This window comes from Vibrio sp. Scap24, assembly GCF_013394185.1.
GTDB lineage: Bacteria > Pseudomonadota > Gammaproteobacteria > Enterobacterales > Vibrionaceae > Vibrio > Vibrio pomeroyi.
Map to the genome: position 1 here is coordinate 2,825,907 of NZ_CP041332.1, position 114,931 is coordinate 2,940,837.

The 114,931-nt window shown below is 44.2% G+C and carries 113 protein-coding genes, 7 tRNA genes and 1 other RNA gene (1 of these 121 running past the window's edge); 69 read left to right on the forward strand and 52 right to left on the reverse strand.

Going from position 1 to position 114,931, the window contains the following annotated elements; translation table 11 throughout:
• From menD to FLM53_RS12590, 6 genes are all read left to right on the forward strand, one after another.
• A protein-coding gene (menD, locus tag FLM53_RS12565; protein WP_176681763.1) for a 2-succinyl-5-enolpyruvyl-6-hydroxy-3-cyclohexene-1-carboxylic-acid synthase crosses the window boundary here: on the forward strand, positions 1-1,390 show its 3' portion. 335 nt of this gene lie to the left of the window's left edge; only the last 1,390 of its 1,725 coding nucleotides appear in the window; its start codon lies off the left edge, out of view; the stop codon is at positions 1,388-1,390.
• 9 nt (positions 1,391-1,399) lie between these two features.
• Positions 1,400-2,200, forward strand: coding sequence for a 2-succinyl-6-hydroxy-2,4-cyclohexadiene-1-carboxylate synthase (gene menH, locus FLM53_RS12570; protein WP_176681762.1), 801 nt, complete (start codon positions 1,400-1,402; stop codon positions 2,198-2,200).
• 102 nt (positions 2,201-2,302) lie between these two features.
• Positions 2,303-3,169, forward strand: coding sequence for a 1,4-dihydroxy-2-naphthoyl-CoA synthase (gene menB, locus FLM53_RS12575; RefSeq protein WP_010439547.1), 867 nt, complete (start codon positions 2,303-2,305; stop codon positions 3,167-3,169).
• Positions 3,170-3,243: 74 nt separating this feature from the next.
• Positions 3,244-4,251, forward strand: a complete 1,008-nt coding sequence (gene menC / locus FLM53_RS12580) for an o-succinylbenzoate synthase (RefSeq protein ID WP_176681761.1) — start codon at positions 3,244-3,246, stop codon at positions 4,249-4,251.
• A gap of 51 nt (positions 4,252-4,302) precedes the next feature.
• On the forward strand, positions 4,303-5,736 hold the full coding sequence (gene menE, locus FLM53_RS12585) for an o-succinylbenzoate--CoA ligase (RefSeq protein WP_176681760.1): 1,434 nt from the start codon (positions 4,303-4,305) through the stop codon (positions 5,734-5,736).
• Between the two features lie 150 nt (positions 5,737-5,886).
• Positions 5,887-6,051 carry a hypothetical protein gene (locus FLM53_RS12590; RefSeq protein WP_176681759.1) on the forward strand — a complete coding sequence of 55 codons (165 nt, stop codon included), beginning with the start codon at positions 5,887-5,889 and terminating at the stop codon, positions 6,049-6,051.
• 106 nt (positions 6,052-6,157) lie between these two features.
• Here the strand turns inward: FLM53_RS12590 and FLM53_RS12595 are convergent, their stop codons facing one another.
• The 3 genes from FLM53_RS12595 to FLM53_RS12605 all read right to left on the reverse strand — a co-directional run bounded on the left by FLM53_RS12595 (position 6,158) and on the right by FLM53_RS12605 (position 9,718).
• Entirely contained in the window at positions 6,158-7,078 is a 921-nt protein-coding gene (locus tag FLM53_RS12595; RefSeq protein WP_176681758.1) for a YeiH family protein, read from the reverse strand.
• A 157-nt stretch (positions 7,079-7,235) separates the two neighbouring features.
• Complete coding sequence (locus tag FLM53_RS12600) at positions 7,236-9,110, reverse strand: MFS transporter (RefSeq protein WP_176681757.1); 1,875 nt, start codon at positions 9,108-9,110, stop codon at positions 7,236-7,238.
• A gap of 17 nt (positions 9,111-9,127) precedes the next feature.
• A complete protein-coding gene (locus FLM53_RS12605; protein WP_176681756.1) occupies positions 9,128-9,718 on the reverse strand; it encodes a TetR/AcrR family transcriptional regulator in 591 nt (196 codons plus the stop codon).
• 197 nt (positions 9,719-9,915) lie between these two features.
• On the opposite strand from FLM53_RS12605, the gene FLM53_RS12610 reads away from it, so the two are divergent.
• Complete coding sequence (locus FLM53_RS12610) at positions 9,916-10,827, forward strand: Tim44 domain-containing protein (RefSeq protein WP_176681755.1); 912 nt, start codon at positions 9,916-9,918, stop codon at positions 10,825-10,827.
• A 649-nt stretch (positions 10,828-11,476) separates the two neighbouring features.
• Here the strand turns inward: FLM53_RS12610 and FLM53_RS12615 are convergent.
• The 7 genes from FLM53_RS12615 to FLM53_RS12645 all read right to left on the reverse strand — a co-directional run bounded on the left by FLM53_RS12615 (position 11,477) and on the right by FLM53_RS12645 (position 12,684).
• Positions 11,477-11,561 (reverse strand) — tRNA-Tyr (locus FLM53_RS12615).
• 102 nt (positions 11,562-11,663) lie between these two features.
• A tRNA-Tyr gene (locus FLM53_RS12620) sits at positions 11,664-11,748 on the reverse strand.
• Between the two features lie 102 nt (positions 11,749-11,850).
• Positions 11,851-11,935, reverse strand: a tRNA-Tyr gene (locus tag FLM53_RS12625).
• Between the two features lie 102 nt (positions 11,936-12,037).
• Positions 12,038-12,122, reverse strand: a tRNA-Tyr gene (locus tag FLM53_RS12630).
• A gap of 102 nt (positions 12,123-12,224) precedes the next feature.
• Positions 12,225-12,309, reverse strand: a tRNA-Tyr gene (locus FLM53_RS12635).
• Between the two features lie 102 nt (positions 12,310-12,411).
• Positions 12,412-12,496: transfer RNA gene (locus FLM53_RS12640), tRNA-Tyr, on the reverse strand.
• A 103-nt stretch (positions 12,497-12,599) separates the two neighbouring features.
• Positions 12,600-12,684, reverse strand: a tRNA-Tyr gene (locus tag FLM53_RS12645).
• A gap of 389 nt (positions 12,685-13,073) precedes the next feature.
• Between FLM53_RS12645 and FLM53_RS12650 the strand changes: the two genes are divergently transcribed.
• Positions 13,074-14,150 (forward strand): efflux RND transporter periplasmic adaptor subunit, encoded by a 1,077-nt coding sequence (locus FLM53_RS12650; RefSeq protein ID WP_176681754.1) that lies wholly within the window; start codon positions 13,074-13,076, stop codon positions 14,148-14,150.
• Entirely contained in the window at positions 14,150-17,263 is a 3,114-nt protein-coding gene (vexH, locus tag FLM53_RS12655; protein ID WP_108020301.1) for a vibriobactin export RND transporter permease subunit VexH, read from the forward strand. Before FLM53_RS12650 ends, vexH begins: the two co-directional genes overlap by 1 nt.
• Before the next feature lie 170 nt (positions 17,264-17,433).
• Here vexH and FLM53_RS12660 read toward each other — a convergent pair whose 3' ends face one another.
• Positions 17,434-17,757 carry a DUF1244 domain-containing protein gene (locus FLM53_RS12660; protein ID WP_176681753.1) on the reverse strand — a complete coding sequence of 108 codons (324 nt, stop codon included), beginning with the start codon at positions 17,755-17,757 and terminating at the stop codon, positions 17,434-17,436.
• A gap of 235 nt (positions 17,758-17,992) precedes the next feature.
• Between FLM53_RS12660 and FLM53_RS12665 the strand changes: the two genes are divergently transcribed.
• From FLM53_RS12665 to FLM53_RS12700, 8 genes are all read left to right on the forward strand, one after another.
• Positions 17,993-18,487 (forward strand): hypothetical protein, encoded by a 495-nt coding sequence (locus FLM53_RS12665; RefSeq protein ID WP_176681752.1) that lies wholly within the window; start codon positions 17,993-17,995, stop codon positions 18,485-18,487.
• Between the two features lie 448 nt (positions 18,488-18,935).
• Complete coding sequence (locus tag FLM53_RS12670; RefSeq protein ID WP_176681751.1) at positions 18,936-19,601, forward strand: NAD(P)H-binding protein; 666 nt, start codon at positions 18,936-18,938, stop codon at positions 19,599-19,601.
• Between the two features lie 61 nt (positions 19,602-19,662).
• Entirely contained in the window at positions 19,663-20,169 is a 507-nt protein-coding gene (locus tag FLM53_RS12675) for a chalcone isomerase family protein (RefSeq protein WP_176681750.1), read from the forward strand.
• A gap of 79 nt (positions 20,170-20,248) precedes the next feature.
• Positions 20,249-20,746, forward strand: a complete 498-nt coding sequence (locus FLM53_RS12680; RefSeq protein WP_239847142.1) for a hypothetical protein — start codon at positions 20,249-20,251, stop codon at positions 20,744-20,746.
• A gap of 53 nt (positions 20,747-20,799) precedes the next feature.
• Positions 20,800-21,666: a DUF302 domain-containing protein gene (locus FLM53_RS12685; RefSeq protein ID WP_176681748.1), complete on the forward strand. Its 867-nt coding sequence runs from the start codon at positions 20,800-20,802 to the stop codon at positions 21,664-21,666.
• Between the two features lie 172 nt (positions 21,667-21,838).
• Positions 21,839-22,540, forward strand: a complete 702-nt coding sequence (locus tag FLM53_RS12690; RefSeq protein WP_176681747.1) for a hypothetical protein — start codon at positions 21,839-21,841, stop codon at positions 22,538-22,540.
• Positions 22,541-22,556: 16 nt separating this feature from the next.
• Positions 22,557-23,105, forward strand: coding sequence for a DUF3332 family protein (locus FLM53_RS12695; RefSeq protein ID WP_176681746.1), 549 nt, complete (start codon positions 22,557-22,559; stop codon positions 23,103-23,105).
• 83 nt (positions 23,106-23,188) lie between these two features.
• Positions 23,189-23,461 carry a hypothetical protein gene (locus FLM53_RS12700; protein ID WP_048609268.1) on the forward strand — a complete coding sequence of 91 codons (273 nt, stop codon included), beginning with the start codon at positions 23,189-23,191 and terminating at the stop codon, positions 23,459-23,461.
• Positions 23,462-23,559: 98 nt separating this feature from the next.
• On the opposite strand, the gene FLM53_RS12705 is transcribed toward FLM53_RS12700, so the two are convergent.
• Positions 23,560-24,627, reverse strand: coding sequence for a PLP-dependent cysteine synthase family protein (locus tag FLM53_RS12705; RefSeq protein WP_176681745.1), 1,068 nt, complete (start codon positions 24,625-24,627; stop codon positions 23,560-23,562).
• A 129-nt stretch (positions 24,628-24,756) separates the two neighbouring features.
• On the opposite strand from FLM53_RS12705, the gene FLM53_RS12710 reads away from it, so the two are divergent.
• Positions 24,757-25,230 (forward strand): Lrp/AsnC family transcriptional regulator, encoded by a 474-nt coding sequence (locus FLM53_RS12710; RefSeq protein WP_017631052.1) that lies wholly within the window; start codon positions 24,757-24,759, stop codon positions 25,228-25,230.
• 71 nt (positions 25,231-25,301) lie between these two features.
• A complete protein-coding gene (locus FLM53_RS12715; RefSeq protein ID WP_176681744.1) occupies positions 25,302-25,967 on the forward strand; it encodes a hypothetical protein in 666 nt (221 codons plus the stop codon).
• 99 nt (positions 25,968-26,066) lie between these two features.
• Here FLM53_RS12715 and tesB read toward each other — a convergent pair whose 3' ends face one another.
• Positions 26,067-26,927: an acyl-CoA thioesterase II gene (gene tesB, locus FLM53_RS12720; protein WP_026084268.1), complete on the reverse strand. Its 861-nt coding sequence runs from the start codon at positions 26,925-26,927 to the stop codon at positions 26,067-26,069.
• Between the two features lie 167 nt (positions 26,928-27,094).
• Between tesB and FLM53_RS12725 the strand changes: the two genes are divergently transcribed.
• Complete coding sequence (locus tag FLM53_RS12725; protein ID WP_176681743.1) at positions 27,095-27,535, forward strand: YbaY family lipoprotein; 441 nt, start codon at positions 27,095-27,097, stop codon at positions 27,533-27,535.
• Positions 27,536-27,593: 58 nt separating this feature from the next.
• Here the strand turns inward: FLM53_RS12725 and FLM53_RS12730 are convergent, their stop codons facing one another.
• On the reverse strand, positions 27,594-27,896 hold the full coding sequence (locus FLM53_RS12730) for an MGMT family protein (protein ID WP_017631048.1): 303 nt from the start codon (positions 27,894-27,896) through the stop codon (positions 27,594-27,596).
• A gap of 51 nt (positions 27,897-27,947) precedes the next feature.
• Between FLM53_RS12730 and FLM53_RS12735 the strand changes: the two genes are divergently transcribed.
• The 5 genes from FLM53_RS12735 to FLM53_RS12755 all read left to right on the forward strand — a co-directional run bounded on the left by FLM53_RS12735 (position 27,948) and on the right by FLM53_RS12755 (position 33,197).
• The gene (locus FLM53_RS12735) at positions 27,948-28,691 is read left to right on the forward strand and encodes a hypothetical protein (protein WP_017631047.1); all 744 of its coding nucleotides are present in this window, start codon (positions 27,948-27,950) and stop codon (positions 28,689-28,691) included.
• A gap of 245 nt (positions 28,692-28,936) precedes the next feature.
• Positions 28,937-29,033: signal recognition particle sRNA small type (ffs, locus tag FLM53_RS12740), an RNA gene on the forward strand.
• A 93-nt stretch (positions 29,034-29,126) separates the two neighbouring features.
• Positions 29,127-30,536, forward strand: coding sequence for a site-specific integrase (locus FLM53_RS12745; RefSeq protein WP_176681742.1), 1,410 nt, complete (start codon positions 29,127-29,129; stop codon positions 30,534-30,536).
• A gap of 103 nt (positions 30,537-30,639) precedes the next feature.
• On the forward strand, positions 30,640-32,415 hold the full coding sequence (locus tag FLM53_RS12750; protein ID WP_176681741.1) for a site-specific integrase: 1,776 nt from the start codon (positions 30,640-30,642) through the stop codon (positions 32,413-32,415).
• A 152-nt stretch (positions 32,416-32,567) separates the two neighbouring features.
• The gene (locus FLM53_RS12755; RefSeq protein ID WP_176681740.1) at positions 32,568-33,197 is read left to right on the forward strand and encodes a recombinase family protein; all 630 of its coding nucleotides are present in this window, start codon (positions 32,568-32,570) and stop codon (positions 33,195-33,197) included.
• Positions 33,198-33,321: 124 nt separating this feature from the next.
• Here the strand turns inward: FLM53_RS12755 and FLM53_RS12760 are convergent, their stop codons facing one another.
• The 3 genes from FLM53_RS12760 to FLM53_RS12770 all read right to left on the reverse strand — a co-directional run bounded on the left by FLM53_RS12760 (position 33,322) and on the right by FLM53_RS12770 (position 35,806).
• A complete protein-coding gene (locus tag FLM53_RS12760) occupies positions 33,322-33,702 on the reverse strand; it encodes a type II toxin-antitoxin system RnlB family antitoxin (RefSeq protein WP_306293724.1) in 381 nt (126 codons plus the stop codon).
• Between the two features lie 3 nt (positions 33,703-33,705).
• A complete protein-coding gene (locus FLM53_RS12765) occupies positions 33,706-34,737 on the reverse strand; it encodes a type II toxin-antitoxin system RnlA family toxin (RefSeq protein WP_176681738.1) in 1,032 nt (343 codons plus the stop codon).
• A gap of 247 nt (positions 34,738-34,984) precedes the next feature.
• Positions 34,985-35,806, reverse strand: a complete 822-nt coding sequence (locus FLM53_RS12770; RefSeq protein WP_176681737.1) for a hypothetical protein — start codon at positions 35,804-35,806, stop codon at positions 34,985-34,987.
• Positions 35,807-35,981: 175 nt separating this feature from the next.
• On the opposite strand from FLM53_RS12770, the gene FLM53_RS12775 reads away from it, so the two are divergent.
• A complete protein-coding gene (locus FLM53_RS12775; protein WP_176681736.1) occupies positions 35,982-36,278 on the forward strand; it encodes a hypothetical protein in 297 nt (98 codons plus the stop codon).
• A gap of 32 nt (positions 36,279-36,310) precedes the next feature.
• On the opposite strand, the gene FLM53_RS12780 is transcribed toward FLM53_RS12775, so the two are convergent.
• Positions 36,311-36,463: a hypothetical protein gene (locus FLM53_RS12780; RefSeq protein ID WP_176681735.1), complete on the reverse strand. Its 153-nt coding sequence runs from the start codon at positions 36,461-36,463 to the stop codon at positions 36,311-36,313.
• Between the two features lie 406 nt (positions 36,464-36,869).
• Complete coding sequence (locus FLM53_RS12785) at positions 36,870-37,910, reverse strand: bifunctional transcriptional activator/DNA repair enzyme AdaA (protein ID WP_256099374.1); 1,041 nt, start codon at positions 37,908-37,910, stop codon at positions 36,870-36,872.
• Between the two features lie 241 nt (positions 37,911-38,151).
• On the opposite strand from FLM53_RS12785, the gene FLM53_RS12790 reads away from it, so the two are divergent.
• The 5 genes from FLM53_RS12790 to FLM53_RS12810 all read left to right on the forward strand — a co-directional run bounded on the left by FLM53_RS12790 (position 38,152) and on the right by FLM53_RS12810 (position 42,471).
• Positions 38,152-39,075 carry a DMT family transporter gene (locus tag FLM53_RS12790; protein WP_176681733.1) on the forward strand — a complete coding sequence of 308 codons (924 nt, stop codon included), beginning with the start codon at positions 38,152-38,154 and terminating at the stop codon, positions 39,073-39,075.
• A 240-nt stretch (positions 39,076-39,315) separates the two neighbouring features.
• A complete protein-coding gene (locus FLM53_RS12795; RefSeq protein WP_176681732.1) occupies positions 39,316-40,365 on the forward strand; it encodes an HlyD family secretion protein in 1,050 nt (349 codons plus the stop codon).
• Between the two features lie 72 nt (positions 40,366-40,437).
• On the forward strand, positions 40,438-41,451 hold the full coding sequence (locus FLM53_RS12800; protein WP_176681731.1) for a DUF2955 domain-containing protein: 1,014 nt from the start codon (positions 40,438-40,440) through the stop codon (positions 41,449-41,451).
• A complete protein-coding gene (locus FLM53_RS12805; RefSeq protein WP_176681730.1) occupies positions 41,414-41,881 on the forward strand; it encodes a MarR family winged helix-turn-helix transcriptional regulator in 468 nt (155 codons plus the stop codon). The genes FLM53_RS12800 and FLM53_RS12805 overlap by 38 nt, the downstream gene beginning before the upstream one ends.
• A 50-nt stretch (positions 41,882-41,931) precedes the next feature.
• Complete coding sequence (locus tag FLM53_RS12810) at positions 41,932-42,471, forward strand: lipocalin family protein (protein ID WP_176681729.1); 540 nt, start codon at positions 41,932-41,934, stop codon at positions 42,469-42,471.
• Positions 42,472-42,535: 64 nt separating this feature from the next.
• Here the strand turns inward: FLM53_RS12810 and FLM53_RS12815 are convergent, their stop codons facing one another.
• Positions 42,536-42,874 (reverse strand): hypothetical protein, encoded by a 339-nt coding sequence (locus tag FLM53_RS12815; RefSeq protein ID WP_017631023.1) that lies wholly within the window; start codon positions 42,872-42,874, stop codon positions 42,536-42,538.
• Positions 42,875-43,121: 247 nt separating this feature from the next.
• Here FLM53_RS12815 and FLM53_RS12820 point away from each other — a divergent pair, with 247 nt between their 5' ends.
• The 5 genes from FLM53_RS12820 (at position 43,122) to FLM53_RS12840 (ending at position 46,906) form a co-directional block, all read left to right on the forward strand.
• On the forward strand, positions 43,122-43,955 hold the full coding sequence (locus FLM53_RS12820) for an AraC family transcriptional regulator (protein WP_017631022.1): 834 nt from the start codon (positions 43,122-43,124) through the stop codon (positions 43,953-43,955).
• A 104-nt stretch (positions 43,956-44,059) separates the two neighbouring features.
• On the forward strand, positions 44,060-44,788 hold the full coding sequence (locus FLM53_RS12825) for an AzlC family ABC transporter permease (RefSeq protein ID WP_176681728.1): 729 nt from the start codon (positions 44,060-44,062) through the stop codon (positions 44,786-44,788).
• A gap of 2 nt (positions 44,789-44,790) precedes the next feature.
• A complete protein-coding gene (locus tag FLM53_RS12830) occupies positions 44,791-45,120 on the forward strand; it encodes an AzlD domain-containing protein (protein ID WP_102268970.1) in 330 nt (109 codons plus the stop codon).
• Between the two features lie 318 nt (positions 45,121-45,438).
• Positions 45,439-45,930, forward strand: coding sequence for a DUF2059 domain-containing protein (locus FLM53_RS12835; RefSeq protein ID WP_176681727.1), 492 nt, complete (start codon positions 45,439-45,441; stop codon positions 45,928-45,930).
• Positions 45,931-46,123: 193 nt separating this feature from the next.
• Positions 46,124-46,906 carry a viroplasmin family protein gene (locus tag FLM53_RS12840; RefSeq protein ID WP_176681726.1) on the forward strand — a complete coding sequence of 261 codons (783 nt, stop codon included), beginning with the start codon at positions 46,124-46,126 and terminating at the stop codon, positions 46,904-46,906.
• A 107-nt stretch (positions 46,907-47,013) separates the two neighbouring features.
• On the opposite strand, the gene FLM53_RS12845 is transcribed toward FLM53_RS12840, so the two are convergent.
• A complete protein-coding gene (locus FLM53_RS12845; protein ID WP_176681725.1) occupies positions 47,014-48,159 on the reverse strand; it encodes a glycosyltransferase in 1,146 nt (381 codons plus the stop codon).
• A 306-nt stretch (positions 48,160-48,465) separates the two neighbouring features.
• On the opposite strand from FLM53_RS12845, the gene FLM53_RS12850 reads away from it, so the two are divergent.
• The 7 genes from FLM53_RS12850 (at position 48,466) to FLM53_RS12880 (ending at position 54,271) form a co-directional block, all read left to right on the forward strand.
• The gene (locus FLM53_RS12850) at positions 48,466-49,392 is read left to right on the forward strand and encodes a glycosyltransferase (protein WP_176681724.1); all 927 of its coding nucleotides are present in this window, start codon (positions 48,466-48,468) and stop codon (positions 49,390-49,392) included.
• Positions 49,393-49,408: 16 nt separating this feature from the next.
• Positions 49,409-50,845 carry a lipopolysaccharide biosynthesis protein gene (locus FLM53_RS12855; RefSeq protein WP_176681723.1) on the forward strand — a complete coding sequence of 479 codons (1,437 nt, stop codon included), beginning with the start codon at positions 49,409-49,411 and terminating at the stop codon, positions 50,843-50,845.
• Positions 50,846-50,920: 75 nt separating this feature from the next.
• Positions 50,921-51,238: a hypothetical protein gene (locus FLM53_RS12860; protein WP_176681722.1), complete on the forward strand. Its 318-nt coding sequence runs from the start codon at positions 50,921-50,923 to the stop codon at positions 51,236-51,238.
• A gap of 129 nt (positions 51,239-51,367) precedes the next feature.
• Positions 51,368-51,982, forward strand: a complete 615-nt coding sequence (locus FLM53_RS12865; protein WP_176681721.1) for a LysE family translocator — start codon at positions 51,368-51,370, stop codon at positions 51,980-51,982.
• A 21-nt stretch (positions 51,983-52,003) separates the two neighbouring features.
• On the forward strand, positions 52,004-52,984 hold the full coding sequence (locus tag FLM53_RS12870; RefSeq protein WP_176681720.1) for a phosphotransferase enzyme family protein: 981 nt from the start codon (positions 52,004-52,006) through the stop codon (positions 52,982-52,984).
• A gap of 36 nt (positions 52,985-53,020) precedes the next feature.
• Positions 53,021-53,797 carry a phosphotransferase gene (locus FLM53_RS12875; protein ID WP_176681719.1) on the forward strand — a complete coding sequence of 259 codons (777 nt, stop codon included), beginning with the start codon at positions 53,021-53,023 and terminating at the stop codon, positions 53,795-53,797.
• 39 nt (positions 53,798-53,836) lie between these two features.
• A complete protein-coding gene (locus FLM53_RS12880; RefSeq protein ID WP_176681718.1) occupies positions 53,837-54,271 on the forward strand; it encodes an N-acetyltransferase in 435 nt (144 codons plus the stop codon).
• Positions 54,272-54,345: 74 nt separating this feature from the next.
• Here the strand turns inward: FLM53_RS12880 and FLM53_RS12885 are convergent, their stop codons facing one another.
• The 4 genes from FLM53_RS12885 to FLM53_RS12900 form a co-directional block, all read right to left on the reverse strand.
• Positions 54,346-54,813, reverse strand: a complete 468-nt coding sequence (locus FLM53_RS12885; RefSeq protein WP_176681717.1) for a DUF3429 domain-containing protein — start codon at positions 54,811-54,813, stop codon at positions 54,346-54,348.
• Positions 54,810-55,355: a glutathione peroxidase gene (locus FLM53_RS12890; protein ID WP_176681716.1), complete on the reverse strand. Its 546-nt coding sequence runs from the start codon at positions 55,353-55,355 to the stop codon at positions 54,810-54,812. Before FLM53_RS12890 ends, FLM53_RS12885 begins: the two co-directional genes overlap by 4 nt.
• Before the next feature lie 69 nt (positions 55,356-55,424).
• A complete protein-coding gene (locus tag FLM53_RS12895) occupies positions 55,425-56,783 on the reverse strand; it encodes an AarF/ABC1/UbiB kinase family protein (RefSeq protein ID WP_176681715.1) in 1,359 nt (452 codons plus the stop codon).
• A 398-nt stretch (positions 56,784-57,181) separates the two neighbouring features.
• Positions 57,182-57,568, reverse strand: coding sequence for a thiol-disulfide oxidoreductase DCC family protein (locus tag FLM53_RS12900; protein ID WP_176681714.1), 387 nt, complete (start codon positions 57,566-57,568; stop codon positions 57,182-57,184).
• A 162-nt stretch (positions 57,569-57,730) separates the two neighbouring features.
• Between FLM53_RS12900 and FLM53_RS12905 the strand changes: the two genes are divergently transcribed.
• From FLM53_RS12905 to FLM53_RS12920, 4 genes are all read left to right on the forward strand, one after another.
• On the forward strand, positions 57,731-58,288 hold the full coding sequence (locus FLM53_RS12905; RefSeq protein ID WP_176681713.1) for a DUF1439 domain-containing protein: 558 nt from the start codon (positions 57,731-57,733) through the stop codon (positions 58,286-58,288).
• A gap of 203 nt (positions 58,289-58,491) precedes the next feature.
• Positions 58,492-60,054 (forward strand): glutamate synthase-related protein, encoded by a 1,563-nt coding sequence (locus FLM53_RS12910; RefSeq protein ID WP_176681712.1) that lies wholly within the window; start codon positions 58,492-58,494, stop codon positions 60,052-60,054.
• Between the two features lie 275 nt (positions 60,055-60,329).
• The gene (locus FLM53_RS12915) at positions 60,330-61,121 is read left to right on the forward strand and encodes an arylamine N-acetyltransferase (RefSeq protein ID WP_176681711.1); all 792 of its coding nucleotides are present in this window, start codon (positions 60,330-60,332) and stop codon (positions 61,119-61,121) included.
• Between the two features lie 19 nt (positions 61,122-61,140).
• A complete protein-coding gene (locus FLM53_RS12920) occupies positions 61,141-61,665 on the forward strand; it encodes an NADPH-dependent FMN reductase (protein ID WP_176681710.1) in 525 nt (174 codons plus the stop codon).
• A 99-nt stretch (positions 61,666-61,764) separates the two neighbouring features.
• Here the strand turns inward: FLM53_RS12920 and FLM53_RS12925 are convergent, their stop codons facing one another.
• The gene (locus FLM53_RS12925; protein WP_176681709.1) at positions 61,765-62,577 is read right to left on the reverse strand and encodes an enoyl-CoA hydratase/isomerase family protein; all 813 of its coding nucleotides are present in this window, start codon (positions 62,575-62,577) and stop codon (positions 61,765-61,767) included.
• A 130-nt stretch (positions 62,578-62,707) separates the two neighbouring features.
• On the opposite strand from FLM53_RS12925, the gene FLM53_RS12930 reads away from it, so the two are divergent.
• Positions 62,708-63,667, forward strand: a complete 960-nt coding sequence (locus tag FLM53_RS12930; protein ID WP_176681708.1) for a LysR family transcriptional regulator — start codon at positions 62,708-62,710, stop codon at positions 63,665-63,667.
• A 154-nt stretch (positions 63,668-63,821) separates the two neighbouring features.
• Positions 63,822-64,262 carry a redox-sensitive transcriptional activator SoxR gene (gene soxR, locus FLM53_RS12935; RefSeq protein WP_008220909.1) on the forward strand — a complete coding sequence of 147 codons (441 nt, stop codon included), beginning with the start codon at positions 63,822-63,824 and terminating at the stop codon, positions 64,260-64,262.
• 19 nt (positions 64,263-64,281) lie between these two features.
• Here the strand turns inward: soxR and FLM53_RS12940 are convergent, their stop codons facing one another.
• Positions 64,282-65,043, reverse strand: a complete 762-nt coding sequence (locus FLM53_RS12940) for a carbohydrate deacetylase (RefSeq protein ID WP_176681707.1) — start codon at positions 65,041-65,043, stop codon at positions 64,282-64,284.
• Between the two features lie 268 nt (positions 65,044-65,311).
• On the opposite strand from FLM53_RS12940, the gene FLM53_RS12945 reads away from it, so the two are divergent.
• Entirely contained in the window at positions 65,312-65,692 is a 381-nt protein-coding gene (locus tag FLM53_RS12945; RefSeq protein WP_176681706.1) for a VOC family protein, read from the forward strand.
• 131 nt (positions 65,693-65,823) lie between these two features.
• Positions 65,824-66,228 (forward strand): globin, encoded by a 405-nt coding sequence (locus FLM53_RS12950; protein WP_017631184.1) that lies wholly within the window; start codon positions 65,824-65,826, stop codon positions 66,226-66,228.
• Between the two features lie 46 nt (positions 66,229-66,274).
• Here FLM53_RS12950 and FLM53_RS12955 read toward each other — a convergent pair whose 3' ends face one another.
• Both FLM53_RS12955 and FLM53_RS12960 read right to left on the reverse strand, forming a co-directional pair.
• A complete protein-coding gene (locus FLM53_RS12955; RefSeq protein WP_176681705.1) occupies positions 66,275-66,853 on the reverse strand; it encodes an outer membrane protein in 579 nt (192 codons plus the stop codon).
• Between the two features lie 364 nt (positions 66,854-67,217).
• A complete protein-coding gene (locus tag FLM53_RS12960; protein WP_176681704.1) occupies positions 67,218-67,991 on the reverse strand; it encodes a DUF481 domain-containing protein in 774 nt (257 codons plus the stop codon).
• 137 nt (positions 67,992-68,128) lie between these two features.
• On the opposite strand from FLM53_RS12960, the gene FLM53_RS12965 reads away from it, so the two are divergent.
• Both FLM53_RS12965 and FLM53_RS12970 read left to right on the forward strand, forming a co-directional pair.
• Positions 68,129-68,518, forward strand: coding sequence for a DUF4345 domain-containing protein (locus FLM53_RS12965; protein WP_176681703.1), 390 nt, complete (start codon positions 68,129-68,131; stop codon positions 68,516-68,518).
• A 9-nt stretch (positions 68,519-68,527) separates the two neighbouring features.
• The gene (locus tag FLM53_RS12970; protein WP_176681702.1) at positions 68,528-70,030 is read left to right on the forward strand and encodes an arylsulfatase; all 1,503 of its coding nucleotides are present in this window, start codon (positions 68,528-68,530) and stop codon (positions 70,028-70,030) included.
• 68 nt (positions 70,031-70,098) lie between these two features.
• On the opposite strand, the gene FLM53_RS12975 is transcribed toward FLM53_RS12970, so the two are convergent.
• The 4 genes from FLM53_RS12975 to FLM53_RS12990 all read right to left on the reverse strand — a co-directional run bounded on the left by FLM53_RS12975 (position 70,099) and on the right by FLM53_RS12990 (position 75,088).
• A complete protein-coding gene (locus FLM53_RS12975; protein ID WP_132787381.1) occupies positions 70,099-71,124 on the reverse strand; it encodes a LacI family DNA-binding transcriptional regulator in 1,026 nt (341 codons plus the stop codon).
• 232 nt (positions 71,125-71,356) lie between these two features.
• The gene (locus FLM53_RS12980) at positions 71,357-72,433 is read right to left on the reverse strand and encodes a porin (RefSeq protein ID WP_132787379.1); all 1,077 of its coding nucleotides are present in this window, start codon (positions 72,431-72,433) and stop codon (positions 71,357-71,359) included.
• A gap of 199 nt (positions 72,434-72,632) precedes the next feature.
• Positions 72,633-73,649 (reverse strand): nuclear transport factor 2 family protein, encoded by a 1,017-nt coding sequence (locus FLM53_RS12985; protein ID WP_017629761.1) that lies wholly within the window; start codon positions 73,647-73,649, stop codon positions 72,633-72,635.
• A 143-nt stretch (positions 73,650-73,792) separates the two neighbouring features.
• Complete coding sequence (locus tag FLM53_RS12990; protein ID WP_017629762.1) at positions 73,793-75,088, reverse strand: MFS transporter; 1,296 nt, start codon at positions 75,086-75,088, stop codon at positions 73,793-73,795.
• A gap of 348 nt (positions 75,089-75,436) precedes the next feature.
• Between FLM53_RS12990 and FLM53_RS12995 the strand changes: the two genes are divergently transcribed.
• Both FLM53_RS12995 and FLM53_RS13000 read left to right on the forward strand, forming a co-directional pair.
• On the forward strand, positions 75,437-76,978 hold the full coding sequence (locus tag FLM53_RS12995) for a sodium/solute symporter (RefSeq protein WP_176681701.1): 1,542 nt from the start codon (positions 75,437-75,439) through the stop codon (positions 76,976-76,978).
• 26 nt (positions 76,979-77,004) lie between these two features.
• Positions 77,005-78,375, forward strand: a complete 1,371-nt coding sequence (locus FLM53_RS13000; RefSeq protein ID WP_176681700.1) for an L-serine ammonia-lyase — start codon at positions 77,005-77,007, stop codon at positions 78,373-78,375.
• A 112-nt stretch (positions 78,376-78,487) separates the two neighbouring features.
• Here FLM53_RS13000 and FLM53_RS13005 read toward each other — a convergent pair whose 3' ends face one another.
• Positions 78,488-78,973, reverse strand: coding sequence for an Lrp/AsnC family transcriptional regulator (locus tag FLM53_RS13005; protein ID WP_019825927.1), 486 nt, complete (start codon positions 78,971-78,973; stop codon positions 78,488-78,490).
• Between the two features lie 122 nt (positions 78,974-79,095).
• On the opposite strand from FLM53_RS13005, the gene FLM53_RS13010 reads away from it, so the two are divergent.
• Positions 79,096-79,695, forward strand: coding sequence for a LysE family translocator (locus tag FLM53_RS13010; protein WP_176681699.1), 600 nt, complete (start codon positions 79,096-79,098; stop codon positions 79,693-79,695).
• Between the two features lie 141 nt (positions 79,696-79,836).
• Here FLM53_RS13010 and ahpF read toward each other — a convergent pair whose 3' ends face one another.
• Positions 79,837-81,429 carry an alkyl hydroperoxide reductase subunit F gene (gene ahpF, locus FLM53_RS13015; protein WP_176681698.1) on the reverse strand — a complete coding sequence of 531 codons (1,593 nt, stop codon included), beginning with the start codon at positions 81,427-81,429 and terminating at the stop codon, positions 79,837-79,839.
• A gap of 199 nt (positions 81,430-81,628) precedes the next feature.
• Positions 81,629-82,186 (reverse strand): alkyl hydroperoxide reductase subunit C, encoded by a 558-nt coding sequence (gene ahpC / locus FLM53_RS13020; protein ID WP_017629768.1) that lies wholly within the window; start codon positions 82,184-82,186, stop codon positions 81,629-81,631.
• Between the two features lie 490 nt (positions 82,187-82,676).
• On the opposite strand from ahpC, the gene FLM53_RS13025 reads away from it, so the two are divergent.
• Positions 82,677-83,168, forward strand: a complete 492-nt coding sequence (locus FLM53_RS13025; protein WP_132982475.1) for a VOC family protein — start codon at positions 82,677-82,679, stop codon at positions 83,166-83,168.
• A gap of 144 nt (positions 83,169-83,312) precedes the next feature.
• Positions 83,313-84,326, forward strand: coding sequence for an IS110 family transposase (locus tag FLM53_RS13030; RefSeq protein ID WP_176679423.1), 1,014 nt, complete (start codon positions 83,313-83,315; stop codon positions 84,324-84,326).
• A 368-nt stretch (positions 84,327-84,694) separates the two neighbouring features.
• Here FLM53_RS13030 and nagE read toward each other — a convergent pair whose 3' ends face one another.
• Complete coding sequence (gene nagE, locus FLM53_RS13035) at positions 84,695-86,062, reverse strand: N-acetylglucosamine-specific PTS transporter subunit IIBC (RefSeq protein ID WP_176681697.1); 1,368 nt, start codon at positions 86,060-86,062, stop codon at positions 84,695-84,697.
• A gap of 98 nt (positions 86,063-86,160) precedes the next feature.
• Between nagE and FLM53_RS13040 the strand changes: the two genes are divergently transcribed.
• The 4 genes from FLM53_RS13040 to FLM53_RS13055 all read left to right on the forward strand — a co-directional run bounded on the left by FLM53_RS13040 (position 86,161) and on the right by FLM53_RS13055 (position 91,135).
• The gene (locus tag FLM53_RS13040) at positions 86,161-87,048 is read left to right on the forward strand and encodes a LysR family transcriptional regulator (protein WP_176681696.1); all 888 of its coding nucleotides are present in this window, start codon (positions 86,161-86,163) and stop codon (positions 87,046-87,048) included.
• 415 nt (positions 87,049-87,463) lie between these two features.
• Positions 87,464-87,916, forward strand: coding sequence for a septal ring lytic transglycosylase RlpA family protein (locus tag FLM53_RS13045; RefSeq protein WP_176681695.1), 453 nt, complete (start codon positions 87,464-87,466; stop codon positions 87,914-87,916).
• A 374-nt stretch (positions 87,917-88,290) separates the two neighbouring features.
• Positions 88,291-89,730 (forward strand): hypothetical protein, encoded by a 1,440-nt coding sequence (locus FLM53_RS13050; protein ID WP_176681694.1) that lies wholly within the window; start codon positions 88,291-88,293, stop codon positions 89,728-89,730.
• A gap of 391 nt (positions 89,731-90,121) precedes the next feature.
• Entirely contained in the window at positions 90,122-91,135 is a 1,014-nt protein-coding gene (locus FLM53_RS13055) for a manganese-dependent inorganic pyrophosphatase (RefSeq protein ID WP_176681693.1), read from the forward strand.
• Positions 91,136-91,425: 290 nt separating this feature from the next.
• On the opposite strand, the gene FLM53_RS13060 is transcribed toward FLM53_RS13055, so the two are convergent.
• The 10 genes from FLM53_RS13060 to FLM53_RS13105 all read right to left on the reverse strand — a co-directional run bounded on the left by FLM53_RS13060 (position 91,426) and on the right by FLM53_RS13105 (position 102,296).
• The gene (locus FLM53_RS13060) at positions 91,426-92,583 is read right to left on the reverse strand and encodes a DUF3500 domain-containing protein (RefSeq protein ID WP_176681692.1); all 1,158 of its coding nucleotides are present in this window, start codon (positions 92,581-92,583) and stop codon (positions 91,426-91,428) included.
• Between the two features lie 722 nt (positions 92,584-93,305).
• Positions 93,306-93,812: a GNAT family N-acetyltransferase gene (locus FLM53_RS13065; RefSeq protein ID WP_102344704.1), complete on the reverse strand. Its 507-nt coding sequence runs from the start codon at positions 93,810-93,812 to the stop codon at positions 93,306-93,308.
• A 100-nt stretch (positions 93,813-93,912) separates the two neighbouring features.
• A complete protein-coding gene (locus tag FLM53_RS13070) occupies positions 93,913-94,479 on the reverse strand; it encodes a TetR/AcrR family transcriptional regulator (protein WP_176681691.1) in 567 nt (188 codons plus the stop codon).
• A gap of 246 nt (positions 94,480-94,725) precedes the next feature.
• Positions 94,726-95,184, reverse strand: coding sequence for a pentapeptide repeat-containing protein (locus FLM53_RS13075; protein ID WP_176681690.1), 459 nt, complete (start codon positions 95,182-95,184; stop codon positions 94,726-94,728).
• 108 nt (positions 95,185-95,292) lie between these two features.
• Positions 95,293-95,685 (reverse strand): metalloregulator ArsR/SmtB family transcription factor, encoded by a 393-nt coding sequence (locus tag FLM53_RS13080; protein WP_008221742.1) that lies wholly within the window; start codon positions 95,683-95,685, stop codon positions 95,293-95,295.
• 76 nt (positions 95,686-95,761) lie between these two features.
• Complete coding sequence (locus FLM53_RS13085) at positions 95,762-96,709, reverse strand: permease (protein ID WP_176681689.1); 948 nt, start codon at positions 96,707-96,709, stop codon at positions 95,762-95,764.
• Between the two features lie 428 nt (positions 96,710-97,137).
• Positions 97,138-97,563 carry a rhodanese-like domain-containing protein gene (locus FLM53_RS13090; protein WP_176681688.1) on the reverse strand — a complete coding sequence of 142 codons (426 nt, stop codon included), beginning with the start codon at positions 97,561-97,563 and terminating at the stop codon, positions 97,138-97,140.
• Positions 97,564-97,631: 68 nt separating this feature from the next.
• Entirely contained in the window at positions 97,632-99,080 is a 1,449-nt protein-coding gene (locus tag FLM53_RS13095) for an FAD-dependent oxidoreductase (RefSeq protein WP_176681687.1), read from the reverse strand.
• An 80-nt stretch (positions 99,081-99,160) separates the two neighbouring features.
• Positions 99,161-100,570 carry a cation:dicarboxylate symporter family transporter gene (locus FLM53_RS13100; protein WP_176681686.1) on the reverse strand — a complete coding sequence of 470 codons (1,410 nt, stop codon included), beginning with the start codon at positions 100,568-100,570 and terminating at the stop codon, positions 99,161-99,163.
• A gap of 463 nt (positions 100,571-101,033) precedes the next feature.
• On the reverse strand, positions 101,034-102,296 hold the full coding sequence (locus FLM53_RS13105) for an amidohydrolase family protein (RefSeq protein WP_176681685.1): 1,263 nt from the start codon (positions 102,294-102,296) through the stop codon (positions 101,034-101,036).
• 302 nt (positions 102,297-102,598) lie between these two features.
• Here FLM53_RS13105 and FLM53_RS13110 point away from each other — a divergent pair, with 302 nt between their 5' ends.
• Positions 102,599-103,078 carry a hypothetical protein gene (locus FLM53_RS13110; protein WP_176681684.1) on the forward strand — a complete coding sequence of 160 codons (480 nt, stop codon included), beginning with the start codon at positions 102,599-102,601 and terminating at the stop codon, positions 103,076-103,078.
• Positions 103,079-103,194: 116 nt separating this feature from the next.
• Here the strand turns inward: FLM53_RS13110 and FLM53_RS13115 are convergent, their stop codons facing one another.
• A complete protein-coding gene (locus FLM53_RS13115) occupies positions 103,195-104,925 on the reverse strand; it encodes an amidohydrolase (RefSeq protein WP_176681683.1) in 1,731 nt (576 codons plus the stop codon).
• Between the two features lie 125 nt (positions 104,926-105,050).
• Positions 105,051-105,227 (reverse strand): hypothetical protein, encoded by a 177-nt coding sequence (locus tag FLM53_RS13120; RefSeq protein WP_165886745.1) that lies wholly within the window; start codon positions 105,225-105,227, stop codon positions 105,051-105,053.
• A gap of 70 nt (positions 105,228-105,297) precedes the next feature.
• Here FLM53_RS13120 and FLM53_RS13125 point away from each other — a divergent pair, with 70 nt between their 5' ends.
• The 3 genes from FLM53_RS13125 to FLM53_RS13135 all read left to right on the forward strand — a co-directional run bounded on the left by FLM53_RS13125 (position 105,298) and on the right by FLM53_RS13135 (position 107,562).
• Positions 105,298-106,242, forward strand: a complete 945-nt coding sequence (locus FLM53_RS13125) for an AraC family transcriptional regulator (RefSeq protein ID WP_176681682.1) — start codon at positions 105,298-105,300, stop codon at positions 106,240-106,242.
• Between the two features lie 149 nt (positions 106,243-106,391).
• The gene (locus FLM53_RS13130) at positions 106,392-106,910 is read left to right on the forward strand and encodes a lipocalin family protein (RefSeq protein ID WP_026084473.1); all 519 of its coding nucleotides are present in this window, start codon (positions 106,392-106,394) and stop codon (positions 106,908-106,910) included.
• 109 nt (positions 106,911-107,019) lie between these two features.
• Complete coding sequence (locus FLM53_RS13135; protein ID WP_176681681.1) at positions 107,020-107,562, forward strand: cytochrome b; 543 nt, start codon at positions 107,020-107,022, stop codon at positions 107,560-107,562.
• Positions 107,563-107,690: 128 nt separating this feature from the next.
• On the opposite strand, the gene FLM53_RS13140 is transcribed toward FLM53_RS13135, so the two are convergent.
• Together FLM53_RS13140 and FLM53_RS13145 are read right to left on the reverse strand one after the other, a co-directional pair.
• Positions 107,691-108,065, reverse strand: a complete 375-nt coding sequence (locus tag FLM53_RS13140; RefSeq protein ID WP_017633098.1) for a hypothetical protein — start codon at positions 108,063-108,065, stop codon at positions 107,691-107,693.
• Between the two features lie 48 nt (positions 108,066-108,113).
• On the reverse strand, positions 108,114-108,419 hold the full coding sequence (locus FLM53_RS13145; RefSeq protein WP_176681680.1) for a monooxygenase: 306 nt from the start codon (positions 108,417-108,419) through the stop codon (positions 108,114-108,116).
• A 180-nt stretch (positions 108,420-108,599) separates the two neighbouring features.
• Between FLM53_RS13145 and FLM53_RS13150 the strand changes: the two genes are divergently transcribed.
• Positions 108,600-109,496 carry a LysR family transcriptional regulator gene (locus FLM53_RS13150; protein ID WP_176681679.1) on the forward strand — a complete coding sequence of 299 codons (897 nt, stop codon included), beginning with the start codon at positions 108,600-108,602 and terminating at the stop codon, positions 109,494-109,496.
• A 42-nt stretch (positions 109,497-109,538) separates the two neighbouring features.
• Here FLM53_RS13150 and FLM53_RS13155 read toward each other — a convergent pair whose 3' ends face one another.
• Entirely contained in the window at positions 109,539-110,153 is a 615-nt protein-coding gene (locus FLM53_RS13155; RefSeq protein ID WP_176681678.1) for a TetR/AcrR family transcriptional regulator, read from the reverse strand.
• Between the two features lie 204 nt (positions 110,154-110,357).
• Here FLM53_RS13155 and FLM53_RS13160 point away from each other — a divergent pair, with 204 nt between their 5' ends.
• The gene (locus FLM53_RS13160; protein ID WP_176681677.1) at positions 110,358-111,473 is read left to right on the forward strand and encodes an efflux RND transporter periplasmic adaptor subunit; all 1,116 of its coding nucleotides are present in this window, start codon (positions 110,358-110,360) and stop codon (positions 111,471-111,473) included.
• Between the two features lie 8 nt (positions 111,474-111,481).
• Positions 111,482-114,580, forward strand: a complete 3,099-nt coding sequence (locus tag FLM53_RS13165) for an efflux RND transporter permease subunit (RefSeq protein WP_176681676.1) — start codon at positions 111,482-111,484, stop codon at positions 114,578-114,580.
• The last annotated feature ends 351 nt before the right edge of the window (positions 114,581-114,931 follow it).

The following is a 114,931-nucleotide window of genomic DNA, read 5'->3' on the forward strand; positions in this document are numbered from 1 at the left end:
TTTAGTCGACTGTGGTGCTAACCAAGCGATTCAGCAGCAGGGTATCTTTTCGTCCCATGTTGAAACGGCGCTCAACCTTCCAAGCCCAACCACTCAAGTTTCTTTGAATTGGCTTTTGACATCAGTTGATAACGCACTCGCGAAACAACGCAGTGTTGGCGGAGCCATTCACATAAATTGCCCGTTCCCTGAGCCACTTTATTCAGCCAACAGCGCTGATATGTATGCGGATTACACCAAGAGTGTGGCAGGGTGGAGAGTCTCAACAAGCCTTTATTCCAATACATATCTAGCTAATCATTTGAATGTGCAACCGGTTGTGCCGAGTGATTATGTCACGCGAAAAGGTGCGGTGATTATTGGCTCTATTGATTACGAAGCCGCAACCAAAGCCAAGCAGTTTGCTTCTGCTCTAGGCTGGCCTATCTTCTGTGACCCTCAATCAGGTGTTAACAGTGATTGGCAACACTATGATTTATGGATGCAAAGTGATGCAGCCAAAGCGAAGCTTAGCCAGTGTGATTTTATTCTTCAGTTTGGTGAACGCATTGTTTCTAAACGTCTTAACCAATGGATAAAGGCGCAAGCCGCTCTGTTTAACCCGTTGCAATACGTTGTGGTTTCACCAGATTCACACCGTATTAATCAAGACCATCTGCCCCAAACTCATATCGTAGCAAATATCGAACAATGGCTATCAGAGCAACATTTACCAAGCTTATTGGGTGAACATGTTGGTTGGGCGACGCCTTTAGTGGAAGTTGCGAATACGGTTCAGCAGCTAGCGTTAGCGCAAATCTCTAATAATGACCAATTGACAGAGTTGAGTGTGGCCGTTGACTTGTCGTCTAGACTTAAGGGCAGAGAGCTGTTTGTGGGAAATAGCTTGATGGTAAGGCTGGTGGATATGTTGTCATCAATATCTGCGACTCAAGTTTACAGCAACCGTGGTGCGTCGGGCATCGATGGCTTGGTGGCAACGGCTGCGGGCGTAATGAAAGCCAACCAGAATCCTTTGATTATGCTGATTGGTGATACCTCTTTGTTGTATGACCTCAATTCGCTAGCGTTACTTACTCACAACACAACGCCAATGGTTATTGTGGTCACCAATAACGATGGCGGGGCAATCTTTGATTTGTTGCCGGTTCCTGAGCAACAAAAACAATCTCTATATCAGATGCCTCATGGTTTTAATTTTAAACATGCCGCTGCGCAATTCCAGCTTGGTTATGCGGCACCAGAAACTTTGAATTGCTACCAAACGCTCATCGAACAACATTTCGAACAAGGTCAGGGTACCTTGCTCATAGAAGTTAAGACGCCTCCCGAACAAGCGTCTACTTTGCTGAAGCAATTCAGCTCAATGCTCACCGAGGCATTAGCCTAAGGACTTTACATGCTTTACTCCAATTATTACCCAGCAGTACAAGAATCTTCTGACAAACCTTTGCTTGTTTTTTTACATGGTTTACTCGGAAGCGGGGATGATTGGAGTGCATGTCACCCCTTCCTCGAGGACTTTCCTCGTCTTTGCATAGATTTGCCCGGGCACGGACAAAGCCGCTTTATCGATCCTGTAGGCTTTGATCATTGCTGTACCAAAATAGTTCAGTGCATCACTTATCAATTGGCAGCGAATGATCTTCCGGCCGATTACCCTATCGTGGTGATTGGGTATTCGATGGGTGGAAGGCTTGCCATGTATGGGGTAACAAGCCCTTGCTTTGAAACTCTTAACCTAGAGAAAGTCATCATCGAAGGTGGCAACTTTGGCTTGGAGTGTGATGAAGAAAGAGCACAAAGGTTAGTGCATGATACGCAATGGGCCGTTCGCTTCGCGCAGCAGTCGATTGAAGATGTTTTAGACGATTGGTATCAACAAAGCGTCTTTTCTTCACTAAATCATGAGCAAAGACAAACTTTGGTCATAAAGCGTAGTGGTAACCTTGGAGTATCCGTAGCAAATATGTTGTTATCTACTTCGTTAGCTAAGCAACCGGATTTACGTGCCACATTGAAATCTCATGAGCATCAGTTGCATTATGTGTGTGGTGAAAAAGATCGTAAATTCATGGAGCTAGCTGAGAATAGTGGCTTTGAATATAGTCAGGTTGATTACGCTGGTCATAATGTTCATTTCGAGCAACCAGAGTTGTTTTCAAATCTGATTATCCAATGTATCGCCAGTCGTCGTTAATCTGACTGAGCGATTCTCTCGTATCAAGCACTATCAAAAGCAGAGCAACACCGTCACGACTATTCGTTAGTCGTGGTCTCTAATAGAACAATGGGAATCACCATGGCTAAAACAGTAGGCATCACAGAAGAAGAACTTTACGCAGCCGTTAACTGGCGCGATGAAAGCAGTCAATTTGAAGATATTCAGTACCACAAGTCTGACGACGGTATTGCGAAAATCACGATTGCTCGTCCTCAAGTACACAATGCGTTCCGTCCACAAACCGTAAAAGAGATGATCAATGCACTGGCTGATGCTCGTTATGACGAGAAGGTTGGCGTAATCATTTTGACTGGTCTTGGTGAGAAGGCGTTCTGTTCTGGTGGTGACCAAAGTATCCGTGGTGACTACGGCGGCTACCAAGATGATTCAGGTACACACCACTTGAACGTACTTGATTTCCAACGTCAAATTCGTACTTGTCCAAAACCAGTTATCGCAGCGGTATCGGGTTGGGCTGTAGGTGGCGGTCATGTTCTTCATATGATGGCAGACCTTACTATTGCCGCTGAAAACGCACAATTCGGTCAGACGGGTCCTAAAGTAGGTTCATTCGATGGCGGCTGGGGTGCTTCTTACATGGCTCGTATCGTTGGTCAGAAGAAAGCGCGTGAAATCTGGTTCCTATGCCGTTTCTACGATGCTCAAGAAGCATTGGATATGGGCCTTGTAAACACGGTTGTTCCTGTCGCTGACCTAGAAAAAGAAACTGTTCGTTGGTGTCGTGAAGTGCTGCAGCACAGCCCAATGGCTCTACGTTGTTTGAAAGCAGCTCTTAATGCTGACTGTGATGGTCAAGCGGGTCTGCAAGAGCTAGCAGGTAACGCAACTATGATGTTCTACATGACAGAGGAAGGCCAAGAAGGCCGCAATGCGTTTAACGAGAAACGTCGACCTGATTTCGACAAATTCCCGCGTAACCCATAGCTTTATCCTCTTCAAAATGAGTCGCTAAATAGCGGCTCGTTTTGTTTTGATGTTCCCGTTTTTTAGGAAATCTTATGAATTCAATGAATTCCCAGCGTCACGCTAAACTCTACCGTTATCAATTACCTATGGATAGCGGTGTGGTGCTGCGTGACAATAAGCTGAACGAGCGCGTTGGTTACATCATCCAGCTTGAGTGTGATGGTAAAACTGGTTTTGGTGAAGTTGCACCTCTACCGGGATTTAGCCAAGAAGATGCTGAGCAAGCCGGTATTCAGTTGCAAAGCGAGCTAGAGCTTTGGAGTCACAACAAACCTCACACCTCATTCGATGAGTTATATCCCTCAGTGGCGTTTGGCTTTTCGATGGCGATGATGGAACTACGCGGCGATCTTAACGCAGAAGGTAACTACCAAGCTGCGCCTTTGTGTACCGGCGATCCTGATGAGTTGATCCCTGTACTCAATGAGATGAAAGGCGAGAAGGTCGCTAAAGTAAAAGTTGGCCTTTATGAAGCGATTCGTGATGGCATGTTGGTGAGCTTATTCCTTGAATCGATTCCTGATTTAACGCTAAGACTTGATGCTAACCGCGCGTGGAAGCCTGAAAAAGCGAAGCAGTTCATCAAGTACATTTCGCCGTCACTGCGTCAGCGTATTAGCTTTATTGAAGAGCCTTGCCAAAAGCCAGAAGACAGCTTGGCATTTGCTATTGATCACGGCGTTGCGATTGCGTGGGATGAAACCCTGCAAGAAGCGGTAAGAAGCCCAGAATTTGATCTCAGCGATCTGACTGGTGTTAAAGCGGTTGTGATTAAACCAACCTTGATTGGCTCGGTAGAGCGCTGTGTGGCAATCATTGAACGCGCACAACAACTTGGGATTAAACCAGTATTAAGCTCAAGCATTGAGTCGAGCCTTGGCTTAACTCAGATTGCGCGATTGGCACAGCAATACTTACCTAATGAAGTGCCGGGGTTGGATACGATTGGCTTGTATCAACAACAGCTAGAAGTGTCATGGCCAGATTGCCAACTTCCAGTTGTTACCCTTGAGCAGCAGCAATTGATTTGGTCTTCTTAAGCCGACTGTTCGGTTGGCTTAGTCAGTTTCAATTTATAACTTGGTTATCTTATGATGCGCCCTCAATCTAATCATCACCCACTTTGGGTACAGTGGGCGCAGCAGAACCCACATCAAACAGCGTTAATCACTCCTAATCGCGCTTACACTTGGCTGCAAGTTGCTGTGTTAGTGAGTGATTACCAACAACGGCTATCTGAACAAGGCCTCTCTGAAGGGGATGTGTTGACTATTGTTGGTAAGAACCAAGCTGAAGTGATCCCCGTTTATCTTGCGGCACTTAATCTAGGTGTACTTTGTGCGTTCACTATGCCTCAGCCTGCTGCTCGTTTAATGCAAAAGCTTGAATCGCTCCATAGTCCATCAGATAGACATTATCTATGGTTGTTAGAAAGTGGCGGCTTAGAACTGTCTGATGTTGCAGACCTCAATACCCAGTTGCTTACCTTACCTTGTTTGAATGAACTGGATGTCGATGAACAGCTAGTCGCACCTTCAGATTCTTCTAGTTTCAATCCTCAAAACCTTGCAAGCATCGTATTTACTTCGGGTTCTACTGGAAACCCGAAAGCAGTAGCTCACACACTTGAACAGCACCTATGTTCAGCGTCTGGCTTATTGGATGTCTTTCAATTTAAAAGTAGTGACACTTGGCTGCTGAGTTTACCTGTGTACCATGTGTCAGGGCTGGCGATTGTTCATCGTTGGTTGGCTGCTGGTGGCTGTATAAAAATAGGCTCTGGTAAGCTTGAATCAGACATCGAAGGTTGCAGCCATGCCTCGTTAGTCGCTACGCAGCTGCATAGGTTATTAAAGGGTAAGCAAGCACTTACTTTAACGCATGTGTTGTTGGGTGGTAGCCATATTCCAGAAGTGCTTGGCCTTGAAGCTAAGCAAATGGGGATTGAAACTTGGCTTGGCTATGGCATGACAGAAGCGGCCTCAACGGTGACTGCAAAGCCAGTTGATGCAAGCAGCACTGCTGGTTTCGTGCTTAATCATCGTCAATTGAAAATTGAAAACCAACGTATCTATATTGGAGGTGACACCCTCGCTTCCGGTTACTACTATCAAGGCCAATTAACGCCATTGGTGGACGAGCACGGTTGGTTTGATAGCAAAGATCTTGGCCTGTGGGATGGCAAGCAAGTGTCGATTATTGGCAGAGCCGACAACCAGTTTATTTCTGGCGGTGAGAATATTCACTGTGAAGAAATTGAGCGTGCCCTCAATCAGCTGCCCGAAGTTAAGCAAGCCTTTATCGTATCCGTTGAAGACAGCGAATTTGGTTTTAGGCCAGTTGCAATTGTGGACTGTGATGAATTGCCAACCAAAGAGTGGTTTGCAGAGCAGCTACAAGGAAGCCTAGAGCGATTTAAGTTCCCTATCGAGTACTACCGTATGCCAGAACAAGAACAACAGGGCATTAAGGTATCGAGAGCGGGATTGGTATCTTGGTTGTCTCAACATAGGAATTTGAAGTAAGCGTTTCTTGAAAGAAAATAGTGGATTTACTAAGTTGGAAGGCAGTTAGTTAATTTAGCAATTAGATAGTTCAAAACAGAATTTATTATCTTTATAACCATCCATCATAATAAGCCATATAAATAACGGATTATAGAATAAGGTCTTATTATGAAAATTGCGCTCATCATTGCGGTATTACTGCAGATAGGCCAAGCGATAACATCGTCAGGGCTGACACGCTCGTTAGCTGAGCTCACCGCGTTTGTATTAGTTGTGGCATTGGTTTTGATGAAAAGAGAGAGCAAGAAGAGTGATAAGCCCCTGTTTGAATAGTAGTTTGGTCAATATAGATGACAAACGATAAAGGCAAAGCCCATACGAGCTTTGCCTTTTTGTTTTGTTGTGCGCTATTTTTGTGAGAGATTCAGTTTTCGCGAGATTAAGCGAGCGTTAACCAAGCTAACGAACCTGTAGAAATCATCACCCACATCGAAATACCAAACATCAATGGCTTTGGTCCGGCCGCTTTCAGTTTCTCTACAGAGATGCCGCAGCCAATCAAGAACAGACACACAACCAACGCACGCTTAGACACATCAAAGATCCCCTGATACACCATCTCAAACTGTGGCAATAAGTCACTTACCGCGATAGCCGCGCAATAGAAGAAAATGAAGTAAGGCACGGTAATCTTCTTTTGATCACTCTTGAAGATCATTGCGCTGACCAAAGCAATTGGGATGATCCAAAGTGCACGCGCTAGCTTAAGTGTTGTCGCGGTAGTCAGTGCTTCCTCACCATAAGCTGATGCTGCACCAACAACCGAAGAGGTATCGTGAATCGCGATTGCCGCCCAGGTACCGAAAGTCTGTTGGCTTAATTCAAGCGCATGGCCAATCATTGGAAATAGAAATAGCGCCACTGAGTTCAATACGAAGACGGTAGCCAGCGCTAAACCAATTTGTTCATCTTCTGCTTTGATGGCTGGCGCTACGGCTGCAATCGCGCTACCACCACAAATAGCGGTACCAGAAGAGATAAGATAGCCTGTGGTGCGATCTAGCCCCATGCGTTTCGCTAAGAGCCAGCCAATCACCAGCGTGCCGATGATGGTAGTGATGATCAAACCGATACCGTCGCCCGTTACCGCTAGCGCTTTCTCAAATTGAATACCAAAACCTAAGCCGACAATAGAGTAGGCCAGAAGTTTTTTAGTCAATTTGCCAACCTCTACGTTCTCAGGCACCAAGCCTAAGCTCGCAAGCAGAAAGCCGATAACCAGTGCAGTAGGGGAGCTTACCCATGGGGTTAAGCAAAATAGAGCAGCAAGATAAAACGGAATGGACTTATTCATTTTCATTATATTGTTTTTGTCGTTTCTGGTTATGGCAGCATAGCGAAGACTATACGCTTAACTTAATGATAAGTAAGTCTAAATGAATTGAACAAACGTTAAGAAAAACTAAACGTTTGTTCATAGCTATGAATTTGGCGTAATAAAGCGTGAGTTCAACGAGTTATCGTAGCGATCCACGGAGCTTAGCAACCGATTGACGAAGTGTCTCACACGTCGCTTCCTTCGGTGGAATAGGTTCACCAGCTTCAATCTCTAACTTAGTCCAGAAACGGCTTGGTAGCCCTTTGCATGCTCGTCCTCTGAAGCGGCTAAAGTAGCTGCCCCAAAGGCCTTTAAGTGCCATTGGAATCACAGGGACAGGAGAGCGTCTAATAATCAGCTCCATGCCACGCATGAACTCTGCCACTTCACCATCAGAGGTGAGTTTACCTTCAGGGAAGATACACACGATGTGACCTTCATGAAGCGCTTGTTCCACTTCTTTGAAAGCGTTACGAATAGAGCCGCGATTGGTCGCGGAGATTGGAATAACCCCAGCTCTTTTCAAGAAGCGTCGAATCGGCGGTAACTTGGTGTAATCCTCTTCCATCACAAAGCGAATCAAACGTGGGCAAACCGCACTCAGCAGCAATGCATCCATATAACTCACATGATTACAGACGATTAGCGCGCCGCCTTTCTCAGGTAAGTGATGCAGGTTCTTATGTTTCACGCGATACATGGTGTGAGTCACCACCCAAGTGAAGAAGCGGAACGCATAGATAGGCACCTGATAAAACAGGTATAGCATCACCAAAGTGTTACCCGCCGCTAGCAACACAAACAGCTGTGGAATGGAAAGCTCGAGTACACTCAGGCAAACGATGCCTAGTACAGCACTTCCCACCATGAACAGTGAGTTGTAGATGTTGAGTCCGGCAATGACTTGCGCTCGCTCATCTGGCTTTGCTCGTAACTGCATCAAGGAGTACAGAGGAACAATAAATATACCGCCAGATATCCCAAGCAGTAACAAGTAAGCAAACAGTGGCCAAAGTTCTGAGTGGGTGACGAATTGGTGGAACGAGCCGAAATAAGGCAACGACTCAGGAATCGATATCGCCATCAATAGACCAAATACTGAAATCCCCAAGCTGCCCATTGGCACTATGCCGATCTCAATTCTGTGATTGGACAACTTGTCACACGCTAAAGAACCGATGGCAATGCCTACAGAGAACAGTGCTAGTAAAAAGGCGACCGAACTTTCAGTGCCATTTAAATGCAGCTTAGTGAAATTTGGGAATTGAGTGAGATAAGCCGCGCCAAGGAACCAAAACCAGCTGATAGACATCAGCGCTTGGAAGGTTGGGCGGTCTTTTTTGGCAATCGCAAGTGTTGCTCGGGTCAGCTTTATTGGCTGCCACTTCACTTTCAAATCAGGGGCGTTACTTGGCGCTTCAGGTATAAAGCAGCTTGATACGTAACCAAGAACGGCGAATGACACGATACACACCGCAGCAATGAGCTTAGCGCCTTCTTCTGAAGCAATAATGCCAGCACCAAGAGTACCAATCAGAATCGCTAGGAATGTTCCAGTCTCAACCAGAGCATTGCCAGAAACGAGCTCTTTTGTCTCTAGTTGTTGTGGAAGTAGGGCGTATTTCACTGGACCAAAGAAGGCACTTTGTGTCCCCATCAGAAACAGCAGTAATAGCAATATGCCGTAGCTTTCATAGATAAATCCGATCGCGCCCAGTGACATGATCACCACTTCAAGGAGCTTAACTTTTCGGATAAACCAAGATTTTTCGTATTTGTCAGCCAGTACACCGGCTAAAGCAGAAAACAGGAAGAAGGGCAGAATAAACAGGCCTGCAGCCAAATTTATGAATAAATTACTGGAGATAGGCAGCGTGTCTACGCTTGCGAAAGCAACAAACAGTAACAGAACATTTTTGAAGATGTTGTCATTAAAGGCTCCCAGAAATTGGGTAATAAAGTAGGGTAGGAACCTTTTTTGCGTTAACAGCGAAGATTGGCTGCTGTTGTTCATTCTCTTTCCTTGGATGCTTACCAGTTGGTTAAGTAGTTTGAGATTAGGTTATTGATCAGTTCTTTACCATCGATAGGCTCGGAAGCGAAAAACTTATCATCAACGCTAAGTAGAGTAATTCCATGTACTCCAGACCATAATACACGGCTGGCTTTAACAACTTCACTTTCTGTATGTTCAGGAGCAATAGCCACTAGAAGCTGCTCAAGCATACCGGTCATTTTATCGATACGGTTCGATTGCCATTCAGGAAGGTTTTCACCATTCATGTTGTGCTCAAAAATAAGCTGCCAACGGTGAGGGTGTTTTTGTGCAAAGTCATGGTAGCAGTAAGCAAGGTTGAATAGAGCTTGCTGAGGATTGCTTGATTGTTCAACTGCGGCCGCTGATTCAGACGCCAGTTCATCTAATGTTTGAGCAACAACGTGCAAAAGCAGTAGGTTGTAGTTACCGAATACATTCACCAATGTACTAGGAACGTAACCAATCATATTGGCAATTTTACGTAGACTTAACTCGTGATAAGAGTGCTGGTCTAAAAAGTCTGTCACTGTCTTTAAAGTCAGCTGAACTAATTGTTCTCGAGTGTGATCGTTTCTGCGTGCCATGATTAGTTTCTAGTAAATGAACATCGTTCAATATTTTAATGCCCTCCCCGATAGCCGTCAATCCTTCCGCTAATTAAGTAACCAATTAATAGCCGCAATATTATGATACATGTGTAAACACCGTGAATATTTCATTGTTCTTTGTTAACGAGTATGATTAAGGTGTCGAAAGATAAAGAAACCTATAAAGGATAATAATGAAACGATTTTTCTCACTAGTCGCGATCCTGTTGGTAACAGTCGCGGTGACGCCAATCGCGGAAGCGAAAAAGTTTGGTGGTGGTAAGTCATTTGGCAAAAGCTTTAAAACGGCTCCAGCACCAAAACAACAAAATACGAATTCGATCCGTCAAGATCAAACGGGTAAGAACACAGCTGCTAACTCTAGCAAGAAAGGCCTTATGGGCGGTCTGCTAGGTGGTCTACTTGCTGGTGGTCTATTAGCAGCGTTCTTTGGTGGCGCATTTGAAGGTATCCAGTTCATGGATATTCTGATTATGGGTCTGATCGCTTTCCTAGCGTTTAAATTCCTACGCGGAATGTTGGGTGCTAAGCAGGGCTCTATGAATCAGCAGAATGCACGTGGTCAACAGCCAGCATTCGGTGGCATGGGTCAGAACAAGTTTGAACAACCAAAGCAGCAACAGCCAAATGTTCATAACTTCGAGCAAGCACAACCTCAATCACAAGGCAGTGCTGGTGGTTTCGGTTTTGGTGCACAAAGCGATGTTCCACATAACTACCCACCGGGCTTTGATCAAGCGGCCTTCATCAATGGCTCTCGTGAGCACTACCGTACACTGCAAGGTGCATGGAACCACAACGAGCTAAACACGATTGAAGAGTACGTGTCTCCAAGCCTATTTGAAGACCTAAAAGCTGAGCGTAACAAGCTAGACGGTGATCAGCACACAGACGTAATGTACGTTGATGCTGAAATCGTTCGTGCTGACCACGATGGTAGCAAAGCACAACTAAGCCTACAGTTTAGTGGTCGTTACCGTGATACAGCGGATGGCATCGAAGAAGATATCACTGATATCTGGCACTTAGAGCGCGATCTAACTACTGACAATGCGCCTTGGTTAATTGTTGGTATTCAAGGTTAATCTCGATAGTTAACGAAAAATGAGTTAACGAGACACTACTTTGATTATTGAAAGCCCCTACGGAGAAATCTGTAGGGGCTTTTTTGTGTCCGGTTGTTTAGAACTGTAAATTATAAGAAGGACGTTTGCCTTCAGCTTATAGAAGATGCGGTTCTGTCGATATTCGCGTTTGTAGACACAGTACCATCACGACAGTTATTTATAGTGATACTTTGTGCTGATGGTGAGTTAAGCTGAACGTAAGTTACTCATTCTATTTAGATATTCAATCGGGGTATCTAACCAAAATAGGGGTGTTAATCGTGACGACTGAGTTTTTCGAGCCGATACTAGAACCTGAACTACCACTACAGCAGAAACAACAAATAGCGGATGAGTGTGAGGAGCATGTGTCTACAAACTGCTTAGGTTGCGCTGCTTACTTGGTATGTGAACGCCACATGGAAGTCTGGAGAGACTGAGCGCTCAGTGCTCTTCAAGAAATTCAATCCTGTTGTTAGATCTACGGATAGAAGTTTGAAGTGTTGAACTTGGACAGAAGCGGCTTTAAGTCTAACCTTGATAAGGCAGGGCTTACCAATAAAGCGTTCAGAAACGAAAAAAGCCAACTCAATGAGTTGGCTTTTCGATTTTCCAATTAAGGAGAATATGGTGGAGGGAGACGGATTCGAACCATCGAAGGCAGTGCCGGCAGATTTACAGTCTGCTCCCTTTGGCCACTCGGGAACCCCTCCAGGGTGTGTCTTACTCTTCACAAAGTAAGCCTAAATTGATGTTTTCCCATAAGCCCATCAACTAGGTTGTTCTCTTAACTCTCGAAAGAGGTAAGAAGAATATGGTGGAGGGAGACGGATTCGAACCATCGAAGGCAGTGCCGGCAGATTTACAGTCTGCTCCCTTTGGCCACTCGGGAACCCCTCCAGGGTGTGTCTTACTTTTCACAAAGTAAGCCTAAATTGATGTTTTCCCATAAGCCCATCAATCAGGTTGTTCTCTTAACTCTTAAAAGAGATAAGAAGAATATGGTGGAGGGAGACGGATTCGAACCATCGAAGGCAGTGCCGGCAGATTTACAGTCTGCTCCCTTTGGCCACTCGGGAACCCCTCCAGGGTGTGTCTTACTCTTCACAAAGTAAGCCTAAATTGATGTTTTCCCATAAGCCCATCAACTAGGTTGTTCTCTTAACTCTCGAAAGAGGTAAGAAGAATATGGTGGAGGGAGACGGATTCGAACCATCGAAGGCAGTGCCGGCAGATTTACAGTCTGCTCCCTTTGGCCACTCGGGAACCCCTCCAGGGTGTGTCTTACTTTTCACAAAGTAAGCCTAAATTGATGTTTTCCCATAAGCCCATCAATCAGGTTGTTCTCTTAACTCTCGAAAGAGGTAAGAAGAATATGGTGGAGGGAGACGGATTCGAACCATCGAAGGCAGTGCCGGCAGATTTACAGTCTGCTCCCTTTGGCCACTCGGGAACCCCTCCAGGGTGTGTCTTACTCTTCACAAAGTAAGCCTAAATTGATGTTTTCCCATAAGCCCATCAACTAGGTTGTTCTCTTAACTCTCGAAAGAGGTAAGAAGAATATGGTGGAGGGAGACGGATTCGAACCATCGAAGGCAGTGCCGGCAGATTTACAGTCTGCTCCCTTTGGCCACTCGGGAACCCCTCCAGGGTGTGTCTTACTTTTCACAAAGTAAGCCTAAATTGATGTTTTCCCATAAGCCCATCAATCAGGTTGTTCTCTTAACTCTTAAAAGAGGTAAGAAGAAATATGGTGGAGGGAGACGGATTCGAACCATCGAAGGCGGAGCCGGCAGATTTACAGTCTGCTCCCTTTGGCCACTCGGGAACCCCTCCAGGGTGTTTTTTCCTAACTCATAATGGATAGGCTAAAGAGATGTTTTTCCCAACGCATCTCTCAAGTGCGGAGCGCATCATAGCAAACACGTTAAACGTGTAAAGGGTTTTTCTTATGGTTTTGTGTTAAATGCTGCCTTTTTGGGCAAAGATGGCGAAAAGTACGCATATTGCTCGTGAAGTGAACATCTGTACTAAGGTTTACGTACTGAGGGGTAACACCTTGAGGTGATTGGCTTTCTGTATTGTGTTCAATGTGTCTAAAACGTGATGAAACGTAAATGGAATTTAATCTAGATTTACACTTCTTGACGTTACAGTATTCATTAGTTGATAGAATACGGTTAATTTCATTTATAGATAATAAATCTTACTTGCAGACCATTATTATGAAGCATAAATCTGTTATAACCCTGCTTAGCTTGTCTATTCTTATGGCGTCTCCAGCCGCACTTGCTAAACGTATGGGCCCTAGCACTGTCACTGTTGTTACTGAGCAGGTTGATATTCACCAAGTTAGCCAATCTCTTTCTTTGGTCGGTAAGTTAGAAGCCGAACAATCTGTAATGATCACTTCTGAAGTGGCTGGCCGAGTCGACTCTATCAAGATCAAAGCGAACCAAGATGTCACTAAAGGGCAGATGTTGGTTCAGCTAGACGACGATAAAGCGAAAGCCGCCGTTGCAGAAGCTCAAGCATATCTAAAAGACGAACAACGTAAGCTGGCGGAATTTCAACGCCTAGTGAAACGTAACGCGATCACTCAAACGGAAATTGATGCACAGAAAACCAATGTTGAGATTGCAAATGCTCGTTTAGCTGCGGCAAATGCCAACCTAAAAGATCTTCACATCAGCGCACCTTTCTCTGGCACGGTCGGTTTTATCGACTTTAGCCGAGGCAAAATGGTGACATCAGGCACTGAACTGGTGACTCTAGATGATCTGTCTGTGATGCAGTTAGACCTGCAGATCCCAGAACGCTACCTTTCAATGCTATCAAAAGGCATGAAAGTCACCGCTCGCACTAGCGCGTGGGGCGATACTCAATTTACCGGTACAGTGGTTGGCATTGATTCTCGTATCAACGCTGAAACCCTGAACCTGCGAGTTCGAATTCACTTCGACAACAATAACGATTACCTAAAGCCAGGCATGTTAGTGTCGGCTGATATGGACTTCCCGCCGGTTGAAGCGCCGATCATCCCAGTACAAGCGTTGGAGTACTCAGGCACTAAACGCTTTGTTTACGTGATTGGTGAAGACAATAAAGCGACTCGTACCGAAGTTTTCCTTGGCGCACGTATCGATAACGAAGTTGTGATCGAAAAGGGCATCGAGATTGGCCAGAAAATCGTTGTTCAAGGCATTGTGAATATGCGTGACGGTGTGTTGGTTCAAGAGCTCGCTGTTAATCGCCCAGCAGATTCTGCAAGCGATAAAAAAGCACAAGAAGGCGCTAACTAATGTTGTTATCTGATGTTTCTGTAAAGAGACCAGTAGCGGCTGTCGTATTGAGCCTGCTATTGGTTGTGTTTGGTATTGTCTCTTTCAATAAGCTCGCCGTGCGTGAGATGCCTGATATTGAAAGCCCAGTGGTTTCGATCAGTACTCGTTACGAGGGTGCATCGGCCACCATCATTGAAAGCCAAATAACCTCCAATCTTGAAGACCAGTTATCCGGAATCAGTGGTATCGATGAGATCGAGTCCACGACGCGTAACGGCATGTCGCGTATCACGATTACTTTCGAACTGGGTTACGACCTTAATACGGGTGTCAGTGATGTTCGTGATGCGGTAGCTCGTGCACAGCGTTCTTTGCCAGATGAAGCCGACGATCCGATTGTTTATAAGAACAATGGTAGCGGCGAAGCATCGGTTTATATCAACCTAAGTTCAACCGAAATGGACCGAACGCAGTTAACCGACTACACAGAACGTGTGTTGATTGACCGTTTCAGTTTGATCTCTGGCGTGAGCTCGGTGGATATCTCGGGTGGCTTGTACAAAGTAATGTACGTGAAGCTTAAACCTGCGCTGATGGCTGGCCGTGGTGTTACTGCGTCTGACATTACTGCAGCGTTGAACAGTGAGAACATTGAAAGCCCGGGCGGTGAAGTTCGTAACGATGCGATCGTGATGTCGGTTCGTACTGCGCGTTCTTACACTGAAGCGAAAGACTTCGAATACCTAGTCGTAAAACGTGCTTCTGATAACACACCTATTTACTTGAAAGATGTAGCGGATGTTTACATCGGTGCCGAGAACGAAAACTCGACCTTTAAGAGTGACGGCGTTGTTAACGTAAGTATGGGTATTGTGCCTCAATCAGATGCAAACCCACTTGAGGTGGCTGACTTAGTCCATAAAGAAGTTGAAGCGATTCAGAAATTCCTGCCTGACGGTACGCGTCTGGCTGTCGATTATGACTCAACGGTCTTTATCGATCGTTCTATCTCAGAGGTATACAGCACACTCTTTATTACGGGTGGCTTGGTTATCCTTGTGCTTTACGTCTTTATTGGTCAAGCACGTGCAACGTTGATCCCAGCAGTAACGGTTCCTGTATCTTTGATCTCGTCGTTTATCGCAGCATACTACTTTGGTTTCTCTATTAACCTGATTACCTTGATGGCTCTTATCCTATCTATCGGTCTGGTTGTAGATGACGCCATCGTAGTAGTAGAGAACATTTTCCACCATATTGAGCGCGGCGAATCGCCATTGCTTGCCGCTTATAAAGGTACGCGTGAAGTAGGCTTTGCGGTAATCGCAACGACGCTTGTATTGGTAATGGTATTCCTGCCAATCTCGTTCATGGATGGCATGGTAGGTCTTCTGTTTACTGAGTTCTCTGTATTGCTGGCGATGTCAGTGATCTTCTCGTCTGTCGTGGCATTAACGTTAACGCCAGTTCTGGGCAGTAAGATCCTAAAAGCGAATGTGAAACCTAACCGCTTCAACTTATTCATTGAGCGCGTGTTCGGCAAGCTTGAAAAAGGTTACAGAGCGGTATTGCGTCGTGCTCTAAACTGGCGCTGGGCAGCTCCAATCATCATTATTGCGTGTATGGGCGGTAGTTATGGTTTGATGCAACAAGTGCCTTCGCAACTGACTCCGCAAGAAGACCGTGGTGTTATCTTTGCGTTCGTACGTGGTGCTGATGCAACCAGTTACAACCGAATGTCTGCCAACATGGACATCGTTGAAGAGCGCCTAATGCCGTTACTTGGTCAAGGTTTCTTGAAATCATTCAGCATTCAATCACCAGCATTTGGTGGTAATGCGGGCGACCAAACAGGCTTCGTTATCATGATCCTAGAAGATTGGGACGAGCGCGATGTGACCGCGCAAGAAGCCTTGAATGAAGTTCGTAAATCGTTGAATGGCATCCCTGATGTACGTGTATTCCCGTTCATGCCGGGCTTCAAAGGTGGTTCAAGTGAGCCCGTTCAATTCGTACTTGGCGGTTCTGATTACACCGAACTTCAGAAGTGGGGCGAACTGTTAAAGCAAGCCGCTGAAGATTCACCAATGATGGAAGGCGCGGACATCGATTACTCTGAGAAAACACCAGAGCTATTGGTAACCGTAGATAAGCAGCGTGCCGCAGAGTTAGGTGTGAGTGTTTCTGATATTTCAGATACGTTAGAAATCATGCTTGGCGGCCGCAGTGAAACTACTTTCGTTGACCGTGGTGAAGAGTACGATGTTTACCTGCGTGGTGATGAAAACAGCTTCAACAACGCCAACGATTTAAGTCAAATCTACATGCGAACTCAGTCTGGCGAATTAGTCACGCTTGATACGCTGACACACATTGAAGAAGTGGCATCATCGATTCGTTTGTCGCACTACAACAAGCAAAAGTCGGTGACCATCAAAGCGAACCTAATGGAAGGTTATACGCTGGGTGATGCGTTAGATTTCCTTGATGAACAAGCGATTGAACAACTGCCGGGTGATATCTCAGTAAGCTACTCTGGTGAGTCTAAAGATTTCAAAGAGAACCAATCGAGCATCTTAGTGGTGTTTGCGTTAGCGATGTTGGTAGCGTACTTGGTACTTGCGGCGCAGTTTGAGAGCTTCATTAACCCGCTGGTGGTGATGTTCACCGTACCTATGGGTATCTTTGGTGGCTTCTTAGGCTTGGTGCTGATGAGCCAAGGTCTCAACGTGTACAGCCAGATCGGTATGATCATGTTGATCGGCATGGTAACCAAAAACGGTATCTTGATCGTAGAGTTTGCTAACCAACTTCGTGACCGTGGTATCGAGTTTGAAAAGGCGATCATTGATGCTTCGGCTCGACGTTTACGTCCAATCATGATGACGGCATTTACTACGCTAGCAGGTGCAATTCCATTGATTACCTCAACGGGGGCGGGCTATGAAAGCCGAGTGGCCGTGGGTACGGTTATCTTCTTCGGTATGGGCTTTGCGACCTTGGTTACTCTGTTCGTAATCCCTGCGATGTATCGATTGATTTCTGGTACAACACGTTCTCCGGGTCACGTAGAAGCGCTTCTAAACAAAGAGCTAAGCCATGACAACGTGGGCAGAACTAGCCACGGTTAATCTGAGTGCTTAATCACGTCGATTAGTAGCAACGCTAATCAATAAAGCCCGACAACCTGTTAGTTGTCGGGCTTTTTGTTTGCTAAATATTGATGATTGAAAGTAGGAATGCGTTCAATCGAAAATAAAACTTCGCTCAGGATACGAATTCTTATTTGGTGTTCAATTTCTTAACTCTTTTTCGCTTGGCGAGCTTCAAATGCGGCCAATTGTTCAGGCGTCGCTTTCGGTTGATGGTTAGCTTTCCAATCATCGTAAGTCATGCCATAAACACGTTCACGTGCATCGTCTAAATCTAAATCGACTCCCATCAATTCAGCTTCTGCTGCATACCATTTGCTAAAGCAATTTCGGCAAAAGCCAGCCAAGATCATTAGGTCGATGTTTTGCACGTCTTTATTGTTGTCTAGATGAGATAATAGGCGACGAAATGAAGCGGCATCTAGCTTGTCTTGTTCTTCTTGAGTTAGTTGCTTGTATTTGAATTCAGCCAAAACTCTTTCCTTTTCAAGTTAATGATTATCCTTAATTAGAGTCTACACGGCTGCGAGATTGACGCCAATACTCATTCACTCTGGTTTGAGTATGTACCCCTCATATTTCTAGGTCCTCGTAGGATAATAAAATTACAACTAGACCGGTCGGTCTGTGTTGTGTATTATTCATTCAACACTTCAAATTAGACAATCAGATCATTGAAGCAGTAAACCGGAGAGAGGAGATCAAAGCATGACATTAGCATTTGAAACATACTTGGCTATTGGTTTATCGATGGCGTTGTTAAGCCTTTGGAAAACCTATTCAGGGCCTGCTATTGCCGCGTTTCTATCTTACTCCTACCCAGAAATGCTGTTGTTTAATTTAATCCCAGCGATGATTGCTGCGTATGCAGGTTGGAAAATTGCACCCGTCTATTTAACCTTATTTAAGAAACAAAAAGGCGCTGTCTTTAAACCTAAGCTCAGAAAATTCATGAAAAAATGGGATCAATACGGCCAACTTTCGATGGCTATTTTGGCTCCTGTTTTAGTCGGAATTCCGAGTTATACCTTTGTTTCGAAAAGATTGAATCAAAGTGGCGTGAAAACATTTGGCATGCTGACATTGTCTATTTTAGGCTGGAGTAGCTTGGCTTATAGCTGTTTTGCATTCCTAGATGTTGGTCAGTATGTGGCGATAGAGAACATTATTCCCGAGTCTGTTCTTGAGAATATTCAGCAATAAATAGATCAATTTACACAACTTGCAGTGAGCAAAACGCAGTCTAACTCCTAACACGTAAAGTGTTCATGTTGTTTCGTTGCCATTGGCGATTTGAAAGCTATGATCCCCCTAGATATCCTCATTGAGCTCTCGCTCGGTTTTAAGTACCAAACATTTCAACGGCTCATTTAATGACCAAGTCATCTATATCTATACTGATACTTAAATCGGCTCTTACCGGTTCTTGTAGTATCAGTAATGATCTCCCCAAAACTTGTCGAGCGTTCACATTTTAACCCCTCACTAATCAGATCTATATTCCATATCCCAATGCGTTTCAGCTTCGAATATGTAAACCGATCAGTCTAATTCTGACAAAGTTGACAATATCCTGACTAGACCGGTCGGTTTGTTGCGTTTATTATATATACAACGTCGAGACGACATAACTTTAAACGGTGAATTCCATATGAATAGATCAATCATTATTGCTGGTTCGAGTGGCTTAGTTGGACGAGAAACGCTGAGTACTTTATTAGGCAGTCAGAATATCAGTACTGTTTACGCACTGTCTCGACGTGAACTCAATACGCAACATCAGAAATTGAAGCAGATAATTGACAGTAATCTAAGTGTTCCTGCAATCCATTTAGATTCAGATCTTCCGGACGTTGGGATTATCGCTTTAGGTAGCACGATTAAAAAATCGGGTACCAAAGATAAACTTCGCGCAATTGATGTTGACCTAGTCGTGTCGACTGCAGAAAACATGAAAGATCTTGGAGTGAAACACCTGATCGTCGTGTCATGTCTTGGAGCTGATAGTAAAGCTCGCTCACATTACCTTCGCTGCAAAGGGGAGATGGAAAATGACGTTGAATTACTTGATTTTGAGAAAACGACTTTCCTACATCCGGGCCCGTTGGCGGGGGATCGACAGGAGAAGAGAACTGATGAAAAGTTACTTCAAGGTGCTCTTAAGGTACTTAAGCCGATGATGATCGGCAGAATGAAAAAATATCGACCAATTCAAGCATCGAATATTGCAAACAGCATTTTGGTTCATTTGACATTTCCTAGCTCAAGAAAGGTGGAGAGATTAGATTCTCTCGACATGATGAAGCTAGCGTCCTAGCCCCATCTCGGCATGAGCGAGTACCTGCGATGTTTAAACCTGAATGTAGGAAGAGATACCAATGAGATACAAAGTAACATTTTTGTTGATGACTCTTGTGATGGCCGGGGAAGCGTTCAGTCATGAGCTAAAAGCCGAGTCTTCGCATGCGCAATTTGATTCGTGGGTATACGATGATTATCGAATGGTCGCAGAAAATACTCGCACATTATGGTTTGTCGACTATTACGATATTAGACACTTGAAAAGCAAAGAAGGTGATAGCGCACTTCTATTGACGTTTACGCCTGAGAAGTTAACACAAGGAAAAGTCACAACAGCCACGATTGAGGCGCTGGAAGAGTCAAACCCAGGCATCAATATGAAAGACTCAAATATTCAAAAACTAGTGGATAGCCTATCCATGCCGCTGATTAAAGGCGATGTGATTGCCATTATCTACAGAGGGGAAACGATGCAGATTCAATATAACAATGACGTTGTGTATCAGGCTAAAGCATCTTCAAAACAGAGTGTTGCTTTAAGGAATATCTGGCTAGGCGAGACCCCTGTTGATGATTTGCTATAACAGCCAACTAAAGTGGGGCAAGTTCCTCATGATAATGGTGTTAACTTTGCCATCGTTCGTTGCTATGAGTGGAGAAAATATGATGACGAGAATTGAGAAAGCTGAGTACAGAGAGTTTGCGAAGGGACTTAAGTATGAGTTGGTATTTCGAAACTTAGGTAAACAGGTATTTTCTGAACTCAAACATAACCCGCCAGGCAGTATGACAGCAAACAGCTTGGACTTGCTCAGTAAAATGGAGCAACACAATACCATTGTGATGAACCCTGTCCGCAAACAACATGGCGTTGATAGCACTATTCATTGTAAAGATAAGTTTTTTGCTAAAACAGTGACGTTGTCTTTGAAAGTGATGCCATATTTAGGGGCGAGATATTTAGAGGGCAGCGCAGAGCGATTTGTTCATCAGCTCAAGGATATTCAAGCATCCAGCCCAGTCGGTTATGAAAAAGAAATGACTTATATGGTTGAGCATGAAAAAGCGCTGTATGGGTACTTAGTCCATTTGAATGATGGTGACCTAAAGCGCGCTCACTCGGTCCTTGAAGACTTTGTTTCCGAACATAATATTCAATAGATTTGATTGTTTCGTTTGCCTTCAATCATTTTCAAACTCTAGAGAGGTTATCTATGAAAAAACTGTCTTTAATTGCTTTGTTTGTTCTGCCCATTCTAGGTTGCGAAACGACCGTTGATCAGAACGCTCATCAATCTCAACTAAATGCCGTTGATGATAGTGTGCTCATTGTTGATCGAAACGCTGAAGATAACGGGTTAGATAAAGTGTTAACTATCGACCATTCTCGATTAGCTGAACAGGCAAGTGAATATTTAGCACCAAGTCGAGTGGACTTTTATACCGACGACCAGCTGAATATTCAGTTGCTCAAAGACAGTTTACAAGTAGGGCTCGATTTACCATTTCGTGTTTTGAATTATGTTGAAAATGGCGAGCAAAAAGTAATTTATACCGATGCTCAGTTTATTCAAAAGCGATACGGAATAATGGATAACGAAGCCCTTGAGCAGTACGCAGAAAAAACGGCATCGCTAACTAATGGGCTAGATAACATTGCACCAGTTCAGAGCGAAGGCTTAACAAAGAACTACGGCATTGAAACATTAGTATCAGAGTATGATTTTGAAACGACACTGAACAATATTAAACGAGATGTTCTTGCTCAAGGTGACACGGTTTGGTTTATGAACTGGGATTTTAAGGCTAGAGCAGAAGCGATTGGTGAGTCACTACCTAATGCGACCCTGCTCGTTTTTGGTGGGCCAGCGCCAGGTGCAAAAGCAATGACCGATTTCCCAAGTATTGGATTGGATGCTTTTGGCCAAAAAGTATTAGTGACTGAAGAAAACGGTCAAGTGACGGTTGCTTACAATAATATTGTCGACATGTCTGAACTCCATTATCAGGACAATGCAATTTCTCATAAGGTCATCAACTTTCGATTGGGTAAAACTCTCGGCGGTGCGGTAGAAAAATAATCTATCGCCTTACGATTTATATCGATAATTAACATCTAATTAATTCACATTAATAAAAATCCATGTTTTTAAAATTATGGCGTGGCTTTTTATTACCTAAAAACAACGGCTAATTTAATAGCCTAATTTTAACGCTGCCATTTTGGCATTGAAATTTAACCATTGGAATATCATGAAAACACAATTTTTAACATTATCTTCTTTATTTGTTATTTCTTTTTCTAGTGTAGTATCTGCAAACGATACAACGAATGCAGAAAATGTAGAACAAGAGGTACAAGCTGAAAATAATTATCACAATCAAGATATCAGAAATGTTCAGAGTAGTATTAAAGCTGGATACGATACACAAGAGTTTGATCGATATGACGTGAATATAATAGGCGTTGAAGCTACCTACGGTATTAATGATAAAGCTAGCATCGGTTTAAGCTACGATACTCTTGATATTGACTTTGGTAATGATAAATTAAATGACCATTATGATAGAGAAGATGTCATTACACTATCTGGCCAATACAATATTTCAAATAACATTGTTATTGATGGTGAGTGGAATATCTCTGGAGACTACGACAATCTTACCGTCGGTGGTAACTACGTCGCTGATGCTGGCTTTGGTGCATGGAACGTGGGCGCCAACTATTCAACGGGTGATGTGAGCGACGGTTTTGACCTAGAAGCGGGCGTTTTGGTGCCATTTGGTAACATGTATTACCGCGGTGATTTTACTTACTTCTTGGATTCTGATGTCGACACTGTGTTTGAAAATGCTCTGGGTTGGACTAACGGCAATGTTGATGTGAATGCATCCGTAACTATGTATGAATTTGACGATACCTCTGTTGGTATCGAATTCGGTTACTATTTCTAAGTTGTAGGTAGATGAAATGAAAATCTTCAGTAAAAAGAGCTCAATCAAGCTTGCGGGTATCCTGTTACTTGTCCCAATTCTTAGCGGTTGTGTCGGTAGCAATTTCACGACTAAAAAGTTAATGGAATTCAACATAAAGGTTGTTGATAACCGCTATGCACGTGGCGGTGTTAACTTCTTATTGGTACCCGTTTATGGCTTTACAACATTGGCAGATTACTTCGTTGTTAACTCAATCGAGTTCTGGACGGGGTCAAACCCTTTCGACGGCACTCCGCATATCTTTGATAGTAAAGTCGAGACAATGATTGATATTAATGGAGATCTTGATCCTTCACTGCGTGATGCACCGATTGATCCTCTGACGTACCACAACATTGAAGACAGCCACATAAGAACCATTGACGAAAATACTATTGAGATGGAAGTGACTTATGTTGACGGCACTTCTTCAACGGTAACCGGCGTGAAGGAAGGTGCAAACGTTAAGTACTTTGTTGATGGTGAGTTTGTCTCTGAAACCTCTGTAGAGGCGTTATCAGAAGCATTTGAAGTGAGCTCATAATCATCCATTGTTAAAGTGAACTTTATTGTTCGCCTATTATTTCTAATATTTACGATTAATAATCAAACTTTCAGGATATTAATATGAATCAATTTGGCGTGACGGGTTTTATTGTGAAAAGTAGCCTGACTAAAAAGAATATTCAACCTGTCGATGATATTTCTTATCCGGGGTGTAGCTTTTTAGTGCAAACAGATAACTTTCTAGTGTCATGTTGTTCATTAGATAAATATATTGATAATGCGTTTGAAACTCTGTTTAACACAAAAGGTAAAGTTAAACTGGAAGGGTTTTTGTTTGTAGATACTTATAGTGATAATGCATCTTTGTCTGTAGTGACAAAAATAACACAGTAATAGCGATTAATAAGTTTCTTAATAGGGGCTTGTTATAAAGAAAAAGGACGAAGTTAACTTCGTCCTTTTTGTTATTGTAAACTTGTTAGTTAATGAACTTAAGCCAGTTCACCCGTTTGAGAGAAAGCTTCCAACTTCGCTGCGTAAGGTTGTAGGTCACCAATGTTGTTGTTCACCCACTCGTCATTGAAGTAAGTGTCTAGGTAACGCTCGCCGCTATCACAAAGCAAAGTCACGATAGAGCCTTTCTCACCGCATGCTTTCATCTCGCTTGCCAGTTGAAGCACACCGTACATGTTGGTACCCGTAGATGCGCCAACCTTGCGACCAAGAATGTCTGACAACCAATGTGTCGTAGCGATGCTTGCTGCGTCTGGAATTTTACGCATTTCGTCAACCACACCAGGAATGAAGCTTGGTTCTGCTCGTGGGCGACCAATGCCTTCGATCTTGCTGAATGTGTTGCCTTTCACGTTCGTATTGCCTGTTTTGAAGTACTCATGGAATACTGAGTTCTCAGGGTCGACAACACAAAGCTTAGTCTCATGCTGTTGGTAACGAATGAAACGGCCGATCGTTGCTGAAGTACCACCCGTACCTGGGCTCATTACTACCCAAGTTGGAACTGGGTGATCTTCCATCTGCATTTGATTGAAAATCGAGTTCGCGATGTTGTTGTTACCACGCCAGTCGGTTGCACGTTCAGCGTAAGTAAATTGGTCCATGTAGTGGCCATTAAGTTCCGTCGCTAAGCGGCGAGACTCGTCGTAAATTTCATCTGAACGATCAACAAGGTGTGCTTGGCCGCCGTAGAATTCAATCTGTTCAATCTTTTTCTTCGCTGTGCATTTCGGCATGACCGCAATAAATGGAAGACCAAGTAGGCGAGCAAAGTACGCTTCAGACACAGCCGTGCTACCAGATGACGATTCAATGATCGTGGTTTCTGGGCCAACCCAACCGTTACAGATAGCGTATAAGAACAGAGAACGCGCCAAACGGTGCTTCAAAGAGCCAGTTGGGTGTGTGCTTTCATCTTTAAGGTAGATATCAATGCCTTCGATGCTTGGAAGGTCTAGTTTGATAAGGTGCGTATCCGCTGAGCGTTGGTAGTCGGCTTCAATTTTACGAATCGCGTTGTTAATCCATTGATGGTCAGTGCACATAAGCGTTCTCCTGATCTTGTGTAGGAATTTCTTGTAATTGGTATGGTTATAATTTAGCTAGAACTGGAGAGAAAAACTTTGCCATATTTGCTTTGTTTTGACTAAAATGTAGAAAATTATTCTATTTAAATGCGATTTGGTGAAAGTGTGATAGATGCCGTAGATAAAAAAATATTAGGGTTGTTACAGGAAGACAGCACGCTGTCACTGAACGATATTTCTGAAGCCGTTAACCTCACGACAACGCCCTGCTGGAAGCGACTCAAGCGTCTTGAAGAGAACGGCATCATCGAAAAAAGGGTGGCGTTGCTGAATCCTGAGAAGTTAGATCTTTCTTTTACTGCGTTCGTATTGGTGAAAACCAGTGATCATTCTCATGAGTGGTATGGGCGCTTTGTGAATACTGTGTCGGATTTTCCAGAAGTGATGGAGTTTTATCGCATGGCCGGTGAGTATGATTATATGATGAAGGTGCAGGTTAAAGACATGAAGTGCTTTGATGACTTCTATAAACGCTTAGTTAACAGCATTGATGGGATTTCTAATGTGACCTCAACGTTTGCTATGGAACCATTGAAGTACACAACTGCATTACCACTATAGTTAACTTTAGCACTACGCTACATCTTGTCTCAGTCTAGGCATCGCCTCTGCGATAAAGAAAAGGATTATTCATGTTTGCAAAAGTTTCTACCGCTATCCAATTGGTGTTAGCTGTCTCCATTTTTTATTTGGGCTACACCATCTACTCGTTCACCAATAAAGTCGGTGAAATCGTCGATACTTACCCACAAGTTATCGAGGATTTATCAGGCCTCACCAAAGGGTTAAAAGTCGAAGAGATGTTAGCGTTTGCTGAGCATGTCAGTGAATTGGCTCCTCAGGTGCTAGACACGGTTGATGAAGTGAGAAAAACCATCGATCAAGTTAACCAAACCGTTTCGTCTGTTGATGGCAAAATTCCCGCGATTTTGGATGAAGTGAAAAACGTTCGTACCGAAGTCGAGCAGGTAAGAACCGAGGTTATCCCACCAGCACTGACCGAATTGAAACGTTACCGTGTCGATGTGATGCCACCAATGCTTGCGGAAAGTAAATCTTACCGCGAACAAACTATCCCTGTTGTTGTGGCTGAATCTGAAATGCTGAGAGCAGAAGTGCCGGGTATCTTGGATCAAGCAAACCTACTAGCAGATAAGAGTAAAGCACTCGCTCAGGGCGCTGCCGAAGGTGCTGTGAAAGGGGTAGTGCTGTCACCATTCAACCTGCTTAGAGATGCGGGAGACGGTATTAAAACGCGAGTTCAAAGTGAATTCGAGCCGACGCTAGAAACTGAATAGAACTATTGATTCTTGAACAATGGTTCTCCGTTGATGTTAGAAAAAAGGGGCTAGGTATGATACCTAGCCCCTTATTGTTTGGTGTGCGAGTTGAATGACTTACTTAGTAAAGCGCATCACACCTTCTTGAACGGCAGTCGCTACTAGCTCACCTTTCTGGTTATAGATCTCGCCGCGCACTAGGCCACGAGTGTTGGCTGCTGTCGGGCTTTCAATCGCATAAAGCAACCACTCATCCATTTTGAACGGACGGTGGAACCAGATCGAGTGGTCAATCGTCGCAACTTGGAAGTTGGGTGTCATGATAGACACTTCATGAGGGTGAAGCGCCGTCACCAAGAATCCCCAATCCGATGCATAAGCAAGCAGGTATTGGTGAATAAGTTGGTTATCTGGCAGCGCACCATTCGCTCTCACCCAAAGATACTGCTTTGCTTCGGTCTTTTTAGGCTTCAGTGGGTTAACAACCGTAACAGGGCGCATCTCAATCGGCTTTTCACCACAGAAGGTCTTACGTAGCTTCTCTGGCAGGAACTCCGCAATGTGACTTGCTAGCTCAGTTTCAGAAGCAAAGTTCTCTGGCCCAGGGATGTTTGGCATTTCATTTTGGTGTTCAAAACCTGGTGCATCACCATGGTAAGAAGCCGTGAGATAGAAAATAGGGCGGCCATTTTGAATCGCTTTAACACGGCGTGTGCTGAAGCTGCGTCCATCTCTTAGGTTCTCAACATCGTAAATAATTGGCTTTTCAGGATCGCCGGGAAACAGAAAATAACTGTGGAACGAGTGAACACTACGGTCATCTTGAACAGTGTAACGAGCAGCCGAAAGCGCTTGTCCCAATACCTGACCGCCGTAAACTTGTGGCAGGCCAAGGTTCTCACTTTGCCCACGGAATAAACCTTCTTCCAGTTTCTCTAGCTGAAGTAAACTTAGTAATTCTTGTAAAGGTTGACTCATCGCCAGCATTCCTCTTCGTAAAATGGATGTCAGATTATGGTGTTAATCATTAAGATTAGTCAGATATCTGTCAATAAATCATAGGGTTTCAAGACAGAATATGAAAGCTCTCTTATAATTAGCGGGTAGATTTGCCAGTCCGGCAAACATGTTGAGAGAAATTGAATATGAAAAAGGCTCTAATTCTTATTACGTCTTTAGTATCGTTTGGCCTACTTGTTGGCTGCCAAGCAACATCAGAAACGAACGCTTCTCAGGAAGTGGCTGCAGAGAACACTCAAGTGATTTCAGGAACAGTAAGCTATCGCGAAAGAATTGCATTGCCAGAGAATGCAGTGGTTACCGTAACGCTAGAAGATATTTCACTGGCTGACGCACCATCGACTGTTATCGCAACTCAAGAATTCACCACTGACGGTAAGCAAGTACCGTTCGCATTCGAGCTGAGCTACGACAACAACAAAATTCAACCTAACCACCGTTACAACATGCGCGCATCGATTCATGTTGACGGCAAACTACGTTTCACAACGGACACGATTAAGTCAGTAATTACTGATGTAGAAAATACACAACAAGTAGACCTACGCTTGGTTGGTGTTCGTTAATTAAAATAGATGCCACAGTTAAGGCATCTTAATTAACGTCTTTCGATATATGGCAGCTCTAGGGCTGCCATTTGTATATTCTGAGCTTGACCTTTCCTGCGTCACTCACTTCAATCCCTTCTTCAACCAGATGTTTCTTCTGGCGATCAAACGAATCACCCTTCAAAGAGATCTCGCCTTTACTGTTGATCACACGATACCAAGGCAGTTTGCTTCCTTCTGGTAAATTCCCCAGCGCTTTTCCTACATGTCGCGCATAGCCCGGAAATCCTGAAAAACGTGCTATGTCTCCATAAGTTGTTACTTTCCCATATGGAATTTGGTGAATCACAGCAAAGATTTGGCTCAAAAATTGGTCCATACTAATTGTTCCTAGTTCATTAATACCACGGATCGGTAGAAGGAGAGAGCTATGGTTTTTTCGACATTTCAATTTCTAATTACAACATTATTAGCCGTTGTTTGCGCTAGAGCAATCAGTTTAAGTGAAGGGGACATCCCAGTGCTTGCTATGGTCATTCCTGCATTATGGATTCTGCCGCAGGGTGGTATCGCAGGTTTAGCTTTGCTTGCTGCCATGACGACTTACGGTTTAACCCTTCCTTTACAGCCAATCACGCTTTCGGTCAGTGCATGGGTGCTATTCCCACTGCTTATGGTTGTTTTCTCAAGACGCAGCAGTTTGTCCGTCGTGATTATTTCAGGTTTGATTGTCACCACCTTACAGGTTGGGATTATGGTCACGCAATCGGCAGGAAAGCTTGATGGCGCACCTTGGATTACCACACTGCAGACGTTATCTATCATAGTGATTTGGTGGGCCGCGAATCACCTGAAACCTGCGAGTCGACACAGCTGGTGGTCATTGGGCTTAATATTGCCATTATGGATAGCCGACTTACCTTATGCGGCTTTGGTGGCCTTGTGTGTCACGGGCATTATGGCATCGATGGAAACACTCAATCGATTGAAAACTTTCCGTTGGAACAAGCTCCTGTGTTGGACTCTGCCCACGGTTGGCTTTGCTGCTCTGGTGATAACGCCAAGCATTGAAGTACCAAGCCCTGTGTTTGTGGTGTGGTTATGCTTGTTGGGTACCGCATGGATGACAGACTACATCATTCGAACGGAAGAGAACGAAGACGCCGATCTCTAGTTGTGATTCGGTAATGGTTCGCTCTTCTTGAGAAGAGCTAGTACTTGCAGCTTGAATCAATGTGTTATGAAACAAAGACAAAGGTGATGCTTTATCCGACAGTTTTACTGTGTGTTGGGTAAAGGGTAATCACTTGAACCACATTTGTTTAAAAAGAGTCGCTTTGTGCTTGCAATGGTTGCTGCGATGCTTAATAATCCAATCACTCTTTGAGGCAAGCCTCTTAGAAAAAGAATCTATGGAGGCTCTGGTCCTCCCGCAACACTAACTTGTGAACTCGGTCAGGCCTGGAAGGGAGCAGCCGCAGCAGGCGACGTGTGTGCCGGGATGTGGCTGGGGCTTCCACCCTTCTACTGCTTTATCTTTACTTATCAAGTAATTACTCCCCTAGCTATAACAATGAAAGCAAATTGGTACTAAACAGTGGTACTAAACATGCGCTATCTCACTAGAAAACCATCTGGAATTTGGTACTTTCGCTATCAAATACCTAAAGCATTTCAAGCTCAATTCTATAATCGAACTGAATTTAAAAGATCCTTGCACACAAGAGATTATCAGCGTGCTGCTTTACTTGCGCTGAAGCTAGAGCTTGAACTTAGGCAAAAGATTGCTGATCCCAAAAATCAATTTGACTCCACACAGATCAATGGCGAACCTGTCTTAGTGTCTGTTACTACTAAATCTAGATTACAAGAATCGAAGAGCTCTACAGGTGATCTAAAAGGATTTACTTATGAAGAGGTCAAAAAGCCAAGCATTGAGTTAGAAGATGTTATAGCGAGCTATGCAAAGGAAAAGCGTGCCAAAAATGTTGGTGAGTCGAGTATTAAAGACGTAGCTTCAAACGTGAGATTAGTACATGCCCTTATTGGCACTACAAATCTTATGGAGGTATCCCGAGATGATGTGATGGATGCCATTGAGCTGTTGCGTTCCCTTCCTAAAGACCTGAATAACCCAAGAAACAAAAAATACTTTGGTGGAATGACGGTACTTGAAGCCATTGAAAGAAATAAAGAGCTTGGATTACCTACAATCATTGATGTAACAGCAGCTAGATACATACAAAGGTGCTCCAGCTTATATAGCTGGGCGTGTAGGCACTTGGAACTACCTAAAAATCCATTCGCAGATTTATCGACTTCGATTAAAAATAACGACACTAGAGATGAAAAAGACCGCAAAAAGCCTTTCTCATTAGTGGATTTGAAAGATATCTTTTCACATGAAGTATTTACTCTTGGTAAGTTAGGTTCTAAGCCTCGAAGTCGGCATAAGCTGAATTACCAGTACTGGGTTCCACTCATTTGTCTATTGTCTTCTATGCGCCCAAATGAATGCTGTCAATTGCGAAATGTCGATGTTCAAACTATTGATGGCGTTTTGTGCTTTGTTTTGTCAAATGAACATTCCTCACAAAGCCTGAAGAACAAAACAGCCAAACGGACTATTCCCGTTCACAAACAACTTATTGCACTGGGTTTTCAGCAGTATTTGAATTTGGTTAAGACTGAAGAGTGGCTTTTCCCTGAGCTTACATACACTGAGAGGGCTAAGTTCTACGGCAAGGTTGATAGTTGGTTCCGTCGTCAATTTACCGAAAAAATGGCGCTGACGAAGCAAGCTAAGTCGTTTTACAGTTTCCGTCATACCTTCATCGACTTTTATGCAAAGAACGGTGGTATACAGCCTATCCATAGACAATTGGTAGGGCATCTTAATGGGGACATTACCAATGATGTTTATGGTAGTAAATTTGATGCGCTGGCGCTTAAAGCGGAAGTTGACCGAGTCGAATTTAGAGGGCTTTTTGAAAAAATCACTCCATGGATAGCGCTTTAAGTTTGATGTGAAAAAGTCTTTTTTAAGGTTCTCCACACTGCCAATCAAAACCTTGTTAAATTAAGTCATCAGAATTGAGCAGGTTTTATGGCAGGAATTATAAATGTTGGAACAATGTATTACCTCAAAGGGCAAAATTAATTCTCTTACTCTCCCACGCTTTTGTCAGATCGAAGAGCGACATGTTTGGAATTTCTTTGATGGTGAGAAGAAGAAAGTTGTTCAGATGTTGACGCAATGCCTCAATCAGTTGTATTTACAGCCACAGCTGCTGAGATCACAAAAAACTCGGATAGACTTAAGAGTTGGTGACAGTGGAGAGTGGATTGATTCAATAGGAATTATCGAATCGCTATGGAATCGAAATACAACACCGTTAAAGGTGGCTGACCAGTATCTAGAGCGTCTTCCCTACAAGAAGAACCCTGACAGAGAGTATCACTTCGAAGATATTCGTAATATAGCGATTACGTTGTGTAAATACGTTCAAGAGTTTCAATCTCATCTTGATGTATTGGACTTTTTTGCCGCACAAATGGTTTTAGAGGATGTGAGGGATTATGAATGGATGTTCCATTATGAAGTGAATCAAATAATCGTTGCTAGCGATTACTTCTGTGATAGAGATGAGGGGCATGTTGCTGAACAGGGTGAACCTTACTACAACCAAGAAGCTCTTGTTATTGATTCGGCTGAATCAACTTACGAAAATCAAATTAGTATCATGACTCAAGATCTTGTCAATTTGAAAGAGGCTGTTGTTGGTTTAAGGGAGGTTGAGGCTCCTGATTTGAAAGTGGTTGATATGGAAGCCACACTTGAAAGTCTTGTAAAAGATAAGCGACTTAATGGTACTGGAGAATCGACCATTGAAGATACACAGGCTTTTGTTAGAACGATTCATGAACTAATAGGTAAAACTAACCTTCTAGATGTTACACGTGATGATGTTCATTTCGTCATAGATGATTTACTTGCCTTGCCTAAAGATCGTAAAAATCCAAGAAATGCAAAGTATTTTTTAGATTTAACCGCCAGTGAGGCAATTGAGATAAATAAGGTTTATCAAAGACCAACGATCGCTGTGGGGACAGTAGCGAATTATATTAGTAAATGTTCAGGGATGTATGAATGGGCTAATAAGCACACTGAGTTATCAAAGAACCCATTTGAATCACTTGCTACAGGTATAGAGAAAAATGCTACCAAGAGCGACAAGGAAAGAAAACTACCATTTGCGATTATTGATCTGAATGAAATTTTTTCACATGACCTCTTTGTTCTTGGCAAGTTAGGCTTAAGTAAGGCGCAAATCGGTAGGTTTGATCATCAGTATTGGGTGCCACTGATTTGTTTGTTCTCTTCTATGAGACCAAATGAGTGTTGTCAGTTACTCATTCAAAACGTTGAGATTATTGAGGGAGTTCTATGTTTCGTATTAAACGTCACTAATAATAACCAAAGTCTAAAAAATCGTTCTGCTAAACGAATTATCCCCGTGCATAAGCAGTTATTAGCCTTGGGATTTGAAGATTATCTCAAATCTTTGGACGGTGACGGGCAGCTTTTCCCCGAGTTAACATTCACTAAGTCTTCTAAATTTTATGGAAAAGTAGAAACTTGGTTCCGTCGCCACTTCTCTGAAAAAATGGACTTATCAGATAAGTCTCAATCTTTCTATAGTTTCCGTCATACATTCATTGACTTTTACGCTAAAAATGGCGGCATTGAGCCTATCCATAGACAGTTAGTCGGACACCTAAATGGGGATGTGACTAATGATACCTATGGCGTTAAGTTCGGTGTGGAGGCGCTTAAAGAAGAGATTGATAAAGTGAGCTACGGTGATGCTCTTAATCAAGTGAAGCCATGGGCTTGAGTTTTAATTTCAAGGTTCTTTCTGTGGTCTTTTGATTAGTATTAAATAACTACAGCCACCAGCATCATAGTGGTGGCTAACGATGTGTTCTTTTAGTTGGTAATCTGGTTTTGAATATCTTACCGTGATTACACAAACTAAAAGAATACACTATGACAGTAATCGCCTACTTAAGAGTTTCCACTAAAGATCAACAAATTGCTTCGCAAGAATATGACATTAAAAAACAGTTCCCTGACGCTCTAATCATGGCTGAGGAACATGGTATAAGTGGGACAGTTCCAGCTGCTGAGAGAGCTGTCTTATCAAGATTAATTGACCCTATTCTTGGGCTTCGAAAAGGTGACACCCTCATTGTCTGGTGGGTCGATCGAATTGGTCGTGACTATGAGGATGCAGAGAGCGTAATACGAGCCTTATTAAACCGTGGTGTCACAATTAAAACCATTAATCAAACTCGTACGTTTGCCTATACTGGCGACACTATGGTTGACATGATTACTAAGGTGCAAATTACGATGATCACAGCTATGGCGGCAGCAGAGAGAGAGACCCGCCTTGCATCCGCAGAAGCTGGAAGAAGGGCATTACGTGCCTCTGGTGATTGGGATGAGGCATTTCAAGGGCGCAGACCTAACTCAGGGAAGATGAAGGGCAAGCATGAAGAGATACTTGCCCTGTTGAATAATGGTAACTCTATCCGTGTAACAGCAAGCTTATCAGGTGTATCTGCGTCGACAGTGCAGCGTGTCAAGAAGCAGTATGTGTTGAAATCATCATAAACATTTTCTATATGGCGTCATCGTAACTCGAATTGTGATTAAAACGAGTTACTACCACAGTACCAAACTGTTTCTTTAAGGTTAGAACAAAGTATATTGATTATTTAAACGGTTGGTAATTTTGCTAAGTTGCATGAACTCTAACAACACCTCGTTTCAGCATAAATTTTTGTGGCTTAGTTAGTATTTGGTTTCTTACTACAAGCTCATGATTTTTTTGGTAAAAATCCGAACAATGCTTTAAAATTTCTGGGTGCAAGTTTTCTTGACGTGTGAAAGTAGAGTCAATAATTTTTGAACCATCAAAGTAAGCTGAGTAAAAGCGCTCTTTCTTAAAGCCATTACAAAGCAATAGGTCAAAAATCACAGAACCTTTATGTCTCAAAGACTTAAGTTCGGACTCTAAATGAGCTTTGTATTCATCAAGACGAGAGAAATCCATAGACATACTTATGTATGTATATTCGTTGTCTCTTGATTCTATGAGTTTATAGTGTTTCTTCATAATCTAACTTGGTATCGCTGCGTATGTACTTTCAATTAGTTCAAGGGTATGTTCAATAATGTCAGTTGCTTCTTGACGGTCCAGAACCCTCGATGTATCAACCGTAGAGTCAATATGAAACAGACCGTGCCTTTGGCTTGCCCAATAAGCATAGCATTTTTCTACTGCCAGAACAGTATTTGAGCAGTTTATTGCAGTTTTAACCGTATCTTGTACACAGGGACATTCACCACTACCATCAATAACAGAGCCAAAATTTCTTTCTATTGGATACCCTTTATTCGCTAACATTTGTTTCAAATAACCTTCAAGCCCCCTCAGTACGGGCATTGCTAATGGAGTATAGTCATCCAACTCTATATCCAGCTTATTGAGGGAAAGCGCCGGACTAATGATTGCTCGAATCTTTTCGCTGAGGTAGCTGTATGAATGAGGAAGACGGCTTTCAAGCTCTCCCTTTACCACCTCAGGTTCAATATCAACGTTAATCTGCTTCAATTGTGATGAAACAAACGCTTCATACGGTAGCAACTCACAAAGCATGGAAATCAAATCTTCATAAAGAGATAAAGGCTTACCTTGTACTTGAAAGTTAGATCTCTTTGTAAAATATTTAAAAACTAACTGATCTCCAGAAGGACCAGCAAGTTTCAATTGGCTCCCTCCGGGAATGTCTTTTTTCTCTATTTCAACAGCTCCACACTCCGATTGTAGATAGTCTATGACGGTGTCGTAGTCACCCGATTCAAGCGGTAAAAATAACGAAATGTTACTTTTATCACTATACAAGCAGCTTTTTACCACTATCTCAGCAATATCACGTGCCTTATCCTGATGTTCACCTCTAGGAGAAATTGATGTCGTAGCATCTATATTGTAGTAGAAAATTAATAATATAGGCTCACCACTATTCAGTGTTGCTCTATAATGAACCTCATTTCTTCCTTTTTCATCGATGGAGTCGATTGTACTGACTTGTTCAGCAATAACGCCCTGAACTAAACTTCTGTTGAGGTTTAACTTGCTAAAATTCATGTGCCTAGCCTAATTATTTTTGGAATGCCGCTTATTATATAGAACGAAAGTTGATAAACAATAGAAGCTATAGCGGTAGACAATTACTAACGCTAGCTAGGTGGTAAATTGCCTGTTTTCTTACTGGAAGGCTTCAGGTTGTTACTATTTTGGTGGTACAGAATCATACAATCCAGCGATCTGCCTATTCATTAGATGGCTTCTCACGACCTTAAACAATAAATGGTATTCTTAAAGTTATGCGTTATCACTTAAAAATGCCGTTTATTCGAGAAGATAGCTCAGAGTTTTCAAGCTCTCCATCTAGCTCTGAAAGTGTTTTTTCGATACGATTTCTTTGGCGACGCAGTTGTTTAATGTCACTGTTCTCCAAAGCTAGTTCCCACCTTTCAATCTGTTTTTCTAGCTTCTTGATAACAAGGTCTCTTTGTTCTTGAGCCTTTTCAAACTTGCGAGATTCATATTGCCATTTTTCCAACCGTTTACCTCTATGCAGCTCATGTGGTTTGTAATCTATTATTGAGATACCAACATGTGTTGTTACAGCGGTTGTAAAGGCTTGTTTAAGCAGGGCAGTAGAGCCTTTTCTTTGAAGTTCTCGGAGCACCTTTCCAGCAACAATCTTTGATACAATAAGATGACAGTGATCGCCAGTTCCTTTACCTTCCTGATTTTGCTGATGACACACGCCTCGAACTAATGAAAAGAACTCCTGTCTATCACTACCAATCAGTTGAAGGTGATCTGCTAGAGCTTTGCAACAATCTTTGATAACCAAGCGCCATTGCTCACGAGTTGGTCGGTAAGGTTTTGGTAGAGTAAGGCAGAATTCCATTGCAAAAGAACTAACCTGTCGCCCTCTACGATTGTTACTTAGCATTCTATTCAGCTTATATTGTTCCCCATTGACGATGATTCTCTTGGAAGTTGCCTCATTTCCAACTACATCAAATATTGTTTCGGTGTTGCTGTGATTCGGGTGCGATTCACTCTTCAAGTATTTTTCTCTAGCTACAATAGCAGCAGATCCACCTTGCACTGGCTTGGCAATTACAACGAATGTTTTCATAGGTTTATTACGAGCTTAATAATTTATATTAATGAAAACAAATTCGCTTTGGATGAGCTGATTCAAGATAGGCAAATTGGTTGCTCCGCATAAATTTACCTCCTTGTTGGTGGGTTCCCCTCCAAACCTCCCTTGCCAAGCCAATCTCTTTATTCCTATAGTTTGAATAAACGTCATGAGCACATTTGAAGAACGATTGGATTGGGGAGTCGGTCAGTATGACCTGAAGAAAGAAGTCAGAACATTTATAACGAAGCAGTGTAAGCGGGAAAACTTAGTTGATCTTTCTGCTATTACCAAGCCGCAGCTAGAACGATACATTGAACAGGCGGTAGTGGCTGCTTATCTGGATATTACAAATGAGGCTGAACAGGTTGTCCTCGATAGGGGGGAAATGAAGCTAGAGTTGGTGGAGCGAGCTATGATTGACGTAACGAAATTTCTTAGATTAACAGCACTCAAACTCAAGTAGATGAAAGCCCCTTATTTAGGGGCTTTTTATCGTTAGGTAACTTGTAAATCAAGTTCAAGTTGGATTGGTGCCTTTCCTTCTTCCGTCGCTTCACCCTCAGCACTATCCCTTTCCATCGCTATTTGTTGCAATGGCACTTCTTTGTGATTTTCTCCACCTATTAAATCTAATTCTAGCTGGTACATGTTGTTTGTTATGGTTTTTACAACGTTCTGTTGTTTTCATTATAGTCATAAGATTTTTAATTGGTCAGTGCAATGTTTGGATGTAAGTTTACTACTTTTATCTGAGTTTGGTGCTGGTGGATGTCTGCACAGTTTGGGGCAAGGCGCTTGAGTTCGGTGTCATTGTACGCTACTTTGGACGTAACTTTTGACTGGTACTAAACACTGGTACTAATTAGTCTATTTTAACCATTACCTTTTGTTTCAATGCGTTATGGTATAACGGTTGGAGTAAAAAAGTGGACGGGGCTGGGGCTTCCACCCATATAAAAAGCCGCTCTTAATGAGCGGCTTTTTGCTATCTGAAGCTTTTGAATTGTAGTTTTTAAATAACGTCTTCAAGTCTATTCATCTGCGATTCTAGCCCTTATTTGGTTGGTACCAATCGTTCTTTATCTAATAACGCGCGTTTACGTTCTAATCCCCAGCGATAGCCGCCTAGTTCACCGTTACTTCTTAGCACACGATGGCAAGGAATTAGCACACCAATTCGATTCTTACCACAAGCAGATGCTACGGCGCGAACGGCTTTTGGCTTGTCGATCTCATCGGCCACTTCACTGTAGCTAACAATATCGCCTTCTTTAATACTCAGTAAAAATTGCCAGACCTTAATTTGAAATGCGGTGCCTCGAATATCGAGTGGCAAATCAGGTCTTGGGGCACCTTGGCTGATGTGTTGGTCGAGTGCTTCTATCCAGTAATCCAACGCGGGTGTATCTTGTGAAGCTGAAACCGTTAACTCAGCCTTCGGGAATTCACTACTTAATTGCTCTAATAGTCTTTGTTCATTATCCCCAAATTGCACGAAGCAGACGCCTTTATCGGTCGCGGCCATCATCATGAAACCGAGTGAAGTTTGGCGACATGCGTAATTGATCGCTTCGCCTGCACCTCCAGAACGATACGCTTTTGGCGCCATACCGATGTTGCGCGTGGCTTCTCCATAAACACGACTGATTGAGCCAAAACCAGAAGCGTAGATGGCATCAGTTACGCCGTCCCCCTGTTTTAGAGAACTCTTAAAGTGACGCATTCGAACGGTATCTTGATACGCTTTGGGTGACACCCCAAATGCCTCTTTGAACAGCCTTTGTAATCGAGAAGGAGACAGCTCTGTAATTTCACTTAAGCTAGAAAGTGTGAGTTTTTCATCAGCATGAGCTTCAATGTGTCGTGCAACCTCAACCAATTTTTCTACTCGAGAGTTTCCTAGAGAAGGGTCGCAGCGTTTGCATGGCCTAAAGCCTGCTAACATCGCCATTTCTATGCTTTCAAAGAACCTCAAGTTCTCAGGTTTGGCAGGCCTAGCCGAACACGATGGCAAACAATACACACCTGTTGTGATAACGCCATAGAAGAATTGCCCGTCGAAAGACTGGTCTCGGGTGGCGATCGCTTTTCTCATTTCGAGCTCTGTTGGCATTGGCATCGTTTAATCTCTACTTAATTACTGGTCTACCATTATCTAACCGTATGTTCGGTGCAGGTTCCATCCGTTTCTTGCTGACTAATTTTTATTATAAGCACTTGAGGTTTAATCGATCTTGGATTGAACAAAATAGATATAACGCAAAATTCGGATGTTTTGTATTTCTGTGGGTCGCTAAGATTTATCACATACCAATTATTAGAGAGTGAACTGAACCATGACATCGACTATTAATATCTCAATGAATGCCCGAGTGTGGGCAATGCTGATTCTTCTTTCCATGTTGTGGGGAGGATCATTCTTCTTCGTTGGTATTGTGGTTACTGATCTTCCTCCGTTAACCATAGTTGCACTCAGAGTGGGAATTGCTGCCATCACTTTGTGGATTATTGCTTTGATGATAGGGCTTCGCCCACCTCAGGAGCTCCGTGTTTGGGGAGCTTTTTTAGGAATGGGCTTACTCAACAATGTTGTTCCGTTCGCGCTTATCGTGTGGGGGCAAACTCAAATTGCATCCGGGCTAGCATCGATCCTCAACGCCGCGACACCGATCTTCGCGGTTTTGGTGGCAGGAATGCTCTTGCCTGATGAGCGTGTCACACCGTTAAAGCTTGCGGGTGTTGGTATTGGTTTTGTTGGAGTGGTTGTGATGATAGGCCTACCTGCTTTGAGCGGCGGTGGTAGCTCAATCGCTCAGTTGGCGATCATCGCGGCTGCTTTGTCATACGCTTTTGCAGGAGTGTATGGACGTCGATTCAAAGTCATGGGCATCAATCCAATTATTACGGCGGCAGGGCAAGTGACTGCATCAACGATTGTATTAACCCCCGTCGCATTAATGGTGGATGATCCACTTGATGTTGTGGCAATGAGCGTAGACACATGGGCGGCTATCGTTGGACTTGCCGTTTTATCGACAGCGGTCGCTTATGTTCTTTATTTTAAAATTCTCGAGACGGCAGGGGCAACCAATGTGTTACTTGTGACCTTGTTAGTGCCTGTTTCCGCCATCTTGCTTGGTTCGCTGTTCCTCAATGAGTCGTTAGAAGTGATTCACTTTGTTGGAATGTTGTTGATCGCCATTGGCTTGTCAGCCATCGATGGAAGGTTATGGCATCGTATTAAATTGGCAAAAGCTTAAGTTTTGGCTATCGCATTGAGGCAAAAGAACAAAGCTTTGTAATCTCAAATACTATCAAGAGTCGTGTATTCCTAAAGGGTACACGACTTTTTTCTTATCTAAATTTCTATTTATATCTTTCATAAACAGTAGCTTGCTGTACTTCTCACAAGATCTTTAAGATCCTCCTCTTTAATTTATGTTGCATCTGAAACAAAATAAAATATACTGAGCGCATTACTTTGTTGTAGGTGAAACATTATGGCTAATAAAGCGTATCAATGGATGCTCTATCTAACACTTGGCACCAGTGCCTTGTTTGCTCTCTTCTTGGTGGCGAGTGACAACCTTGCGCCGTTCACAACTCAAGCTCAGTTGCACATTCCAACCAGCCGTATTGCTGCAGAAGTGTCGGCGCCAGTGGTGGAGTTGGCTGTTAAGAATGGTCAGGATGTCAAGAAAGGGGACTTGCTAGTTCGCTTAGATCCCACTCGTTTTGAATTGGCGTTAACTCAGGCTCAAGCGGCTTTGGTTGAAGCAGAACAAAGCTATGAAGCAAACAAGCAGCACTTGCATGGCGCAGAAGCGACGTTACGTCAGCGCCAACATGAAGCTGTAAATGCCGAGAGAAAGTTGAAGCGTAATCAGCAATTGATTTCGAGAAAGCTTGTTAGCCAAGAAACGTTAGACGACAGCCGAGCGGATACGATTGTAAGACAGCAAGCCGTCGAAGCTGCGCAAGCCGATATTGAACAGATAAAAGCTGAGCTTGCGAAAAGCAGTGACAACGGTGCCTTGGCTGTTGCACGAACTCGCGTTGAATTGGCGCAATTGGATTTGGATAAAACGACAATCGTCGCGCCTGTTGATGGCGTAATCAGCAACCTCAACCTTAACTCTGGAACCTATGTAGGCGCTGGCAGCCCCGTTTTGTTTTTGGTTGACCGCCAGCATGCTTGGATTAACGCAGACTTCAACGAAAAAGGCAGTGCAAATCTTACCGCGGGAACAACCGTTCGTTTGGTGTTTGATGCAATGCCTGGTGAGGTGTTTGAGGGGAATATTCAAGGTCGTGAACTGGCTATCTACGATGCAAGCAGCGACAACAATGGCCTAGCGAAAGTCGTGAACGATGATCGCTGGATTCGAGACCAACAAAAAGTGCGTACACAAGTAACGCTGCCGTCACTTGATCACTCATTGTTCTCTGGTTCTAAAGTGAGCGTGATGGTGGTGCCTGAAGCGACATTTTGGGATGTTATCGGAAGTGCGTGGATGGAAGTATTGGCTCGCATTCGTTACCTAGTTTAACTGTGCTTTTCAATCATCGACTAACTTACCATCCATTGATGAAATAACGATTCACGACCTAAGAGGCAGATTATGAATAACGAAGTTCGAGGCCCGATTAACTGGTCTGAAGTAGCTTGGATCAGCGCTATCGTGTCTTTGGGTATGTTGGCTCAACTTTGGTTACAGCTAGGTGTTGCGGCGTATCTCGCCCTTTATCCTGTGATGGCAGCGACCAAGGTTAATGACTACTCAGTGCGAGGTATGCTCAAAGCGTTTCTCCCTATCTTGGGTGTCGCTTGTGTGGCTCTGCTTGTCGATCAGTTATGTGCCTCACACCCGGCAGTGGTTTGGGTGATCAGTTTATGGGTATTTGATTTAGCAAGAAGGTGGGCCGACACGCCTGCCAAACTTGGGAAAATCTACATCCCATTGCTCAACTGGTTTTTGGTGATTGTGTTTGCACAACATGGCCCAATGCCGATGACTGACTGGGTTCGCGATATCGCAGTCAGCATGGTGACGACCATGGTTGTGGTGAGATTTGTGATGCTGTTCTTGAAGCCGCCCAAAGCGATGTCGCCGCCGCCAATGCAAAATGTACCAGTGACGTACCAGCAGCGAGTGATATATGTGGTCATGCTCGGTGTGGGTTTAGCATTCTTGATGATGGTTGATTTGATCGCCGCGACATTCTGTATGATGCCTGTGATCATTGCGGCTGCACAAAGTGAACGCATGAACTATCAAATGGTGGTGAAAAACTGTTTGCAAGCCCACGTTGGTGGCTGTGCGTTAGCGCTGGTCTTCGTCACCTTGTTAGCGGGGCAACATTCCTATAATTGGGTGTATACCATTGGACTCACAAGCTTGGTGACCATGATAGCGATTTGGATTAGCGGCAGTCGTGGCGGTGTACGTGGTATGCATACTGAAGCGATGTTAGGAACTATGCTACCATTGCAACTCTATGTTTCAGCAACCGATCTTGGTTTGCAAGATACCTACTTTCGTGCAGAGTTAATGTCCATCGTGTTGGCATTATTAGTGGTCTGCCAAGGAATTATATATGGAAAATCAACCAGCATTATCCATCACCGGAATTGATGCTCTCGACAGCAATCCTATGTTCTTAATGGGCTTTGCTTACAAGCAATTTCGAGCTCAAATCGCCGCTGAGATGGGCACTACTTCAGGTATTTCTTTAGAGATGTTTGGTGCCCTTCGAGTGTTAGACAAGCATGGCAAAATCACTCAGCAAGAGTTAACCAATTACTTGCTTCGCAATCGCTCTGTGACCAAGCGTTTGGTTGATAACGCGATTAAACTGGAGCTTATTGAAGCCAGCAAGAGTGAAACGAACAAAAAGGTAAAGCTTCTTTCTTTAACGGAACAGGGCAAGAAAATGGCTGCTTATTGTGAGCCTATGGTCGATAGCATCAGCGAGCAGTTTCAGAGCGCGTTGAGTGAAGACGAATCTAAGCAGTTACAGACCTTGTTGGCTAAGCTTGTAAAGACAGACCAATTCATCGACTAATGTGCGGTCGAGGTGTGAGTCCAATAACCATCGAATAAAGAGTAAGTGACATGACATACAAAATATTAGCGATGCTAATGATTAAGCTGTTGTTTACGTTTCGTGGCAGTAAACCCACGTCTAAAATCCCCGCCTCCGATTTTGATGCCGAACGGTTCGCAGGTACATGGTATTCAGCTTGTTATATACCGCATCCATTGCAGTCAAAGCTCGGCTCTTTGTCGTTTAGCTTTCTATTTGAATCTGACGGTAATCTTAAGCTGACAACTCGCGGTTATAACGCAAAAAAGAAAGAGTGGAAGACCAAAGAACAAGCCGCAACATTTAAGGGATCTCAAACCGAAGCGTGGTTTTCAGTCGAAGCGAACAGCCCTTATGAGCAACAGAGAAAAGTGATTTTTTTGAATGAAGATTACACTCAGGCTTTGTTGGTAGGCCCTACCAAAAACACCTTACAGATCTTGTATCGCACTGCAGAGTTTACCAAACAAGACCTAGATTCGCTGATCGAACGAGCGCAGAGCATGGGTTTTAAAACCAGTAAGCTAGTTCGTGTGTCACAGCATATCAATGATGTGCCTGAACATTAGACTAGGTTTGATTAGCCGTACCTAGTCTGCTTAGCCAATAAGCAAACAACATTGCTAACCCGTCTTAATTCGCAGGCAGCACAACAGCAGACGCTTCTTCCTCTGAATCTTCCTTGTCTTCGACTTGTTCAGCGACCCAATCAATTGTCTTTGTTAGATAGAGTTTATTGGTTTCGGTATCACACCAACTTTTTGATAATCCTCTTCGATTAAACTCACTGCCAATGGCCGCCAGTGTTTGATTGCTCGAGCGCCCGTAATACAAGGTGTCGCACAGTTGCAGGTTCGACATCGATTGTGGGTATGTATTAACCGACGAGGAGTTCATGCTTAGTGCTTTGGATTGATTGTGCGTGCAGCCCGTAAGGCTCAAGAAAAAGATCAATGCTAAGGCTTTCTTCATCATATCTCTGAACAGTTACCAATAGTTGGCGGGAATTATGAGCATGATTAAGTCACTGATTTGTCAATTCTTCGCCAACTGCTTAAAGAGCACGATCTTGCTCGCAATTAGAACACGTTATTGAGCCGTTTAATTCTCTGGTCAAAAAGTGCATTAACCGCCAAATGCGCAATTTTGTACAAAAGCTGAAAGAGCCTATAGAGTAGACTGATAAGTCGCTCGATAATTGACAGGCTTGGGAATTGTTATGGAGAACAAGAAACGTTCTAAAGAAAAGGCCGAATATAAGATCACAGAAGAACTCGGTGGCCTTGAAATCCTGAATGCTGAATACGAAAAGCAGAACTTCTCACGCCATAGCCACGAGGGCTACACACTTGGTGTTATCGAGCAGGGCGCTCAACGCTTCTATCGAACAGGCGGGCATCATGTTGCACCACAAGATGCCATCATTCTGGTCAATGCAGATGAAGTGCATAGCGGACACTCTGCCACTGAAGGTGGTTGGGCGTATCGCGCAATGTATCCACTTCCTGAGCAACTCGCCAAAATTACTCAAGAGCTTAACTTACCCAATTACGGCGCGCCTTATTTCCCAAGAGCGGTGGTTGAAGACCCTGAACTCGCTAACCAATTAAGGCTGGTGTTCAACGCGATTGATGAATCAGACAATCGCCTGTTACGAGAAACCTTGATGTACGGAATGTTGGTTAAGCTGATTAGTCGACATGGCAAGTCGAGCCTTAAGCCACAACTAGACGGAAAAACTCAGCGTCAGCTTGTTTTGGTGAAAGAGTTTTTGGATGATTTTCCGCAAGCCGATGTCTCCCTAGAAGAACTCTCTAAACTGGCCGCTTTAAGCCCGTTTCATTTAGTGCGTTCTTTCCAAAAAGAGTTTGGTCTTCCTCCTCATGCGTATCAGATCCAGTCTCGGCTGAGGCTTTCTCGTAAGTTATTGAAGCAAGGACATACCATTTCTGATACCGCTCAAGAATGTGGCTTTCACGACCAAAGCCATTTTCATCGACACTTTAAAAAAGCCAATGGCTACACGCCGGGGCAATACATCAAAATGCTCTAAATCAGATACGTTAATTCGATCGCGAAATCGAGCAAGTTTGTACAATCGAACCCACTCAGGTGTTTTTACATTGAATAGCCAATGTGAAGAGAGAAAAGAATAATATGGATAATCAAAAGATGGATAGGCGCACTCAGTTATGGAAGGGCGTTTTAGCTGGAATGCCGCTGAGTATCGCCGTGATCCCGTGGGGGATTCTTGCGGGCTCATACGCGATAGACGCCGGATTGAATCAACTGCAAGCACAAGCGATGTCAGCGATTCTATTTGCTGGCTCAGCGCAACTGGTCGCCGCGGGCATGTTCAAAGCGGGTATTGGCCTTGGCACTATGTTGCTGACCACGTTGTTCATCACCTCAAGGCATTTTTTATACAGCGTATCGATGCGCGACAAAATCAGTCACCTTCCTACGCGTTGGCGTTTGTTGCTCGGATTTTGGCTCACTGACGAGCTGTTTGCTATATGCAGCGGGCAATCTCAGCAAGAGTTCAATCGTTGGTACGCGGCGGGCGTAGGCGGTGGTTTTTATCTGGTTTGGAATATCGCGAGCTTCGTTGGCATTGTCGCAGGAAGCCAAATCCCGTCACTCAATGAAATCGGTCTCGACTTCGCAGTAGCTGCGACCTTTATCGCGTTGGTATTCCCGTTAATCAGAACATTGCCTGTAGTTGTATGTGTGGTGGTTTCTCTGGTTACATCGGTTGCTATGTCGGTCAACAGCGTTGAAGGTGGGCTCATGATTGCAGCGATTGCTGGCATGTTAGCGGGCTTTTTCAGTGAGTCGTTTCAAGAGCGAAACAATGGCAACAAGCCAGCAGTGGAAGGGAAATAGAGATGATTTGGTTAACGATATTACTCATGACAGCGATTGTGTTCTTTAGCCGATATCTGTTCCTAGAACCTGCAATCCCACTTCGATTAAACCAAACAGCGCGACGCTTGCTACGTTATTCAAGCCCAGCAGTGCTGACTGCGATTTGGGGGCCGATTGTGTTTGCACCAGAACAGACATTTTGGCCAAGCCTAGAGAATCCTTACTTGATTGGGGCGGTGGTGACAGGTCTGTTGATATGGAAAACCGGCAATGTGTTACTAACGATCGGTGTCAGCATGGCGGTGTTCTTGTTCTACAATCTTGTCGCGGTTGATTTCCTTTTTCATTAATACGCAGCTCAATTGATACGGCGTGTCACGCCATTAGTTATCCTCGTTTCAAGTGTATGAGTTATTACTTGAAACGAGTGTTCTAGGCTCTAGTTCTCTTGTAGTTCTTTATTTAAAAGCGCTCTGTTCCTCTCTTAGTCTTCTTCATATCTGTCCAATAAACTCCTTACATTCAAGTGCAATTGATTTTATATTATTTTGTACCGTTTAATTCGTTTTACTTATGGATTAAAAGTGAGTAAATTTGCAAATAATTCAATGTGTTGAGATGTTTTATAAGATATTTCATCTGTTTTACAAAGCTAAAGGGACCTCAAAATGTACAGATTTTTCGCAATTTTATTTCTAATCGTACCGCTGCAATTATCAGCGGCGCAAGATAGCAGGCAAGCTCTGATAAAAGAGCTTCTTCAGATCATGGATGTCGATTCCACGTTGGACGCGGTGTACGTTCAAATGGATAGCATGATGGCTAAAATGTCTAAAGATCTAGAGGTTTCGGAGTCAGAACAAGCTATCTTTGATGATTACTATCAAAGTATGAACGAGTTGATGAAAGAGGAGGTCAGTTGGCAAAAGCTAGAGCCCGGAATTGTAACGATTTACAGCAATCAATTCACGGAAGAAGAGCTCGGTGCAATGATCGATTTCTACAAAACAGAACATGGAAAAAGCATTCTGAAAAAAATGCCAACAGTGACGACAGAGTCAATGATCATGACTCAGTCGTTAATGCAACAAGTCCTACCTAAAGTTCAAAAGTTAACGACCAAACTAAAACAAGATCTTGAAGCCCATAGAGGTTCCTGATCAGAAGCTGTCAGGTTTGTGATTTGAAATAACGCTCTATACTTGGTCGATAACGCAGATATTCTTGAAACACACGCTGTATTTCATGCAATGATTTATGTGGTTTCAAGCTTAATCAGGCATAATTACTATCCCACAGCTGAATCATTTTAGGTTTGGGTATCGTGTATTTAGGTTCTGGTAAGGAGTTAATTTGGCTAAGAAGTATTATGTGGTTTGGAAAGGTCGCACACCGGGTATTTTTACCACTTGGAACGAGTGTAAAGCTCAGGTCGATGGCTTTGCAGGCGCGAGATATAAATCGTTTCCAACACTAGGCGAAGCAGAGTCTGCTTTCGGTGGTAAAGCGTCTTCTGCATCTCAGTCGAGTTCAGGTGCTAAGCCTGCATTTGCGAAGCCACGTACAGCCACTAAAGCGAAAGTTCCGCCTCTTTCTCAGCAGCAAATTACGGATATGCCTTTTGACATCAAGATCTTTACCGATGGCGCTTGTGAGCCAAACCCTGGTGAAGCGGGAACAGGGTTAGCGGTCTACTTGAAGAATGAGCTAACCGAGTTGTGGTATGGCTTGTATCAACCGATGGGCACGAATAATACCGCTGAGCTGCAAGGTTTAAAGCAAGCATTCATCCTCGCGCAAGAAAAGCTGCAAGCCGGTTTGTCTGTGGCGATTTATTGCGATTCGAAATACTCGATAGACTGCATTACTAAGTGGGCATCAGGTTGGGAGAAAAAGGGGTGGACGAAGTCCGGTGGCGAGATCAAAAACCTTGATATCATCAAGCCTGCTTATGCGCTTTACCAAGAACTCGCATCTCAAATTACCATCCACCACGTTAATGGACACGTAGGTATTGAAGGCAACGAGCTGGCCGACCGCATGTCTATTGTGGCGATTTCTTCTAAAGAGCAAAACCTGAGTCGATATTCAGAGACTGACGATCTTACCGAAATCTTAGCTTTACGCGCCGGATAAGAAGGCTCGATAGTTAAGGCATCGCAATCCTAGCGTTACAGTGTGCATCAATGTAACGCTTTGTTCCTGCCTCACTTTATAACGCTTATTGCTTATTGCTTATGGCGTTAAGCTGGGTTTTCTATCCAGTGAGACAGCTGCTGTGCTTGCTTAAATGAATTGAAGTTCTGCTCGACTCTTGTTCTTGCCTTCATCCCCATTTCTGTTTTGTCGTTGCTGCTTAGCTGTGCAAAACGCTCAATGGTTTCTCTTAATTCCTCAACACTTTTCTCATTGACCAAAAATCCAGTCTCTGGCGTGACGATCTCCTTACACCCCATAATGTTGGTCGTGATTACAGGCGTACCCACAGCCATCGCTTCTTTTAACACGAGTGGCCCTGTGTCGACACAGCCTGTTTCTGAAAAGCAGAATGGGGCGATTAAGCTATCGTAATTGGGTAGGTTTTCTTTTACCCATTCGTGAGGTTGTGCGCCAAGAAAGGTGACATTTTGAGTTAGTCCGTGTTGATCTACTTGGGTTTTCAATTGCTGCTCCATATCCCCAGTCCCAACGATGTCCAAGTGGATATTCAGAGGTTGAGCAATCGGTGCCAACGCATCTATCAAGTAATGAATGCCTTTTTGCTCGACGAGTCGACCAAGGAACACAAGACGTAGAAGCTTGGTATCCGTTTTGGGTTGTAGCTTAAATTGGTTGGTGTTCACACCACAATGCAGCAGTTTGATGTTGCCTTTTGCCATGTTATTGAAATCGGTGAGCATGTCTTTGCAGACCGCTACCACGAAATCGCTCGATGAAATCTTGTGTTCAATATCATAAGCAAACTCGTACACGTCGTGGCCGTGGGCGACAAACGAGCAAGTAATGTTGAGAAGTTTCGCGGCAACAATGGCATGCGCGGTTGTGTGTTGGCAGAAGTGTGCGTGAACATGATCGATGTCTTTTTCTGCCAGTTGCAGAGCCAGTTTAAAGCCATAAACGAAAAGCGATCTTTTGGGCATGCTGTTTTGCTTGGAGACAAATGAAACAGCCTTGATGAACCCTAGCCAGTTAATGTTGGGGATTTTACCCATCCGAACATTCTTACCTATTTCGACAATGTCGTAGTCGAACTGCTTTTCGCTGTTTTCAATTTTGAACGTCATTACACAAACGTCATGCCCACAAGCTTTCACAGACTCGACTTCTGTTTGAATGAATGTCTCACTTAGTACTGGGTAGGTTGGCGCCACAAATGCTACTTTCTTCATTCCTTACTCCTCAAATCCATGTCATTAAAAGGAATAAAGCAAAATACGAACCAAGATTGAATGGGGTTTTAAAGGGCGTCTTAGAGGGGATAGGGATGATTTTCCTGCGGTTATCGCTCAAATAGAGCTGGTTTTCTCAAAATGGAAATCAAATTGGGATTTTGAGTTTCTCCGTTGTTTACGCCTCGTCGTCATTTTGCGAATAGGCTTGTAGGTCGCTGATATAAAAGCAATCCAGTAGAGATAAGTGATCGGCACAGAACATGCAATGTTGGTCATATAACGTATAACTGCGAGAGCGTCATTATGGCTAAAGTAAGTATCATTATTCCTACCTACAACTGTTTAGACTATCTACCGAAAGCGATCGGTAGTGTGCTTAAACAGACTCATCAAGACGTCGAATTGATCATCATTGACGACAACAGCAACGATGGGACGTCGACCTATCTTGCGACGATACATGACGAACGCATTATTAAGTTGTCTACCTTGGGTGTTGGCGCACCTCAAGCTAGAAACCTTGGTATTGAGAAAGCGACCGGTGAATACATCGCATTTTTAGATGCGGATGACTTTTGGTTCCCAGAAAAAATCGAACGCCAACTTGAGTTTCACCAGCGATACCCTGATCTGGCGATGAGCTTTACCAATTACGAACACTTAACTGAAGATTACGAAGTCATTGTTGACTGCTTCAGTTATTGGTCACAATTTCAAGACCAAGACGAGTTGTTCATCAATATCGAAAACCCTTTAGAGTTCATCATCGAAAATAACGTGATTGGCACCTCGACCGTTATGGTCAAGGCCGAAGTGTTCTCTCAAACTGACAGTTTTAATGCAGACATCAAGTACGGTGAAGATTGGGAGTTATGGCTCCGAATGAGTGAAAATCATCAGATAGGTGTGCTGAACTCGGTGCAGGTTGGGTACTTGATGAGAGCCACCTCAGTGACCCAAACTGAAAATCTCAAACTTAGGAACTTGCAGTCCATAGAATCCATTCTTCAACGCTATCAAGACGATAGCGAAAGTTGGAACCTACCGCAGTCTAGCTTCAATATTGCCAAGGCGAGAATACTTGAAGGTTATGCTGACTATTATCGAGGTTTACAACAGAACAGACAGGCTATTGCCTACAGCTTCCGTTCTTTGGTCATGTCACCTCAAAAACGCACATTGCGACACCTAATTGGAGACTGTAAAAGTTTCCTAAAGCCAGCTTGGTAAGGAATAGGTGACGACTATGGGTTCATTAAAGCAGTCGGCTTACTACGCCATCGGCATATTAATGATGAAAGGGATCTCATTGGTGATGATTCCGTACATTACGCACAATATGACGTTGGCAGAGTATGGCTCCTTAGAAGCCATTGTTTTGCTGGCAGACATTGGGACGATATTGTTCAGCTTCGGTATTGTCGAGGCCATGTATCGTTATGTGGGTGTCGCCGAAGGTGATGAAAAGCGAAAGTTGGTATCAAACTGCTTCACATTGAGTGTGTTGGTGTGCGTGCTTGGTGGCGCCTTGATTGCTCTCAGTATGCCGCTATTAATCTTAATGTTGCCTGTTGAATTCCAGCCTTACCAGATACTGCTTCTGCTTATTCCAACCATGCTCGATGGGGCGATTTCTATCCCGCTAACGCTGATGCGAATGAACGCGATGGCGAAACGTTTTTGCATGCTCAATGTGTTGAAAGCCAGTGTTCAAGCCATTATGACCTTTGTTTTGCTTGAGGCTGGATATGGTATAGATGGCGTGTTGATTTCAGCTGCGGTATCCAGTGTGTTGCTGATGGTTTGCTTAGTGCGTTATCAATGGCAAGAGATGGGATCTTTTGGTTGCTTCAAATATTCAGCGAAGATCTTAAAATTTGGACTGCCCGTTTTGGTTGGCGGGGCATCAATGTATATGATCATGGGGCTCGACCGCTGGGTGATGGCAAGCTTCGTCGGTGTTGAAGAACTCGCGATTTATGCGGTTAGCGGTAAGTTTGCGTTGATTCTTGGTTTGTTGTTACAGCCTTACGCGCTTTGGTGGTTTCCAAACCGTGTCGCTATGCTTCAACAGCCGTGTGGCAGTAAAATGTGTGCTGATAGGGCGTTAGTCGGAGTGAACCTCGCCATTGTTTTAGGTTCGTTGATGATTCTAACGGTACCCGGATTTATATCTCTCATTTTACCGAGCAGTTATCACTACGCGGGGACCATTGTTGTCGCGCTGCTTGCCATTAGCGTTATTAAAAATGCAGGTGATTATTTGAATCTGGGTTGTTTTAGCGGTGATTCAAGCCAATCGCAAATGTGGATTCAAGGTGGATGTGCGATCATGGCGGCCATTGGTTATTTCACAGTGACGCCCATTTATGGTGTGTGGGGTGTTGTTGTTGTTCTATGCGCAACTTATGTCGTGCGACTCATGCTTCTGTATTTTGTAAGCCAAGCGATGGAACAATTACCTTATGAACACAGCAAATGGGTAACTGCAGTCAGCATCGCATTAGTGGCGATAGCGAGTGATCAGCTTCTGGGATTGGTGTTGGTTGATGTACATGACTTTATTCTTGGAACGGCTGTTGGTGTAATCACGCTGGTGGCCTTTGTTAAATTCTCGGTGATCGTTGTCCCGCAAGCTCTGCTAGACAAGTTCATGCTGGGAAAGCAGTCTCACGCAAATTGAAATAAAACACTGTTCATAATGTGTAAGGTTCGATAGTATTTATAAATTCAATGAATACCATCAATGGAAAGATACATGAACAAGTGGATTGTGCTCTCAGCTCTACTCTCAACCCTATCGTACGCTTCTTCTGAATTGTCTAACCACGACGTACTCACTCAGCACTTTGACGTTCCCGAAGCTATCTCCTTAGAAAATCAAAACAGGGTATGTAACAGCCTTGTTTGCAGTTCGGTTTCTGCGCCAAAATCTGTTCCCGTCGTTGGCGATTTTCCAGAGCGAGAATCGAATCCTACGATAGACACAATTGCGAGTGCTATCTATTTCGTCGGTGAAATTGGCGTTGCTGAAAATTTAGCGACACCTGAGTACGAACAGTTTTTTGAGAACTGATTGAAGTTTACTGTGTAGATTTGGTGCTTCTTTTTTATGCAGTTACAAAAGAGATGAAATGCTGTTATAAACGATAATACCTTGTTTAAGGATTTTATAATCACGGCATTTGGCAATTAGGAAGCACCAATGGAAATCTGGAAGTTACTGCTGTTTATCCCGGCTTGTTTTGCGCTCAATATGACACCGGGCCCCAATAATTTGTTATCAATGAACAACGCCCGTTGTTATGGATTTCAAGCGGCTTTGATTGCGGGGTTAGGTCGGATCACAGCATTTTCTGGCATGATCGCCTTGGCGGCTTCTGGCTTGGCTGTCGTTCTTTATACTTCTGAAACCTTGTTCTTCCTTATCAAACTTTTTGGCGCCATGTACTTGTTGTGGATAGCGTTCAACCTATGGCGTTCACAAGCCAGCCCAGTCGCGGACATTGAGCGCAATAAGAATTGGTTTGGCCTTGTTAAACAAGAGTTCGCACTGGCGGCTGGCAACCCAAAAGCAATACTTATCTTCACAGCATTCCTACCTCAATTTGTAGATGTCACCGCGAATGTAAACACGCAATTCTTCATCCTAGGAAGCACCTTCTTAGTGTTAGAAATGCTCGCGATTTCTCTCTACGCGGCCTTTGGTTTATACCTAAGAAACTGGTTCTCCAAGCCGCAAATGGCTAAGCGTTTCAACAAAGCGTGCTCGGTTTTTCTCGCATTATCTGGCGCTAATCTGTTGGTTAGTCGACAGTAACGAATTAAGGTATAAAGCGATATGATGAACGCGGATATACTTTCTCATTGGATAGAAACCAAATGTCATGCTTCGTTAACTGAGGTTACTCATGGAGCAACTAATTCGGTGTATAAGGTGGGTTCAAAGCCAGCTTTCTTTTTGAGGAAGTACCGGACTCTTGATGCTAGTCGTATCAAGAACGAGCACGAACTGTTGTTCTTTCTATCTCAAAAAGTCCCAACTGTGGTTTTGCCGTGTCTTACTTCAAATGGTCAAAGCTTTGTTAAGGCCAAAGGTGAATACTACGCGTTATTTCCTGAGGCTCAGGGCTCGTTGATTGAGAAGCACGCTTTGACAGACACGCATGCATTCGAAGCCGGTGCTACTCTCGCAAAGCTTCATCGCCAGTTGAGCCTCTACCCTCGAAATGGATTGCCAAATGAGATGTTCCCAGTTATCCAACTATCATGGCACAGAGAGCTATGGCTGCAGCGTCTTGATAAGATCATTGCTGCTATCGAATCGAAAGGGGAGCAAAACGTCGAGGATGAATGGGCGCTACAGAGGTCTATACAGCAACGTAGTTTTCTAGCGAGTAGCCAAAGTGTCCATTCCTACGAACCCAAAACCGAGCGAGTACTGATTCACGGTGACTTCCATCATTATAATCTCTTCTTTGATAAGTGTTCTAAAGTGAGCGGTATTATCGATTGGGATTTGGTTCAATACATGCCACCAGCCTACGAAATAGCTCGTGGTTGCATGTACATGTTTGATATGGATGTTAAGAAGTCAGTCGAATTTGTTGGCGGTTACTTGTCCATTAATGAACTTTCAAAAGCGAGTATTACTGATGGAGTTTGTGCTTGGGGCGTTTTTGCTGACCACCATATCTGGGCGTTGGAAGAGGTTTATTTAAAACAGAACCTAGCCGCTCGTAAATTCATACCTCACAAGAAATTTTTACCTTTTGAGCAGCAATGGTCATTGATAGAGTCGCATTTGGTAAATAAGCGATAAAGGTCAGGCGTTGCATTGTAATCTGAGCGAGATCTAATGAGTAACAAAGACCTATCTAACATGGGTTCTGCTCGATTATCTATAGAACAACTTAACGGTGAGCCTTGTATTCGAAAGCAAGGAGCGGGTGAGATTGAGATTTCTTTTTACCAAAATGCTGCGCAGCACTTGTCTGGTGTAAATAGCCCTAAGTTATTAGCTGTGAAAGGCGATGATCTCTTTATCGAGCACATTCCGCACTCTTTGACATTAAATGAACTTCAAGCCTCCCCAGAGGCATATCAGCAACTATCGCGAATTCACCAATCTCAATATTTTCCGAATTTTGCAGTGAAAGAACACTGTTGGAAGCGCTCTGATACTGAAGCTGCATTAGCGTCTCTCAAATTACCTCAAGTTACTCAAGACAGCTTACTGCGTATTCAGAAATTGAGTGGGGTTTTGTTCGACCATAAAACCTTAGTCTCTGGGGATGCGAACGAGGGAAATTGGGGAAGAAGAGCTAACGGTCAGCTGGTGTTATTTGATTGGGAGCGCTTTGGCTATGGCAGCCCAGCTATCGATTTAGCGCCGCTCGTTTCTCGCATGGGGACTTTGTCTGATTATGAGTTTATTGTTGACCATTACCTACATCATAACAATCTGATTTCCAGAGAAGATTTAATAAGGCAATTGATCATCGCGAAAAGCTGGATCGTAATCGAAGTCACGAATATATTAGTCGCGCGTAACAACCCCCAAGCTTCGAAATACATCCAATGGTATAGAGAACAAATACCTACTTGGCTGTCTTTAGTTGAAGGCAGACTGTAGTAGTAGGGTGGTTGTAGTCATCTCTATAAAGGTCTATCTATGAATATTGTCTGTGCAGAAAAACAAGAACTGGCTGATATTTATCAGCTTGAACATGCTTTGTTTGGTGATCACGCCTATCCGCAGTTTTTCTTTCGTCAGGCATTTGATTGCTGGGACAAAGGCTTATTAGTTGCTAAGCAAGACTCTAAGGTGGCGGGCTATGCTTTGATGACGACCACAGATAAACAGCATGAATTTTGGATCTTATCATTGGCGGTGGATCCGAATTATCGTGGGATGGGGGTTGGTCGAAAATTGATGCATCATGCAATAGTGCAGCTTCCTCAAGAATCTAAGCTATTGCTCACCGTGGACCCAAATAACACATCGGCTTGTGCGCTTTATGCATCGATGGGGTTCGTTACTATTACGCAAGAAGAAAACTACTTTGGTGATGATGAGCCAAGATTGGTGATGCAGCTCATCATCTAGATTATTGCTAACGGTTTTAATCAAAGGCTCTCAACTAAATTAAAGGCTCACACTTCAAATAAAGCTTCACAGGGCTAGGTCAGCATCACGATACCGTGCATCAATACCACGCTAGAGGTGAGCCGAGTCCTCATATCAAAGTAGCCGTCTGGTCCTTGGCTCTGGTTCTCTTCTCTCATCGTTCTTTCAGTTCGCCAAACCGCAATGTAGCCAAGGATCAGAATCAGGGTAGTGAGAAACTCTTTTTGCTCTCCAAGCAACACCGCCAACCATGCGACTAACACAATCACGTTGCTGAGAATCAGCGCCTTGTTGCTTGATTGGCTTTCGAAGTTTTCGATGCCATTTCCCCACAAGATACCCGAAAGAAAACTCAAGATAACCACGCTGTAGGTGATGAAGAGCGTTTCCCCACTTATTCCGATGAATTGGCTGTCGGTCAGAGAAAGGAGTAGGCCAAATAGAAAAGGGATTAACCCCATATACCCCAGTTTCGCCATGGTGTTACGGGTTTGAGTTGTTGCCATATAGTCCGCCCTCATAACTGCTGCTCAATCGCGTTTTTGAGCGTGGCGCTCACTGGTGATGTTGAGCTAGGGAAGGTGGCGACCACTTTGCCTTCTTTACTGATCAAGAATTTGTAGAAGTTCCATTTGGGCGTTACGCCTGCTTGCTGTTGTATCTCGGCAAATACTGGGTTGGCGCTACTGCCAGACAGTGAAGCTCGCGCCATCATAGGGAAGGTAACACCGTAGTCGAGATAACAGACTTTAGCCGATTTCTCTTCGCTCCCTTTGTCTTGGCGAAAATCATTACTTGGAAAGCCGATAACCGTGAAGCCTTGATCTTTGTAGGTTTGATGAAGTTGCTCGAGCTGCTCAAATTGCGGAGTGAAGCCACATTGGCTTGCCGTATTAACTACTAAGAGAGTCTTGCCTTGAAATTCATCACACAAGGCGATTTCTTCGGTTGAGTTTAACAAGCGTTGTTTGCCATTAAGTATCTCGGGACAGCTCGATGCAAAAGCGATAGAGCTTGTTAGGCTGGTAATCAGTACGGTTGAGCAAAGTAGTGAACATTTCATAGGTTTGGCTCATTTTAGTTGGCGTAATGGTTATTACTCTTGAGCACGTTGAAATGATCACTTTGCTTATCATTTACTGTCGCTTTCACTATCGTTTTTAGTTGTGCTTTTGCTCTCTGATATAAGATATGGAGCGACCAAACGACTGATATTCACTTTCGCACCAAGGCGCGCCGCTAATAGGTACATGCCACCAATTTTTCGGTGTAGGAACAGCGCATCGGCGGGCGGTGTGTGCCAATACTTTTGCTCCATGCTCAATATGGTGCCCGCTTCACGAAGTCGCTGTGCCAAACCACTGGCTTTGAAGTCGTAGTCTTCGTCAACCAACATCGGCTCACAGGCCATCTTTACGAGGTTTAAAATCGCTTGGCGTTGATCGGGAAGAATAGTCTCGCTGAAGAATCCAATTTGCTCTAACGCTTGGTTGAGCCCTTGCTCATTGTTATTAATCACTGACGAAAAGGCTAAGCGGTAACCTTCGCTGAAGCGGTCGCTGTATTCTCGGGTTGCTCCGAAATCTAACAAGCCAATCTGCCGAGTGTTTTCAACGTAGAGATAGTTGGCGAAATTGGGGTCGGTTTGCACCATTTTGAAATCAAACAATTCTCTGAACAGAAGTTCGAGCAAACTGCACATCACAAAGTCACGGGGGCTTTGGTCGTAACCTTCTATCTGTTCTATTGAGACGCCTTCGATGAAGTCCATGGCGAGCACGGATTCTGAAGAGACTTGCGGATGGATCTTAGGTACGACGAAGTGGGAGTGCGCTTTCAATGCATCATGGTAACGAGTCGCGTAGTCAGCCTCGCGAGCATAGTCCGCTTCATCGTGGAGCTGTTTCTTTGCCTCTTCCAATAAGCCTTTGTAGTCGACCGACTTTGGTATCAAACCAACAATATTGAGCAGTGTGCCTACGTTATCAACATCACTGTCGATGCTTTTTCGAATGCCTGGGTATTGGACTTTGACGGCGAGTTTATCCCCCGCATCGCTATAGGCTTGGTGAACTTGGCCGATAGATGCACTGGCGATCGGTTTAAAGTTGAAGGAAAGGAATTCGGTTTTCCAGTGGTTCCCGAGTGAGCTTTCTAAGACTTGATTGAGCTGCTTTGTTGGCAGTGGGTCGGCATCGGAGCGCAGGCGAGAAAGAATGTCGGCTAATTCAGGTTCTAGGACATCGCCCGCATCCATTGAAAGCATCTGCCCCAGTTTCATTGCTGCTCCACGCAGGTGTGCGAGTTGATCGGTCAGGCGAGCAATGTTTTGTGGCGTTAACAATAAGTCTTTTGCTTTGGGCCTGTTGCCCTGTGCAATCTGCTTGGTGCCTTCTGTTAGCACATTGCCCGCGACCCTTGTCGCCAGCGAGGCAAACTTACTGAATCTAGAAAGTCGATGTGTGGGAAGGTTTCTCTCTTTTGCCGACATAAAGTCTCTCTCAGGGAATCTGGGTTGATACCAATCGTAGTAAATAACTGTTCACCCTAGCTTGTTAAAAATCTCGATAACGTCGTTAGATTTTTTGATTGTAGAATAACTACTTATCTAAAAAATCCGCCTTGTTCTCAAGCTTTTTTCCTGCGCTATTTCTGGACTCTTACCTACTGTGATTGGTATGACTGCAAAGTTCTATCAATCATTACACAACCGTATGTTTTGCTGTGCTAACTTGTCGCGTGGAACAGTAAACAGAATTAAAAGGACAAAGCATGAAATTTATTTGGTTGAAAGTGGCCGTTACGGTATTGGTGTTCGCAGCTCTGTTTGGCATCGTGTACTATAAAGTCGCCAGCGGCATGTCTTAATTCCAATGCAATTTAGTACAGCTATTTAGTGCAGCTGTTACCGTTGCAACGTGACTTTCCGGTTAGCCAGAACGAAATTTTATATCGGTTCTTGGCAAACCGTAGATAACACCAATCTGCCATTGGCTTAAAAATCGTCCAACGTAATGGGGCATACAGCCAACCTTTTCCTACTAGCTTCCACGCTTGGTAAGTCACATCTAAACCAAGCAACAGCTTTCCGTTTTCGTCCAGTGCATGCAAGATTGTATTGGCTGCCTCGGCATCTATTTGCGGGTAGTTTGAAAACGCTTCACTGTAGATATCGACGGTCTGGATCTGGTTTTTGGTATCAGATTTAATCAGCGCGCCCATCTCTTTTGCACAAAGTGGACAGGTTCCATCGTAAAATATCGTTAATGCAGTCATTGTTTTCCTTACTATTTTCATCAATTCCAATTGATACGACATTACCATTTAGGTGGATCATTCTGCCCAGTTATCCGACACTGTTATTGTGACAACTAATTTACAGTATCATCTCGAGGTAACATCCGTTCCATGCATTTAAAAAATAAGAGCCTATCTCCAATGACAACAAAGTTAATGAACCGTTTGATTATAGCTGTGACTGCCCTGATGCTCAGTGGTTGTGTTAGCTACAGCATTACCGAACAAGAAATGACGAAGTACCTTGAAGATTCAGTGATGCTCGAACAAGAGGTTGGTGTACAAAGTGTGATGTACGCACAAGTGGCCGTGGATGATCTAGAAGTGCAAATTGGCCGAGCCGATGAACAACGCGTGTCCGTGTTGGCGAATACCAATGCAAAAGTTCAAGTGTTCAATATGCCTAACATGGGGTTGGATTTAGACTTAGAGTTCAGCGCGATCCCTGAATACGACAAGGAAAGTGGCGAGGTATATCTAAAGTCGCTGCGACTAGAGCGCTTTGAAGAAAAAGGCAAACAGCTTTCGCCTGAAATAGAAACACTACTCAAACCAGCGGTATCGATGATAGGTTTTGCTTTGTCTCAGTCTCCCGTTTACAAACTCGATAGCAACAAAGTTCAAGAGTCGTTGATTAAATCATCAGAACCCAATCTAGTGATCAGAGACAATAAGCTGGTCATCGAACTGTTCGATTAACCCTTCATGCATTAGCTTTGACTAAGCTCTCACACATAATGGCTGCCTACTGGGTGGCCATTTTTGTTTCTATCGATCTAGTACATCAACTTCACCGATCTGGCCATTTATTGAATTAGCCGCGTATCTCACCTTTACTTTACTCTTGTGAGCAAGTCATCGCTTCAGTCATCAAATCATAAAAAAGAAAAGGTGAACGAACAATGAAGAGTCCAGTAATCGCGGATAACAAACCCGTCAAAGTCGAGCTGACAGAGGGAGAAGAGTATTACTTTTGTACCTGCGGCCGATCTAAAAGTCAGCCCTTTTGTGACGGTTCCCATGCCGGTACGGGTTTCAAACCGAAAAGCTTTGTCGCCGAAGAAAGCGGAGATGCCTACCTTTGTCGCTGTAAGTATTCCAACAACCTTCCTTTTTGCGATGGCACTCATAAACAATTTACTGCTGAACAAGTTGGGAAAGAAGGCCCAGAGGTTCACATTCAAGCGGCTGCGCCAGATTTGTCGCCGGCTGCGAGCGCAACCAAAGAAGAACCGACCGTGGAATTTATTCATCAGTTAGCGCGTGATGGTTTATCCAAGGTCGGACATCATGGGCCAATGACCTCCATGGGCGTGCCAAGACATCTACTACCTCACTGGGATGATATTCAAGTGATGGTGGCGCAAATGGCCACCAAGCCTTTGTTAGAAAATGTGCCCGTTGGTACTGAACTGATTATTGGTCCCAAAGCGAAGAAGCCGCTTAAATTGGACATCTCTTTATTTGTGTCTGATATGAGTTTTGGCTCGCTGTCTGAAGAAGCAAAAGTCTCATTGGCGAAAGGTGCTGAACTCGCAGGGACGGGTATCTGCTCTGGTGAAGGCGGTATGTTGCCCGAAGAGCAAGCGGCGAACTCTCGCTACTTTTATGAATTAGCCAGTGCTCAGTTTGGTTACGATGAAGCTAAGCTCAAAAACGTTCAAGCCTTCCATTTTAAAGGCGGGCAGGGGGCCAAAACCGGAACGGGCGGACACTTACCGGGCGCGAAGAACATAGGCAAAATCGCGGAAGTGCGTGGCATAGAAGCGGGCACGGCTGCGATTTCTCCACCCACCTTTGTCGACTTAAAAACTGTTGAGGATTTCAAAAAGTTCGCCGACCGTGTTCGAGAGGTGACAGGTGGCATCCCGATTGGCTTTAAGTTAAGTGCCAATCACATCGAAGAAGACATTCAGTTCGCGCTTGATGCCAGTGCCGATTACATCATCTTAGATGGGCGTGGTGGCGGTACAGGGGCGGCGCCAGAAATGTTCCGTGACCATATCAGTGTTCCCACTATTCCAGCACTCGCTCGCGCTAGAGCGTATCTCGATAAACAAGGGGTCAGTGACAGAGTCACATTGATCATCACGGGCGGGTTACGCGTGCCGATGGACTTTGTGAAAGCGATGGCGCTTGGTGCTGATGGTGTCGCTATCTCAAACAGTGCGATGCAGTCGATAGGTTGTGTGGCGGCGAGAATGTGTAACACCAATAATTGCCCGGCGGGTATTGCGACTCAAAAGGCCGATTTACGTCAGCGTTTGAATGTCGAGAAAGCATCGAATCAGCTTAAGAACTTCTTCGAAGCCTCGACAGAATTAATGCAAGTGATGGCGAGGGCATGTGGGCATGATCATTTGAATCAATTTAATCCTCATGATTTGGCAACATGGAATCGCGAGATGGCAGAGCTATCGGGCGTTGCTTATTCGGGTATCAGTTCATTAAATAAACTTAAGTAAATAACCTTTCGATAAAGCGCACCTACTGCATTTGTGGGTGTGCTTATTTTTACCTGTGTCATACAGCGCTATACTTAACCTGTCGTAATTATCTGCTTTATCAGCACTTTTAGATTATTTTCTATTTTTTGAAAATATCGCTTTACCTCAAGTTAACTTGAGGTTTTATCATCCTCCCCAATCGAAAAACATAAGCAATCACCTTGTCATTTTTGAGCGTTGTAAGCTTGGAAGACGTCAGTCATTAGGTGATGAAAACGAATCAGGGGTTAGGAATGGAACAACGTCAAATCACCGAGTATTTTTCAAGAATCGGCTTATCTCAGCCAAGCGACACCACAATCGAAAGCCTAAAGGCGATTCATCAACATCAACACAGAAGTATCCCGTTTGAAAACTTTGATGTGATTCAGGGTTTACCGATTCAGCTTTCAGCAGAGGCTCTGCATCAAAAGCTAGTGCTAAATCAGCGAGGCGGTTACTGCCAAGAGTTAAATGGACTGTTGTTGAACGTGCTCACCCATTTGGGCTTTGAAGCCAAAAGCTTGCTTGGCCGTGTTCACCTAGCTGGCGAGCCGACAGGACGCAGCCATCGAGTCACCATGGTGACTATTGATGACAAGCAGTGGTTGGTGGATGCGGGGTTTGGCACCTTTACATCTCGAGCTCCATTGCTGCTAGAAACCGGTCTGGAACAATCTAATGACTTACAAACCTTCCGCTTCGTAGAAGACGAGCTATACGGCTTGCTACTGCAAATTAAGCAGGGCGAAGAGTGGATGAAGGTATACAGCCTAGACATGACTCACGTGTGTGCGAACGATTTAGAGTCGAGCAACTTCTTTACATCTAATAGCCCGAAATCGATTTTTACATCGAACTGTATTGCGGCGCTGCCTATTGAAGATGGGATTGTCACGCTACTCAACCAAACCATCAAAGTGACCAAAAACGGCATTACCGAAGAGTGGTCATTAGAGGACGAGGCGTCTTACTTTGCAGCCCTAAAAACTTACTTTGGGCTAACCCTCAACGTACCTTTTTCACTTTTAAAGAAATGTTTCTAACCAAATTTGAGGATAAATAATGAAAGTATTAGCGATTGGCGCGACCAACAGTACAACATCAATTAACCAACAACTTGCAGCGTACACCGCAGGTTTAGTCGAAGGCGCGCAAGTCGAGGTGCTCGACCTTAATGATTTCGAGATGCCAATTTACAGCGAGAAAAGAGAGCAAGACTCGGGCATTCATCAACACGCTCAACGCTTCTTTGACAAAATCGGAGAATCAGACGCAGTCGTGATCTCCTTTGCGGAATATAACGGTTCATACACTGCGGCCTTTAAAAACGTATTTGATTGGGCATCGCGCATCGATATGAAAGTGTACCAAGGCAAACCTATGGTAATGCTGGCTACCTCTCCGGGCCCTGGTGGTGCGACTTCGGTATTATCTTCTGCGGTTAACTCAGCGCCTTACTTCGATGCCGATGTGAAAGGTTCAATGTCTGTTCCTAGCTTCTACGATAACTTCGATGTGGAGACGGGTGAGATGACCAACCTAGAGATGATCGACAATCTTAAGATGATCATGAAAAAGATCGGTTAAGTGGTTTTAGCGCACTCAGTTCATTCGCTTCATGCAGTGAGCGGGTAGGTCTTAAATGCAGAAGGCAGCCATAACGTCATGGCTGCCTTAGGTGCTGTATTAGTTTGATAACTCAGCGGCGGTATCAACGAAGATACCTTGAATGTCTTTCGCTTCGCGCTCAGTTTGACCGCCGTGCTTTAGAAATGCGGCAATGATGGCTGTTGTTTTTTGCTCTTTTGCACGCTCTAAGAAGTAACGCAATTCTAGCTCTGCGCCCGCTTGCTCATCTTTGATTGAGGTTGCGATGATCTCTTTGTACATCACGATGTCACGTACTTCTAATTGGCTGATCACACCTAGCGTTGCCGCTAAGAAATCTTCAAGCTCTGCTTTTGGCACGAACTGAGTAATGATATTGCGGCTTTCAGCTTGTTGCGCCGTAAAATCGTTACCTAGCAATAGGGCTTGTAGTGCTTTGTTTTTGCCCATGCGTCTTGCAAACTGTACCGCACCTTGACCAACTGTTGGGATGTTTACATGAATTTCTGGTTGTGCGAACGCTGAGTTTTCAGTGCCATAAGCAAGGTCACACGCCATCACAAACTCATTACCGCCCCCACGAGCAACACCATCAACAACAGCGACAGAGACTTGTTTCATCGCTTTGATGTTTTCAATCATGTGGTTGAATTCGATTGAGCCAGCCTGTCCACCTTGAGTGCCGTTGATCACATTAAGATCTAAATGAGCTAGGAAGAACTCAGCATGCAGTGATTTGAATACCACCACTTTAGTATCGCGGTCATCTTTTAGCGAAAGAACAAACTCATTGATTTCATTAATTAAATCAAAAGTTAATACGTTCACTGGTGGATTGTTGATTGATACCGTAGCGATACCATTTTGATTAGTAATAGATAGTAGTGTCATCTTTGTTTCCTCTAATTATTTGGGACTGAATGTTGTCTCCGTTATGTGCAGCTACTATAGATTTGTAATAAGATGAGAAAAATAGTCATATTGGCACTTAATTGGTGCTTTAAATGCAACAAAGGTCGTTATGGATACATCAAGTCGTTTATTATTGTTGCTGGAAGTGGTTGAGTTAGGCTCATTCGTTAAAGTTGCGGAGCAGAGGAACGTTGACCGTTCTGTTATCTCTAAACAGATCAGTCGTCTTGAAGAAGAGCTCGATGTTCGACTGTTGAACAGAACCACTCGCTCTTTGTCGCTCACGGCAGCAGGCAACGAGATGGTCAACCAAGCTCATCAATTGCGAGCCTTGCTCAATGACACACAACGCTTGGCACAGAACTACCATTCCGAGCCTAGAGGCCTGTTAAGAATTACGAGCTCTACCATGTTTGGCAGGCAATATGTTCAGCAGGCAATATCAGTGTTTCAGAAACAGTATCCGGATGTGGATTTTGAACTGAGACTCGAAGATCGCATCGTTGATATGGTCAAAGAAGGTTTTGATATTGGTTTTCGTATTGGCAAGCCTAAAAACTCTAGCTTAATCAGTCGCAAGATAGCGAGAAGCCGACTCTTGATTGTCGCGTCCCCTGCATTCATCGAGAGACATGGGGCAATTGACACTATCGAAAAGCTCGAGTCATTGCCTGCTACCATCTATGCCGCACCGGGCTTGGTGATCGACAAATTTTCCTACAGCGATGATAAGGGAAATACACAGCATTTTCAGCTCAACGCGACCTATAAGGTGAATGATGTGGAGATGATTCCGAAGAGCGCGCTAACAGGCAATACCTTAGCGGTGGTCACGGCACAAATGATTACTGATGAAATATCAAAGGGCGAGTTAGTGCCTATCATGACGCATTTGGCATTGGATGATTTTGGTACCTTTTATGCGGTTTATCCTCATCGAGACGCGCCGATAAAAACCAAGCTGTTCATCGATACATTGAAATCGATAGTCGGGGAAGAACAGCCAATTTGGGAGCTTGGTATTGCGGGCTTTGATGAGATGTATGGTAATCATACCGCGAAGACATAATCGATTATTGTAGATATCAGTTATCAATCCTCGGTGAGAGATTTACCTAAATTCAGATCTAGACCTAAAGTTAAAGTGAACTCTGCTGTTTTATATGCTGAGCTTTGTATAGTGCTCTTAAGTGTATTGGATATTCGAAAAGGGAAGTAACAACATGAAAAACATCGTGTATTTAACGATTGGTCAACTCTCGGAGCGCAGTGGCGTAGCACCTTCAGCGCTGCGTTTTTACGAAACCAAAGGGCTAATTGCTTCTATTCGAACCAATGGTAATCAGCGCCGTTATCAATCTGCGATGCTGCGTCGAATTGCGCTGATTCAAGTCGCCCAGTCAATAGGGTTTACGCTTGAAGAGATCACTGAAGAGCTGTCTAGTTTGCCGATGAACCACACTGCAACCAAGCGTGATTGGGAGCGAGTGGCGAAGAAATGGCAAGGACAACTCGACAGCAAGATGGCACAGATCCGTTCACTACAAGAAAACCTAACCGGTTGTATCGGCTGCGGCTGTTTGAGCATGCAGAAATGCCACCTATTAAACCCTGAAGACATCCTGCATGACCAAGGGCAGGGCGCTCAGCGCATTGTTGATTAGCCTAGATTAAAACCTTAGCTTAAAGCTGATCGAATCCAATACATTCAATACCATTGTCAGAGAGCCACTGTCGTAAGGCCGGGTTCGTCAATAAGGCGTGTTCTTCCACTCGCTTAGTAAGATAGCTAGACAGTGATCTCAGTTCGTCACTGGCAAAAAGCGCGGGATGGCACATTAACTCGACTGTGCCGTTAGGCATCATGGACTGGTGGCTCAACAGCAAATCTTGCAAACCGGTTAGTGAAACCCCGTCATCAAAAAATCGTATATCAAACGCATCTGGCGTTGGTACTAAAAGTGAATCTTGCCCGCTCACAATATTGTCGATTCGTCTCACGGGCAGGCCGATGTTATTGGCAGATCGAGCAAACGCAGCTTTAAGAGGTTGAAAGACGCCGCCGAAGTGATGACTATCGATATGATTAATCTTTAAACCCGCATCGATAGCAGCTTGGTATTGTGCGTTGAGTTCGAGTATTACTTCATCTTCATTCACATCTGATTTATCGAACAGGGTCACGTTGCTAAAGAAGTTGCCGTGTTCGTCGACCAAGCTCGGAACCAGCTCTGGCGACGTCAGTGGTTTCCCAGCGGTGACCGTAAAATGCAGCCCCACTTCAGGAACCAGACCCTTGTGGTACAGTTCGATGGCATGTTGTGTGCCTGGTTGGTTCATCATGATGGTGGTGGATTTGACCATACCCGCTTTAAAGCAGTCGATGATGCCAAGGTTCACGCTTTCTGTGAGGCCGAAATCATCGGCGTTTAGTATCAGTTTCATGGTTAGACTCTTTTGGCTATGTTGGACTAAGCGACTTAGATTAGCCCAGCGTAAACTGAGCTAATATGGGCTGGGTTATTGCTCACTTTGAGCGAGTCGGTGAGCAAATGCAGGCATGTCACGAATCGTTTATAGTAAAGCCTCATCGATGTGTGAGCCACTATCGACGATTGGGTTAGGTTGCAATTATGACCGAATAGCGTGCCTAGACAAACACGAATTATAGGTCTAGTTTAGGTGGTTCTTTCACTATAAGAAGAGGTTAGTTATGTTCAGCCATGTTTTTCTTGGAACCGAAGATATTGAACGCGCGAAGTCTTTCTATGACCCAATCATGAAGGTGCTTGGTTACAGCGAAGGTTCTGTTGACCCTAAAGGTCGCTGCATTTACGTGAGCCAAACTGGTGTATTAGGTTTAACCAAACCGATTGATGGTCAGCCAGCAACGCACGGCAATGGTATGACGATCGGCTTCCTAGCATCTTCCCCTGAGCTAGTGGACGAATGGTATCGTGTTGGCGTAGAAAATGGTGGCACGAGCATTGAAAATGGCCCGGGAGCGAGAGGTTCTGACGAGCGTCGACTTTACATGGCTTATTTGCGAGATCCTGATGGAAACAAGATCTGTGCAACTCACTTTATGCCTTAGCTCTCCTTAATCCTCAGTTCACGTTATGCCTCAGTTCGGTTTAAGGCATAGTTTATTTTATGCCACAGTGGCGTATAATTAAGTCATCTCGGTTGTTCAGTGCGAACGAACCATTGCAAAGGATTGTCTAGATGACACCAAACGAACTGTTTTATGAGAGCTTTGAGCGTTGCAGAATCGACCAAGAATTCCTAGAAACATTCTTGGCTGATTTCTGTGAGCATAACCCTAGGTTTTCAGAGCGTTTTGAAAACATAGGACTAGAGCAACAAACTAAGATGCTCAAGGCCTCAATCATCCTGATTTATAACTCTTCTGGTTTACCCAGTGTGCGGAGCTCTGTAAAAAGGCTTGGTAAGCAACACAAAGATCTCGGGATGGACATTTCTGAACAAGAGCTCAACGAGTGGTTTCACTCATTACTGAATACCGTCAAGAAATACGACCCACACTATAATGATCAAGTTGAACAAGCGTGGGCGCAGACTCTCGATGCTGGTCTAACGATCATGAAGAAAGAGTGTGTCGTTAAATAAGCCCTGTTTAGCACAAGGCTTACTTATCTTAATGGTATTATAACGCTTAAAAGGTTAAGCCAGCTTGTATACCCAGAACCGATTCAGGAAGGTTCCGACCAGTAGTCCCACCAAATTCATACCAGTCAAAGCTCGCTCGAGTGACAAATTTTGAATGACCAAATACCGGTTTTAATGACTTGTATTCAGCCCCTATACCGTAGGTTAGACCTAGGTCATCATGTGATCCTTTGTGAACGTCATAACTATTATTAGAGCTGAACACCAATTTGGTATTTGAGTATGTGTAGAGAGCCCCCGCTTTACCGTAAATAGAGAAGTTTTCGTTGAAGCTGTGCTTATACATAGGTGCTAATGAAACGATCAAAGAATCAAACTCTTCTTCTGTACGTCGCCAAGTATCGTCGTAAGATTGAGTATGTTTATTATCTGTACTGATAACCAGTAATGTCGATTCAATATACCAGTTACTTTGTACAATCTGGCTACCTAGTGTGAACTGAGCGCCAATGTCGCCGCTATCCACACCTGCACCACCCAATACATACATTTCATTGGATGCAAAAGCTGAGTTAGTTGTCATAGCGGCAATCGCTATAAGCACCGCTAAGCGTAGTTTTTTCATATTATTCTCCGAAGTTTGTATATTTCGGGAGAGGATTTTAACGACATTTTAAAAATAAAAAACACTGTTCGAATGCTGTGTGAGATATTCAATAAAGATTAAATTAATCAAAATCTGAAGACCGGTTTTCTAGTTCAAAAAAGATATTTTTTTAGATCTGTGACTGGTACGTTGGTGAGTCTTTGTGTTTGATTTATAGGTGTTTTTCTTTTTTTAATGGAGTGGTTCACATTCGTTGGAGTGAGTTCCAGCGATTGAGTTATCGCCGGAGCTTAGATCATGTGGAGGCAACATTTTAATAAGTATTAAACGTCTCATGTGAAACCTAGCGTGATAGCTTCATCAATCACCCGCTAAGGTTGGATCAAAAGTGAGCAGCCCACCCCACTAAGAAACCTTGTGTCGCTGTATCGTATTCATAAGTGCCTTTGTTTTCGTAATCAACCCAAGTGGATTTGTACGCGATATTTAAATCTGACCAGTCGTTGATTTGATAGCGAACCCCGGTAAGTAATGAACTGGTGAAGTTGGTATCGCTGCCAAGCCCGACGTCTAGGCTGGTGTGTACGGTCCAATTTTTGTTGAGTGCTTTGGTCCATCGAACACCGATAAGATAATCGATCCAATCTTCGTCTAACGATTTAGTTATGTCTGTAACGCCTCCAGGTTTATAGAGTCTCGTATCTATGTCGTTGTCCCACCAACGTATTCCTGCCATATAATCAATATTGCCAAGATCGTATTGATAGCGTTTGAAACCTTTAACCTCCAGAACACCTTGTCTAATATCAATACTGCCTTTAAGAATATCGTTACTCGCGCCTTGAACCAAGCCAGCTGAACCACTCAATTTCATGTAGCTGTAGTCTACATAGTAACCCCATTGATTGTCGTAAACGCCTTCCAACCGCAACATTGCACCCATATCGATATTATCCATGATGAATTCAGGATCAACATCTACATCAGTAGGCGGCAATCCACCGATAGTGCTGTTACCTCGAATATTCAGAGCTTGAGCATAGATCTCAATGCTGTGCTGCCATTTTTTCATGCTCGTTTCTGAGCTTGCTTCTTGAGCAATAACGGTTGAACTGACAACTAACATTGGTGTGATCAGGTAATGCCATTTAACCATATTGATATCCTTATCCGGTTTGAAGAACACATACTATAAATGTATGTATTCATTATCCATTTTTCATATATGCAACTTGTATATCTCTGATTGTAGACTATGTTTTTTCTAAAGAGCCAAATTTTGAGAGTAAGGATATGAAGCCACAAAGTATTTTCTTGTTAGTCGCGGTTCTGGGTTTAACACCCATTGCATTGTCGTACGGCTTTGCACCGGCTATTTCTATGAATTACCTTTTCGGGATCGATGCGAGTCCGATTAACGTGACACATATATTTCGCGCTGTGATGGGGCTTTATTTGGCGTTGGCTCTGTTTTGGATCGGTGGCGCATTGATCAAAAAGTATCGACTGCCAGCGCTTTATAGTTTGGTGGTTTTCATGTTGGGTTTGGCTGCCGGACGAGTCATCAGCTTGGTATTGGATGGCATGCCGCATTGGCTACTTTTCGTCTATCTGATCTTGGAGCTGGGCTTTGGTTTAGTCGGTTTAAAAATGGTTCATAACGAGCAATCTGAAACAGTATAAGGACATTTTATGAAAAGGATTTTCCATCTTCTTATCCTGAGTGTGCTGAGTAGCTTTTCGCTATCAGCATGGTCAGCTCAAGAGCAGCCAAATATCTTTGTTATCTTCACTGATGATGTGGGGATCTCAAACCTGAGTGCCTATCACAATGGCGTGATGAGCAGCGAAACACCAAATATCGACAGCATTGCCGAAAAAGGCATGCTACTTACCGACTACTACGCTCAGCCATCGTGTACCGCGGGTCGTTCCGCCTTCTTAACTGGGCAATTACCAGTACGAACGGGCATGCACTCTGTTGGATTACCGGGTGGCTCTGTGGGTTTGAGTGCGGATACCCCAACGCTTCCAGAAATGCTCAAGAGCATGGGCTATGTGACGGGGCAGTTTGGTAAAAACCATTTAGGCGACCGAGATGAATTCCTTCCGACAATGCACGGTTTTGATGAGTATTGGGGCTGGTTGTATCACTTGAATGCGATGGAATACACCGAAGACCCGGATTGGCCAAAAGACGGTTCGTTAGATGCCTTTGCACCTCGTAACGTGATCTATTCAAGAGCGGATGGTAAGGGCGGACAAACCATCGAGGATGATGGTGCGCTGTCGATTGAGCGTATGCGTACACTGGATGATGAAGTCAACAAACACGCTATCAACTTTATCGAAAGGGCGGTTGAAGCGGAGAAGCCATTCTTTACTTGGTATTGCCCATCACGAGGTCACGTTTGGACGCACCTTTCGGAAGAGTATGAAGCCATGCTTGGCCAGAACGGGTGGGGACTGCAAGAAGTGGTGATGAAAGATCTCGATGATCACGTTGGTGAGATGCTTGCCAAAATGGAAGAACTCGGCATTGCAGATAACACCATCATCATTTTCACGGCCGATAATGGTCCTGAAATCATGACATGGCCAGATGGCGGTATGACACCGTTCCATGGCGAAAAAGGCACAACATGGGAAGGTGGTGTTCGTGCGCCTGCATTGGTGAGTTGGCCGGGTAAAATCCCTGCTGGCAGTGTCGGCAATGGCATCTTTGACGGTATGGATTGGTTACCAACACTGATTGCAGCGGCGGGTGGCCCAACAGATCTGAAAGAGAAAATGTTGAAAGGTCATGATGGTTTTAAAGCACATCTCGATGGTTACAACCAAGTCGATATGTTGACGGAAAAAGGCGAGTCGAATCGTAAAGAGATTTACTACTACGAACGAGACAAGCTACAAGCCGTTCGAGTTGGAGATTGGAAAGCGCACTTCGTGGTTCAGAATCACGGTTGGAGTGGTCCTAAAGAAGAGCTTAATGCACCACTACTGTTTAACTTGCGTCGTGACCCTTACGAACGAGCAGCTGAAGAATCTGGAATGTATTTGAAGTGGATGGGACAGAAGATGTGGGCGTTTGGCCCTGCCCAAGCCGCTATTCAGCAACACTTAGCAACCTTCGAAGAGTGGCCGCCAGTAACACCTGAATCTCCGGCTGAGAAAACCGGTGGTGTGGGGAATTAGTTAAATATCATAAAAAATCCCGCTCTGTGTGAGCGGGATTTTTATTGGAATGCGTCTAAAACTTGGCTCTATTTTAGCGTTGTTTTTCGCTCTATGAACTTCACTGGCACCATCAATTTAACCAAGCTGGTGTCTTGCTCTTGAATCTGGCTAACGACAATTTTCACTGACTCGCGGGCAAGGCGTCTGAAATCTTGCTTGAAGGTGGTGAGTTGGTAGTTCAGCCACTGAGTTTGTGGAATATCATCAAAACCAATCACTTGCAGATCTTCAGGGATACGTAGATTGAACTCTAAACGCGCTACATCCATAACCGCCATCGCGAGGTTATCTGTCGCACAGAAAATCGCTTGTGGTTGTTCTGGCTCAGAAAACAGAGCGCGAATCGTATCCAGTGAATCAAGGTAGTCATAATCCGCTTCAATAACACGAGCTTGCTTGCCTGTTAGGTCTTCGAACTCTGAACAAAATCCCGCTTCACGTTCGCCATTGGTGTAAGTCGGTACGTTACCTGTCAGGTAAACCGCGGACTTTGTTCCAACGCTATGTAAATGCTGAGCAGCAACTTGGCCTGCTGCATAGTTATCGCTCACCACATGGCTGCTCTTAGTGCCTTCAACTACACGAGCATACTGAACAATAGGGATGTCGAACTCTTCACACTCTTCATAAAGCGACTTATTGAACGTCGCAGAAGCGGCAATCACACCATCAACTCGATACTGGAAGATGTTAGGAATCGAGTGGTTGTCATTGCCATCGACTTGCCACGGAATAAGCACCGCAGAATAGCCCTGTTTTTGTAACTCAGTAGAGATGAGCTGCAGGGTCTTCATGTGAATGGGGTAATCAGCATCGGGGAAGACCAAACCAATCAATTTAGACTCGTTGGTGGTTAGGCTTCGAGCAAAGGCATTCGGTCGATAGTTGAGTGCTTTCGCAGCTTCAAATACTTTCTGCTTGGTCTTTTCTGATACCGAACTGCCCGGAACAAATACACGAGAAACGGTAGATTGAGAAACGCCAGCGAGCTTAGCGACATCTTTTGAAGTAACGGTTGGCTTTGACGCCGTGGAGTGTTTTGGTGAGTTCATAGACCATGCTTTTAAGCCAATTTAACGGCCTACAGAGTATCATAGATAGGTACGTATTCAAAAAAGCAATGCATGAGAATGTTCTGAAAGATAAGGGCTAATTGAGATTGTTGGGTATTACCTTGGGTATGACCCAAAAGAAAGCTCTACGTACATGCATAAGCATATTGTAGAGCTTTAGTTGGACAGTGTTGTTCAATACTTTTTACTTATCTAACGCCTCATTCAGTCATTAGAAGTAGTAACGAATACCTGCAGCGAATTGGTCATCGCTGTTTTCGTAACGGTTACCCACCGACTTGTCGTTGCCGTTGTCGAATTGGTATTCAGTCCACACTAAGAACTTATTTTTCTTAAAGTGGTACTCAAGACCAGGGATGATCAGTTGACGCTCGTAGCCGTTAGCGTTGTCGTCTGTATCCGTTAAGTAGTTAACGTTAAAGGTTGGACGCAGACCGTTTTCAAAGTGGTAGTACGTGAAGAATTCAGCACCACGGTGGTCGTAGAATTCAGCTTGGCTGGTGGTTTCCCAGTTTGAGCCTTGGCTGTAGGTGAAACCAACAAATAGGCCATCATTGGTGTAGTTCACACCCAACAAACCGATGCGCTGTGTATCGCCGTCTTTGATGTTTTGCACGCCGGCATCAACATCATCAAACTCATTCTGGTGGTAAGCCAAACCAATGGTTAAGCCATCCATCACAGTGTAAAGCGTTGATGCACCCATACCGTTCTTCAGCGTTGCGGTTAAACCGTCAGCTAGGCCAACATCTTCACGAGTGGTTTGGTAAGTGAAGCCGTATTTCCAGTTGTCATTGATGTTGTTGCGGTAGGTGATTGAGTTCTCGGCACGGCCTGTACCAGAAGCAATACCCCAGTCAGATAGGTTGTAGTAGCCAGAGCCACGTGAACCAAATACGCGACCCATATCGGTAAACCAAGCCACATCGTAGAAGGTCGACCATTGCTTAGTACCCGCAGCAATCTTGCCGTATTTTTCGTGCTCCACGCCAGCGTATAGAAGTCGGTCGTAAATATTGTCGCCGTTAGCACCTGAGTTGTAACCCCATTCGGCATGGCCAAAGCCAGTCCAGTCGTTGTCTAGTCCCATTTGACCTTTAAGGCCGAAACGAGAACTACCGCTGTTCCATTCGCCATTATGGTCGCCACCTTTGTCTTGGTAACGAACGTCAAAACGGCCATCTAAAGTCAGGCTGTCGCCCGCGTCATTGGTAAAAGTGTGTGCAGCAAAAGCAGAACCCGAAGTAAGTGCTGTCAGGATCACTGCTGAAAGAATCGACTTTTTCATTGTTATTCTCTTTATTCAGGCCGTAGAAAGCCGCCGTGCTTTCAAGCCCGTTATATAGGTAATGGTTTGGCAGGGTGTGCCCATCCGTTAGGCACAAGTTGGTTATCTTGGGTGGAGCAAGTTGCCGAGGGCGAGAAGGAGCCCTCGGCAGTCATGTTTATCTAGTGTAGGTATGGACTAGATAGACAATAGGACACAGTTACAGCGTTGGGTTCATGATGGTTGAAGTGCGTTCGAAAACGTCTAGACCTTGCTGTTGTAGCCAGTAAGGAAGGTCGATAAGAACCCAGTTCTCAGACAGTTTGTCACCGTCACGGTAGTAAACGTCAACCACTTGCATGTTTGCGCGTACTTCGCCGCCAGTCATACCTAGGAAGCCACCTGTTGGTGTGTTTGATAGGTTTGGCCAACCGAAGAAACAAGAGAAGTTACCTTCAGCGAAACGACAAACGTGGCCGTTGAACTTCTTGTCTTTCAGGTTGTTACGGAAAGGAAGTTGGTGCTGCTGTTGGTAGCGAGGAATTGTGTAAGACGCGCCGATACCACATGGGCCGTACCAAATCATGTCTTTTGACCAGCTTTTCGCTAGTACTTCTGGTGGGCAACCCATCGCGCCGCTGTCGTTTAGAGCTGAAAGGTCATCAACCATTTTATTTACTAGCGCTAGTGTTGCAACGCCTTCTTCTGGATCTGCATCTTCAAACAACAGGCCATCGTGGTTACGTGGGCCAGGGTAAACGAAGTGCTTACCTGTTGATGGTGGAAGTGGGTAGCAACCCGCTTGATCCATCATGCCTAGAAGGTCTAGGAACAAGCCTGTCTTAGTGATTTTGCCATCAACAACACAGTTAAATTCTGCGTAGCGAACGTTCATAATCTTGCCAGTAGGGCGCATGCCTAGGTATTCAGCGTCGAATAGACCCATGAAGTGACCCATGCTCATTACCCAAATCTCATCTGGGTTAACTTCGTTGTTACCACCGATGAAGATGTCTTGACGACGCTGCATGCGAGTCATCGACTTCATCATTGGCGCCCAGAATACGTCAGCTGCTGCTTGTGCGCCTTCTTGCTCACGGAATGGGTAAACACCGCGCCACAAATAATCTTCAGAAGTGTGTGCTTTTAAAACTTCAGCAACGTTCTCGTGAGTTGCGTTTTCCATTGCATCGAAGTATTCACGAACAATGCGTTTAGCTTCTTGATATTTAGACATAATAATTTCTCTTTGTGTTGTCGAGTCAACATTCGGAACAGGACTCGATTTGGATTTTGTTACCGGCTGACTACTCAGCCGGATTGATGTTTATTTCGTGTCTTTAGAGGCGTTCAACTTTTTGAGTTTTCAACTAAAGGGGATTAAGCTTTTGCTGTTTCCGCTTTTTTGCTCTTGTCGAAGATGCCGCCTTTCAATGTTTCTGGTAGTGATAGCCACAGTAGACCAGCCACAATCCATACGATTGGTGAACCCCACATTGCTGTCGCAAGGTCGCTGCGCTCTTGAATGAATACCAACACCATTGGTGCCCACATGCCGATGATACGACCGCCGTGGAATAGAGCTGCACCGAAGCTACGTAGGTGAGCTGGGAACAATTCTGAGAAGTAACCACCCCATACCGCAGAAGCAGACAGACCGAAGTTGTAGATAAGACCTAGGATAGCCAGCATGTTTAGGCTGCCGATCATCACATCGCTTGGTGCGACAAAGAATACTGAAGCCATAACACCCGCAAGGATGAAGCCAAACGCGTTCACTTTACGGCCGTATTTATCGGCGATTGCACCCCATACCCAAGCACCGAATAGAGAACCGAATGCCGAGATAGAGAAGATGATGCCGATGGTCGCACCGTCGAATTGGCGAACATCTTTTAGGTACGTTGTCACGAAGCCAGAGAAGAATTGGTAGCCGTAGAAGTTAAGGCCAGCCAGTAATAGACAAGTGATCGTTAGCTTGCGGTAAGGCGCGCTTAGCATTTCACCCCAAGAACCTTTCTTCGCTGGTGCGTTAGATGCTTCAGCCGCGGCTTGATCTTCTTCACCGTAGGCGATCACTTTCTTGTCGCTAGGCAGGATGAAGATCATCAGTGCAGCAGCAACTAGAGGAGGAATACCACCCACCCACATTAGGCTCTGCCAAGGTGCGTCGATGCTAGAAATGAATGCTGCGTACGCACCCATTGCCATTAGTGCAACAGAAAACATAGAAGAAGCGAATGCCGTTAACTTACCGCGCACGGTTGGTGTGAATAGGCCGATCATCAGGCTTACTGCTACTGTGAAGTAACCACCCAAAGAGATACCGATGATGAAACGCATCGCTGCCCACATCGCGTAGTCGGTAAACATCATGTTGATGATGGTTGCACCACCGTTTAGTGCAGTGATGACAATAAGAGTCGATTTCTTACCAAAGTTTGATGCCACCCATGCACAGCTTAGGGCACCAATAAGTGCGCCAACCGACTGCCATGTATAGAACTGAGCGGTATCCGCCAAGTTAATACCATCATACGCATCAACGATGTATGGGCGTACGTAGTCAATAATTACAAAGTTATAACAATAGAAAAAGTAGCCGACTAGAATTGCAAGATAAGCAGCTACCCTTTGAATCATAGGAACTTCGCTCATGTGTTTTTTAGTAGTCATGACCGATAAACCTTTATTTTATATAGGGTGGTTTTAGTTTTGATTATTGTGCAGTGGTTGTTGATATTCACCACACCGTCTTCGTTTCGGGAGAGATGATAGAGTTTTTGTGGTTATTAGATCCGTGATCAAAGTCAATTTTAAAATGAGTGCGTACCCATTTTGTGTATTTTAGTGATCTGGATCCCGTTAGATCGTGTGTTTGGGCTTTTTGGGGTGTTTTGAGCGTTTATTCGTCTATATTAGTGACAATACTCACACTTACTGTGGGTTTTTGAGGGAAAATATCCAATTTTGAGTAATATTGGCGGCGAATGATTAGAAGAATACAATAAACGGAATCTAAAAATGGTTACGTACTCAAGTTTTGTGGTTATTGCTCTTTATGTGCTAACTACATTGTTTATCAGCTACTTAGTGAATAGGCGCTATAGCGTTGGTGGCGACTTTTCGACTGGTGGAAAACAATTTGGTTGGTTTACGGCGGGTGTGTCGATTCTTGCAACCTACATCAGTGCGATGACGTTCGTGGGTATGCCGGGCTGGGTTTATAGCTCTGGCATGGAAGCAATGAGTGTTCATCTGAATTACCCAATAGTGATCTTTTTCGCTGTGGTTTTCTTTGTTCCAGTGTTTTACAAACTTGGCCTGACCTCGATTTACGAATACTTAGAGCACCGCTTTGGCGTTGTTGCTCGCACGATCAATTCCATCGTGTTCATTGTGGTTCAGTGTATTTCGGCAGGGGTGATTTTGTATGCGGTGGCATTGATCTTGGTGCAAGTGCTACCGGTGAGTATCTCCGAGGCGATCATCTACATCAGTTTATTTACCGCTTTGTATACCTATGCGGGGGGAATCTCAACCGTCATATGGACAGACATGTTGCAGTCGGCAGTATTGATTATTGGCAGCATTGCGATCTTTGGTTTATTGCTGATGAAGATCGATGCGGGGGAGGTGTTGTCTCCTGAGCATCTGAATATCATTAACCTCGATTTTGATCTTGGTGTCGATACCACATTGTGGGCGGGTGTTGTGGCGGTGAGCTTTTTACACCTGAGCGTTTATGGCACTAACCAACTGATTATCCAAAGAACACTGGCGACAAAAAACGTTCAGACAGCGCAAAAATCCATGCTGCTTTGTGGTTACGGCGCGTTCTTCATCTATCTGTTTTTTGCTGTGATGGGTGTATTGCTAAGTGTCTTTTATCAAGACACCAGCTTTGAGAACAGCAATGAAGTGATTCTCGATTTCGTGTTTAACCATACTAACCCAATCATTGTTGGGCTTGTGATTTCTGCATTGTCGGCTGCGGCGATGTCGACACTGGATTCCACTTATAACTCTATGGCGACGGTCGCAACGTTCGATTTCTATAAGCGCTTCTTCCGTAAATCAGCCTCCGATGCGCATTATGAATCGGTGGCAAGAAAAATGAGCCTCGTTGCTGCCGCTTCGGTTGTTGTGCCTGCTTTACTGGCGGTCTCTAACGAGTCTGTACTCAAAACTATTGCCAGCCTAACTTCAATTTTTGTTGGTATTCGCCTTGGCTCTTTCATCCTTGGGTTGTTCTTTAAGCAAGCGAATGAAAAAGGCGTTATTGCGGGCAGCATCGGCAGTGTCGCAGTGGTATTTATTGCCAAATACAGCGGCATCTCTTGGCCTTGGTTTGCCTTAATTGGCACGGTGGTTTTCTTAGTTTTAGGTGTTGTTGTGAGCCGTTTCTGGGGAGAGGTGACACAGCAGCAAAACGAATTTATCGCCAAGCAAAAGCACTTGTTCGCTAAGCCTACCGCGAGTCACTACGGCTTGTTGGTTTTTGCGGTAGTGACGATCGCTGCTTGTACTGTTATCCCTGATTGGCTTTATGCCGCTCTTTCTTAATTGACCGATTCTTTACTGGTATATCTATGTTATCGATCTTTGATATCTACAAAATTGGTGTGGGGCCATCGAGCTCACACACTAACGGCCCAATGATTGCGGGTTTCCATTTCACTCAATTAGTCGCAGACAGAATCACAGAGGTGGTGCGTGTTCAGGTCGATCTTTATGGTTCGTTATCGTTAACCGGAATAGGTCACCACACCGATAGAGCAACCATCTTGGGTTTGCTTGGCAATAAGCCAGACACGATTAAGATCACCAGTGCTAATGAAGCGATGCGCCGCGCTATCGACAGTGGTGAAATGCAATTGAGTGGCAGCCACGCGATTGGCTTTAACTACCAAACCGACATGCTTTTTCACGAAGACAATCTGCCTCTGCATGAAAACGGCATGATGATTACCGCGTTTGATCAAGCTGGAAAGGTAATTGTCGATGAAACCTACTACTCGATTGGTGGTGGTTTTATCGCAACTGCAGATGAGCTGCAAAACGGTACTAAAACTGAATCGGTAGAGGTGACTTATCCTTTCAAGAATGCCGATGAAATGCTGAAACAAGCAGAAGACAACGGCATGAGCCTAGGTGGAATGATTCTGAAAAATGAGTCGGCCTTCCAAGATGCAGATGCTATTGCGGAAAAGGCAGACCAGATCTGGCGTGTGATGTCGCGTTGTATGGAACGTGGCTTTGAGACTGAAGGTATTCTTGATGGCGGTTTGAACGTCACTCGCCGTGCGCCAAACCTATTGAAAAAGCTAGAAGCGAATGCAGCCGTTGAAAACGATCCAATGGAAATTATGGATTGGATTAACTTGTTTGCCTTTGCCGTTAGTGAAGAAAACGCGGCTGGTGGCCAAGTGGTGACGTCACCAACTAATGGTGCCGCGGGCGTGATTCCTGCGGTACTGATGTATTACCATCGCTTCATTAAAGAGTTGGATACCAAGCAACTCAAAGACTTCTTAGCGGTATCGGGTGCGATTGGTATTTTGTACAAAACCAACGCTTCGATTTCAGGTGCTGAAGTTGGGTGCCAAGGTGAAGTGGGCGTTTCATCTTCTATGGCGGCTGCGGGTTTGACTGCGCTGCGCGGTGGCAGTAACGAGCAGATTTGTATTGCCGCAGAGATTGCGATGGAACACTCACTCGGTATGACGTGTGATCCAATTGGTGGCTTAGTACAAGTACCGTGTATTGAACGAAATGCGATGGGTGCGATGAAGGCGATTAATGCGTCTCGCATGGCATTGAAGCGCAATAGTAAATCTTTGATCTCGTTGGATAAGGTCATCGCGACCATGTACCAAACGGGTAAAGATATGAATAAGAAATATCGTGAAACGTCTCTCGGAGGCTTAGCGCTGATTCATTTAGCTCACCCTTGTGAATAGAAAGCGAAAATAACGATATTCGTTTCAAACAAAGCCCAGCCCCTGAGTTTTAGAAACCTAGGGAGCTGGGCTTTTGTTTTGCTGAAAGAAAAGGGCTGTCAGGAGAAGTGAACTAGTCTTCAAGAGGGAGTTGATAGCTGTTTTTCAGTTCTTTTACTGAGATGTTGGATTGAATCGCACTCACGCCTTTCACTCGTCGAATCGAGCTAATACGCTCGAAGTACTCTTCCAAATCCTTTGCTAACACTTGCACCATGTAGTCGGCACCGCCTGCAATACAGTGACACATCGGAATCCAATCGGTAACGGCAACAAACTCTTCGAATGGTTCTGTGTTTTCAACTTCGTGGTTGCCTAGTGTCACTAAGGTAAAACCTGCTACATGAAAGCCTAATTTCTTGCGATTGAGCTTGGCGGCATAACCGTCGATATAGCCTGTCTCTTCCATGCGTTTCCAACGGCGCCAACATGGGGTTTCGCTGAGGTTTACCTTCTCGGCGAGTTTACTGTTACTCATGCGACCGTCTTGTTGGATATGTCCTAAGATGGCGATATCTGTGTCATCTAACACTTCTTTGGTGGATTCTTTCTGTTTCATGGTTATTTTAGAAAAATCTTGCTCAAATTTGCATTAATATTAGCCTATATAGCAATTTAATTCCTAGTCGAATCTGTAAACTCTCTCCCTATCAATACTTTACTTATTAGGAGTGAGAGGAAATGAGCTCTCAATTAATGCTGGCGTTCTTGCTATTTTCAACATCGATTGCAATTACACCTGGGGCAGGGAATATCGCATTACTTGGGATTTCAAGTCGTTATGGGTTTGCTGCAACTTTGCCTTTTATCTCTGGGAACGCTTTTGGCATCATCATCGTACTGGCAGGATCCAGTGTCGGCTTGGTGAGCCTATTCACTCTTTACCCAGAGCTATACAACATTTTGAAGTACGTGGGCGCGGCTTATTTGCTGTTCATGGCGTGGTCGATTGCCAATATGCAAATCGAAGAGAGTACCACCGATAACCGTTCGGGCTTTGTGTCGGGTGTGTTGGTTCAGGTGTTAAACCCTAAAGGTTGGATTGCTTCGTTAACTGTGTTTTCTCAGTTCATCACTCCGAACGCAGACTATCTGATTCAAGTGGTGACCATTATTGCTGGCATGGTGATCACGGGCGTACCGTGCATGTTGGTGTGGGCGTATTGCGGTACGATGCTTAAAAAGCTGCTTCAATCACCAAAACAGATGATGGTGGTAAACCGTTGTTTGGGCGGAAGTCTCGCACTAGTGGTTGCCTTTATGCTTTATCAACCCGCATAAAGCGTCGCTACAAATAAAAAAACCACTCCTAAATCCATAGGAGTGGTGTCTAAAAATCGACTAAGTAGTTAACAATAATTAGTAAGTTACTAATAACTCGTAAGTTAACAAGAACGTTTTAAGGAATGTTTGCTTAAAAGATTAAGCGGTTTCAGCCTCTTTAACCGGAGCTGAGTTACGGATTAGGTGGTCAAACGCACCTAAACTTGCTTTCGCACCTTCACCCATCGCAATGATGATCTGTTTGTAAGGCACTGTGGTCACATCGCCTGCCGCAAATACACCTTTCATTGATGTTGCGCCATGAGCGTTAATCTCAATCTCACCGCGTGGTGATAGTTCTACCTTCGTTCCCTTCAACCATTCGCTGTTTGGCATTAGGCCGATTTGAACAAAGATACCCGCGAGTTCGATCTGTTTCAGTTCGTCAGTGTTGCGGTCTTTGTATTCCAGACCGGTTACGCGATTTCCATCACCCAATACTTGTGTGGTTTGAGCCATCTTGATGATTTCGATGTTTGGCGTCGCGTTCGCTTTGTCGATAAGTACTTGGTCAGCGCGCAGTGTGTCTGCGAATTCAAGTACGGTTACGTGTTCCACGATACCCGCTAGGTCGATAGCGGCTTCAATACCTGAGTTACCACCGCCGATAACCGCTGTTTTCTTGCCTTTGAACAACGGACCGTCACAGTGTGGGCAGTAAGCAACGCCTTTGTTGCGGTACTCTTGTTCACCCGGAACGTTCATTTCACGCCAGCGTGCACCTGTACTTGTGATCACCGTGCGAGCTCGCAGTGTTGCGCCGCTCTCTAGCTCAACGTGGATGTAGCCATCTTCCGTGTCTTCTGCAGCAATGATGTTTGCAGCACGTTGCTCAGTCATTACTTCAACACCGTACTCTTTTACGTGCTCTTCTAGGCTCGCCACCAACTTAGGACCCGTTGTTGCTTTCACTGAGATAAAGTTCTCAATTGCCATGGTATCCATTACTTGGCCACCGAATCGGTCAGCAACTACACCCGTGCGAATGCCTTTACGTGCAGCGTAGATAGCCGCTGAAGAACCTGCAGGGCCACCACCTACAACTAACACATCAAATGGTGCTTGTTGGTTGAGGTTTGCTGCTTTCTTTTCAGCAGCGCCTGAATCAACTTTGTTAAGGATTTCAGCTAATGACATACGACCTTGACCAAATAGCTCACCGTTAATGAACACGCTTGGTACTGCCATGATGTCGCGAGACTTCACTTCCTCTTGGAATGCTGCACCATCAATCATGGTTGTCTTAACCAGAGGGTTAATCGCCGACATCATGTTGAATGCCTGAACCACTTCTGGACAGTTTTGGCACGATAATGAGATGAAGATTTCTACATTAAGCTCTTGATCTAATTCTTTAATTTGCTCGATTACGTCAGCTTCAAGCTTGATTGGGTGACCACCACTGTGAAGCAGTGCCAGTACCAATGAGGTGAACTCGTGACCCATTGGTAAACCCGCGAAACCGATCGCAGTGCCTTTCTCTTTATTCACGACCTGCATGATAGGGCTGCGAGTGCTTGCGCTGTCATCTCGAGTCACTTCAATTTTGTCTGTGAGAGAAGCGATATCATTCGCTAGGTCTTGCAGTTTGTTTGCGGTATCGCTGTCATCAAGGCTCAGCACTAACTGAACATTGGTTTTTAGGTTTTCTAGGTATGCTTTTAGCTGCTGCTTCATTGCTTGATCTAACATAATCGTGCCTGCTCTTAAATTCTGTGTCTTGGTATTGACCAATACCTTCTTGCTGAAAAAGGAAAATAAAAAGGGGGCGCAAGTCGGCAAATATTGTGGTGTTGATGGTTTGAAAGGGTGGCGCGCAACTGCCCTTTAGGAGGGGGGCCGAAGCGCGCCTGTAGAACTGTTTTATTTGTTCTTTTTAGATAGGCTTAGATTAGATCTTACCTACTAGGTCTAGAGATGGAGCTAGAGTCTCTTCGCCTTCTTTCCATTTAGCAGGGCAAACTTCACCTGGGTTAGCGGCTACGTATTGTGCTGCTTTAACCTTGCGTAGTAGGTCTTCAGCGTCACGGCCGATACCTTCAGCAGTGATTTCCATTGCTTGGATAACGCCTTCTGGGTCGATTAGGAACGTAGCACGGTCTGCTAGGCCTTGACCTTCACGCATAACGTTGAAGTTGTTTGTGATGTTGCCAGTTTGGTCACCTACCATGAAGTATTCGATAGTGCCGATTTTGTCAGAAGTATCGTGCCATGCTTTGTGAGAGAAGTGTGTGTCAGTTGATACTGAGTAAACTTCTACGCCGCGAGATTGAAGCTCTGCGTATTTTTCTTGTAGGTCAACTAGTTCAGTTGGACATACAAACGTGAAGTCTGCTGGGTAGAAGAAGAATACAGCCCACTTGCCTTTAACGTCTTGCTCAGTGATTTCTACGAATTCGCCGTTTTTGAATGCTGTTGCGTTGAATGGTTTGATTTCTGTGTTGATCATGTTGGACTCTCTTTCTAATTTGTAGTGTTTAACGCTATCCCGCGTCGATGGAGATATATTGCATCTGCACCGTAAATTAGTGAAATCGGACATTTCTATAGATTCAATAGGCAAATCCTATCTTTGATAGAAGAAAGCTATCGATAAAAGCTATCAACAAAAACTATTGGCAAAAGCCATCAAACATCAGCATCACCCATTTGAGGAGCTATGCTCTTTAAGCTGTCCTCTACATTTGGCTTATCTCTATTAGCGTGAGCAGCGATTTATAGTGGTGAGTATCTATGTATAGCGCGAACATCGACGTAGACAGTGTTTCTTTAAGTGAGCTGAGATATCCTATTAATCTATAAATAACGAAAAATTATCATTAATATAATTTATGATAATTTCAGTTGATTAAGGTCTCTCCCTATACTCTCTTCATCGAAACGAAATACCGAAGCTAGACTTCGCAAAGCACAGAATAAAAAACGAATTGGAGAAAGTTATGAAAATGAATCACGTAGGCATCATGGTAGGCGACATGGACCAAGCTGTTGAGTTTTACACTAAAGCGCTAGGTCTAAGAGTTGTAATGAACAACACCAAAGTGATGGAAGAGCGCGAATCAGCAATCGGCCGTATGTGTATTGCAGTATTTGGCGAAGGCTTCAAAGGCTTCAACATTGCTCACCTAGTAACTTCAGACGGTATCGGTGTTGAGCTGTTCGAAATGGTTGACCGTGAAGAGCGTCATAACGTTGATTTCTCTCGCCTAGGCATTTTCCACTTCTGTCTACAGCTTCCAAAAGAGCAGTTTCATTCAGCTATCAAGCGCGTTGAAGAGTTTGGCGGTAAGGTACGCATGGATATTCACCGTTACCACCCAGAAGACGAACTAAAACAAGCACAAATGGTTTACCTAGAAGACCCGTTTGGCAACCTATTCGAATTCTACTCGCACACATACGAAGATACATACGCGACTGATTACGAGTAATTGGCGCTACCTACCTGACGCAAGGTAGAAAAACCGAAACACCCCCTAAAGAGGATTGGTAGAGATACCAGTCCTTAATTATATGGTCCGCCTCACTCTCAAGCCCTTAAGCTTAGAGTAGGCTCTCAGAATGAGGTGAACCATATGTCTTCTATTCATATTTTAGGTATCGACCTAGGTAAACATTGCTTCCATGCTATCGCACATAACCGTTGTGGAGTGGAGGTGCTTCGTCGTAAATTTAATCGTAACCAACTCTTAATCTTTCTTAGAAAAATAGAACCAACAACTATTGCTTTCGAAGCCTGTGGCGGTGCTCATTGGCTTGCTCGAAAGTGTAGTGAGTTTGGGCATCAACCCCGACTTATTCCTCCTCAGTATGTTAAGCCTTATGTCAAAGGCAATAAAAACGATTTCATCGATGCTTCAGCGATCGCAGAGGCTGCGGGTCGACCGACCATGAGGTTTGTAGCTGTAAAAAGTGAAGAGGCTCAAGTCATCGCAGCGATTCATCGAGTCAGAGATAGTTATATCAAGGAGAGAACTGCCACTATGTCGCGGATCGGAGCGATCTTACTTGAGTTCGGCCTTAGCTTTCCCAAAGGGCATGCAAAGATGAAGTCTCTGTTTCAATGGTTAGCAGAACAAACCGTCTCATTACCCAAAAGCTTGCTATGTGAATTGATATCTATCCACGAACATTACAAGTACCTTAATGAACAAATCAAAACTCAAGATAACAAGCTTCAAACTATTGTTAATAACAACGAAAGTGCTCAATTATTAAAAACTATCCCTGGGATTGGCGATCTTACCTCCACATTGTGTCTTGCCGATGTAAGCTCTCCGAGTAACTTTACCAATGGCCGTGAGATGGCGGCTTGGTTGGGGCTTGTGCCAAGGCAATTCTCAACGGGAGGAAAGACCAAACTACTTGGTATGAGTAAACGAGGGAATAAACACCTCAGGACTCTGTTTGTCCATGGGGCAAGAGCTGTACTCTCTAGACTAGAGACGACAGGGAAAGTGTTTGGAGAGTGGCTTGTGAACCTACGAGCCACCAAACCATTTAATGTAGTGGTAGTCGCATTAGCCAACAAGTTAGTAAGGATAGCTTGGGCGGTGTTATACCACCGCCAAGCTTTTAAGGCTGTTTAGCTATAACCAAGTTTGCAACGCCAATGAACGTGATGACAAAAACGGTCAATCGGCCAGATTAAGAACCTGACACAAAAAATAGCAACCAATGCTTTGGGCTTTTTAAGGATAATCTGGCGCGGATATCATCGTGGAGCTGGGAAGCTAGTGCTCCCAACAAGGACTCCGAATACATTAGCGCAAACCAACTCCGTTATTACTTAATTGTAGTTGCAATAACGGGGCGGACCATACATTTTTTGTGTCCCGTTTTGAAGATATTAGAGTGAAGAAGGTGGCCATAAAATGACCACCTGAATCGGAGGGCTGATTAGCCCTCCCGCACTTGACTAGAGTGCAACAAAGGGGAGGGAATTCCCTTTGATTCGTTAAGCTGACGTATTTTTCATTTTACCAGCCATAATTTCTGCAAGGGGTCCCAGAACTACTTGTAAATTCTTTTCACCCACTTTGACGACTCCCTTTGCCCCTAGTTGTTTCAACGTATCTTCGTCAACTAAACTTGGGTTAATAAGCGTTAAACGTAAGCGAGTAATACATGCATCAATTGACTCTAAGTTAGATTTACCACCTAAGGCCAATAAGTATTGTTGTGCTAACTCATCTTCATTTTTTGATGCAACAACCGTTGCTTCTACTTCATCTTCTCGGCCTGGTGTCTTGATATCAAAACGTTTGATTACAAATACAAATAGTGTGTAATAAATAAGTGCAAACACTAGGCTCAGTGGAAGTAGCATCCATGCATTATTGGCGGCAGGTGCATTAAAGAAAATGAAGTAATCAATTAGGCCAGAAGAAAAGCCAAATGACATATGAATATTAAGTGCAGCAGCTATAACTAATGCTAGACCAGTTAATATTGCATGGAAGAAGTACAAAACTGGTGCTAAGAACATGAATGTATATTCTATCGGTTCTGTTATTCCTGTTAAAAATGCGGTAAACGCGATACTGGCTAACATTCCACCAACTGCAGCTTTTTTATCTTTGTGCGCGCATTGGTAAATAGCTAAACAGGCAGCAGGTAGAGCAAATAAAGTCACGACATAATAACCAGATAGCATTAGGCCTGCTGATGGGTCACCTGCAGCAAAACGTAGCATTTCACCTGTAACACCCTCATATTCGCCCATACCAAACCAAACAATTGAGTTTAGAATATGGTGTAAACCAATGGGCAACAGCATCCTATTAACGAAGCCATAACCAAACTTACCTCCAATATCACTCTCAAGCATCCAATTACTCATGATGTCTATACCGGAACTGACTGTCGGCCATACAACACTCATGATGAGAGCTATCACTAATGCGCTCACTCCGGTGATTATTGGAACAAACCGTTTGCCAGCAAAGAACCCTAAAAACTCAGGAAGGCGAATAGTATGGAAGCGACGATATAACTCGCCCGCAGTTATACCCATAATGACGCCACCAAAGACACCTAGATTTAGGCTCGGGTCCAAAACAGCAAGAGCTTCGGTCAATACAAAGTAGCCAACAATACCAGCAATCGCTCCTGCTGCATCATTATCTTTATTCAGGCCTGCGGCTAAGGCTGCGGCAAATAAGAGCGGCAACTGACTAAAAATGGCATTGCCCGCCTCTGCAATGAAAGGGATATCAAATACATCGGGTTGCCCCAAGCGTAACAAAATCCCGGCAATTGGGAGGGTGGCGATAGGCAACATTAGGGCTTTGCCGAGCCGTTGTAGATAACCTAGTACATTCATTTAATTCTCCAAAAATTAGTAAGTCTGATAAAGCTATTGCAAGAATTATCACTGACCTTTAATCTTTATGAAAATTACAATCCATCGGTTGGGACGATATGTTGAACTTGGAGCAACTGCTTTCTTTTACGACTACAGTGAAAGTTGGCTCGTTTTCTAAAGCAGCGCGAGAGCTAGGCAAAGCACAATCTACAATTAGTCAAAATATTATTAATATGGAAATTGATTGTAATCAGATCTTGTTTAATCGAACTGGTCGCTATCCTCAGTTGACCGAAGCAGGAATGAACTTGCTTCCATATGCCTTAGCTGTTGTCGAGCAACACAATCGGCTTGAGATGCAATTGGAAGCACTCGGTGTAAATGAGTCGAAAAAGGTTACCATTGCCTTAGATGAAGGAGCTCCATATACGCAACTAGCCGCTCTACTCCCCAAGTTAGTTAACAATTATCCTCAGTTACAACTCGAAGTACTTATTGCTAATAGTCATGATGTTTTAGAACTGGTGTCTAACGATCGAGCACAGGTGGGTGTTGTATTCAGTCAGCATTTACAACCGAATAAAATGAACTCTGAGAATATAGGGTCAATTAAATTCGAGGCTTATGTGAGCTCACAACACCCCTTAGCTGGAAGTGTTCAATTTACTAAAGACTCATTAAAGCTACATAGACAGCTGAAAATAGAATCTAAGAATAATGAGAACAAATTTCGACAGTTACCTATTTCTCCTGATATCTGGTATGCCGATAACTACTATGTTCTCTTAGAGATGGCTAAAGCTTCTTTAGGTTGGACAATTTTGCCTGCACCTATTGCTAAGTCGGCAGTTGAAGAAGGGAAATTAGTTCCTTTAGTCTTAGAACATGAACATCTAGGATGGGTTGAAAATGTTGATATTATTCAGAATGTTGGTGTTATTGACAATGTATTCACTTCTATTAGAGAGATATTGAAGTCGATGATTATGCAGGACTGTAGTTAGTGTATTTTAATTAGGCACTCTATTGATCAGAATTAATACTTATGAGGTGTAGCATTCAAACCTTGCTCGCACACATACGAAGATACATACGCGACTGATTACGAGTAATCGAGTTACTGCCTTCTATAAGGTAGAAAACCGAAACACCCCCTAAAGAGGATTGGTAGAGATACCAGTCCTTTTTTTGTATTTGGATGTTTGGCTGGGTGACTTATCTACATCAAGTGATTAAGAAAGATACAGATTTAAGGCGTTGTTAAAGTTGACGTTTTGAAGATAAAACCTTTCATAAATATGACGGAATAAAGCGTTGTTCATGAAAACATTGTGCCATCATACCGAATGGTAGCCTTGGCTGAGCAGTGACTATACTCAGCACTACATTGCTCACCAATAACAACGAAAATAGAGAAACATGCAGAGATCAGCGCACCCAAATCACATGAAAAAACTACATATTATCTTTACCGCTCTTATTCTTATGATATTAGCTGGTTGCACCTCAACGTCGGCTATCGGCAGTTCTAAAACAAAGGAATATGCCAAGTCACATGCTATTGCTGGTAAAGCGTCTTGGTATGGCGATAAATTCCATGGAAGGCTAACTGCAAGTGGTGAGACGTATAATATGAATGCGAATACTGCGGCTCATAAAACCTTACCCTTCGGCACGATCGTGAGAGTGACCAATACCGCTAATAATAAGTCTGTTGATGTGAAAATTAACGACCGAGGCCCCTACGTAAAAGGCCGAGTGATCGACCTTTCGCATAAGGCATTTGCAAAAATAGGCAATGTTAAGCAAGGCACTGTACCTGTCAAAATCGAGATTGTTGATGACAGCAATACCTTTAGGTACAAGCATTAGAATTCCCTCCTAGCCTCCCCCCTTGGTTTACATCTCCGATCCCTTACCAGCAATGGAAAGGGGAGGAACTGAATACATAACTCTATAAGTACTAAGCATATTCAGCTTTGAGAAGGTCTTCACTTGAGTGAATCTAAAAGGATTGGCAAAGATGCCAATCCTTTTTTGTTTAGGACCATTCTTAACTTTGTTTCAAGTAGTAAGAAATAGATGATTAATAACAGATAATTGCACTAGATAAAGTTACATTCATTTTTATCGCGATGTGATCAATACATCATACGGTCCCATTGAAAATCTATATATTGCTTCACGAGTAAGTGTCAGCCTACTTTGAAAACAATAACAATATTAACCGTTAGGTATCGATCGAAATGAAAATGAAAAAGCTTGTGCTTTGTGGGCTTGCCGTTGGCTTAGTTGGTTGCGGTGGGAGTAGTGGTAGCAGCAGTGACAACAGTGGGGGAGATTCCAATATTTCCTCTATTTCAGGAAAGGTTATTGATGGCTATATTATTGGGGCTACGGTTTATCTCGACCTGAATTTCAATAATGAGTTGGATGCCAATGAACCTAATGTTGTCACTAAAGAACAGGGCGATTTTAGTTTAGATATACCATCAACTTATCGTGAGTGCGCGCAATATGTTCCTATTGTGGTAGATGTTCCGGAAGGTGCTATCGATACTGATTTTCCTGATACTCCAATTGAAGACGCTTATACGATGGTGATACCTCCTCAATATGCGTTGAGTACAGATGAAGAGCTATACAACTTAACACCATTAACCTCTGTGGTTTGGAATGAAGTAGAAAAAGAGTTACGCGAAAGCACTTCTCAGGAGCTTTCTTGTGAGTCTTTGCTAGAAGAACAAGAGCTGAGAGACTACATAGCTGAACGTCTAATTGAGCAAGAACTTCACGTTGCTCGTCGTTACAACATCACAGTAGATGAATTGTATGGTGATTATATTGAGTCTGGCAATGATGAAGTGCATCAAATCGCTCAAGATATTGTTCCCGGATTACAAAAGTCATATGCAGATACACGGGAACTAATCAATCAATACCCAGAAGCAGACTTTGCTTGGGTCGAATACTTCATGGGCAAATGGGATAGTTCTAATAACAACTATAAGGATGCCTGGTATCGCTACCAATTCGTGCAAATGTCTAACGGTAACTTTGAGTCAGAAACTCATGAGATGTCGGGTGACCTCAATAATAAAGTTCAGCTGCATGATAAGAATACTATGGAAACTACAGTTCGAGATGGCGTAAATATTGAGAAAACGATATCTATGGAAATTGCGGGTAATGCCTATGGTTGTTCAGTAAGTGAGTGGCTTGAAACGATCTCTCAGGATTCGTCAGGTGTTCGTAACACTGTCTATGGTCAAGCTGGAGACTGGAGCGATTGTAGTAGCCTTATTTTAACTAATACTTTCACGGTTCAGGCTTTAGTAACTAAAGATTATGATGGCTCTGACCTTATTAGTTATTCAGATCATAGTTATGACGATGGTAACGATAGTGGGTTCAGTCACTTAATTGGTGTGACCGACACCATTACGGCATCTGACTTAACTCCAGTTCGTAATGTGATTGATACCGACTTCTATAGTGAGGAAGGACACGGTGCAGATTTCTGGTCTCGTACAAAAAATGAGTTTGGTACAAATCCAACTCAAGTAATGACAAGCCATAGTAGCAGTGGTGACTGGGAGCGTTTCACAAGTTATAAAGACGGCACTCATAAAACGGAATGTGGTACGTCTGAATCTGGTTTGTCAGAGGCTAACTGTTCAAGTTAAACCTATTTAGCATTCGGTTTTCCGTTTGAAGTGCAAGAGCATAACATTCATACACATTCTATAAAGGCTGCTTTTGCAGCCTTTTTTGATCCTTCCTAGCGTTAATTTTTAATTAGATTATTTAATTCTTAGAATTTGAATTGGATCTTTTGTATCTAGTTAGTTCAGTGGCTTAAATGTCGGTTCACCAAGCTTCATTAAAATTCATTGTGAAATAATGAAAAGCTGACCTAATCCAAAATGATGTGTAACTTGGCTAACAATGGGAAAGGAAAGGTGAATTACATTTCGTTACTTACTGAAGTAAATCTGAAACATCGCTGACACGGTTCTGAAATTTTTGATGGCTAGCTTATGGGGTTCTAAAACGAATCCAAATAAGGAAATACCCGTGAAGCTAACACCTGTCGTTGCCGCCGTAATCATGTCTTTCAGCTCAGCAAGTTTTGCTTTTAGCTTGCAACAATCTGCCAATAAAAACAGTGAAGATCTCGTATGGACAGGGCATCTTAGCCCAGACAGCGACACGGTAATGTCTGCGATGCTCGCGGCTCATATCTATGGCGGTACGGCTACAGTGCCTGAGCCTATCAACCCTGAATCGACGTTTATCTTGAACTACTGTAATGCGGAATCACCACGTGTAGAGACAGATTACTCTTCATATCGAGTAGGGCTGGTGGACTTCAACCAAGTGACTCAATTAGCGCCAACTATTGATCAAGCATCCATTGTGGCAGTAGTCGATCACCACGCTATTGGTGGTTCACCGATTAACACACCACAGATTGTCGAGATGGATATTCGAGGTTGGGGTTCAGCCGCAACCATTTTGGCTGATAACGCTGAAAAGCTCGATGTGACCTTACCTAAACACCTTGCTTGTGTGGGCTTGGGTGCCATTCTTTCTGATACTGTGGTATTCCAATCAGCAACTACAACAGATCATGATCGTGAATACGCAGAGAAGTTGGCGAAGGTTGCAGGCATTTCAGATATCGAAGACTTCGGTCAACAGATGTTGATTGCTAAATCAGATCTAAGCCACCTTTCTTCTGAAACCATTCTGACTCTGGACTACAAGAATTTTAAGTACGGTGGAAAACAGGTGGGCATCGGTGTTGCTGAAACGCTAACGGCTCAACAACTGATTGACCGCAAAGACGAGCTTTTGTCAGCGATGAAGTCTTATAAAGAAAAGAACGGCTTAGACCATTTGTTCTTTTCAATCACAGACACGAAGAACAAAGAAGCTAATTTACTGTGGGTGGATGAAAGCGATTATCAAGTCATCAAGTCTGCTTTCAACGCTGAACCAACCAGCGACATGTTAACTCTGGAAGGCGTCACTTCTCGCAAGCGTCAGATTGGCCCTGCAGTTCAAAAGGCAATTGAGAGCTTGTAAGTATTAAGAGAGCTTTGGAAGGGATTGGTAGAGATACCAATCCCTTTTTGTTTTTTGGACGTCTAAATTGGAGTTGGACAAAGGCGTGTTAGTGCAATTGTACTAGCACGCCTTCAATAGATTAGAAAAAGTATCTTGAAACCTCTTATTTTTTAGCCAAATTATTCATCCACTACACAATATCAATCATTAGATAATCACTGGGAATTTATAGGGGTAGATGCTCGGTCGTGATTTACAATAATGCAGAACAGAGTCAGTGGGGAATCCTACTGACTCTGCGAGTTGAGTTATTGTTTTTCAGGTCTTATCCCTTTTGTGTGGTGTTCACTAATATGGGTTTTCAACCAATTCTCGCCGTAGTCATTTGATGGATCACGAACGATTGTATGAGGGTGTGTGTTCCAGTCGAACCCCGTACGTTGATCAACAAAATCAATGAGAATACTTGGACTATTGACCCTAAAAAATACTTGTTCGCTGCCGTCACTAGGGCCCATCCACATAAAGTAGATATTTTCCCACCCATCATTTTTAATTTTCTCTAATTGGCTATCTGCCACATCATGATCAGCGTTATGAACATACTCTTCAATAAGAATCCAAAGAAGCTCTTTTTGTTGAGGGTTGAGTTGATCGCCTCTAATCCCTCTTTTTTGTATTTCACTGTCTTTGCTTCCTGGACCAAAGAAGTCTTTAGCTCCATATTTAGTAAAAGGGACTGTGTCACTAATGATTGCCATCGATTTTTGCTTAGGATCTAAGTTGTTAAGTAACTCATAGCCTCGACGTCGCTCTTGTGGCAAAAATTGGTAACCAGCTTCGGCACCTTCGCTAATGAAAGCGGGATCTGAACCATAGAACATCGGAACAAAAGTAGCTTTTCCATCTACAACAGTAAAGTTGGCGGCTAAGTGGTGACCTGTGAGCATGTAACCCCACTTACTTTCGCTTCTGGGATCGCCATAAAAGGAAACCCAGTAGTTGTTTGCTCCTAGACTTTGGTTTTTATTAAAAAATTTCTCGGAGGTTAGCTCGCGATTCTCGCCTTCTTTCTTGAGTTGATTGTCACCTTGAATCGCTGCCCAGATTTTATAATAACCTTGAGAGCTGGTTGATGAGATCAGAAGTTGATGTAATTGGTGGCGTTGCTTTGTAGAGAGACGACCAATAGGCAATCCATTTCTCGCTTGCGAATCAACAGGAGCATTTGTCCAATAAGTTCGGTTGCTACTGTCACTGAACTTATACAATATATCGTTTAATTGTTCGTTGCTTAAGGCTTCAAGCAATTTGCTTGCTTCCATTGTCATCTGGTTTGAACTACTGACACTTGTAGGTAGTGTCTGTTCATGAACATGGTCAGCATGAGCTAATACACTGGTAGTGTAGCCAGTGCTTACAAATGCAGTTATTAGTAGGGCACACTTGATCGGATTTAACTTCATCACTTTTTCTCAGTTGAGTTTATTAGAATCTGCTGGAGATTTTATAAATCATAGTGTGTATTTTTTGTGAAAAGTATTAATTATTATGAGCGGATGGGATTTGTTGCTCGATAGAAAATTAACACAGTATCTATATTTAGATTCAGTAGAGAATTTTAATGCTATTTCAGTTTCTTACTGAACAATAAGGTTGTCATGAATCTTAAGTGTGTAATATCAGGCTGTGGTAGAAGATTGTTCTTTTACGCAACAATGCCGTACATCACGCAAGTTGTGTGATGAAGACTTAACTTAGATGATAATTACTAAAGAGCCTATGCCGAAATTTGGCAACAAGCTGTTGCCAGTAACATTATTCAGTCTTGCCTAAAAATCAGCTGGCTCTAAAAAGGTTTGGGGCAAATCCGCGTTAGCTCATTACTAAATCCCCTCCTAACCTCCCCTTAACTAGCATCTTCGATCCATTGTGGTTCGTGGAAAGGGGAGGAACAGAATACCGATCGTGATATGTGCAGCTGTACGTTCAGCGCTAAAGAAGGTTCTCCCCCTCGTCGCAGATCTAAAGGGATTGAAGAACTTGATTTGAGGGGGAGTTAGAGGGGGAGGGTGTTCGAAGTCAGCCTGACCGCACGCGATATCAACGCTCTCAATTCGGAAAAGTATTGCACTCCATCCCAAAAAAATGGAACGCCTGAGCGTTCCATTTTCGTATCTGATTTACCTTAAACCTGCTCGCTTGGGTGTCCCCACATTAGCTCGCTTGCGTAAGGGCCTGTGACGCTTGAGGTAGATTCACCCACGCCGTCTAGTGCGCCAGGGGTCAGTGCTTTAGCGAACCAACACTCTAAAGGTGCAAGTGTTCTTACTGGTGGAAGCACGTTGTGTGGCGTGTTGTAACGGTTGCCGTAGTGGAACGGTTCGCCCATCACGAAGATAACGTCAGCGTCGAGTTGTTTCTCGGCTTCTTCCATTAATCGAGTCGCGTAGCCTTTGCCTTGGTATTCTGGCAATACAGCTAAAGGTGCAAGTACATAACACTTCAGGTGTGGTGCTGCGTCAATTGTGATTGGGGTATAGCATGCGTGTGCTACGCCTTCATGCACGATAGAAAAGCTGCCGTCGGCAATAAGATCGTCGGCAAATTCTGCGTACAGTTTTGCATGGCGTTCGTCGTAAAGCCCGCCTGCAGCGGCGAAAGCTTCGTATTGAATTTCATAAGGGGTTTTCATTTGAAAAATTCCTAACTTAAATTAATTGTCGTTGGCGTTTTCAGGTATCTGATTGCTTTAGATAGCCAACAACGTTTTATTGAGCTTTTAAGCGAGGTACTTATAAATCCAGCAGCAGTAAGTACTTAGCTATGAAGCGTTCTTTAATTTGTTCTAACGGGTAATCACCATCCGAGAACAAGTAATTGAGTGCGATACCATCGATATCGGCGATTAGCATGTGGCCATCAACAACGCTGTTAGTGTTTGGAATATCACGAACAATCACTTCGAAAGAGGTCATCATCTGCTGGTATCGTTCATCCAACAGATCCTTCAATATCAACCTTGTTGAGGGCTGGCATTTCAATTGGTAATCAAGTTGATAAAACCGTTTTTGTTGTGGGTCGGCCATCGACAAGAAGATGTGCTCGATAAGGTTAATAAACCTCTCTTTTGCCGACATTCCTTCACTCGATTGGTCAACACTTTCGCCCACTTCGCTAATGATTTCAGCCATGCGAACAAACACTTGTCTTAGTAGATCATCTTTGTTTTTGAAATGATGAAAAACTAAACCCTTCGATACTTTCGCCGTTTCACACACCTGTGCGATAGACGTTTTTTCAAAGCCTTGTGTCGCGAATAATTCAATCGCGGCTTGGATTGCTTGCTGCTTCTTGTCCATGGGAATCACTCAATTAATTTACAAACCGACTATCCGGTCTGTAATTCATGGTGTGGATAATATACAACAACAATGAGGGGCGCAAGATCTTTAAAGATCGTTTTTTAGGATCGATGTTTGGCGGGTTTTTCTTGAGTGAGAGTGACGTCGAACTGCACTTTGTTTGGATTCGAGATTTATCAGGAACGGAAGAGTAGCAAGCTAAAGAACAGGGAGGCTCTTTAGCCATAGAACGGAGTTGCGTGGTTATTGTTTGCCTAACGAGGCCGCGAAACATTCTTGGTTCGGGTTACGTAGTTTGATGATGGTGTTGCTAGGGTCGACACGGTTGAGGGCATCGTCATCGAGATTGGCGTGAGTGAAATCGGTACGAAATAGATCCGCGCGATACAGATCGACGTTGAGCATTTGTGCGTGGCTCATGTCTGCGTTTCGCAAATCAGCATCACGGAATGTCGCGTTGTTCAGGTTCGCGTGGCTGAAATTGGCGTAGGTGATGTCAGCCTCATTCATGTTTGTGCCTGATAAATCGGCACCACTAAAGTTGGCTCGGATTAGGTTGGCACAACGCAGGTCTAGGTTTTGAAGTGCTAAGTGGCTTAGGTCGGCATTACGTAATTGCGCTCTTTCTCCGCCTTGGTTTTCTAGCCACAGTTTGTGTTGTTGAAGAATAGAATCAAGCTCTTGCTGAGTGTAGGTATTCATAGTTCACACCACCATTTTCAATAGGGATACTGATATTGGGCATCCCTTTGTTGCGTCTCTCGCTGTCTCTCTTTTGTTATCGAGCTTCTATCTATTGAGCATCGAGAGCTAGCTAATTTTGCTGTGCCAAATCTCGCTGTCTGGGCCGACAACACATTCGCCATCGACTCGCATTGATAAACGAATCAAGCAGCGTTTGACCACTTCTTTGAAATCGTCTTCGGGCAAGTGTCTTACTGAATCGACCAAGGCTTTGCAGTGCGGAGCGGTTTGCTCTTTTAAGGTGTAGAACACCCACTTGCCTTTTTTCTCATGGTTGAGCAGGCCAGCTTTGTAGAGCATTTTTAGATTACGAGACACGTTGTATTGAGTTTCACCAATGATGTCCATTGCTTCAGCCACTGCCATGCATTCATCCACATGCAGGAACAACCAGAACAATCGCAGTCGATTGGGCTCTGATAAGGCTTTTAGCGAATCAATGTATTTTTCATCCATCATGGTTTTACCCTTCCAACTGAGTAGCGCCACTCTCTATGAGCGGCGCGAAGTTTTATTTTGTTCTGAGTAACCGATTTTACACAACGTATTGGAAGATAGCGCCACCAATGATGGCTGTCGTTAAGACGATTCCTACAAACGCGATTACGGCTTTTCTTTTTAGAACTGCAGATACTAGCGCGATTTCAGGCAAACTGGCACCAGTACCGCCAATAATTAGTGCCAATGCTGCGCCTAAGCCCATTCCTTTAGCAATTAACACGTTAAGCAGCGGAATCGCCATCTCGATACGCAGGTAAAGCGGGATACCAATCAAGGAAGCGACCACGATAGATTGGAAGCTATCACCACCCACGTATTTCTCTACCAAATCTGCTGGCAAGTAAGCCGCCGAGAATCCACTGATCGCCGCACCCAATAATACATACGGGATGATTCGCTTAAACAAAGCCCAAGCTCCGCCCATTGCATTGTGCATTCTTGATGTTGAAGAAGGAGCCGCGCCACAAGTGTTGCCTGTGTTTTTGGTATTGCTTGAACCTGAGCAGCCTTTGCCTTTGCCTTTGCCTTTGGTGTCTTCAAGCTCAGCACCACGTTTGATCTCGCTTCTCCAAGGAGATTTAGAAATCAAGTAACCACCAAGAACCGCTGCGGTAAAGGTCACCAAGAAGTACACCACAGTGATCTTCAATCCGAACGCGGCGTACACCATCGCCAATACGATGAAGTTACACAGTGGCGCGGAGATGATGAAGCTCATCACCGTACCTAATGATGCGCCCATCGACGCCATTGCCATGGTCACCGGAACCACAGCTGCGCTACAAAATGGGGTCAACATCCCGAACAACGCGCCCAATAAGGTTCCCCATTTATCGTGTTTGGTCAGCGTCGCTTGGAGTTTATCTTGAGGGATATACTCTCGCATGATGCCAGTCAGAACCGACACAATGGCGATGATAACGACCAGACCTTTGGCCACATAAAAGAACTCATTTAACGCAATAACTAATTTAGCATCCACAATTGGAATCTCTAGCAAGTGAAAAGAGGTTGAATCATATATACACATGCACAATCGTGCAAGTGTGTATATTTAAGTTAATTGAAAATAAACTAGGTTAAGCGTGCTTGTGGTTTATGGTTTTCTTTCGGGGTAGTTGTGTCTTTATTTTTTTAACTTCTAAAAATCAATAGCTTAAATTATTCATGTAAGGCGAGGGATAGAGGGTGAAAGTAAGACAAGTTATTTGAAAAATAATAATGAGACAGCGGGAATGTGTGGGTTATTCGGGAATTACATTCTGTGAATGCGAGGCAAGCACAGAATATAACGTCTAGTATCACCGGGCAGGATCGATACTCGAATACATACTGAGTAGCAGGAATTAGCGTAGGACAGTTGAGCGCTACGCTCGATTTAACTCAGTACGATTTTATTGAGTTGGATGTTTATTGAGTTGGCATTTCAATGTCACCTGATTGCTCCGCCCAAGCAGCAAAGCCACCTGCGAGGTTTTTAACGGGTTTTAACCCCATCTCCGAGGCCATCTTGGCAGCGTAAAGAGAACGCAAACCGTGGGCACAATAAAACACGTAGGTTTTGTCTTGGTTGAATACTTTATTGTGAGCGGGGCATTCTGGATCAATCAAGAATTCCAACATGCCTCTTGGGCAAGTAAAAGCGCCGGGAATAATGCCAAGCTTGTTTCTTTCTTCGGCTTCTCTCACATCGACAAACACGTAGTCATCAAGTGTGTTTTGCTTGTCGTCGCTACCATTGAATAGCGCTTTTACTTCTTCTACCGACATATCTTCAACGACTTGGTAGGCTTCTTCTTTTAGGGCTTTAATGCCTTTGGTAATGGTTTGTGCCATGGTTTTCTCTCACATTAAATTGGGTGATGGTGATTAAATTAAGTGCACTTTATTAAATTAGATTACGGTTATTTCGCAACATTGCCCGCCACATTCAGCGCGTCCCATGTTCGTGCAAAAGGAGGAGCGTAGCTGAAATCAAGGTAACCCAATTGTTGAGTCGTCATGCCAGCAGTAATCGCAACGCCTAATGCATTTAGCCGACCTACAGCGCCTTTCTTGCCGACAATTTCTCCACCTAAAAGGCGTTTAGATTCAGGGGCGTAAGTAAGTTTTATCTTGATGTCTTCTTGGCCGGGATAATAATCCGTTTGGTTCTTGTCATTAATGACTGAGGTACTGGTTGGCACTGCGTATTGATTTGCCATCCAATGAGAAATGCCCGTGCTAGCAAGCTCGTAATCAAGCACCTTCAAAGACGATGAACCTAAGAAACCATCGAGGAAGGTCTCTTTGCCTGCTAATCTGTCAGCCATCATTCGAGCCTGTTTATTGGCTGTGGTGGCAAGTGGCAAATACACGGGCTGATCGAGCGTTAAGTGATGAACCGTCGCGCAGTCACCTACGGCGTAAATATTGGCTACGGGTGTCGCCCCAAACTTATCGACTAACAAAGCGCCGTTGGGGAGCTTTGGTAGATCAAACAATTCGGTATTGGGTTTGAAGCCAAGCGCCAGAATTACGATGTCGGCTTGGATCGTGGTGTATTCAGGTTCTGCCGTATAGATAGTGGCTTCGTTGGTGTTATTGGCCGCGGATTGAGTTTTGCTCACCGTAAGCAGATAACTCATTTTCCCATTATTTCCTTCGCCGCTGCCTTTTGAAGCAAAACGCTCGATGTGTTCGACTTGGGTGTTAGTCAGTAGGTTGGTTCCTGTGTCACGAATGGCATCTTCGACGTCGGAGATCATCTCTGGGCTGAATTGTCGGCTCATGATGTGCGCTTCGCGCTCAATAATGGTGACGTCTTTTCCTAAGTCATGTGCCGCATCGAACATCTCTAATCCAATAAAACCTGCACCAATGATTGCGACGCGAGGTTTATCTACTGCGAGCATGGCTTGTTTCACGGCAACGCCATCTTCCATGCTAGTGAGTGTGTAAACGTGTTCGGTGCTATTCGAGTCAGCACGCTCATGATTACCCACACGAAATGAGGTCGCGAAGTCTGGAATTAAAGGGCGCGCACCTGTCGCGATGATTAACTTATCAAATGGAATATCTTGTGATTCGCCTTGTGTGTTGACTGTGATGATTTGCTCGGCCGCATTCACCGCGATCACTTCTGTATTGATGTGAACATCGAGCCCTGAATCGATGGCTTGTTGCGGTGTGCGAGAGATCATGCGATCTGTATTTGAGAACTTGTCGCCAACAAAGTAGGGTAAGCCACACGCACCAAATGAAAGGTAGCTGCGTTTTTCAATCACGATAACATCATCTGTCGGTTGGTTTCTTTTGTACTTGGCAGCAAAGCTCATACCTGCGGCACTGCCACCTAAAATTACGATTTTCATAGTGGTACTTCTCTTATAAGGGCGCGGCATTCGCACCCAGTGTTCATTTGGATGAATTTGAATAACTTGAGTGATTTGCGTTAAGCAGGAATCTCGTTATTGGCTGTGTTCGACGGGGATTGTGCTTTGTACTGTTCTGTATTTAATGAACCGTTAGTTTTGGCAGTCAGCACGCCAGACAACATCGAACCTGAGATGTTGAGAGCGGTACGCGCCATATCAATCAAGGCTTCAATCGAGACCAGTATCGCGACAATTGTGATGTCTAGTCCCATGATGGTTAGCACGGCAACCGCTGCGAAGGTTGCGCCGCCACCGACCCCTGCAATACCGAATGAAGCAATGGCAATCACGGCGATAAGTTGCAGAACAAAGCTCAGGTCAATTGGGATACCCATTACTTGCGCTGCCATGATGGCGAGCATTGCTGGGTAAATACCTGCACAACCGTTTTGGCCAATACTAGTACCGAATGTTGCCGACATATTGGCTGTTTCTTCATCCACACCAAGGCGTTGAGTTTGTGTTTCTACGTTTAGTGGAATGGCGGCCATGCTTGAGCGAGAACCGAAGCCGAAGACCAATACAGGCCAAGATTTTTTCGCGAATATCTTTGGAGACAAACCAAATAAGCTTACAAGCACAAGGTGAACCACAAACATCACTGCGATTGCTGCGTAGCTTGCGATAACGAATCGCCCCATTTCTGAGAGTGCGAACAAATCGTTGTTCATCATGAATTTGGTCATCAAAGCGAACACGCCATAAGGGGTAAGCTTTAATATTTCTCGCACCATCGATAGTACGACTTCTTTCGCTGCATTGATGAAATCAACAAAACTTTGTACTTTCTCTGGCTTACGCTTTTTCACTTGTAGGATGCTAAAGCCAAGGAACATACCAAATAGAACCGTCGACAGTGTTGAGGTTCTTTCTGCACCCGTCAGCATCTCAAAAATATTGGCTGGGATGATAGACAACACCAAGCTAGTAAAGGTGTTGTTCGACATCAGTTCTTGAGTCGAAAGCAAGCTATCACTGCGCGCTTCAATGGCGGTGTTAGTCCCCATTGCAGAAACTAAGCTGTTCGCGTCTATATTGAATAAGTAGATACTCGCAATACCGATGATCGCCGAGATAGCCACTGTGAAAATCAACACACCGATGACTTTCGGTGCGATTTTCGAGAGGGCGCTGGTGCCTTCTACGTTCATAATAGAAGCTGTCATCGCAACAAACACCAGTGGAATCACTATCATCTGCAGCAGCTTGACGTAGCCATTCCCGAACAGAGAAATTAGCTCAGAGAACTGCAGGCCAACCGCACTGTCTGTTCCTAGTGCTATTTGGATAATGCCGCCAAAAAGAAGGCCGCCAGCCAGTGCGCTAAGCACACGGAAGTTGAAGCTTTTCTTCTGTTTTTTAAAGCGAGATAGCACAACGTAAAAGCCGAGGAAAATGGCACTCAGTGCCAGTAAGGTTAAGCTCATTTTCAGCTCCTATTATTTACAGCTAATTAAAATCACCAGATCGAGGCGCAGAATGTGTGTGAGGTGTTTTTACCAAAGGCGCACAAGGTTTGAAGAGTTGTCCAGTGAAGGAATACCTGTAAGACGGAGCTTGATAAAAAAAGACGGCAAAAAATCTTAATTAATTTTCAAATTAAAAAACGGACGCTTTTCCGGGGGTGTTTTGCCGCTATTTTTCAGAATGATGGGCAATTTCTTCGTCTTTTTAGGCGCTGTATCGTCTTAGTCAAATGAGCTAAATTTGGTGGCTATGTTTGGTGAATTTTGGCGATTTATGAAGGGATCTATTCGGGTGAGTGTGCCGCGGGATAATCAGGGGGGAAATCAAGAATTGAAGGGCTTTGAGCGATGAGTTTTAAATAAAAACGGTGCCATGACGAATTCGCCATAGCACTGTTGTTTGTTCTAACCTTTAGGCTCTTAATTAAAGGCTGTTTTTATACACTTTGCCGTCTTTCATGATCAGCTTTTGTGTCTCTGTATTTGCTACACATGCTACGCCTTCCAGCGGGTTACCGTCGATAATCAATAGGTCGGCATACGCACCTTCAACAATCTGACCTAGCTTGCCTTCTTGGTAAGGGTGTTGGTAAGTCGACATCTCGAACAAGCGACCGCAGTTTGATGTCGCCATACGAAGTGCCGTGATGGTATCGAACACTTGTTCAATCGCACCAAGCTCATTCAGTTGTGTTGCATGCACATTGGTTTCGCCGACACAGTCGGTACCAAAGGCGATGTTTTGGATATCGTATTTCTTGATAAGCTCCGCCGACTTGAACATGGCTTTACCTACACGCTCTGTTTTGCGGTATGTCCCTTCGTTTGGCAGCGGGATCTTACGCGCTGCAATCAATGAAGAGGTAAAGTAAGACGGAATCACCCAGATGCCTTTCTCTTTGATGATTTCGGCAATGTCGTCATCCATGATGGTCGCGTGTTCGAAAGACATCACGCCTGCTTCCGCTGCACGGCGCATCGCATCGGAAGTGTGGATGTGCGCAGCGACATAAGTACCGTAATCTGAAGCAGCTTGTACTGCGGCTTCCATCTCGTCAGAAGTAAACTGTAATGTGTCTAGCGGGTCGAAGGTTGATGATGCACCACCACCTGCCATGATCTTGATTTGTGATGCGCCCATAAACAGCTGTTCACGCACCGCTTTCAATACTTCTGAACGGCCATCAGCCACTCTCATTGCGCCAAGTTTCATCATTGGCGAGTCTTCGTGCCCGTTAGCCAAACGTTCTTGCGCTTGGTTCTGGCGGTAATCTGAGTGGCCACTGGTTTGTGAAATAGCCGCCATTGAAGGCAGAATTCGTGGGCCAGTTGCGTAACCGTTGTCGATACTTTTCTTGAGGCCAAGCGTGTTACCCGCTACATCACGAATGGTGGTAAAGCCGCGCATCAGCATCTCTTCTGAAATTTTAGCTGAGCGAATCGCCACTTCTTCACGTGTCATGGTATCAATCACATTGAAAGGTGCAGATAGCGTGATATGAACGTGCGCATCGATCAAACCTGGCATTACCGTACCACCTTTAGCATCGATAATTTCATCCGCTAACGTTGCATCAACCTCGCCAATTTGAGTAATCAAGTTGTCTTCAATAAGAAGTGATACGTTCTCGATTAGGTTGTTATCAACACCGTTAAATACGTTCGCGTTAGTGATTAGCTTTTTCATAGTCTGCACCTTTTGGAAATGAGTGTGTGTCGCTGATGGAGCCATCATAGGCGGTGCAGTATTTTTAAAATTGCCATTTGGTGACAAGCAGTGACGAGACTTATCTTTTCGCGCTTTTCTATATTTTTGAGTTTTGCTGTATAGAGGAAAGAGAATTATTGGTACAGAAAATGATCAACCAATAAAGATTAACAATTTTGAATGGAAAGGGGATGATGTCACCAAATGGTAAGTTTTGTTCTGATTCGAACGCTAAGATGTATTTCAAATCGAGGCTACTTATCAAATTAAAGAGAGACAACATGATTAATTCAGACAAAGTTTACGGATTCAACACACCACAACGTCTATTCGTAGGTTACACGTTAGCTGTGCTGGTGGACTTAGTGGTCCTTAACTTCTTCGATGAGTACTGGGACTTCGTGAACATTGAGTCTTTCACTATTTCTTTGATAGCGGCGTTATTGCTACAGCTATTGTTGAAGCTCTCTATTGGTTTGGAACACAAGATTGCCGAGCACTTCAAAAGTAAGCCGGGTACAGCGCCTAAGGTTTACCGTGCAATCACCACTTACATCATCTTGGTGGGTTCAAAGTTCGTAATGCTTGAAGCAATTAACTTATTATTCGGCGAGAAGGTGAGCTTTACTGGTCCTTGGAATGGTGTAGTAGCTTTCTTCGCAGTGGTATTTACGATTCTGATTGCTGAAGTGATTGTATCGAAGATCTACTTTGCTCTTGATGATAAAGCCGCTGAAGGCAAACCAGTAGCGCAATCATAATTGAAGGCGAGTTCATCGCCCAATCGAGACTGACATGAAAAACGAGCCAGCTAATTGCTGGCTCGTTTTCGTTTGTGTGATGTATAACCTTAATCTATCCGATACATTTGTTGGTTTTACTTCTCGTAAACCACATCCCCTCGCAATACCGTCATCAACACTTGAGTCTTGGCGATACCTCTTGCTGACAAGGTGGTGATGTCTTTATCAAGAATGGCGAAGTCTGCTGACTTACCAACTTCAATAGAGCCTGTTACGTCTTCAATTCCAAGGCTCTTGGCTGCGTTGAGGGTGTAAGCGTCGATGGCTGTATAGATATCGGTTAGACCTGTTTTGCCCATGATTAAGCTGTTCGCGATGCCGACCAAAGGGTTGATGTCGTGTACATTCCAGTCACTACTTAGGGTGATATTGGCGTCGGTTTTGACTATCGCGGCTAGGTTCATCATGGCTTTGGCGCGTCGAGCACCAAGGAAAGCTTCCACCCATTGGTGTTGATGCCTTGCAATGTAATCAGACCCTACTTGAAAATCCGCCGTTACATCGAGTTGTTTGAAGCGGGGGACATCCTCATCATTGATCAATTCAACGTGGGTTAAGGTATAAGGTTTTTGCGAGCCTTGTTTACGCACGCTCTCTATTGCATTCAAAGATTCACGAACTGCACCGTCACCAATCGCATGAATATGCGCACTAAAACCGATTTTATCGAGTGCGCTGAGCCACTCTTTCATCTGTGCTGGTGGAATGTAGTTTAAGCCATTCGGCGACTGTGGTAGATAAGTATCCAAGTAGGGTGCGAGTGTTTTTGCTGTGCCATTAATGAAGATACCATCGCTGTACATTTTCACCTGATCGACCAGCAGCAGACGGTTTTTGTCATCGGAATACATCTTCTCGAATACTTCGAGCTGAGAAGGTATCGCCATTGATGGATAAACCCAAGGGCGCAAAGATACACGCGCTGTGAGATCTTGGTTTTGTTCTGCCTCTAGCCAAACGTCATACCAGCCTCGTTTCCAATACATCCGACCGTCACCTATGGTGGTGATGCCGTGCGCGGACGCTTCTTCAAGACCGTACATTAAGCCTTGGTAGCTCTGTTCAAAGAGCTCGCTTTGACTGTTCCACGCCATCTCCATGATTTGGTCGCCAGCATTATCCAATAAGATACCGTTAAGCTCTCCGCTATCAGGATCTTTTAGATATGCACCGCCTTGTGGGTCTGGAGATTGTTGGCTGATTCGGGCGATTTTCAGTGCTTTAGAGTTGACCCACATCGAGTGCGAGGTTTGCTCCATGATGACAACGGGGCGGTTTGGGAAGACACTGTCGATGATCTCTAGTGGTGTGTATTCAGAATCACTGTCGAGTGTCGATTCCAAAGAAAAACCATAACCCATTAGCCAACCTCTGCCATCGGTATCAGCATTGATCTTACACGCTTCTAGGTAGGGGATTTGTTCTTCTAATGTAGCTTCTGAATCCAGTTCACAATTGCCACCTAGTTCAGAGGCGGCTTCGAAAACATGGTTATGATTATCAATGAAGCCCGGAAGAACAAAGGCATTTTCTAAGTCGATGACATCGGTACTCTGCCCTTGAAAAGCTTTCGCTTGCGAGTGGTCGCCAATGAAAATGATCTTGCCGTTGTGGGTAACGATCGAGTCAGATTCACGATGCCCGTAGATATCGGCATTAGTAAAGATTTGATCAGCAGTCTGGCTTTGGGCCGTTGTTTTCTCTTGTACAACGGTGTTGTCTTGTCCAAATGCGGGCGAAACAGCGCCTAAACTGGCGAGTAAAGCGATCCATGCAGTGCGTGGCAAAGTGAGCTTGTTGTTCATTCTTATGTATTCCATTTTCCACTGTTTAATAAGTATAGAAAGCGAGTGGCCAGTGTGAAACTCTACATGAGTGACAAATAAAAACTGCGTTTAATCAACAAGCTGTCGTTTGAATGAGCTTTTATTTACGACTCTTGTCTTAGGCTTTTACGCAGATCTTTTTTGTATTCGTCATAAGAGTTATAGCCATAGAGTTTCCAAGTGTGATCACCCTTAATGTTGTGGTTGTAGGTGATCTCTCCGATCCACTGCTGACGTGTGGCAAGAATCATAGCGCGGATTTTTAATAATAAAGTGTCCATAGTTGCTCTCCTGATTAAGTTCACCTGCAGTATATTTAGCAGTGACCACCGGAGGAGTATCGTTAGCGCAATGTTCAATACTTTTCAGTCAATGTGCTCATATGAATGGTTTGATGCGTATACTTTCAATATTAAAAAGTCACAGAGCATCGCAATGAAGGGATACTTGGAAAAAGTGCCACAACGAATAGGCACATCATGGCGCTATAAGAAAATAGTCGAGAACAGTAAAAGCTACGGTTGGCATAGACATGAAGAGTATGAGATAGCGATACATCGTCACTTTGCAGGGCACAGTTTTATTGGGCATCACCAGAGTGATGTGTTTCACAATCATATGATTTTGGTTGGCCCAGATTTACCTCATGCTATCTATTCAGAAGAGGGTGCAGACGACTCGCGAATCTGTGAAACCCACGTGGTTTGGTTTCGCAAAGACTGGATAGAGCAATTAATCGCGTGTTGCCGTGAGCTCGAACCGCTGCGTGCTTTGTTGGAAGATTCTAAGAAAGGGCTGCAGTTTTCCCCCGCTACCGCAGAGAAAGCGACGGAACTGTTGAATAAGGTGATGGACCAGTCGCCACATCAACAACTGCTGACCTTGTTCTCTCTGTTTGCGCTGTTGCTTGAGGATCAAGAAGTGGTGCAGTTGATAAACCCTATCTTCAATTCGGATGATGAAGATGAGGTTAGCGATAAGTTGGACAGGGTTGAAGCCTTTTTGGTGAACAACTTTATTCGAGATATCTCAGTTAACGATTTAGCCAAGCATCTCTATATCAGTGAGAGCAGTGTTAGGCGGCTTTTTCAAAAGCACTACAATGAGAGTTTTAGCCAACGGTTAAAGAAAATTAGGTTGAACGTGGCGTGTGATTTGTTGCTCAACACATCACTACCTATTAGTTTGATTCTGGAGAAGGTGGGTTACGATAACCAAGCTAATTTCAATCGCCAGTTTAAATCCTATAAGCAGGTAACACCGACTCAATATCGCGCAGCAATGAAGCATCACTGATTCATTCACCAACGAAACAATTCCCATAAGCTTCTGAATAATTTACTGTTATATGAACCATATAAACGGATTTAACGTATTACCAAGGATGTAAGTTAGGGCTCTCACATGACTTACTCGAATTACTATGAAAACAAGTCGAGGTTAGGATGAAGAAAATATTATTGCTGCTGAGTGTCATTCTGTTGGGTGGATGCGTGGGCATGCCCGAAACAGTCAAGCCCGTTCAACAGTTTGAATTGGATAGATACTTAGGCAAATGGTACGAGGTGGCTCGTTTGGACCACTCGTTTGAGCGTGGCCTCAATAGCATCAGTGCTGAATATAGCCTGCGTGATGATGGTGGCGTGAAGGTGATTAACCGTGGCTATTCGGATGAAGATGGCGAATGGAATGAAGCGGAAGGTAAGGCGTATTTTGTCGAAGGCAGCGATCAGGGCTATTTGAAGGTGTCGTTCTTTGGTCCATTCTATGGCGCTTATGTGGTGTTCGAGCTGGATAAAGAGAACTACCAATACGCGTTTGTTTCTGGCCCAGATACCGATTATTTATGGCTGCTTTCTCGAACTCCGGAAGTCTCATCTGAGGTCATGGAGAAGTTTAAAGCGATGTCTAAAGAGCGTGGCTTCAATACCGATGAGTTGATTTACGTTGAGCACTCAAAATAACGGTATATAGCGGTTTCTTGGTCTTTACGTAACTTTACGTAAAGACCATGTTAAGTGTAATGATAATGAGTCAAAATAACATCTAGGTCAGAGACATAGAGTGGTCATTATGAATAAATCATTATCGAAACAGACGGTTATTTTCCATTGGCTTACCGGCATTTTGTTTATCGCTGTGTTTGTTATTGGACTTCAATTCGAAGGCATGCCTCGAGGTCCCGAAAAAGGCGAGTTAATGGGGCTGCACAAATCATTAGGTTTGATTGTTTTAGTTGTCGCACTTTCACGCTTTGTATGGCGTTTGAAAGAAGGGGCAATTGAGAGTGTGGCTGTATTAACAAGAGCGCAAGAACTTGCTGCGAAAGGCGTTCATCATTTCTTGTTATTAGTGACGTTAGCGATGCCAATTTCAGGTGCCGTAATGAGTGTTGCTGGTGGACGTGCATTAGAGCTATTCGGCATTGAGTTGATAGCTGCTGGTGAGAAAACGGAATGGTTGCAGTCTGCGGCTTCTTTCGTTCACGTGAATGCGGTGAACTTGATTATAGTGGTGTTTGCTCTCCATGTTTTGGGTGCATTGAAACACCAACTAGTGGACAAAGATGGCACACTGAGCCGCATGCTTGGTCGTTCATCGTCTGCTAGCAAGTAGCAAAATCAGACATCAAGATTATCTCTTATTTAGCGAATCTAACTTTGGTCTTGATAGAAAGATGAATATAAAAACACTCGGCGTATACCGAGTGTTTTTTTGTTTGTGTTACCTGAAAACCCCGCTTACTAAGCTTGCTTGCGAACCTGCAATACGCTCAGTACTGATAGCGAAAGGAAGAACGCAGGGTCACTCCAACCAAAGCCAACAAAGATACCGGTGAAAGCCGCGTACAGTGTGATGATCGCACCCAGCATATTGGTGACAACCAAACCTTGGATGAGCTTTTTAGCACTGATTCCCGCTTCAATATCTCGCAGTAACCATGTTATCGCTGCAATACCACCAAGGAAGATACTGGTGTGTTGAGACAGAAAGTAAGCGTACTTGTCATTAATTTCCACGCCGTACATAGGCCACATGACCGTTGGTAGGAAAAACAACGCGAAGGCAAACCCTGCGTAAATGATGCCGTGTAGGCTTAAAAACGTTTTATTGTTCATCTGTTATCTCTCTATCTCGTGCCTTTCGCTAACTCTTGATTCATTCTATTAGCCGTTGATTGGGCCTTTGTTAATGTTAGTTAATGGCTGGTTTACGTCAAAAATCACGCCGCGAACTTCTTCTACGCCCATTTCTTTCAAGCGAGCGGCATGCATAGCTAAGTAAGCCTCAGCACTGAGCTGATCTTCAAAAAGGTAGACACCACCGCCCAGTTTCTCGGCTTGGTTTTCTGTCCAGATTTTCCAGATCATGCCCGGTTCGTTGTTGATGGACTTGGCTAGGTCAACGAGTGCGTTCGACATCTCTTCACCGAAAGGGCCGTTAAATTCAAAATCAACTTGTAGTAGTTTCATGGTGTTTCTCCGTTTAACAAATTTCGTGTAACAAAATCCGCTGAAAAATAGGTGTTTAAGACAAACAAGCCATTCTCGTTTGTTGTTGAGATTTATATTGCCTGTTGAAATAGATATTACCTGTAAAAAACAGACAGAAAAGTTCATAATATTGCCATTAACTGTCAGGATTTTAGACCGATGAGATTAAAGACCACTCTAGACCAATGGCAAACACTCTATGAGATAGACCGCGCTGGCAGCATTCAGGCGGCGGCATTGCAATTGAATAAGAGCCACACCACGTTGATTTATGCGTTGAGAAAACTGGAAGATCAATTGGGCGTGTCTTTGGTTCAGGTTGAAGGCCGAAGGGCAGTGTTATCGGAAGATGGCAAAGCCTTATTGCGTCGGGCGAGCAGCATGCTGGAACAAGCTCGGGAATTGGAGCTGATCAGTGAGCAGTTAGCAAAGGGTGTGGAGTCTGAAATTGTGGTCGCCGTTGACCATTTGTGCTGCCTTGAGCGCCTTTATAAGCCGATGGCTGCGTTTATGGCAGAGAACAACACTACCTCAATCCAAGTGGTTGAAACATCCTTGTCGAAGACCACGGAAATGGTCACTCAAGAGCGAGCCGATGTTGCCATCATCAACCTGCCAATTACCAATTACTCGGCAGAAGCCTTTGGATTTACCAAGATGGAACCTGTTGTCGTAAGCTCGCACTCTTTAGCTAACGTGTCATCCATATCGCTCAACCAACTGTCGTCGCTACCACAAATAGTGGTGAGAGATTTAGGCTCGGTTGAAAAGCTGGGGGGGAAAAAAGATGTGGGTTGGTTGAAGTCGAGTCAGCGTATTACGGTCGATAATTTCGACCATGCCTTTGGTGCGGTAGAGCAGGGTGTAGGGTATTGCAGGCTACCTAAACATATTGTTGATAACCGAGGAAGCGACAAGCTCACTGTGTTAAATGTGGAAAATGGCAGTGGCTATCAAGTGCCGCTACATCTGACTCTGCCGAAAGGTGCGAAGACAGGTCCAGCCGCAAAGCGTTTCTATGAACTGCTTCTTGAGTCAGCCCAAAGTGCGGACTAAGTGCTATGAGAAACTGAGCTATGATCTATTAACTATGAGCTATTAACGAGGCTGGTTGCCGTTCAAGAATAGCGCGACACATTCTCGAGTGTAGTGAAGCCTTTCTTCTTCTGACTCGCCGCTATCGTGGCCGAAGAACGACCAATATGCCGACTTGCCATGAAACATCAGCAGCAGTTGGCGCGCCGCTATGATTGGCGAGCTTGTAGAAGAGAGCGTTAAGTCGCCAGACTCTATCTTAGTCTGCAAGTAATCGGCGAGTAACTTAGTGGTCTTCTGTGGCCCCGTTTCTAAATAAATAGAGGCAATTTCTGGATGCGTGTTGGATTGACTCACCGCGTTCTGAAAGGTTTGTCGAGATTGCTCATCAAGTAACAAATCCTGAAACTTCACACCAAATTTCACCAACTCATCACCCACCGCCGCATTCATATCAAAGGCAGCAGGGCTAAGTTCGCGCTCTGCACACTTGGTTTGCATGCAGGTTTCGAAAAGTTCGTCTTTGTTTTTAAAGTGAGAGTAGACCGTTTGCTTGGAAACGTTCGCCACTTTGGCTATCTGATCCATATTGATCTTGAAGCCATGCTCAGAGAAAAGCTGGCTTGCTGCGGTTAAGATCTGCGATCTCTTTTGTTCACTCTTGATGATTTTAGTCACGTGCTGCTTCTCGTTACTTGCTTGGTACTTGGTGTTGCTCAGCTTAATACACTTGGTTCTGCGCTAAGCATTATGCTTTTTGTGATGGTTTTATCAATCATTAACGATGAAACTTATTTTTAACATAACCAAACTAGACAGTCTAGTTTGGTTTGGTTAGTCTAAAAAAAGAACATGATTGAGTACTGCATAGGAACAGTGAGTATGTATAAATTGATGAAGGGAAGTGCGGTGGCGTTGTCTCTATCTACTTTTCTTGTTGGATGTGGCGAAAAGGAACAAGCCCAAGATTCGGTTGATTCAACCAATCAAACGGCTTCGAGCGTCCAAACCATTTTAACTGTAGAAACGATGGCCTTAGCGCTGTCTTCCTCTTATGCCGTGCAGCGTGAATATGTTGGTGTGGTTAAGGCGGGTCAGCAAGCCAATTTAGGTTTCGAACTGGCGGGTAAAGTGAATGAGATTCTGGTTGATGTCGGTGACACAGTAACCGAAGGTCAGCCCCTGATTCGATTAGACACTCAACTGTTACAGACTGAATCGAGCCAACTAAAAGCGCAAGCCGAAGAAGTGAAAGCTCAACTGAGCCTTGTGGCCGCGAACTTAAAACGTCAACGCTCACTGAAAGCAAAAGGCTTCAGTGCCGAAGCGGAGATTGACTCGTTAACCAGTGAACAGCGTGTGTTGCAAGCTAACTTACTGCGCATTGATGCCTCGGTAAAAGGCAACGATCTCAAACTAGTAAAATCGACAATCCTTGCGCCTTATTCGGGCACTATCGCAACGCGCTTTGTGTCGCTCGGCGATGTGGTCAATGTCGGCAATCCAACTCTTACTTTGCTCGCTTCTGAAGGCAAAGAAGCTTTTATCGGCATTCCTGCCCATCAAATGCAAAAAGTGACCTCGCTCTCTTCGCCAAGTATTCGTGTTGGGCGAGATGATTACGCAGTGATGCTGCTGAACCCGGGTGCCATGGTCGACACGCAATCTCGTAGTGTTGGCTTACGTTATCTTTTCCCTGAGCAAGCGACTGTTTTAGAAGGCCAACTTGCTTACCTTAAGTTTGACGAGCAAATCGACGACCAAGGTTATTGGGTGCCATTAACGGGTTTGATTGATGGCCTGCGCGGTGTGTGGAACATTTTCGTGGTGGGTGAAGACAATAAGGTTGAACGCCGCAGTGTTCAGGTGCTGTTTGCCAATAATCAGCAAGCGTACGTGAGTGGTGCAATCGAGGATGGCGAACAGGTGATCGCGAGTGGTTTACATCGCTTGGTTCCCGGTCAAACCGTGAAGCCAGCCAACGTTACTGCTGAATAGGAAATAGTATGAAAATCATAGAGACTATTTCCAATACCCGACTGCTGATCTTAATGACTGCGCTGCTGATGGTGAGTGGCATTTCTGCGTTCATGACGCTGCCACGCGCAGAAGATCCAGTGATCATCAACCGTTATGCAAACATCACAACCAGCTTTCCCGGTGCCAGTGCCGAACGTGTAGAAACCTTGGTCACAGAGGTGATCGAGAACAAGCTGCGTGAGCTGAGTGAAGTCAAGCTGGTGAGTTCAACTTCAAGGCCGAGCGTGTCGATTGTTACGCTTGAACTTAATGACACCATCACCGAGCCCGAACCAGTCTGGTCACAAGCGCGTGACAAACTGTCTGACATCGAATCCATTTTACCTGCGGGTGCGCATTCTCCCGATCTCGACAGTGACCATACTTACGCATTTACAACCATTGCTTCTCTGACTTGGTCGGGTGCAGGCGAACCTGACCGTTTAACTCTTGGGCGTTATGCCAAAGAACTGGCTAAGCGATTAAGAACCTTGTCGGGTACTGAGTTTGTTGATGAATATGGGGTGCCACAAGAAGAAATCCAGATAAGTCTACGAACCGCTGATGCCGCAGCACTTGGGCGTTCGAGTGCCAATATCGCCGAGTCTCTGGAAGGGGCAGACGCTAAGAACTCGGCGGGTGAATTGGTCAGTGCGTATTCTCGTTTTGGTTTAGAGATTGAATCGGAACTTGATTCCATTGAACGCATTAAACAAGTCCCAATCGCGACTGACAGCAATGGTCATATCATCCGCATGGAAGACATTGCATCGGTGAGACGTGGCGAGAAAACGCCTCAAGATCAGATTGCCATTATTGATGGTGAGCCGGGTGTGATTGTCGCAGCGAGAATGCATCCTGATCTCCGAGTCGATAACTGGACGTCACGAGCAAATGCTCTGATTGAGAAGTTTCAACAAGAGCTGCCTAGCAATATAGATGTCACTGTGTTGTTCAACCAGCAAGGCTATACCGAAACTCGTTTAGACGATTTAGGTAAAAGCTTGATGATCGGTTTTGGCTTGATCTTGATTGTGCTGTTCGTGACCTTAGGTGTGCGCGCCGCAATATTGGTGGCGATTTCTCTGCCACTGACTTCATTGCTTACGTTGTCGATCATGAAAATGACTGGCGTGCCAATCAACCAGATGTCGGTGACTGGCTTAATTGTTGCACTCGGGATCATGGTGGATAACGCGGTGGTGATGGTTGATACCATTCAGGCGTATCGCTTGAAAGGGCAACAGCGAGCGGAAGCGACCATGAATGCTTTGAAGCACTTGTGGGTGCCTCTGCTGGGGTCAACATTAACCACGGTTCTGGCGTTTGCACCGATCATTCTGATGCCGGGTGCATCGGGTGAGTTTGTCGGTGGTATCGCGATTACTGTGTCTTTCTCATTGATCGGTTCTTATGTGATTTCGCATACCTTGATTGCAGGCTTAGCGACCAAGCTACTGCCGAAACAACTCAGTGATGTGGATAAGAAAGGGCAACATCATTGGTATATGACAGGCTTAAGAATTCCAGCATTAACACGTTGGTTCTCATCTTCTGTTCGCTTTGGTGTAACGCATCCAATCATCACTATTGCGTTGGTGTTGTTGGTTCCGTTTACTGGCTACTGGAGTATGTCTCAACTGACTGAGCAGTTCTTCCCACCATCAGATAGAGACATGTTTGAGATTCAGGTATACATGCCGCCACAAGCAAGTATTTATGCCACCCAAAACACCTCTGAGAAAATCGACGACATCATTCATCGCTATCCAGAAGTAGAACGCATTGATTGGCTAGTGGGCGCTAACTTCCCATCTTTCTATTACAACTTGCAAGCAAGGCAAAACAACGCGCCGTACTTCTCGCAAGCCATGGTCAAAACAGAGAACTTTGACCAAGCCAATGCGTTGATTCCAGAGTTGCAAAAGGTGTTAGATAACGAAGTGCCGGAAGCACAAATCTTGGTACGAAAGCTTAATCAAGGGCCTCCATTTACTGCGCCAGTTGAGCTGCGTGTTTATGGTGAAAACCTCGATACATTAAAAGCGATTGGTGAAGATGTTCGACTGATTCTGGCAGGTGTTCCTCATGTGACTCACACTCGAGAAACATTGCAACCGGGTACGCCTAAGGTGTGGTTGAAGGTCGATGAAGACACCGCGAAACTTAACGGTATCTCACTCAATCAATTTGCTGGCATGCTGCAAACTACGCTAACAGGTCGTGAGAGTGGATCTGTGATAGAGGGCAGCGAATCGGTGCCAATCCGTGTTCGTGTCGCGGATGATGCGCGTGAAAACTTGGCGCACTTAAGCAATATTCGTTTGCCGATCAGTTCTGATGTTTACTCAACAGGGATTAACGTTTCGACTCTGGCAGAGCTTGAATTGACGACCAGTCGTGGTGCGATTACACGTCGTAACGGACAACGTGTCAATACCATTGAGGGTTACATTGAAGCGGGTGTTTTACCTCAAACCGTGCTTAATGAGTTCCAAAAACGCTTAGAAAGCTATGGGATGCCATCAGGTTATACGATTGGTTTTGGTGGTGAATCCGCTGAGCGTGACAATTCAGTCAACAGCCTTATTTCGAATGTCGCCGTTGTGGTTGTATTGATGGTGTTAGTGGTGGTGATGTCGTTTAACTCGTTCCGAATGAGTAGCATCATCTTCATGGTAGCAGGATTGGCTGGTGGCCTAGGTTTGCTGTCGGTGTGGATCTTCGGGTATCCATTTGGTTTTACGGTGATCATAGCCATGCTCGGGATCGCGGGCTTAGCGATTAATGCTGCTATAGTGATTCTGACGGAATTGAAACTGGATGAACAAGCTTCATCAGGCAATGTGGATGCGGTAGTTGAGGCCGTGATGTCGTGTACTCGTCATATCAGTTCAACCACGATCACAACCGTTGGCGGTTTTATGCCATTGATCATCGCTGGTGGTGGCTTCTGGCCTCCGTTCGCGGTCGCAATTGTGGGCGGAACGGTATTAACCACGCTTATTTCTTTCTACTTTGTGCCTGTGGTTTATCACTTAATGACTAAAAACCAGCGCAAGAAAGTCGTCACAGCAACAGCATAATCTCTCTCTTAATGACGATTACTCCTCTCTTTTTAGGGGAGTAATACCCACTTAAAACAGATCAAAATACTTATCAAATCGGCTTTCCAGGTCGATCTTTGCCATTATATTTCGGCAGCTAACTGGCATTATTATCAATGAAGAACCGTGTGTTATTCGAATATCTAATGGGTTTCCGATTGAAGCAATATCTTTTCTAAATACCATTAAAATCCTATGTGAATTCATAAATTTGATGTTCATCACGCTTTGTTTAATTCGCTCTTTCTAATGTACCCAAACATCGCTTCGCTTCATCATTGTTGTTTTCTGATTTCTCCGATTCTTACTGATCCCTTATCAGCGTTGGTT

Coding starts and splice junctions, on each gene's coding strand:
- menH (WP_176681762.1), top strand. CDS start 1,400: ATGCTTTACTCCAATTATTACCCAGCAGTACAAGAATCTTCTGACAAA.
- menB (WP_010439547.1), top strand. CDS start 2,303: ATGGCTAAAACAGTAGGCATCACAGAAGAAGAACTTTACGCAGCCGTT.
- menC (WP_176681761.1), top strand. CDS start 3,244: ATGAATTCAATGAATTCCCAGCGTCACGCTAAACTCTACCGTTATCAA.
- menE (WP_176681760.1), top strand. CDS start 4,303: ATGATGCGCCCTCAATCTAATCATCACCCACTTTGGGTACAGTGGGCG.
- FLM53_RS12590 (WP_176681759.1), top strand. CDS start 5,887: ATGAAAATTGCGCTCATCATTGCGGTATTACTGCAGATAGGCCAAGCG.
- FLM53_RS12595 (WP_176681758.1), bottom strand. CDS start 7,078: ATGAAAATGAATAAGTCCATTCCGTTTTATCTTGCTGCTCTATTTTGC.
- FLM53_RS12600 (WP_176681757.1), bottom strand. CDS start 9,110: ATGAACAACAGCAGCCAATCTTCGCTGTTAACGCAAAAAAGGTTCCTA.
- FLM53_RS12605 (WP_176681756.1), bottom strand. CDS start 9,718: ATGGCACGCAGAAACGATCACACTCGAGAACAATTAGTTCAGCTGACT.
- FLM53_RS12610 (WP_176681755.1), top strand. CDS start 9,916: ATGAAACGATTTTTCTCACTAGTCGCGATCCTGTTGGTAACAGTCGCG.
- FLM53_RS12650 (WP_176681754.1), top strand. CDS start 13,074: ATGAAGCATAAATCTGTTATAACCCTGCTTAGCTTGTCTATTCTTATG.
- vexH (WP_108020301.1), top strand. CDS start 14,150: ATGTTGTTATCTGATGTTTCTGTAAAGAGACCAGTAGCGGCTGTCGTA.
- FLM53_RS12665 (WP_176681752.1), top strand. CDS start 17,993: ATGACATTAGCATTTGAAACATACTTGGCTATTGGTTTATCGATGGCG.
- FLM53_RS12670 (WP_176681751.1), top strand. CDS start 18,936: ATGAATAGATCAATCATTATTGCTGGTTCGAGTGGCTTAGTTGGACGA.
- FLM53_RS12675 (WP_176681750.1), top strand. CDS start 19,663: ATGAGATACAAAGTAACATTTTTGTTGATGACTCTTGTGATGGCCGGG.
- FLM53_RS12680 (WP_239847142.1), top strand. CDS start 20,249: ATGATGACGAGAATTGAGAAAGCTGAGTACAGAGAGTTTGCGAAGGGA.
- FLM53_RS12685 (WP_176681748.1), top strand. CDS start 20,800: ATGAAAAAACTGTCTTTAATTGCTTTGTTTGTTCTGCCCATTCTAGGT.
- FLM53_RS12690 (WP_176681747.1), top strand. CDS start 21,839: ATGAAAACACAATTTTTAACATTATCTTCTTTATTTGTTATTTCTTTT.
- FLM53_RS12695 (WP_176681746.1), top strand. CDS start 22,557: ATGAAAATCTTCAGTAAAAAGAGCTCAATCAAGCTTGCGGGTATCCTG.
- FLM53_RS12700 (WP_048609268.1), top strand. CDS start 23,189: ATGAATCAATTTGGCGTGACGGGTTTTATTGTGAAAAGTAGCCTGACT.
- FLM53_RS12705 (WP_176681745.1), bottom strand. CDS start 24,627: ATGTGCACTGACCATCAATGGATTAACAACGCGATTCGTAAAATTGAA.
- FLM53_RS12710 (WP_017631052.1), top strand. CDS start 24,757: ATGCGATTTGGTGAAAGTGTGATAGATGCCGTAGATAAAAAAATATTA.
- FLM53_RS12715 (WP_176681744.1), top strand. CDS start 25,302: ATGTTTGCAAAAGTTTCTACCGCTATCCAATTGGTGTTAGCTGTCTCC.
- tesB (WP_026084268.1), bottom strand. CDS start 26,927: ATGAGTCAACCTTTACAAGAATTACTAAGTTTACTTCAGCTAGAGAAA.
- FLM53_RS12725 (WP_176681743.1), top strand. CDS start 27,095: ATGAAAAAGGCTCTAATTCTTATTACGTCTTTAGTATCGTTTGGCCTA.
- FLM53_RS12730 (WP_017631048.1), bottom strand. CDS start 27,896: ATGGACCAATTTTTGAGCCAAATCTTTGCTGTGATTCACCAAATTCCA.
- FLM53_RS12735 (WP_017631047.1), top strand. CDS start 27,948: ATGGTTTTTTCGACATTTCAATTTCTAATTACAACATTATTAGCCGTT.
- FLM53_RS12745 (WP_176681742.1), top strand. CDS start 29,127: ATGCGCTATCTCACTAGAAAACCATCTGGAATTTGGTACTTTCGCTAT.
- FLM53_RS12750 (WP_176681741.1), top strand. CDS start 30,640: ATGTTGGAACAATGTATTACCTCAAAGGGCAAAATTAATTCTCTTACT.
- FLM53_RS12755 (WP_176681740.1), top strand. CDS start 32,568: ATGACAGTAATCGCCTACTTAAGAGTTTCCACTAAAGATCAACAAATT.
- FLM53_RS12760 (WP_306293724.1), bottom strand. CDS start 33,702: ATGAAGAAACACTATAAACTCATAGAATCAAGAGACAACGAATATACA.
- FLM53_RS12765 (WP_176681738.1), bottom strand. CDS start 34,737: ATGAATTTTAGCAAGTTAAACCTCAACAGAAGTTTAGTTCAGGGCGTT.
- FLM53_RS12770 (WP_176681737.1), bottom strand. CDS start 35,806: ATGAAAACATTCGTTGTAATTGCCAAGCCAGTGCAAGGTGGATCTGCT.
- FLM53_RS12775 (WP_176681736.1), top strand. CDS start 35,982: ATGAGCACATTTGAAGAACGATTGGATTGGGGAGTCGGTCAGTATGAC.
- FLM53_RS12780 (WP_176681735.1), bottom strand. CDS start 36,463: ATGTACCAGCTAGAATTAGATTTAATAGGTGGAGAAAATCACAAAGAA.
- FLM53_RS12785 (WP_256099374.1), bottom strand. CDS start 37,910: ATGAGAAAAGCGATCGCCACCCGAGACCAGTCTTTCGACGGGCAATTC.
- FLM53_RS12790 (WP_176681733.1), top strand. CDS start 38,152: ATGACATCGACTATTAATATCTCAATGAATGCCCGAGTGTGGGCAATG.
- FLM53_RS12795 (WP_176681732.1), top strand. CDS start 39,316: ATGGCTAATAAAGCGTATCAATGGATGCTCTATCTAACACTTGGCACC.
- FLM53_RS12800 (WP_176681731.1), top strand. CDS start 40,438: ATGAATAACGAAGTTCGAGGCCCGATTAACTGGTCTGAAGTAGCTTGG.
- FLM53_RS12805 (WP_176681730.1), top strand. CDS start 41,414: ATGGAAAATCAACCAGCATTATCCATCACCGGAATTGATGCTCTCGAC.
- FLM53_RS12810 (WP_176681729.1), top strand. CDS start 41,932: ATGACATACAAAATATTAGCGATGCTAATGATTAAGCTGTTGTTTACG.
- FLM53_RS12815 (WP_017631023.1), bottom strand. CDS start 42,874: ATGAAGAAAGCCTTAGCATTGATCTTTTTCTTGAGCCTTACGGGCTGC.
- FLM53_RS12820 (WP_017631022.1), top strand. CDS start 43,122: ATGGAGAACAAGAAACGTTCTAAAGAAAAGGCCGAATATAAGATCACA.
- FLM53_RS12825 (WP_176681728.1), top strand. CDS start 44,060: ATGGATAATCAAAAGATGGATAGGCGCACTCAGTTATGGAAGGGCGTT.
- FLM53_RS12830 (WP_102268970.1), top strand. CDS start 44,791: ATGATTTGGTTAACGATATTACTCATGACAGCGATTGTGTTCTTTAGC.
- FLM53_RS12835 (WP_176681727.1), top strand. CDS start 45,439: ATGTACAGATTTTTCGCAATTTTATTTCTAATCGTACCGCTGCAATTA.
- FLM53_RS12845 (WP_176681725.1), bottom strand. CDS start 48,159: ATGAAGAAAGTAGCATTTGTGGCGCCAACCTACCCAGTACTAAGTGAG.
- FLM53_RS12850 (WP_176681724.1), top strand. CDS start 48,466: ATGGCTAAAGTAAGTATCATTATTCCTACCTACAACTGTTTAGACTAT.
- FLM53_RS12855 (WP_176681723.1), top strand. CDS start 49,409: ATGGGTTCATTAAAGCAGTCGGCTTACTACGCCATCGGCATATTAATG.
- FLM53_RS12860 (WP_176681722.1), top strand. CDS start 50,921: ATGAACAAGTGGATTGTGCTCTCAGCTCTACTCTCAACCCTATCGTAC.
- FLM53_RS12865 (WP_176681721.1), top strand. CDS start 51,368: ATGGAAATCTGGAAGTTACTGCTGTTTATCCCGGCTTGTTTTGCGCTC.
- FLM53_RS12870 (WP_176681720.1), top strand. CDS start 52,004: ATGATGAACGCGGATATACTTTCTCATTGGATAGAAACCAAATGTCAT.
- FLM53_RS12875 (WP_176681719.1), top strand. CDS start 53,021: ATGAGTAACAAAGACCTATCTAACATGGGTTCTGCTCGATTATCTATA.
- FLM53_RS12880 (WP_176681718.1), top strand. CDS start 53,837: ATGAATATTGTCTGTGCAGAAAAACAAGAACTGGCTGATATTTATCAG.
- FLM53_RS12885 (WP_176681717.1), bottom strand. CDS start 54,813: ATGAGGGCGGACTATATGGCAACAACTCAAACCCGTAACACCATGGCG.
- FLM53_RS12890 (WP_176681716.1), bottom strand. CDS start 55,355: ATGAAATGTTCACTACTTTGCTCAACCGTACTGATTACCAGCCTAACA.
- FLM53_RS12895 (WP_176681715.1), bottom strand. CDS start 56,783: ATGTCGGCAAAAGAGAGAAACCTTCCCACACATCGACTTTCTAGATTC.
- FLM53_RS12900 (WP_176681714.1), bottom strand. CDS start 57,568: ATGACTGCATTAACGATATTTTACGATGGAACCTGTCCACTTTGTGCA.
- FLM53_RS12905 (WP_176681713.1), top strand. CDS start 57,731: ATGACAACAAAGTTAATGAACCGTTTGATTATAGCTGTGACTGCCCTG.
- FLM53_RS12910 (WP_176681712.1), top strand. CDS start 58,492: ATGAAGAGTCCAGTAATCGCGGATAACAAACCCGTCAAAGTCGAGCTG.
- FLM53_RS12915 (WP_176681711.1), top strand. CDS start 60,330: ATGGAACAACGTCAAATCACCGAGTATTTTTCAAGAATCGGCTTATCT.
- FLM53_RS12920 (WP_176681710.1), top strand. CDS start 61,141: ATGAAAGTATTAGCGATTGGCGCGACCAACAGTACAACATCAATTAAC.
- FLM53_RS12925 (WP_176681709.1), bottom strand. CDS start 62,577: ATGACACTACTATCTATTACTAATCAAAATGGTATCGCTACGGTATCA.
- FLM53_RS12930 (WP_176681708.1), top strand. CDS start 62,708: ATGGATACATCAAGTCGTTTATTATTGTTGCTGGAAGTGGTTGAGTTA.
- soxR (WP_008220909.1), top strand. CDS start 63,822: ATGAAAAACATCGTGTATTTAACGATTGGTCAACTCTCGGAGCGCAGT.
- FLM53_RS12940 (WP_176681707.1), bottom strand. CDS start 65,043: ATGAAACTGATACTAAACGCCGATGATTTCGGCCTCACAGAAAGCGTG.
- FLM53_RS12945 (WP_176681706.1), top strand. CDS start 65,312: ATGTTCAGCCATGTTTTTCTTGGAACCGAAGATATTGAACGCGCGAAG.
- FLM53_RS12950 (WP_017631184.1), top strand. CDS start 65,824: ATGACACCAAACGAACTGTTTTATGAGAGCTTTGAGCGTTGCAGAATC.
- FLM53_RS12955 (WP_176681705.1), bottom strand. CDS start 66,853: ATGAAAAAACTACGCTTAGCGGTGCTTATAGCGATTGCCGCTATGACA.
- FLM53_RS12960 (WP_176681704.1), bottom strand. CDS start 67,991: ATGGTTAAATGGCATTACCTGATCACACCAATGTTAGTTGTCAGTTCA.
- FLM53_RS12965 (WP_176681703.1), top strand. CDS start 68,129: ATGAAGCCACAAAGTATTTTCTTGTTAGTCGCGGTTCTGGGTTTAACA.
- FLM53_RS12970 (WP_176681702.1), top strand. CDS start 68,528: ATGAAAAGGATTTTCCATCTTCTTATCCTGAGTGTGCTGAGTAGCTTT.
- FLM53_RS12975 (WP_132787381.1), bottom strand. CDS start 71,124: ATGAACTCACCAAAACACTCCACGGCGTCAAAGCCAACCGTTACTTCA.
- FLM53_RS12980 (WP_132787379.1), bottom strand. CDS start 72,433: ATGAAAAAGTCGATTCTTTCAGCAGTGATCCTGACAGCACTTACTTCG.
- FLM53_RS12985 (WP_017629761.1), bottom strand. CDS start 73,649: ATGTCTAAATATCAAGAAGCTAAACGCATTGTTCGTGAATACTTCGAT.
- FLM53_RS12990 (WP_017629762.1), bottom strand. CDS start 75,088: ATGACTACTAAAAAACACATGAGCGAAGTTCCTATGATTCAAAGGGTA.
- FLM53_RS12995 (WP_176681701.1), top strand. CDS start 75,437: ATGGTTACGTACTCAAGTTTTGTGGTTATTGCTCTTTATGTGCTAACT.
- FLM53_RS13000 (WP_176681700.1), top strand. CDS start 77,005: ATGTTATCGATCTTTGATATCTACAAAATTGGTGTGGGGCCATCGAGC.
- FLM53_RS13005 (WP_019825927.1), bottom strand. CDS start 78,973: ATGAAACAGAAAGAATCCACCAAAGAAGTGTTAGATGACACAGATATC.
- FLM53_RS13010 (WP_176681699.1), top strand. CDS start 79,096: ATGAGCTCTCAATTAATGCTGGCGTTCTTGCTATTTTCAACATCGATT.
- ahpF (WP_176681698.1), bottom strand. CDS start 81,429: ATGTTAGATCAAGCAATGAAGCAGCAGCTAAAAGCATACCTAGAAAAC.
- ahpC (WP_017629768.1), bottom strand. CDS start 82,186: ATGATCAACACAGAAATCAAACCATTCAACGCAACAGCATTCAAAAAC.
- FLM53_RS13025 (WP_132982475.1), top strand. CDS start 82,677: ATGAAAATGAATCACGTAGGCATCATGGTAGGCGACATGGACCAAGCT.
- FLM53_RS13030 (WP_176679423.1), top strand. CDS start 83,313: ATGTCTTCTATTCATATTTTAGGTATCGACCTAGGTAAACATTGCTTC.
- nagE (WP_176681697.1), bottom strand. CDS start 86,062: ATGAATGTACTAGGTTATCTACAACGGCTCGGCAAAGCCCTAATGTTG.
- FLM53_RS13040 (WP_176681696.1), top strand. CDS start 86,161: ATGTTGAACTTGGAGCAACTGCTTTCTTTTACGACTACAGTGAAAGTT.
- FLM53_RS13045 (WP_176681695.1), top strand. CDS start 87,464: ATGCAGAGATCAGCGCACCCAAATCACATGAAAAAACTACATATTATC.
- FLM53_RS13050 (WP_176681694.1), top strand. CDS start 88,291: ATGAAAATGAAAAAGCTTGTGCTTTGTGGGCTTGCCGTTGGCTTAGTT.
- FLM53_RS13060 (WP_176681692.1), bottom strand. CDS start 92,583: ATGAAGTTAAATCCGATCAAGTGTGCCCTACTAATAACTGCATTTGTA.
- FLM53_RS13065 (WP_102344704.1), bottom strand. CDS start 93,812: ATGAAAACCCCTTATGAAATTCAATACGAAGCTTTCGCCGCTGCAGGC.
- FLM53_RS13070 (WP_176681691.1), bottom strand. CDS start 94,479: ATGGACAAGAAGCAGCAAGCAATCCAAGCCGCGATTGAATTATTCGCG.
- FLM53_RS13075 (WP_176681690.1), bottom strand. CDS start 95,184: ATGAATACCTACACTCAGCAAGAGCTTGATTCTATTCTTCAACAACAC.
- FLM53_RS13080 (WP_008221742.1), bottom strand. CDS start 95,685: ATGATGGATGAAAAATACATTGATTCGCTAAAAGCCTTATCAGAGCCC.
- FLM53_RS13090 (WP_176681688.1), bottom strand. CDS start 97,563: ATGGCACAAACCATTACCAAAGGCATTAAAGCCCTAAAAGAAGAAGCC.
- FLM53_RS13095 (WP_176681687.1), bottom strand. CDS start 99,080: ATGAAAATCGTAATTTTAGGTGGCAGTGCCGCAGGTATGAGCTTTGCT.
- FLM53_RS13100 (WP_176681686.1), bottom strand. CDS start 100,570: ATGAGCTTAACCTTACTGGCACTGAGTGCCATTTTCCTCGGCTTTTAC.
- FLM53_RS13105 (WP_176681685.1), bottom strand. CDS start 102,296: ATGAAAAAGCTAATCACTAACGCGAACGTATTTAACGGTGTTGATAAC.
- FLM53_RS13110 (WP_176681684.1), top strand. CDS start 102,599: ATGATTAATTCAGACAAAGTTTACGGATTCAACACACCACAACGTCTA.
- FLM53_RS13115 (WP_176681683.1), bottom strand. CDS start 104,925: ATGAACAACAAGCTCACTTTGCCACGCACTGCATGGATCGCTTTACTC.
- FLM53_RS13120 (WP_165886745.1), bottom strand. CDS start 105,227: ATGGACACTTTATTATTAAAAATCCGCGCTATGATTCTTGCCACACGT.
- FLM53_RS13125 (WP_176681682.1), top strand. CDS start 105,298: ATGTTCAATACTTTTCAGTCAATGTGCTCATATGAATGGTTTGATGCG.
- FLM53_RS13130 (WP_026084473.1), top strand. CDS start 106,392: ATGAAGAAAATATTATTGCTGCTGAGTGTCATTCTGTTGGGTGGATGC.
- FLM53_RS13135 (WP_176681681.1), top strand. CDS start 107,020: ATGAATAAATCATTATCGAAACAGACGGTTATTTTCCATTGGCTTACC.
- FLM53_RS13140 (WP_017633098.1), bottom strand. CDS start 108,065: ATGAACAATAAAACGTTTTTAAGCCTACACGGCATCATTTACGCAGGG.
- FLM53_RS13145 (WP_176681680.1), bottom strand. CDS start 108,419: ATGAAACTACTACAAGTTGATTTTGAATTTAACGGCCCTTTCGGTGAA.
- FLM53_RS13150 (WP_176681679.1), top strand. CDS start 108,600: ATGAGATTAAAGACCACTCTAGACCAATGGCAAACACTCTATGAGATA.
- FLM53_RS13160 (WP_176681677.1), top strand. CDS start 110,358: ATGTATAAATTGATGAAGGGAAGTGCGGTGGCGTTGTCTCTATCTACT.
- FLM53_RS13165 (WP_176681676.1), top strand. CDS start 111,482: ATGAAAATCATAGAGACTATTTCCAATACCCGACTGCTGATCTTAATG.